Origin of the sequence: Paludibacterium flexuosum (assembly GCF_037076605.1) — a bacterium.
Taxonomy (GTDB): domain Bacteria; phylum Pseudomonadota; class Gammaproteobacteria; order Burkholderiales; family Chromobacteriaceae; genus Paludibacterium.
In genome coordinates this window covers 2,159,388-2,273,617 of record NZ_AP029060.1, presented here as the reverse complement: position 1 = coordinate 2,273,617, position 114,230 = coordinate 2,159,388, and the positions used below count along the sequence as shown (strand labels likewise).

The 114,230-nt window shown below is 62.1% G+C and carries 97 protein-coding genes and 3 pseudogenes (2 of these 100 cut by a window edge); 54 read left to right on the top strand and 46 right to left on the bottom strand.

Features of this window, described 5'->3' with window-relative positions; all coding sequences use genetic code 11:
* The 4 genes from AACH39_RS10820 to AACH39_RS10805 all read left to right on the top strand — a co-directional run.
* Nucleotides 1–431 carry the final stretch of a hypothetical protein gene (locus AACH39_RS10820; RefSeq protein WP_338619929.1) on the top strand. Its footprint begins 1,228 nt before the window's first position, so the window shows 431 of its 1,659 coding nt (coding positions 1,229–1,659); its start codon lies beyond the left edge, outside the window; it ends in the stop codon at nt 429–431.
* An 842-nt stretch (nt 432–1,273) separates the two neighbouring features.
* On the top strand, nt 1,274–2,173 hold the full coding sequence (locus tag AACH39_RS10815) for a hypothetical protein (protein ID WP_338619928.1): 900 nt from the start codon (nt 1,274–1,276) through the stop codon (nt 2,171–2,173).
* A gap of 380 nt (nt 2,174–2,553) precedes the next feature.
* Entirely contained in the window at nt 2,554–3,687 is a 1,134-nt protein-coding gene (locus AACH39_RS10810) for a DUF3883 domain-containing protein (protein WP_338619927.1), read from the top strand.
* Between the two features lie 120 nt (nt 3,688–3,807).
* Nucleotides 3,808–4,992 carry a hypothetical protein gene (locus AACH39_RS10805; protein WP_338619926.1) on the top strand — a complete coding sequence of 395 codons (1,185 nt, stop codon included), beginning with the start codon at nt 3,808–3,810 and terminating at the stop codon, nt 4,990–4,992.
* Nucleotides 4,993–5,495: 503 nt separating this feature from the next.
* On the opposite strand, the gene AACH39_RS10800 is transcribed toward AACH39_RS10805, so the two are convergent.
* On the bottom strand, nt 5,496–6,317 hold the full coding sequence (locus AACH39_RS10800) for an NAD(P)H-dependent oxidoreductase (RefSeq protein ID WP_338619925.1): 822 nt from the start codon (nt 6,315–6,317) through the stop codon (nt 5,496–5,498).
* A 94-nt stretch (nt 6,318–6,411) separates the two neighbouring features.
* Between AACH39_RS10800 and AACH39_RS10795 the strand changes: the two genes are divergently transcribed.
* Nucleotides 6,412–7,314, top strand: a complete 903-nt coding sequence (locus AACH39_RS10795; protein WP_338619924.1) for a LysR family transcriptional regulator — start codon at nt 6,412–6,414, stop codon at nt 7,312–7,314.
* 156 nt (nt 7,315–7,470) lie between these two features.
* A pseudogene (locus AACH39_RS10790) lies at nt 7,471–7,629 on the top strand (transposase domain-containing protein); the annotation flags it as partial.
* Nucleotides 7,630–7,743: 114 nt separating this feature from the next.
* Here AACH39_RS10790 and AACH39_RS10785 read toward each other — a convergent pair.
* The gene (locus AACH39_RS10785) at nt 7,744–8,484 is read right to left on the bottom strand and encodes a M48 family metalloprotease (RefSeq protein ID WP_338619923.1); all 741 of its coding nucleotides are present in this window, start codon (nt 8,482–8,484) and stop codon (nt 7,744–7,746) included.
* 428 nt (nt 8,485–8,912) lie between these two features.
* Here AACH39_RS10785 and AACH39_RS10780 point away from each other — a divergent pair, with 428 nt between their 5' ends.
* The 3 genes and pseudogenes from AACH39_RS10780 (at nt 8,913) to AACH39_RS10770 (ending at nt 12,104) form a co-directional block, all read left to right on the top strand.
* Nucleotides 8,913–9,176: a hypothetical protein gene (locus AACH39_RS10780; protein ID WP_338619921.1), complete on the top strand. Its 264-nt coding sequence runs from the start codon at nt 8,913–8,915 to the stop codon at nt 9,174–9,176.
* Between the two features lie 978 nt (nt 9,177–10,154).
* Nucleotides 10,155–11,096 carry an Rpn family recombination-promoting nuclease/putative transposase gene (locus AACH39_RS10775; protein WP_338619919.1) on the top strand — a complete coding sequence of 314 codons (942 nt, stop codon included), beginning with the start codon at nt 10,155–10,157 and terminating at the stop codon, nt 11,094–11,096.
* Nucleotides 11,097–11,487: 391 nt separating this feature from the next.
* Nucleotides 11,488–12,104 (top strand): annotated as a pseudogene (locus AACH39_RS10770) (LysR substrate-binding domain-containing protein).
* Between the two features lie 97 nt (nt 12,105–12,201).
* Here the strand turns inward: AACH39_RS10770 and AACH39_RS10765 are convergent.
* The gene (locus AACH39_RS10765) at nt 12,202–12,846 is read right to left on the bottom strand and encodes a hypothetical protein (RefSeq protein ID WP_338619917.1); all 645 of its coding nucleotides are present in this window, start codon (nt 12,844–12,846) and stop codon (nt 12,202–12,204) included.
* Nucleotides 12,847–13,101: 255 nt separating this feature from the next.
* Between AACH39_RS10765 and AACH39_RS10760 the strand changes: the two genes are divergently transcribed.
* Together AACH39_RS10760 and AACH39_RS10755 are read left to right on the top strand one after the other, a co-directional pair.
* Entirely contained in the window at nt 13,102–13,569 is a 468-nt protein-coding gene (locus AACH39_RS10760) for an acyl-CoA thioesterase (protein WP_215779920.1), read from the top strand.
* A gap of 354 nt (nt 13,570–13,923) precedes the next feature.
* Nucleotides 13,924–15,654, top strand: a complete 1,731-nt coding sequence (locus AACH39_RS10755) for an ABC-F family ATP-binding cassette domain-containing protein (RefSeq protein ID WP_338619916.1) — start codon at nt 13,924–13,926, stop codon at nt 15,652–15,654.
* 110 nt (nt 15,655–15,764) lie between these two features.
* Here the strand turns inward: AACH39_RS10755 and AACH39_RS10750 are convergent, their stop codons facing one another.
* From AACH39_RS10750 to AACH39_RS10740, 3 genes are read right to left on the bottom strand one after another with little or no spacing between them, the layout of a single operon-like run.
* Complete coding sequence (locus AACH39_RS10750) at nt 15,765–16,448, bottom strand: type 1 glutamine amidotransferase domain-containing protein (protein WP_215779924.1); 684 nt, start codon at nt 16,446–16,448, stop codon at nt 15,765–15,767.
* A gap of 47 nt (nt 16,449–16,495) precedes the next feature.
* Complete coding sequence (locus AACH39_RS10745; protein ID WP_215779927.1) at nt 16,496–17,914, bottom strand: coniferyl aldehyde dehydrogenase; 1,419 nt, start codon at nt 17,912–17,914, stop codon at nt 16,496–16,498.
* Between the two features lie 44 nt (nt 17,915–17,958).
* The gene (locus AACH39_RS10740) at nt 17,959–18,390 is read right to left on the bottom strand and encodes an organic hydroperoxide resistance protein (RefSeq protein WP_215779929.1); all 432 of its coding nucleotides are present in this window, start codon (nt 18,388–18,390) and stop codon (nt 17,959–17,961) included.
* A gap of 116 nt (nt 18,391–18,506) precedes the next feature.
* Here AACH39_RS10740 and AACH39_RS10735 point away from each other — a divergent pair, with 116 nt between their 5' ends.
* Nucleotides 18,507–19,400 carry a LysR family transcriptional regulator gene (locus tag AACH39_RS10735; RefSeq protein ID WP_215779942.1) on the top strand — a complete coding sequence of 298 codons (894 nt, stop codon included), beginning with the start codon at nt 18,507–18,509 and terminating at the stop codon, nt 19,398–19,400.
* A gap of 33 nt (nt 19,401–19,433) precedes the next feature.
* On the opposite strand, the gene AACH39_RS10730 is transcribed toward AACH39_RS10735, so the two are convergent.
* From AACH39_RS10730 to AACH39_RS10705, 6 genes are all read right to left on the bottom strand, one after another.
* Nucleotides 19,434–20,144: a hypothetical protein gene (locus AACH39_RS10730; RefSeq protein ID WP_338619914.1), complete on the bottom strand. Its 711-nt coding sequence runs from the start codon at nt 20,142–20,144 to the stop codon at nt 19,434–19,436.
* A gap of 211 nt (nt 20,145–20,355) precedes the next feature.
* Entirely contained in the window at nt 20,356–21,096 is a 741-nt protein-coding gene (locus AACH39_RS10725; protein ID WP_338619912.1) for a transporter substrate-binding domain-containing protein, read from the bottom strand.
* A 70-nt stretch (nt 21,097–21,166) separates the two neighbouring features.
* Complete coding sequence (locus AACH39_RS10720) at nt 21,167–22,276, bottom strand: HD domain-containing phosphohydrolase (RefSeq protein WP_338619910.1); 1,110 nt, start codon at nt 22,274–22,276, stop codon at nt 21,167–21,169.
* Nucleotides 22,273–25,434, bottom strand: coding sequence for a response regulator (locus AACH39_RS10715; protein WP_338619909.1), 3,162 nt, complete (start codon nt 25,432–25,434; stop codon nt 22,273–22,275). The genes AACH39_RS10720 and AACH39_RS10715 overlap by 4 nt, the downstream gene beginning before the upstream one ends.
* 45 nt (nt 25,435–25,479) lie before the next feature.
* On the bottom strand, nt 25,480–29,157 hold the full coding sequence (locus tag AACH39_RS10710; RefSeq protein ID WP_338619908.1) for a PAS domain S-box protein: 3,678 nt from the start codon (nt 29,155–29,157) through the stop codon (nt 25,480–25,482).
* 112 nt (nt 29,158–29,269) lie between these two features.
* Entirely contained in the window at nt 29,270–30,160 is an 891-nt protein-coding gene (locus AACH39_RS10705; protein WP_338619907.1) for a LysR family transcriptional regulator, read from the bottom strand.
* Between the two features lie 106 nt (nt 30,161–30,266).
* On the opposite strand from AACH39_RS10705, the gene AACH39_RS10700 reads away from it, so the two are divergent.
* Nucleotides 30,267–30,557 (top strand): putative quinol monooxygenase, encoded by a 291-nt coding sequence (locus AACH39_RS10700; RefSeq protein WP_215779954.1) that lies wholly within the window; start codon nt 30,267–30,269, stop codon nt 30,555–30,557.
* A 203-nt stretch (nt 30,558–30,760) separates the two neighbouring features.
* Here the strand turns inward: AACH39_RS10700 and AACH39_RS10695 are convergent, their stop codons facing one another.
* A complete protein-coding gene (locus AACH39_RS10695; RefSeq protein WP_215779957.1) occupies nt 30,761–31,921 on the bottom strand; it encodes a GGDEF domain-containing protein in 1,161 nt (386 codons plus the stop codon).
* A 181-nt stretch (nt 31,922–32,102) separates the two neighbouring features.
* Between AACH39_RS10695 and AACH39_RS10690 the strand changes: the two genes are divergently transcribed.
* Nucleotides 32,103–32,678: a hypothetical protein gene (locus AACH39_RS10690; RefSeq protein ID WP_338619905.1), complete on the top strand. Its 576-nt coding sequence runs from the start codon at nt 32,103–32,105 to the stop codon at nt 32,676–32,678.
* A gap of 101 nt (nt 32,679–32,779) precedes the next feature.
* Here the strand turns inward: AACH39_RS10690 and AACH39_RS10685 are convergent, their stop codons facing one another.
* The 3 genes from AACH39_RS10685 to AACH39_RS10675 all read right to left on the bottom strand — a co-directional run bounded on the left by AACH39_RS10685 (nt 32,780) and on the right by AACH39_RS10675 (nt 35,433).
* Nucleotides 32,780–33,751, bottom strand: coding sequence for a nucleoside hydrolase (locus AACH39_RS10685; protein WP_338619903.1), 972 nt, complete (start codon nt 33,749–33,751; stop codon nt 32,780–32,782).
* An 85-nt stretch (nt 33,752–33,836) separates the two neighbouring features.
* Nucleotides 33,837–34,241 carry a YkgJ family cysteine cluster protein gene (locus AACH39_RS10680; protein WP_338619901.1) on the bottom strand — a complete coding sequence of 135 codons (405 nt, stop codon included), beginning with the start codon at nt 34,239–34,241 and terminating at the stop codon, nt 33,837–33,839.
* Nucleotides 34,242–34,383: 142 nt separating this feature from the next.
* Nucleotides 34,384–35,433 (bottom strand): L,D-transpeptidase family protein, encoded by a 1,050-nt coding sequence (locus AACH39_RS10675; protein WP_215779966.1) that lies wholly within the window; start codon nt 35,431–35,433, stop codon nt 34,384–34,386.
* 28 nt (nt 35,434–35,461) lie between these two features.
* On the opposite strand from AACH39_RS10675, the gene AACH39_RS10670 reads away from it, so the two are divergent.
* Nucleotides 35,462–36,016, top strand: a complete 555-nt coding sequence (locus AACH39_RS10670; protein WP_338619900.1) for a L,D-transpeptidase — start codon at nt 35,462–35,464, stop codon at nt 36,014–36,016.
* Here AACH39_RS10670 and AACH39_RS10665 read toward each other — a convergent pair whose 3' ends face one another.
* Both AACH39_RS10665 and AACH39_RS10660 read right to left on the bottom strand, forming a co-directional pair.
* Entirely contained in the window at nt 36,017–36,307 is a 291-nt protein-coding gene (locus AACH39_RS10665; protein WP_215779970.1) for an Lpp/OprI family alanine-zipper lipoprotein, read from the bottom strand.
* Between the two features lie 261 nt (nt 36,308–36,568).
* The gene (locus AACH39_RS10660; RefSeq protein WP_338619899.1) at nt 36,569–37,435 is read right to left on the bottom strand and encodes a LysR family transcriptional regulator; all 867 of its coding nucleotides are present in this window, start codon (nt 37,433–37,435) and stop codon (nt 36,569–36,571) included.
* A 93-nt stretch (nt 37,436–37,528) separates the two neighbouring features.
* On the opposite strand from AACH39_RS10660, the gene AACH39_RS10655 reads away from it, so the two are divergent.
* The 3 genes from AACH39_RS10655 to AACH39_RS10645 all read left to right on the top strand — a co-directional run bounded on the left by AACH39_RS10655 (nt 37,529) and on the right by AACH39_RS10645 (nt 40,008).
* Nucleotides 37,529–38,038, top strand: a complete 510-nt coding sequence (locus tag AACH39_RS10655) for a lactoylglutathione lyase family protein (RefSeq protein WP_215779975.1) — start codon at nt 37,529–37,531, stop codon at nt 38,036–38,038.
* A gap of 58 nt (nt 38,039–38,096) precedes the next feature.
* A complete protein-coding gene (locus tag AACH39_RS10650; RefSeq protein WP_215779977.1) occupies nt 38,097–39,467 on the top strand; it encodes an MFS transporter in 1,371 nt (456 codons plus the stop codon).
* Nucleotides 39,468–39,570: 103 nt separating this feature from the next.
* A complete protein-coding gene (locus tag AACH39_RS10645) occupies nt 39,571–40,008 on the top strand; it encodes a hypothetical protein (protein WP_215779980.1) in 438 nt (145 codons plus the stop codon).
* Nucleotides 40,009–40,212: 204 nt separating this feature from the next.
* Here the strand turns inward: AACH39_RS10645 and AACH39_RS10640 are convergent, their stop codons facing one another.
* Nucleotides 40,213–41,091, bottom strand: coding sequence for an AraC family transcriptional regulator (locus AACH39_RS10640; RefSeq protein ID WP_338619896.1), 879 nt, complete (start codon nt 41,089–41,091; stop codon nt 40,213–40,215).
* A 165-nt stretch (nt 41,092–41,256) separates the two neighbouring features.
* On the opposite strand from AACH39_RS10640, the gene AACH39_RS10635 reads away from it, so the two are divergent.
* Both AACH39_RS10635 and AACH39_RS10630 read left to right on the top strand, forming a co-directional pair.
* Nucleotides 41,257–42,795 carry a YjjI family glycine radical enzyme gene (locus tag AACH39_RS10635; RefSeq protein ID WP_338619894.1) on the top strand — a complete coding sequence of 513 codons (1,539 nt, stop codon included), beginning with the start codon at nt 41,257–41,259 and terminating at the stop codon, nt 42,793–42,795.
* Nucleotides 42,782–43,681 (top strand): YjjW family glycine radical enzyme activase, encoded by a 900-nt coding sequence (locus AACH39_RS10630; RefSeq protein ID WP_338619893.1) that lies wholly within the window; start codon nt 42,782–42,784, stop codon nt 43,679–43,681. The genes AACH39_RS10635 and AACH39_RS10630 overlap by 14 nt, the downstream gene beginning before the upstream one ends.
* Before the next feature lie 8 nt (nt 43,682–43,689).
* On the opposite strand, the gene AACH39_RS10625 is transcribed toward AACH39_RS10630, so the two are convergent.
* On the bottom strand, nt 43,690–44,307 hold the full coding sequence (locus AACH39_RS10625) for a DJ-1/PfpI family protein (protein ID WP_338619892.1): 618 nt from the start codon (nt 44,305–44,307) through the stop codon (nt 43,690–43,692).
* Between the two features lie 149 nt (nt 44,308–44,456).
* Here AACH39_RS10625 and AACH39_RS10620 point away from each other — a divergent pair, with 149 nt between their 5' ends.
* Together AACH39_RS10620 and AACH39_RS10615 are read left to right on the top strand one after the other, a co-directional pair.
* On the top strand, nt 44,457–45,155 hold the full coding sequence (locus tag AACH39_RS10620; protein ID WP_338619890.1) for a BPL-N domain-containing protein: 699 nt from the start codon (nt 44,457–44,459) through the stop codon (nt 45,153–45,155).
* Nucleotides 45,156–45,261: 106 nt separating this feature from the next.
* Entirely contained in the window at nt 45,262–45,828 is a 567-nt protein-coding gene (locus AACH39_RS10615; RefSeq protein ID WP_338619888.1) for a hypothetical protein, read from the top strand.
* A 15-nt stretch (nt 45,829–45,843) separates the two neighbouring features.
* Here AACH39_RS10615 and AACH39_RS10610 read toward each other — a convergent pair whose 3' ends face one another.
* Together AACH39_RS10610 and AACH39_RS10605 are read right to left on the bottom strand one after the other, a co-directional pair.
* Nucleotides 45,844–46,191, bottom strand: coding sequence for an antibiotic biosynthesis monooxygenase (locus AACH39_RS10610; RefSeq protein WP_215779996.1), 348 nt, complete (start codon nt 46,189–46,191; stop codon nt 45,844–45,846).
* 11 nt (nt 46,192–46,202) lie between these two features.
* On the bottom strand, nt 46,203–47,234 hold the full coding sequence (locus tag AACH39_RS10605; RefSeq protein ID WP_338619887.1) for a hypothetical protein: 1,032 nt from the start codon (nt 47,232–47,234) through the stop codon (nt 46,203–46,205).
* 76 nt (nt 47,235–47,310) lie between these two features.
* Here AACH39_RS10605 and AACH39_RS10600 point away from each other — a divergent pair, with 76 nt between their 5' ends.
* The 6 genes from AACH39_RS10600 to AACH39_RS10575 all read left to right on the top strand — a co-directional run bounded on the left by AACH39_RS10600 (nt 47,311) and on the right by AACH39_RS10575 (nt 53,379).
* Nucleotides 47,311–47,991 carry a winged helix-turn-helix domain-containing protein gene (locus tag AACH39_RS10600; protein ID WP_338619886.1) on the top strand — a complete coding sequence of 227 codons (681 nt, stop codon included), beginning with the start codon at nt 47,311–47,313 and terminating at the stop codon, nt 47,989–47,991.
* Between the two features lie 76 nt (nt 47,992–48,067).
* Entirely contained in the window at nt 48,068–48,382 is a 315-nt protein-coding gene (locus AACH39_RS10595; protein ID WP_215780034.1) for a hypothetical protein, read from the top strand.
* 255 nt (nt 48,383–48,637) lie between these two features.
* Nucleotides 48,638–49,156 carry a PAS domain-containing protein gene (locus tag AACH39_RS10590; RefSeq protein ID WP_215780037.1) on the top strand — a complete coding sequence of 173 codons (519 nt, stop codon included), beginning with the start codon at nt 48,638–48,640 and terminating at the stop codon, nt 49,154–49,156.
* Nucleotides 49,131–50,603, top strand: coding sequence for a methyl-accepting chemotaxis protein (locus tag AACH39_RS10585; protein WP_338619885.1), 1,473 nt, complete (start codon nt 49,131–49,133; stop codon nt 50,601–50,603). Before AACH39_RS10590 ends, AACH39_RS10585 begins: the two co-directional genes overlap by 26 nt.
* A gap of 129 nt (nt 50,604–50,732) precedes the next feature.
* Nucleotides 50,733–51,953, top strand: coding sequence for a 6-phosphofructokinase (locus tag AACH39_RS10580; protein WP_215780040.1), 1,221 nt, complete (start codon nt 50,733–50,735; stop codon nt 51,951–51,953).
* A gap of 109 nt (nt 51,954–52,062) precedes the next feature.
* Nucleotides 52,063–53,379: an MFS transporter gene (locus AACH39_RS10575; protein ID WP_338619884.1), complete on the top strand. Its 1,317-nt coding sequence runs from the start codon at nt 52,063–52,065 to the stop codon at nt 53,377–53,379.
* An 8-nt stretch (nt 53,380–53,387) separates the two neighbouring features.
* Here the strand turns inward: AACH39_RS10575 and AACH39_RS10570 are convergent, their stop codons facing one another.
* Entirely contained in the window at nt 53,388–54,584 is a 1,197-nt protein-coding gene (locus AACH39_RS10570) for an MFS transporter (RefSeq protein ID WP_338619882.1), read from the bottom strand.
* Nucleotides 54,585–54,684: 100 nt separating this feature from the next.
* Here AACH39_RS10570 and AACH39_RS10565 point away from each other — a divergent pair, with 100 nt between their 5' ends.
* The 3 genes from AACH39_RS10565 to AACH39_RS10555 all read left to right on the top strand — a co-directional run bounded on the left by AACH39_RS10565 (nt 54,685) and on the right by AACH39_RS10555 (nt 57,892).
* Complete coding sequence (locus AACH39_RS10565) at nt 54,685–55,581, top strand: LysR family transcriptional regulator (protein ID WP_215780044.1); 897 nt, start codon at nt 54,685–54,687, stop codon at nt 55,579–55,581.
* 218 nt (nt 55,582–55,799) lie between these two features.
* A complete protein-coding gene (locus AACH39_RS10560) occupies nt 55,800–56,585 on the top strand; it encodes a transporter substrate-binding domain-containing protein (RefSeq protein ID WP_215780046.1) in 786 nt (261 codons plus the stop codon).
* A complete protein-coding gene (locus tag AACH39_RS10555; protein WP_215780049.1) occupies nt 56,582–57,892 on the top strand; it encodes a sensor domain-containing diguanylate cyclase in 1,311 nt (436 codons plus the stop codon). The genes AACH39_RS10560 and AACH39_RS10555 overlap by 4 nt, the downstream gene beginning before the upstream one ends.
* Nucleotides 57,893–58,023: 131 nt before the next feature.
* Here the strand turns inward: AACH39_RS10555 and glmS are convergent, their stop codons facing one another.
* The gene (glmS, locus tag AACH39_RS10550; RefSeq protein WP_338619878.1) at nt 58,024–59,853 is read right to left on the bottom strand and encodes a glutamine--fructose-6-phosphate transaminase (isomerizing); all 1,830 of its coding nucleotides are present in this window, start codon (nt 59,851–59,853) and stop codon (nt 58,024–58,026) included.
* Nucleotides 59,854–59,978: 125 nt separating this feature from the next.
* Between glmS and AACH39_RS10545 the strand changes: the two genes are divergently transcribed.
* Entirely contained in the window at nt 59,979–60,461 is a 483-nt protein-coding gene (locus AACH39_RS10545) for an Lrp/AsnC family transcriptional regulator (RefSeq protein ID WP_338619876.1), read from the top strand.
* A gap of 156 nt (nt 60,462–60,617) precedes the next feature.
* Complete coding sequence (locus AACH39_RS10540; RefSeq protein ID WP_338619875.1) at nt 60,618–61,841, top strand: Bcr/CflA family efflux MFS transporter; 1,224 nt, start codon at nt 60,618–60,620, stop codon at nt 61,839–61,841.
* Here the strand turns inward: AACH39_RS10540 and AACH39_RS10535 are convergent.
* Complete coding sequence (locus AACH39_RS10535) at nt 61,726–62,592, bottom strand: helix-turn-helix transcriptional regulator (protein WP_338619874.1); 867 nt, start codon at nt 62,590–62,592, stop codon at nt 61,726–61,728. The two genes, AACH39_RS10540 and AACH39_RS10535, sit on opposite strands and share 116 nt — an antisense overlap.
* Nucleotides 62,593–62,696: 104 nt before the next feature.
* On the opposite strand from AACH39_RS10535, the gene AACH39_RS10530 reads away from it, so the two are divergent.
* Complete coding sequence (locus AACH39_RS10530; protein WP_338619873.1) at nt 62,697–63,473, top strand: class I SAM-dependent methyltransferase; 777 nt, start codon at nt 62,697–62,699, stop codon at nt 63,471–63,473.
* Here AACH39_RS10530 and AACH39_RS10525 read toward each other — a convergent pair.
* From AACH39_RS10525 to hemC, 5 genes are all read right to left on the bottom strand, one after another.
* Nucleotides 63,470–63,919, bottom strand: a complete 450-nt coding sequence (locus AACH39_RS10525; RefSeq protein ID WP_338619872.1) for a hypothetical protein — start codon at nt 63,917–63,919, stop codon at nt 63,470–63,472. The two genes, AACH39_RS10530 and AACH39_RS10525, sit on opposite strands and share 4 nt — an antisense overlap.
* Nucleotides 63,920–63,984: 65 nt before the next feature.
* The gene (locus AACH39_RS10520) at nt 63,985–65,193 is read right to left on the bottom strand and encodes a heme biosynthesis protein HemY (protein ID WP_215780067.1); all 1,209 of its coding nucleotides are present in this window, start codon (nt 65,191–65,193) and stop codon (nt 63,985–63,987) included.
* The gene (locus AACH39_RS10515; protein ID WP_215780068.1) at nt 65,190–66,206 is read right to left on the bottom strand and encodes a uroporphyrinogen-III C-methyltransferase; all 1,017 of its coding nucleotides are present in this window, start codon (nt 66,204–66,206) and stop codon (nt 65,190–65,192) included. Before AACH39_RS10515 ends, AACH39_RS10520 begins: the two co-directional genes overlap by 4 nt.
* Entirely contained in the window at nt 66,203–66,955 is a 753-nt protein-coding gene (locus tag AACH39_RS10510) for a uroporphyrinogen-III synthase (RefSeq protein WP_338619871.1), read from the bottom strand. The genes AACH39_RS10515 and AACH39_RS10510 overlap by 4 nt, the downstream gene beginning before the upstream one ends.
* A complete protein-coding gene (gene hemC, locus AACH39_RS10505; protein WP_338619870.1) occupies nt 66,952–67,881 on the bottom strand; it encodes a hydroxymethylbilane synthase in 930 nt (309 codons plus the stop codon). Before hemC ends, AACH39_RS10510 begins: the two co-directional genes overlap by 4 nt.
* Nucleotides 67,882–68,028: 147 nt before the next feature.
* Between hemC and ppc the strand changes: the two genes are divergently transcribed.
* From ppc to bla, 3 genes and pseudogenes are all read left to right on the top strand, one after another.
* Entirely contained in the window at nt 68,029–70,731 is a 2,703-nt protein-coding gene (ppc, locus tag AACH39_RS10500) for a phosphoenolpyruvate carboxylase (protein ID WP_338619869.1), read from the top strand.
* Nucleotides 70,732–70,808: 77 nt separating this feature from the next.
* Entirely contained in the window at nt 70,809–72,188 is a 1,380-nt protein-coding gene (gene argH, locus AACH39_RS10495; RefSeq protein WP_215780076.1) for an argininosuccinate lyase, read from the top strand.
* Between the two features lie 236 nt (nt 72,189–72,424).
* A pseudogene (gene bla, locus AACH39_RS10490) lies at nt 72,425–73,216 on the top strand (class A beta-lactamase); the annotation flags it as partial.
* Here bla and AACH39_RS10485 read toward each other — a convergent pair.
* The 3 genes from AACH39_RS10485 to AACH39_RS10475 are packed head-to-tail and all read right to left on the bottom strand — an operon-like array spanning nt 73,217 to nt 77,393.
* A complete protein-coding gene (locus AACH39_RS10485; RefSeq protein ID WP_338619868.1) occupies nt 73,217–73,891 on the bottom strand; it encodes a hypothetical protein in 675 nt (224 codons plus the stop codon).
* A 9-nt stretch (nt 73,892–73,900) separates the two neighbouring features.
* Nucleotides 73,901–75,661 carry an ABC transporter transmembrane domain-containing protein gene (locus AACH39_RS10480; protein ID WP_338619867.1) on the bottom strand — a complete coding sequence of 587 codons (1,761 nt, stop codon included), beginning with the start codon at nt 75,659–75,661 and terminating at the stop codon, nt 73,901–73,903.
* Nucleotides 75,651–77,393 (bottom strand): ABC transporter transmembrane domain-containing protein, encoded by a 1,743-nt coding sequence (locus AACH39_RS10475; RefSeq protein WP_338619866.1) that lies wholly within the window; start codon nt 77,391–77,393, stop codon nt 75,651–75,653. The genes AACH39_RS10480 and AACH39_RS10475 overlap by 11 nt, the downstream gene beginning before the upstream one ends.
* 190 nt (nt 77,394–77,583) lie before the next feature.
* Here AACH39_RS10475 and AACH39_RS10470 point away from each other — a divergent pair, with 190 nt between their 5' ends.
* Together AACH39_RS10470 and AACH39_RS10465 are read left to right on the top strand one after the other, a co-directional pair.
* Nucleotides 77,584–78,351 (top strand): DeoR family transcriptional regulator, encoded by a 768-nt coding sequence (locus AACH39_RS10470; RefSeq protein WP_215780085.1) that lies wholly within the window; start codon nt 77,584–77,586, stop codon nt 78,349–78,351.
* 141 nt (nt 78,352–78,492) lie between these two features.
* Nucleotides 78,493–80,376 (top strand): RNB domain-containing ribonuclease, encoded by a 1,884-nt coding sequence (locus AACH39_RS10465; protein WP_215780088.1) that lies wholly within the window; start codon nt 78,493–78,495, stop codon nt 80,374–80,376.
* A gap of 69 nt (nt 80,377–80,445) precedes the next feature.
* On the opposite strand, the gene AACH39_RS10460 is transcribed toward AACH39_RS10465, so the two are convergent.
* The 3 genes from AACH39_RS10460 to edd form a co-directional block, all read right to left on the bottom strand.
* Complete coding sequence (locus AACH39_RS10460) at nt 80,446–81,228, bottom strand: HDOD domain-containing protein (protein WP_252346139.1); 783 nt, start codon at nt 81,226–81,228, stop codon at nt 80,446–80,448.
* Between the two features lie 233 nt (nt 81,229–81,461).
* The gene (eda, locus tag AACH39_RS10455) at nt 81,462–82,085 is read right to left on the bottom strand and encodes a bifunctional 4-hydroxy-2-oxoglutarate aldolase/2-dehydro-3-deoxy-phosphogluconate aldolase (protein ID WP_215780093.1); all 624 of its coding nucleotides are present in this window, start codon (nt 82,083–82,085) and stop codon (nt 81,462–81,464) included.
* Nucleotides 82,085–83,923 (bottom strand): phosphogluconate dehydratase, encoded by a 1,839-nt coding sequence (gene edd, locus AACH39_RS10450; protein WP_215780098.1) that lies wholly within the window; start codon nt 83,921–83,923, stop codon nt 82,085–82,087. The genes eda and edd overlap by 1 nt, the downstream gene beginning before the upstream one ends.
* 251 nt (nt 83,924–84,174) lie before the next feature.
* Between edd and zwf the strand changes: the two genes are divergently transcribed.
* The 7 genes from zwf to AACH39_RS10415 all read left to right on the top strand — a co-directional run bounded on the left by zwf (nt 84,175) and on the right by AACH39_RS10415 (nt 96,366).
* Entirely contained in the window at nt 84,175–85,647 is a 1,473-nt protein-coding gene (gene zwf, locus AACH39_RS10445) for a glucose-6-phosphate dehydrogenase (protein WP_215780102.1), read from the top strand.
* A 142-nt stretch (nt 85,648–85,789) separates the two neighbouring features.
* Nucleotides 85,790–86,467 carry a 6-phosphogluconolactonase gene (gene pgl / locus AACH39_RS10440; RefSeq protein WP_215780106.1) on the top strand — a complete coding sequence of 226 codons (678 nt, stop codon included), beginning with the start codon at nt 85,790–85,792 and terminating at the stop codon, nt 86,465–86,467.
* Nucleotides 86,448–87,437, top strand: coding sequence for a glucokinase (locus tag AACH39_RS10435; RefSeq protein WP_338619862.1), 990 nt, complete (start codon nt 86,448–86,450; stop codon nt 87,435–87,437). Before pgl ends, AACH39_RS10435 begins: the two co-directional genes overlap by 20 nt.
* Nucleotides 87,430–88,284 (top strand): transcriptional regulator HexR, encoded by an 855-nt coding sequence (hexR, locus tag AACH39_RS10430; protein ID WP_215780112.1) that lies wholly within the window; start codon nt 87,430–87,432, stop codon nt 88,282–88,284. Before AACH39_RS10435 ends, hexR begins: the two co-directional genes overlap by 8 nt.
* Before the next feature lie 2 nt (nt 88,285–88,286).
* Nucleotides 88,287–89,933 carry a glucose-6-phosphate isomerase gene (gene pgi / locus AACH39_RS10425; protein ID WP_338619860.1) on the top strand — a complete coding sequence of 549 codons (1,647 nt, stop codon included), beginning with the start codon at nt 88,287–88,289 and terminating at the stop codon, nt 89,931–89,933.
* Between the two features lie 362 nt (nt 89,934–90,295).
* The gene (locus AACH39_RS10420) at nt 90,296–91,945 is read left to right on the top strand and encodes a ShlB/FhaC/HecB family hemolysin secretion/activation protein (protein WP_338619858.1); all 1,650 of its coding nucleotides are present in this window, start codon (nt 90,296–90,298) and stop codon (nt 91,943–91,945) included.
* 95 nt (nt 91,946–92,040) lie between these two features.
* Nucleotides 92,041–96,366, top strand: a complete 4,326-nt coding sequence (locus AACH39_RS10415) for a hemagglutinin repeat-containing protein (protein ID WP_338619857.1) — start codon at nt 92,041–92,043, stop codon at nt 96,364–96,366.
* Between the two features lie 51 nt (nt 96,367–96,417).
* On the opposite strand, the gene AACH39_RS10410 is transcribed toward AACH39_RS10415, so the two are convergent.
* From AACH39_RS10410 to AACH39_RS10390, 5 genes are all read right to left on the bottom strand, one after another.
* Nucleotides 96,418–97,068 (bottom strand): MBL fold metallo-hydrolase, encoded by a 651-nt coding sequence (locus tag AACH39_RS10410; protein WP_338619856.1) that lies wholly within the window; start codon nt 97,066–97,068, stop codon nt 96,418–96,420.
* A gap of 58 nt (nt 97,069–97,126) precedes the next feature.
* Entirely contained in the window at nt 97,127–97,411 is a 285-nt protein-coding gene (locus AACH39_RS10405) for a GIY-YIG nuclease family protein (protein ID WP_215780131.1), read from the bottom strand.
* The gene (gene ccsB, locus AACH39_RS10400) at nt 97,401–98,543 is read right to left on the bottom strand and encodes a c-type cytochrome biogenesis protein CcsB (protein WP_338619855.1); all 1,143 of its coding nucleotides are present in this window, start codon (nt 98,541–98,543) and stop codon (nt 97,401–97,403) included. Before ccsB ends, AACH39_RS10405 begins: the two co-directional genes overlap by 11 nt.
* A complete protein-coding gene (locus tag AACH39_RS10395) occupies nt 98,521–100,560 on the bottom strand; it encodes a cytochrome c biogenesis protein ResB (RefSeq protein ID WP_215780138.1) in 2,040 nt (679 codons plus the stop codon). The genes ccsB and AACH39_RS10395 overlap by 23 nt, the downstream gene beginning before the upstream one ends.
* 143 nt (nt 100,561–100,703) lie before the next feature.
* The gene (locus tag AACH39_RS10390) at nt 100,704–101,309 is read right to left on the bottom strand and encodes a c-type cytochrome (protein ID WP_215780141.1); all 606 of its coding nucleotides are present in this window, start codon (nt 101,307–101,309) and stop codon (nt 100,704–100,706) included.
* Nucleotides 101,310–101,400: 91 nt separating this feature from the next.
* Between AACH39_RS10390 and yihA the strand changes: the two genes are divergently transcribed.
* A complete protein-coding gene (gene yihA / locus AACH39_RS10385; protein WP_215780143.1) occupies nt 101,401–102,027 on the top strand; it encodes a ribosome biogenesis GTP-binding protein YihA/YsxC in 627 nt (208 codons plus the stop codon).
* A gap of 186 nt (nt 102,028–102,213) precedes the next feature.
* Here yihA and AACH39_RS10380 read toward each other — a convergent pair whose 3' ends face one another.
* The 3 genes from AACH39_RS10380 to AACH39_RS10370 all read right to left on the bottom strand — a co-directional run bounded on the left by AACH39_RS10380 (nt 102,214) and on the right by AACH39_RS10370 (nt 104,345).
* Nucleotides 102,214–103,050: a septal ring lytic transglycosylase RlpA family protein gene (locus tag AACH39_RS10380; RefSeq protein ID WP_338619854.1), complete on the bottom strand. Its 837-nt coding sequence runs from the start codon at nt 103,048–103,050 to the stop codon at nt 102,214–102,216.
* 67 nt (nt 103,051–103,117) lie between these two features.
* Nucleotides 103,118–103,582, bottom strand: a complete 465-nt coding sequence (gene trmL, locus AACH39_RS10375) for a tRNA (uridine(34)/cytosine(34)/5-carboxymethylaminomethyluridine(34)-2'-O)-methyltransferase TrmL (protein ID WP_215782618.1) — start codon at nt 103,580–103,582, stop codon at nt 103,118–103,120.
* Between the two features lie 40 nt (nt 103,583–103,622).
* Nucleotides 103,623–104,345, bottom strand: a complete 723-nt coding sequence (locus tag AACH39_RS10370) for a double zinc ribbon domain-containing protein (RefSeq protein ID WP_338619853.1) — start codon at nt 104,343–104,345, stop codon at nt 103,623–103,625.
* A gap of 143 nt (nt 104,346–104,488) precedes the next feature.
* Here AACH39_RS10370 and bioB point away from each other — a divergent pair, with 143 nt between their 5' ends.
* From bioB to AACH39_RS10335, 7 genes are all read left to right on the top strand, one after another.
* Nucleotides 104,489–105,493 carry a biotin synthase BioB gene (gene bioB, locus AACH39_RS10365; RefSeq protein ID WP_215780149.1) on the top strand — a complete coding sequence of 335 codons (1,005 nt, stop codon included), beginning with the start codon at nt 104,489–104,491 and terminating at the stop codon, nt 105,491–105,493.
* Between the two features lie 36 nt (nt 105,494–105,529).
* On the top strand, nt 105,530–106,687 hold the full coding sequence (gene bioF, locus AACH39_RS10360; RefSeq protein WP_338619852.1) for an 8-amino-7-oxononanoate synthase: 1,158 nt from the start codon (nt 105,530–105,532) through the stop codon (nt 106,685–106,687).
* Between the two features lie 45 nt (nt 106,688–106,732).
* The gene (locus AACH39_RS10355) at nt 106,733–109,549 is read left to right on the top strand and encodes an EAL domain-containing protein (protein WP_338619851.1); all 2,817 of its coding nucleotides are present in this window, start codon (nt 106,733–106,735) and stop codon (nt 109,547–109,549) included.
* A 27-nt stretch (nt 109,550–109,576) separates the two neighbouring features.
* The gene (gene bioH / locus AACH39_RS10350) at nt 109,577–110,341 is read left to right on the top strand and encodes a pimeloyl-ACP methyl ester esterase BioH (RefSeq protein WP_215780155.1); all 765 of its coding nucleotides are present in this window, start codon (nt 109,577–109,579) and stop codon (nt 110,339–110,341) included.
* Nucleotides 110,338–111,231, top strand: a complete 894-nt coding sequence (bioC, locus tag AACH39_RS10345; protein WP_338619850.1) for a malonyl-ACP O-methyltransferase BioC — start codon at nt 110,338–110,340, stop codon at nt 111,229–111,231. The genes bioH and bioC overlap by 4 nt, the downstream gene beginning before the upstream one ends.
* Before the next feature lie 71 nt (nt 111,232–111,302).
* A complete protein-coding gene (locus AACH39_RS10340; RefSeq protein WP_215780159.1) occupies nt 111,303–112,202 on the top strand; it encodes a patatin-like phospholipase family protein in 900 nt (299 codons plus the stop codon).
* Nucleotides 112,203–112,242: 40 nt separating this feature from the next.
* Nucleotides 112,243–112,896, top strand: coding sequence for a glutathione S-transferase family protein (locus AACH39_RS10335; protein WP_215780161.1), 654 nt, complete (start codon nt 112,243–112,245; stop codon nt 112,894–112,896).
* A 33-nt stretch (nt 112,897–112,929) separates the two neighbouring features.
* On the opposite strand, the gene dinB is transcribed toward AACH39_RS10335, so the two are convergent.
* Both dinB and AACH39_RS10325 read right to left on the bottom strand, forming a co-directional pair.
* Entirely contained in the window at nt 112,930–114,051 is a 1,122-nt protein-coding gene (gene dinB / locus AACH39_RS10330) for a DNA polymerase IV (protein WP_338619849.1), read from the bottom strand.
* 161 nt (nt 114,052–114,212) lie between these two features.
* Nucleotides 114,213–114,230 carry the 3' end of a copper chaperone PCu(A)C gene (locus AACH39_RS10325; RefSeq protein ID WP_215780177.1) on the bottom strand. It continues 471 nt past the right edge of the window, so only the last 18 of its 489 coding nucleotides appear in the window; the start codon falls outside the window, past its right edge; the stop codon is at nt 114,213–114,215.

Genomic DNA, 114,230 nt, shown 5'->3' with positions numbered 1-114,230 from the left:
TCGACCCCATACAACTATATTTGAAGTTAGATGTTACGGACCATGCTGACTTGCACAGTGTAAGCATGGGATTGGACGTGCGAGGAGAGATAGGGTGGGGTGGGTTTAATCTTATAACAGGAACCTCTGTATTTACCCAAGGGGGACGGCGCATCCTTCAGTGCTGCATCAGTAAGACTTTGCTTATTTTAGTAGATGTTATTGGCAAGAAATATGTAAAAAAAGCTGTGCGAGACGGATTGGTGTTACATTTGCCTGAAAAATTTTTTTCTGAACTGAGGCAAGAGCCCAAACGTTGTTCAGGCCTTAGAGTTGCGTCTGAAAGCGTAACAGAATCTTTTTCCTTTGCTCGTCTTGAAGAATCAGGTATTACTGCATTTAATTTATTTCAGCATGTAGACAAAATAAATTATCGCCGCGGTAATTTATAAAAATACATGCACGATTGCATTATTCTGTAATGGAAAATAAAAAAGGAGCGATTTGCGATCGCCCCTTTTTTTGTGCATAACTACTACCAAACACACTGAGAAAACAAAATTATAATTAAGGCAAGAGATAGTATCCGCCATGTCTTCATAGTTTTCTCCATGAAGAGATGCTAATATTCGATTTTCTTTTCTGAAAATCCCCAAAATCGTCCCCGGAATTTGGGAAGCCTGCACTAGAATCGAGTAGAGGCTGAGCCATTGCTCAATTTAAGAAGGTTAATGTGATTTCAAGAACAGAAAACACTGCACTAAGCAATAAAATAATGCCTGCGCGACTTCCCTAGCAAGAAAAGAGGGCAGTGCAGTGAGTGTGTATCTGAAATGGCTCAGAGGCCTTGTTTGAGGTTGGTGTGACCGACAGTCCGACGTGAGGAGCTGGGCACTGGTTAAAGGCAGTTACATGAACTGCGGGCAGCCACGGAAGGCTGGCTGAGTGATTTTAGTCCCCTATCTACCCTTTTGACAAGGACGATATTCTAAGCAAAAGCGATCGAAGCCTGGCGCAGGGAATATAACAACGAACTCCCCAAGAAAGCCCTTGGTGGTTTGACGCCGGCAGCATACGCCAAGTCACTCACCGAAAAATCAGGTAAATTACCCTTGGGCTCTAAAGCTGAAAGCGGGTGGGAGTCGGTCGCACAGCGAAAAGTTGAAGAAGGTCGAATCAACCTTGAGCATGCAGTCATAATTGATTTGGCTGCTTGGGACGTGCGCCAAGCCCAGGTATTGTTACAAAGCTGCTCGCACGACTTTTTCTCTATTATTTCTAACATTGGCCATCTATGAGCTTCTTCGATATCGACCTAACATCCTTACTAGTCGGAGTTTCCCTAACTGCAGTCGGCGGGTGGATCGCATCATTCATCGCTTTTCGCAAAGATGAGCGCGCCGTTCAGCTGGAACAGATTACAAAAGAGCGAACGAAGTGGCGAGACAATCTGCGTCAGCTATGCGAAGAAATTGCCATCGTTCACATTCAAAATAGAGTGCATGCAATTCCTGAAAAAGTAGTTGCACTAAGGACTCGCCTTGCAACATCCATCAACCCCAAGGACAAAAAACACGACGGAGCAATTCTGGCCCTCTTTGACCATCTGTTTACCAACGAATCAGATGACTCTAAGGAACTCGTCCATCGTATTGCACTCCTCCTCAAGCATGACTGGGAGAGAGTCAAGTGGGAATGTACTCCGCTTTACATAAAACCGTTTAAGCGATTTTCCAAGAAGCAACGTGAATGGCGTCAAGAAAATTATCGTGAAATCGAATCTACGTCTGCCTTCTGCAACCAAAGAAGTCACATTTCTGAAGCAAGAGAGAAATCACAAGCCGAGCGCATCTTGCTGCAACTAATCGATATTAAGCCTGAAGATGTAACGTTGAAATTCATCTTCGATAACATCAGAAATTATGGCATTGCTGCGACAGTAGTGGTCGCCGGCTATTATTTGGCTCAGCATGGAGCCCAAGTAAGCCATTTTACTGGTGCGGGCATTGTGTTTGGGACGCTATTGATAGTGTCCGGGATCAGCTTGTATGCGATTAACCTATGCCAGGCCTTTTGGGCACTTGTCAAACTGAAGATACGCTATGTCCCTTATTCTGTTTTTAGCATGACAATCTTTCTGGGCACGTCAGAGCTGATATGGGTGCTTATCAAGCAAAATATGCATAAGGGATAACTCATCATTCCACAAAGGTTGCGCAAAAAAATCGGAAGGATTGGTGAATTCAACGGTAATGTCCACAATAGGGTTTTCTGAATTCTCTAGTGGAGAACAAATGCTGCTAAAGACTGCAAACGTCAGTGGCTCACTGATGACTTACGGGGATCACGAAATTGGCCTGAATAACGAGGCATAGAATACCGCTGTTATTATTGCTCATTGCTCTATGTCGCCGATCGGGATCAGGATTAGATCTAGTGACAAGACAGGGGTGTGCTTCCTTGTGGGCAAGATGAAGGCCCACTCACTCGGTTCTGATCTTCATATCTCATGGAACTGCAGGTTTGGATTCCAGTGTTATATAGTATTAACCTGGATCATTACACCCATTTATCATGCCAACCTTCGCCGCAATTAAGATTCACTATGACCACAGGGCTGCTCTAGCTCCTCACTTGAAATACTCCGTGGTACCTAGCCAACGCGAATACGATGACTATCTGGAGTTGTTTCGCGAGGAAGGTATCGGCGGAAATGGATTTCACGAGTGTTTGAACTTTGCAGTGACCGAGTCGGACCCTCTCCGGTTCTATCTCCCGCCGACGAGTATCCCGAGTGTCGCGCGACAAGACGACGAGTTTGTGTTTTTCTCCTTCACTTACAAGGGGGATCAGGAACTGCCATCCCATATAGTTGGCGTTCACGCCGGGGCGCGTCTTGTGAATAGAGAAGGGCAGGAGCGAGGCATTCCGTTTGAGATTGAGAGTGTCGAGCCTCTCATGTTCCATGCGGAAGCAGCGTCAGAGCTTGTGACATTGTTAACACCTCCGCTCGCCTACGAGGTGCAAGACGGCATTTACACCCCTGCCTATAACGGATGGGGGAATGGCCTGCGCTACATTAATGAGACCCATGCAACCAACATCGTACGTAATGCCTTACGGCAGGCGTCCATCGCACTGGAAGCGGCTGGTGAGTCTCAGAGGGTGGTGCTTGAACGACAGATTAATGTACTCCGATGTATTGGCACCCGATACAACCTAGACATCTTCGATCAAGGAGAGCCGGTTCAGTTTGGTAAGACCAAAGATGGGTTTCCCGACATAGAGATCGGTCAGCGTGGCGAGCGGTTCGTTTATGAGCGTGAACTGGAATACATCCGATCAATCGGATATGCGGAGAGTGAGGTGGAGTGGACGTCTAGGGCAGTGCCGACGTCACCGTTCGATATCCGCACCTTGCGTGTTACCCCGAATGGGGTCCGTGAACACTTCCTTGAAGTTAAATCGAGTTCTATGGAAGAAGGGGCGAACGTCTATATCTCTTCACGACAACTCGATTTTTTTGAACAGCATAAGCAATCCTCAACGTTTGCCTTGGTTAGCTTCAGTGAGGGGAAGAGTCCGTCGGTACGTGAACTAACGCTGGATGAGTTGTACGCCGAGTTTCTCCTTCAACCAGTCAAATATAAATTGGTACGACTGTCCGATCAAACCAGTCAGGTCTCAAACGACTTACATAGCTCTTGAGGTCAACCACTGGTTTGCGAGCACGAGCGCGCTTTTTGGCATCCCTGCTTGCACAGAAGCGCGATTTTCTTAGCACGAGAGGATACTATCCGGCATGTACACAACGCTGAGGTTCGATTCATGAAGGAATCTGACCTACAAATTTGGTTTGAAGAACGGCTTGCGGATGAAACTCTCCACAAGCACATTACCAACGAGAATTCCTTGCTTCAAAGGTGGCGCAACCTAAATGAGTCTAGGCTTGAAGCAGAGTTTAGGACTCGTGTTTGGGTGAACCGGGCTCTCAAGGCATTAAATGCGCTATGCAATAGCGACAAAATTCTGGCAAACCAAAGCATGCACGTGCCAGGCGAGCCTCAAAAGAGGCCTGATTTCTTACTTCAGAGCCACAGTGGTGAGTATACGCTCGTTGAATTGAAAGCCAACCGTGGAGCGGAGCGACAAGGCATTCAGGAGCTTCTAGCATACAGTGCCGAACTCCATCAGCAAGTCCCATTTCTTGTGGGAGTGTTCCTAGTTATGGTCGCCCGAGATTGGGATGAGTTGCTCACAAAAGCGTCGAAAGGGGCTCTTCTCACCGGCGCCTATCTTTTGCCGCTGAGAGTACTAGGCGATCTCGACAGAGGTATAAGGCTGGAGATCAACCTTGATATTTTGCGTGCTCCGGCGCCAACACCTATATATGCCCCGCATGCACTTACTCCGTATATTCTTGCGCGTTACACCAAAAACGCTGGGGACACGTCTCGTACAGTAAAAAGGCTAGACTCACTTTCTCAGCAGGTGCGTGCAAAATGCAAAGAGGTAGCCCAAACTGGCTTCGTATGTGTGTGGTGCGCTCAATCAAATCAAAACGACCCATTTATCATAGGGATAACACTATTCTCTGCCGACCCAAACTGGATGTTTGGTGATGACGCAAGTGCAACTCAAGAGTTCGCGGAACTCGCGTTCCATGCACAACCTAGCTTTATGCGTCGAGTCCTAAAGAAGTCTGGTGCCCGTTCGCAGTCAACAAACCCCTCGTTCTATCTGATGGAGGACATAAGCAAACGTGAGCAAGCAGACCTCGACCTAGAATGGGGTCATGATGGAGGGACTTTTGCAGGCTATATAGACTCGGTGACCCAAGGCTTCTCGTGCTGGCACACACTCAGCGTGCGTCCTTTTGGAACCATGCAAGACTTCTGGAGGGCTCAAGGATATGACGCTTACCAATCGTTCACCGCATATCAGCTCAAACAACTCGTTATGCAGTTTGATGAATACCACGCTGGGCTATACGGACCGAAAAACGGCAGGTAAGCGAGCGATTGTTCGCCCGCCATACTCACTTAATGTATTGTTTTTGCAGGATATACGATATTATTTTCACGAAGAGCGCAAAATCTGTAGGTTTTTCTCAGCAACTTCGCACATTTAAGTGCGCCAAAAAATGAGGAAACCCTTTGAAATCAAGGCCTACTCTTCTCACTAACTGCGCAAACCTACAGATGTTGTAGGATCCCACTGAAGTCTAGAATTTCACCACTTTTCAAGATTTGTGGGATTTACGAACTACAGTCAGCGTAGCAGAAAGGCCTCCAAATTGGAGGCCTTTCTCTTTTGATCAAAGACTACATCTGTATCGGTGACAGTCTGCATCTCGGCCATATCGGCCGTTCAGGGCCTTACGCATGAACGTCTGCAATAGCGCATAGTGCTGTCTGCGCCGTTCCGACGAAGTGTAGGCTAATTCAAGTAGCTGCAACACCTTAGTTGGCCAAACGGGACTGGCAGCTTTCAAGCGAGAAGCTGCCAAAAAGTATCTAGTAAATGCTAGTTGGTTCAGTCTGAGATTGAGAGGCATGGTCAATATGCACAAGCAATCCGCTCTGATGCGGAGCTACATGATCAGCCAGAACATGACGATCTGGGTAGTCGCCGCCGTTCTGAGAACGGAAAGCAATCGGCGCGTCATCAAACAGCCTCTCGACTCGCCTGCGCCAGGTTTGTGCCGCTTTTGCCATGTCTTGATCAGTCATTTGGACTGTTCCATACACCGCGAAGGTTGGCAGCACCTGCATGCCCGGAAAAAATAAGGTGCCGTGCGTGATTGGAAACAGTAGTTGCTCGATTGGTCCGTTAATGCCTCGCAGGGTATAATCCTGCGCTGGCCCACCGACCGAGACTGCCAACATCGCCCGTTTTCCTGCAAAACCACCTTCTCCGTAGCGGTAAGTGTTGCCGGCTCCTTGGTAGCCATAGGCCAAACCAAAGGCCCATACACGGTCCACCCACCCCTTCATGATGGCCGGCATGCTGTACCACCACAGTGGAAAAATCAGAATCACCGCATCGGCTGTTAAAATCTTCCGCTGTTCTTCCTCAACGTCAGGGGTCTGGCAACCATTGGCGAACGCATGCCCCGATTCATCGATAAACGACAAGCGTTCCTGATTGGCTCGATTGGGGAAATCATGTCCATCGAACACCGCCTTCCACCCCATGCCATATAGGTCTGACTGAATGACCTCATGCCCCTGGACTTGCAGCACATCGCACGCGATCTCAGCGAGCTGGTGTGTCACAGATGTTCGTTCAGGGTGTGCATGAACGATGAGCACTTTCTTTTTTCCGGTTGATTGCATGGTTTCATTGTGCGTTGAAGTTGAGATAGCTAGCAGTTTGGGTTGCCTTAAGGTATTTGTGAAATAAAACCAAATATCCTCTACTATCTATCAAATGGATACCAAGAAGCCTGACCTCAACCTTTTGGTTACGCTCGAAACCCTGTTAACGGAACAGAATGTAACCCGCTCTGCCGAGCGCCTGCATCTTAGCCAGCCGGCAGTCAGCGCGCAGTTGAGTCGCCTGCGTACGCTGTTTGATGATCCTCTACTCATACCAACACAGCGTGGTATGGTACCCACGGCCAAGGCACTGGAACTGCTGGCTCCGCTTCGCCAAGCATTGGATCAAGTTCGAGTCACTTTGGCGGAGCATCATCACTTTGCCCCAGAAAAAGCGAACCTCATCGTAGCCATATCCTGTACCGATTATCTTCAGGCCACAGTGGTTAAGCCTTTGATGGTTGTACTACGCAAGCGGGCCGCAGGCGTAAAAATTGCCCTGCGACATCTCGATCCGTCTCGTTTAGAGGCGCAAATGGCCACCGGCGAGGTAGATCTCGCTCTGATGACCCCCGAGGATGGTCCGGACAGTCTGCGCAGCCGGCATCTGTTCGATGAACGTTATGTACTCATTGGTCGGCAGCTGCACCCTACGCTGCAGCATGAATTATCCGTCGAGCAGTTTGCCTTGTTGGAGCACATCATCGTTTCGTTGGACGGCGGTGGCTTTACGACATTGGTAGATGAAAGGCTTGCGGCGCTGGGCTACCGCCGCAATGTAGCGCTGTCTGCCGCGTCGTTTCTTATCGTGCCTGAGATCGTGGCTCACTCGAACTTTGTTGCCTTGGTTCCTGAACGGTTGGTTCGCGATCGCCGAGATACATTCAAGATTGTCGAATGTCCTTTCCCTGTGGCAGGTTTTACTGTGAACATGATGTGGCATGAGCGCAATCATGCTCACAGCGGGCAGCGTTGGGTGCGTGAAGTTGTTTTGGAGCTGGCAGGCACGCTGTGAGCACAAACCTGTCTGTGCTGGTCGATCACTTAGCGGTGGGCCACGCGCAGAAGACTGTTTCTCGGCCAAAACAGACGTTCGATAGCTCAATGCAAAATGGCCACTTGCCTATTGGAAGCGGCTACAAAAATACCTAGTAAATGCGGGGCGATTCAGTTTGCCGGTTCGGACACTGGTGGCGAGCGTGCTGTGGCGATGTACCGCTTGATCGAAACCGCGAAATTGAATGGCCTCGACCCAGAAGCCTATCTGTGCCAAGTATTCCATGTGATCGCCGATCATTCCATCAACCGGGGCAGCGAACTGCTGCCCTGAAATCTCGCGCCGAAAACACCAGGCGCAGCCTGAGCGGATAAATCACAACACCCGGCAAGACGATCTTGGCCGGGTGCTGACTGCCTTTAATTTCCAGAGAGGAAGGAAGGGCGCTTATTCGCCGACCAGCTTCTTCAGGTTGGCGACGCGGTCGCTCGAGGCAGGGTGGTCGGCCAGCCAGCTGTGGTCGTCGCTGATGGTCTGGATCTTGCTCATCGACGTGACCGCGGCGTGCAGATCGTACTGATGCTTCTTCAGGAAGCCCACACCGTAAGCATCGGCATCGGTTTCCTCTTTCTGCGAGAACTGGGCGTTGACGACGGCTTCTGCCAGGTCGCCCAATGCGGACTGCGACAGCTGTGCCGCAGTGCCATCGGTGGCGGCGGCGGCATCGCGGGCGGCGGAGGTGGCGTAGGCAACTTGCAGGGCCTTGCGAACGTGACCCAGCTTGGCGTGGCCGATTTCATGGCCGAGGACGAAGCGCAATTCGTCGTCGTTCATCATGTCCATCAGACCAGAGTAGACGCGTACTGAACCGTCGGCGGTGCAGAAGGCGTTGACGTCCTTGGTCAGGTAGACCTTGTAGTTGAGCTTCAGGCCATCTTCGTTTTGCATATCGCGTGTCAGCTTGGCCAGGCGCTTGCTGTACTTGTTGTTGGCCGGGGCGATGCGACTCTTGGCGTCTTCCTGCTTGATGCTGGCCAGCGATAGCGACTTCGCGTCGTCATCGGACAGGGTGGTGGCGGAGGCCAGTTTCATGCCGGCGCTCAGCATGCCGTTCAGGTCGATGGCGTGGCTCGGGGTGGCGGCCAGGGCGACGAGGAGCATCGGCAGGGTGAAAATGTGCTTCTTCATTAGACCTATTTTCCTTGTTCACATTGAGGCATGGTGCATGTAACAATATGATATAAAATTTACGCTTTATTGTGAAGTGTTTGCTTGCAAAGGTGGTGCGTCGGCACGGGATGTGTGGCGAATGAGCTCTGCATTTCTAAACGCTTTGTCATCGGAAAGTTGTTTATATATCACATTTAGATACTGTCGTCGCACAGGGGCGCGCGTACGAAAAACCGCCCCCCCACCAAGATCTCTCCCCATCGGCGCACTTGAAGAGTGCGCCCTACGGTGCTCTCCAGGAAGGATGACCGCGCAAACTTGCGGATCTGTCATCGCTTTCGCTAGGGTATGTGGCGCGGCATGGTGCCGCTGAAACAGGCGCGGGCCCGAAGGTGTTGCAGCACCCACGGACCCGCTAACCAAACCAACTCATCGTAGGAGTCAGTATGGCTGCCAAGCATGGTAATTCACCCCTGTCCCACTTCACAAATCACCGTTCTCATCCGTCGTCGTTCATGCCGCTGTTTGAGCTGGTCTCGGAGCTGTGCCCACCGCGTGAGGCGCTGGCCGAGCCCGGCTTGTGCCGCCTGATCGTGGATGGCCGGCTCGACTGGTCCCTAGCCAGGGTCAATGGCCAGAGCTGGCTGTATCTGCCGCGTGCGGTGACGATGCGGCAATTGGCGGGTTGTACGGTGTTGTTGGCGGAGTAGGGCATTCAACTGGAGGCCGGGGGGTGTTAAGCCCCCCGGAGGGGTCGGTTTGGCGCATTGCTGCGGTGCATTGCTGCGGTGCATTGCATTGGCGCATTGCCTTCGGCGAATGCACCCTACGCGAATGCACCCTACGCGAGTGCGCCCTACGCGAGTGCGCCCTACGCGAATGTGCCCTACTCGTACCGCGCAGTCACCCCACCACCCACAGCCCTTCACGCCGCACCGCCCGCCGTTGCCACCCCTGCCAGTCCGCTAACAGCGCCGCACGAATCGCCTTCGCCAGCGCCAGCATCGCCTACTGCAGCTTGAACTGTTCTCCTGCCTCGCTCGATCGGCGTTCCGCGCGGCAGCCGCTGAACAGTAAGTCGCTCAGTGTGTCACCCAGTTGCTTGAATGTGCGCTGTCCGGGGTTTGGTGAGGGCAAACTGAATGTCTATGCCTGCCCCCAAAAATTTGGGAGTAAACCCGATCGGCGTCTCCCTGTTCCCGTTGCCAATTTGGAACGGGAACAGGGACGCCCGCCGCAAACCCTTGCCAGACAAGGTTGTTCCCGTTGTTCCCGTTGTTCCCGTGCCTTTTGAGGTAAAGAGGGGAATAGGTACCGTGATCACGTGAAATACTGTACGGGAGAGATGTTTAAGGATGACAAATACATATAAATATATATAGGCATACATACAAATACTAATTACCTACATAACAGATCAATTCCTCCCCTCTCCCCCTCTCTTTACTTTCTTGCTTAAAACGAACGGGAACAGCGGGAACAACGGGAACAACCTTGTCTGGCAAGGGTTTCAACCCGGTACACCGCGTTCCCGTTCCTGAATGCAACGGGAACATGGGTGCATTCGCCAACGTGCATGCCGCCAGTCTCCGTTTCGCGCGGCGTGGTCCCTGCCACGCTCCCTTCCCTAAGTCACTGCTGTGCCCTTAGCGTTGTCAGTTTCAGTCATCACACAGGGACGCGACGGCATGACCTCACCCACGCCGCACGACTTGTTGTTCAAACAGTTTCTGCACGACCCGGACACCGCCCGCGACTTTCTGCGCTTTCATCTGCCGCCCAACCTGCAGCGGCTGTGCGATCTCGACAGCCTGCGGCTCGCCCCCGGCAGCTTCGTCGAGCCAGGCCTGCGCAGCCATTGCTGTGACGTGCTCTATGCCCTGCAGACCGCCGGGCAGGCAGGCTATGTCTACGCGCTGATCGAACACCAGTCGACGCCTGACCGCTGGATGGCGTTTCGCCTGATGCGGTACAGCCTGGCCGCCATGCAGCAGCACCTGGATCAGCGACATCACCAGTTGCCACTGGTCATCCCCATGTTGTTCTACCACGGTCGCCGTAGCCCCTATCCCTTCAGTACCCGATGGCTTGACCTGTTTGCGGAACCTGAGACCGCCACCGCACTCTATCAACAACCGTTTCCGTTGATCGATGTCACCGTCATCGACGACGACACCATCCTCCGGCACCGCCGCATGGCGCTGCTGGAGCTGGTGCAGAAACACAGCCGCCAGCGCGACAAGCTGATGCTGGTCAGACAGCTCGGGCAGTTGCTCAGGCAGGGGTGGCATACCCACGATCAGCTGCAGGCGTTGTTGAAATACCTGCTGAGTCTGAGCAAGGGTGGGCTGGCGAAAGACATTGTGCAAACCCTGGTGCAGGAAGCACCTCAACAGGAGAGAGACATCATGACGGCTGCAGATGAATTGAGACTGGAAGGGATGGAGCTGGGGATGCAGCAAGGGATGGAGAAGGGGATACAGCAAGGAATGGAGAAGGGAATGGAGAAGGGTCGGAACGAAACCCGTCTGGAGATGGCACTGGCCATGCTGCAAAAGGGAATCGACCTGCAGACGATCCTGCAGGTCAGCGGCCTGAGCCCGCAGGATTTGCAACCGCACCTGCAATAAACCTGGTTGGAAATGACATCGGCGCGTTGCATTGGCGCATTGCCTTCGGCGAATGCACCCTACGGCGAATGCACCCTACGCGAATGCACCCTACGGTGAATGCGCCCTACGCGAATGCGCCCTACGCGGATGTGTCCTACGGTAGGGCGCAATCTTGAATTGCGCCGCTCTTTACGCTCAAAACCCCAGCTCACTCAGCCCCGGGTGGTCGTCCCAGCGGCCACAGCAGGCCTCGCTCGGCACGCGGCTGCTGATCCGCACCACGCGCAAGCTCACCCTGACCGACGCGGGTGTGGCCTATGTTGCCGCGGGGCGTCGCATTCTGGAGCAGGTGGAAGAGGCCGAGCGTGAGGCGGCAGGGGAGTTCACCACGCCCAAGGGGGAACTGGTGATGACCGCGCCGCTGATGTTTGGTCGCCTGCATGTGTTGCCGCTGGTGGCCGAGTTTCTGGCGGCCAACCCGCAAATCAGCATCCGGCTGCTGCTGTCCGATCGCAATGTGGATCTGGTCAGCGATCATGTGGATCTGGCGCTGCGCATCGGCAAGCTGCCGGATAGCACGATGGGGGCCACGCAAATCGGCGAGATGCGTGTGCCAGCCCCGCGCTGCTGGCGGCGCACAGGGGACCGCAAACCCCGGACGATCTGCGAGCCTTCCCCTGCGTCACGGTGGATGCGCCCATGCCCACCCAGTCCTGGCGTTTCTGTCACCCGGGCACCGGAGCGGCCATCGATGTCACGATCCAGCCGCGCCTGACCGTTACCACACCAGAAGCCGCGGCCCAGGCCGCCATCCACCAGGTCGGCATTGCGCGCTTGTTGCATTACCAGGCGGCGGAGGGCGTCAGACAGGGGGCGCTGCAAATCCTGTTGCAGGACTACGAACCAGTGCCGGCTCCGGTGCATCTGCTGCATGTGCTACGCGGGCAAATGCCGCTGAAACTGCGCAGCTTCCTCGACTTTGCCGCCCCCCGCCTGCGGCAAACCCTCAAAGATATCGCCAACTAAGACGCACTAAGACGCACTAAGACGGGGTCAGGTCTTGTATTTTGCATCGAGACGCAAAATACAAGACCTGACCCCGTCTTTATGTCTTTAGGACTGGTCAATGTACATCCGGGTCGAGCAAGGCCGAGAGGTAGGGTACGGGGGGCTGTTCAGCATCACTGGTGGGCAGATAGGCGGAAAACACGGTCGCTGATTGCGCCCCCATGATGGCGGAGCCGACCAGCCATTGTTGCTGCTCGGCCAGGCGCCAGAGTTGGTAGTAAGTTCGGCTGCGCCAGAGATAAAAGCCGGCCAGCAAGATCGGCAACAGGATAAGGCTGGTGTCTTGCAGGCCCGACCAGGTATGGAAAATCTGGTAGAGATCCAGCAAGGCCAGGATCACGCCAATCAGGTAGATCATGCCGCGTAGCCCGGCCTGGCGGGACATCCAGTCGCGCATCTGCTCTGCCGAGAAAAAATAGACATTGCGCAGGGCTGGCGCCTGGTAGGGAATGGCGACGCCCAGCAAGTAGGCCTTGTCGATGCCGGGGCAACTTTCGTACAGCAGCTTGTTTTGCTGGTGCTGGGTGCTGAGCGACATCGACAGCTGCAAGGGCAGCAGGCCGATGAGCAGCAGCCAGATGACCGAACTGATCAACATCCCGTGGCCTTGTACCGCCGCGACGGAAAAGACCACGATGAGCAGGATGGTTTTGAGGGGGTGCGCCAGGAAGTAGCTGATCAATGGAGGTTGGTAGTTCATCTTGTCGCTTGCCTGAATAAGGTCGATTCACCAGACCCGGAGGGGACAGCGCTCATGCTACGCTTGTCGTTATTTTTTGGCGAGAAAATCTGTCGGAAACGCCTTCTGCTTCTGGTGCTACAACAACGTCATGGCCTGTTCCCCTGCCGGGACATTCGGCCAAAGTCATCCACCATGCTACTTGAGAATAAATATTATTTGTCATAGCCTTGGTTGGCAGCATGACTGCCACAACACGAGAATAACGAGGGGCTTATGACGGTTTTTACCAAGACACATGAGGTGCGTTGGGCGGATATCGATGCCAATCAGCACTTGCGGCACAGTGCCTATGCGGATCTGTGCACCCATACCCGCTTCGAGTGGTTGAACGCCTGCGGTTTCCCGGCGGGGGAGTTTGTCCGCCATGGTTTCGGGCCGGTGTTGTTCAGCGAGCAGACCATTTATCGCAAGGAAGTGCACCTGGGTGACCGGGTGGAGATCAATGTCGAGCTGGCCGGGGCCAGCGAAGATTTTTCGCGCTGGAAGTTGCGGCAGGAGATCCGCAAGCAGGATGGCACGCTGGCAGCGATTTATGAGGTGTCCGGTGCCTGGCTGCGGCTGCAGGATCGCAAGCTGATTGCGCCGCCGGAAGCCTTGATGGCCATTCTGCAGGCCCTGCCACTCAGTGGTGACTATCAGCTGATCCCGACCAAAACGCGGACGGAAGAAAGCCAGGCCTGATCAAGCCGAACCGAACGGAACCGAACGGGGTCAGGTCTTGTATTTTGCGTCTCGATGCAAAATACAAGACCTGACCCCGTTCCTGCTGTTCCAGGCTTTGCGCTACAATCATTCATCATGAACAACCTCACGAAAAGAAAGGAGGTAAATATGGCTTTCAACTCGCGTCCGCTCATGCTGGTACGCATGTTCAGCACAGTTGCCCGCTCTAGCCTGCCCTTCATCGCGCTGCGATAAGCGGGTTCGAGCCTAGTTACCTTTCCTGCAAGGAGTCGGTCTCGACTCATCCCCGTTGTCGCCAGCGCGCCTGTTGACAGGGACTTTTGCGTCCCGAGCAAGCGAGAGCTGAATAAAATGACAACCCTGATTTCCGCGCAGTCCCTGCGCCTGAATGCCGATCACGGCACCCTGTTTCAAGATCTTAGTTTTACGGTCAGTCACGACGAACGTATCGGCCTGATCGGTCATAACGGCTGCGGCAAAAGTACGCTGCTCAAGCTGCTGGCCGGTCACCTGGAAGCCGATGCCGGCGAGATTCAGTATGCCGCCGCCTGCCGTCTGCAGCTGGTCGAGCAGCATCTGCCCGCTGCGCTGCACACGCTCAGTGCGCGTGATGTGCTGATGGAGGCGCTGGCGCATGACTCGGCGCAGGCCTGGCGTGCCGACAGTCTGCTGGTCGAGCTGGGGCTGGCCGAGCAGGCCGGGGTGGCGGTGTCTGCCCTGAGTGGCGGGCAGCATACTCGCCTGCTGCTGGGGCGGGCTGTGTTGCGCCAGCCTAATCTGCTGTTGCTGGACGAGCCGAGCAATCACCTGGATTTGCCCTCGCTGTTGTGGCTGGAGGATTTTTTGAATCGCTGGCGTGGCGGGCTGATTCTGGTGTCGCATGATGCCCGTCTGCTGGACCGTACCACCCGGCGCAGCTGGATTCTGCGTGATGCGCAGCTGCAGCGTTTTGAGCTGCCGTGCACCGAGGCACGGGCGGCGCTGGCCGAGGCGGATCTGGCGGCCGAGGCGCGCCGCAGTGGCGAGCAGAAGGAGATTGATCGTCTGGCGGCCAGCAGCAAGCGGCTGGCGATCTGGGGCCGCGAGCACGATAACGAGAAGCTGGTGCGCAAGGCCAAGTCGATGGAAAAGCGTATCGACAAGCTGAAGGAGGCACAGACTGCGCTCAGCCGAGGCAGCCCGTGGCGCCTGAGTGTGCAGGGGCAGGCGCTGTCGGCCGACAGCCTGATGGCCTTCGAGTCCTTGCCGGTGCGGGCCGCGCCCGGTCTGCCCCCCTTGTTCCAGGCTGAGGCGCTGTGGTTGCGTCCCGGTGACAAGGTGGCGCTGCTGGGGGCCAATGGCAGCGGCAAGTCGTCGCTGCTGCGCCAGTGCTGGGGCGATGTGCAGCAGGGTGAGCCGCAAGCGGGCTGGCGCTGGCATCCGGCCGCCAGCATTGCTTACTACGACCAGAATCTGCAGCAGCTGGCGGCGCAGGACACGCTGATCGATGCGCTTTACCCGCTGGCCCCGCTGCCCGAGGTGACGCGCCGGCAGGCGCTGATCGCCGCCGGGTTTGCCTATGCCCGGCACGGTCAGCGGGTGGCCACGCTGAGCGGTGGTGAACGCGCGCGGCTGCTGTTCCTCGGCCTGTCGCTGGCCAGTCATCATCTGCTGTGGCTGGATGAGCCGACCAACCATCTGGATCTGGACGGCAAATCGCAGCTGGCCGAAGCGCTGCAGGGCTTCCCCGGTGGTGTGCTGCTGGTGTCGCACGACCGCGAGCTGATCGAAGCGGCCTGCAACCGGTTCTGGGTGTTGCGCGAGGGACGGCTGCAAGCCTGGCCGGATGCGGCCAGTGCCTATGCCAGCCTGTTCGAGCCGGCACCGCAGGGCGATGAGGGTGGGGTGTCGCCGGCGGTCCGCGTCGGCGAGGCGACGCCTGTCGCGGCACCGGGCGAGGCCGAGGCGCAGTGGCAGCGTTGGTGCGAGCTGGATGCCTTGTTGCAGGCAGATTTACAGCGCAAGCCCAAGTACCAGAAACCGCAGTCGCAGCAAGCCTGGCGTCAGGAGATGCAGCAGCTGGAAAGGTTGCTGGGGCTGTAGGAGTAAGCAAAGGACGGGGTCAGGTCTTGTATTTTGCATCGAGACGCAAAATACAAGACCTGACCCCGTCCTTTCTGGTGGGGCGCACTCTTAAGTGCGCCATCCTTGACTCAGGCTGCTGCCAGTTGCTTGAGCAGTGCCCGGGCGACGCCTTCCGAGCTGGCCGGGTTCTGGCCGGTGATCAGCTTGCCGTCTTCGACGATGAACGGTGCCCAGTCCGGACCCTTCAGGTAGATGCCCTGTTGACGCTTGAATTCGTCTTCGATCAGGAACGGTACGACGTCGGTGAGTTCGACCGCGGCTTCTTCGCCATTGGTGAAACCGGTGACGCGACGGCCGGCGACCAGCGGGCGGCCGTCAGCGGCCTTGACGTGGCGCAGTACACCTGGTGCGTGGCAGACGAAGCCGATCGGTTTGCCGGCGCGTTCGAAGGCTTCGATCAGGTCGATGGAGGTCTGCGAGACGGTCAGATCCCACAGCGGGCCGTGGCCGCCCGGGTAGAACACGGTATCGAAGTCCTGCTGCTGCACGCTGTCCAGGCGTACGGTGTTGGCCAGGGCTTGCTGGGCGGCCGGGTCGGCCTTGAAGCGATGGGTCAGTTCGGTCTGGAATTCGGCCAGGTCGCTTTTCGGGTCGAGCGGCGGCTGGCCGCCGAGCGGCGAGGCCAGCACGATGTCGGCGCCGGCATCCTTGAAGACGTAGTAGGGCGCGGCGAATTCTTCCAGCCAGAAGCCGGTTTTCTTGCCGGTGTTGCCCAGTTGGTCGTGCGAGGTGAGTACCATCAAGACTTTCATGATTGTTCCTTTGTTGTGCGGCCGCCGGCAGGCGGCCTGTGTCGTGTTTATGCGTTGTTCAGCAAGTCGCGTACGGCGCTGAGGGCTTGCTGGTAAGGCGGGCGCAGGCGCAGGTTGCTGGCGCCATCCGGGCTTTGCACCACCACGGCCTTGGCGTGGGTGAAGCGGCGGAAGCCGTGGATGCCGTGGTAGGCCCCCATGCCCGAGGCACCGACACCGCCGAAGGGCAGGCTGTCGAGCGAGGCGTGGGTCATGACGTCGTTGATCACCAGGGCACCGGAGGTGGTTTGCTGCATGAAAGCGCGCTGGCGCCGGGCATCATGACCAAAATAATAGGCGGCCAGTGGGCGCGGGTGGGCATTGATATAGGCCACGGCTTCGTCAAAGCCGCCAATGGTCTTGACCGGCAGCAGCGGGCCGAAGATTTCTTCCTGCATGATGGCCATGTCGTCGGTCACGCCGAGGACCAGGTGCGGCACCATCTTGCGGCGGTGTGTTTCGGCATCGGCCTCGTCCTGTGCGGCCAGGCTGATGATGGTGGCGCCCCGGGCGCGGGCATCGTCCAGCAGGCTCTGCAGGCGCTCGAAATGGCGCGGGCTGATGATGGATGTGTAGTCCGGGTTGTCGATGAAGTGGCGATAGGTGTCGGTGACGAACTGGCGCGCCGCTTCGATCACGCCCGGCAGTTGTTGCTCGGTCACCAGCAGGTAGTCAGGCGACAGGCAGATCTGCCCGGCGTTGAAGGCCTTGATGGTGAGGGTGCGGGCCAGGGCGGTCTGCAGGTCGGCATCCTGGTCGATGACGACCGGCGACTTGCCACCCAGTTCCAGGGTGACCGGTACCAGGTTTTCGGCGGCGGCGCGCATCACATGTTTGCCGACGGCGGTGCTGCCGGTAAAGACCAGATGATCGAAGGGCAGGGCGCTGAAGGCCTGGCCGACGGCGGCATCGCCGAGCACGACGACCAGTTCATCCGGCGAGAAGTAGCGGCCGACCAGTTCGGCCAGCAGGTCCGAGGTGCGCGGGGTCAGTTCCGACGGCTTGAGCATGGCGGTGTTGCCGGCGGCGAAGATCCCGGCCAGCGGGCCGAAGGACAGGTTGATCGGGAAGTTCCACGGGCTGATCACGCCGACCACGCCCAGCGGCTGGGGTTCGATCCAGGCCTGCATGTCCGGCGCCGGGGTCTCGGCGGGCTCGGGCTGCATCCAGGTTTCGACATGCTCTGCGGCATGTTCCAGACCCCGTACCGTGGTCAGCATGTCTGCCACCATCATTTGATATTCGCTGCGATGGTGGAAGTCGGCACTCATGGCCTCGGCCAGCGCCTGGTGGTTGTCGCGAATCAGCCTGGCGCTGCGCTGCAGTCGGTCGCGTCGCAGTGCCGCACTGGCCGGGCCGGCGCTCAGGTGGGCTCGTTTCATGGCGCTGAGGATGACCTGCAGATCGTGGTGGGATTGCTTGTCCATGTTCTATTTCTCCTTGTTGTTTTTCAGCGGCACTGCGCGCCGGATCAGATCACTTGCAGGGCAACGTCGATATTGCCGCGCACGGCGTTGGAGTAAGGGCAGGTTTCGTGGGCGGTGGCGACCAGGGCTTCGGCAGCCGCACGTTCGATCCCCGGCAGTTCGACGCTCAGGCTAATGGCCAGACCGAAGCCGCCTTCGATGCGCGGGCCGATGCCGACCTGGGCGGTGACTTTGGCGCTGTCCGGCACCTTGGGGTGGGCACCCTTGCTGAGGGAGGAAACGGTTTTCATGGCGCTGAGGAAGCAGGCGGCATAACCGGCGGCGAACAGTTGTTCCGGGTTGTTGCCGACATCCTTGCCGCCCAGTTCGTGCGGCAGGCCGAGCCAGACATTCAGCGAACCGTCACGGGTACGGGCATAACCATCACGGCCGCCGGTGGCGGTGGCTTCGGTTTGATACAGGACTTTGCTCAACATGGTGTTTTTCCTTGCTTGTTTGGTCTCGAAGACGATGGACACATAGTAGGCGTGACTGGCGTTTGGCCGCCAATAGGGGTATTTTGCTGGGGGTATAAATAAATTTATGGTGCCGTATGTCGCTGGTTCGTCTTCGCACATTCATTGAGGTGTATCGACAGCATTCGATCACGGCGGCGGCTCGCAGCCTGAATCTGACTCAGCCGGCGGTGTCGCAGCACATTGCCGGGCTGGAGGTGGCACTGGGGCGACCGCTGTTCGAGCGGCAGAGTCAGGGGGTGGTGCCGACGGCCGCGGCCGATGAACTGGCGGCCGACATCGGCGACAAGCTGGATGCCGCCGAGGCGGCGCTGGCCACGGCACGCGCGCGTTCGGTGGATCTGGCCGGTTCGCTGCATATCATCGGCCACTCGGATTTCATGGCCGAGAAGCTGGCACCGGCGCTGCTGCCCTTGTTGCAGGGGGGGATCCGGGTGCGCATGCATACTGGTGACGGGCCGATGGTGACGCAGATGTTGCTGGAGGAGCACTACGATCTGGGGTTTTCGGCGCATCCGGTTACCGACCCGCGACTGAAGGGCGAGCTGGCGTTGAGCGATCAGGTGCTGGCGGTGGCGGCGCCTTCCGTGGCGCAACGGATCAGGGCTGGCGGGGACGTAGCGACTGCGTTGCTGGCTGAGCCGCTCCTGGCCTATAACCTGGAGCTGTCCCTGATTGATCAGTGGCTGATGAAGAACCGCATGCGCAGTACGGATCTGATTCCGGCACTGATCGGCCAGGACCTGCGCGGCTTGCGCAGCCTGCTGTGCCAGGGGTTCGGCTGGACCTTGCTGCCGCGCTATTTATGCGACAGTTTTCTCGCCAGCGGGCAACTGGAGGAGATCCCGCCGCCGGTGGGGTATACCGAAATCCGCTATTACCTGGTGTGGTTGCCGAGCAAGCTGCGCCAGCCGCGTATTGCCCATGCGCGCCAGACGCTGTTGTGGCAGCTGGGCGGGCAACGCCCCTGAGACGATCACCCGCCGCCCAGCCCCCAAACGGGGTCAGGTCGAGACGTGTGCGTCGCTGGCCTTGCCGATGTGCATCTGGCCCTGCTGGTTAAAGAACAGCGCCATGCTGGCGGTGTTGCCATTGGACGAGAGCAGGCTTGAGTAGCGTGCGATCACGGCGTTGATCTCACTCTGGCCGTTGGCCGCGCTGTAGTCCTGCTGGAACGCCTGGCTTTCGTCGAGCAGGTTCTTGAATTCGCTCAGGCCCTTGGCGGACATCAGCTCGCGGTCCATGCCGGGGGTGTCCTGCAGGGCTTGTTTCAGCTGTGCAGCGTAGGGGTAGTCGGCCGGAAACTGGATTTGTCCTGCGCCATCGTAGTTGATGCTGGCCGGTGCCGCCGGGATGCCGTTGGCGGCGAGAAAGGCCGGAAACGCCTGGTTAAGGTGTTGGGTGATGGCATCGATATTGCGCTGCGAGGGCATCAGCAGCGGCGGCAGTTCGCCGTTGATGACGGTGGATTTGGGGCCGAAGTAGTCATCGAGGTTCAGTGCCACATCGCCCTTGTCGGTATCGAGATGGACGGCGCCCTGGCGGCTGCCTGGCTGGTCGGCGGCCAGTCGGTCGCGGGCGGCGGCGGAGATCGTCACCACATCGGCAAAATTTGCCGTCTGCGCGGAGGGGGTGTTGCTGGTGTTGCGGGGGCCTGAGAGTGCCGAATAGGCGCTGGCCACCTGGCCTGCGCGGTAGCTTCCCTGAATCTGCATGATGCCATTCCTGATGCGGTAATGACATATGCAGAGCAATTTGCGTGCCAATATGACAATTTGGCAGGGGCGGTTTGCGCCGAGTAAGGGGGATAGCGTGGCGCACTTGGAGAGTGCGCCCTACGAGCCCCATTCACGTAGCCCCCATTCACGTAGGATGCATTCGCCGAAGGCAATGCATCAATGCAATGCGCCAATGCAACGCCCCCCTTCAACGCCCGTCGGTATAACGGGCGACAATCCGGTCGTAGCTGCCGTCCGCTTTCATGCGGGCCAGTTCGCGGCGCAGGGCGTTGGCTTTTTGGGCCGGGTAGTCCGGGTTGGCCGCCAGCCACAGCTTGACGGTCTGGAATGGCGGGCTGATCGATACTTTGCCGCGGTAGTGTTCGGCGCGCAGATAGTAGTTGGCCCGGATGGCGAAGGTGAACCAGGCGGAGATGTGATGTTGCATCAGCATGGTGACGCCGTTTTGCTCGTTCGGCAGGGCGACCACATTGGTGAACTGTTGCTGCTGCAGATAGTCGGCCATGGCCGAGCCCTGTTCCACGCCGATGAACATGCGCTGCCTGGCTTCGGCCAGGGTGCCGATCGGGGGACCATCCAGGGTGACGAAATGGTTTTGTGCGGTGTAGATGACGGCAATCCACTGGTACTGTTGCTCGCGCCGCGGGGTGCGCGACAGGCCGAAGATCAGGGTGTCGGGCGTCATGCTGGCGAGTTTCTGCGCCCGTACCCAGGGCAGAAACTGTGGATGAAAGGGCCAGTTGAGCCGGCGGTGGGCCGCTTGCACGATGTCATAGATCAGCCCGCGCGGGTGTTGCGCATCCTGGATGCTGAACGGCGGCAGGTCGGCGGTGACCTGACTGGGGATGGCGGCTGCCGGGCGCCAGGCCAGGGCGAGCAGGCTCAGTGCGCTCAGTAACAGGCAGCGTGGGAGTCCCGGGCGGTTCATGTCGCATCCTGAAGACGGGGTAGTGGCTTCATTTTAGCAGTGCCGGAGGGACCCGGAACGAACAACCGGGTCACGCCTCGTCGGCGTAGCGGGTCGCGACGTCGACGAAGCGGTCAAACAGCACCTCGAAGGCATCCACGATGTCCGGGTCGAAGTGCTTGCCGCGCTCGGCCAGGATCATGCTGCGGGCGGTCTCCAGTGGGAAGGGGTCCTTGTAGGCGCGGCGCGAGATCAGCGCGTCGAACACATCGGCCAGCGCCATCAGTCGCGCGGCCAGCGGAATCTGCCGGCCGGCCAGTCCGTCCGGATAGCCGGAACCGTCCCAGCGTTCGTGATGCCAGCGCGCCACTTGTTTGGCGAGGGCCAGAAACGCCACCGGCTGTTCGGCTTCATCCTCGGCCAGTTCGATGGCTGCCGCACCCAGGGCGGCATGGCGCTGCATGATGGCCCATTCTTCGCTGTCCAGTTTGCCCGGTTTGAGCAGGATGTGGTCGGGGATGCCAACCTTGCCGATATCGTGCAGCACGGCGGATTTGACCAGCAGCCGGACATAGGCCGGGGTGAGGTGTGGATCCTGATAGCCGTGCTTCAGCAGGTATTCGGCCAGCAGGGCAATGTATTCCTTGGTACGGCGCAGGTGGTTGCCGGTATCGTTGTCGCGGGTTTCTGCCAGATGGGCCAGCGCCAGGATGCTGACGTCCTGCACGATCTGGTTTTCGTGCATGCGGCGTTCGATTTCCTCTTCCAGCATGCCGTTGCGCGCACTCAGGCCGTCGCGCAGGTGTTTGAGCGTCAGATGGGTCTTGATGCGTGCCAGGACCACCGGCGGCCGGATGGGCTTGGTGATGTAGTCGATGGCGCCCATGGTGAAACCGTGTTCTTCGTCGGTGGCGCCATCCAGGGCGGTGAGAAAGATCACCGGAATGCCCTGCCATTGCGGGTGCTGGCGCAGGGTCTGCATGACGGCGTAGCCATCCATCTCCGGCATCATCACATCCAGCAGGATCAGGTCGGGCAAGGGGCCCTGTTGCAGCAGGGTCAGGGCGGTGCGACCACTGTTGGCCACTCGTACGCGGTACAGCGGGCTCAATAGTTTGCCCAGCAGTTGCAGGTTGTCGGGCTGGTCGTCGACGATCAGCAGCAGGGGAGGATGGCCGATGCCGGGGGTCAGGGCGTTCACAGGGGGCTCTCCTGGCGCTGCGCGGAGGCCAGCAGCCTGTTGGTCAGCCGCAGGGCGGCGGCAAAGTCAAAGTGTTGCATGGCCTGGCTCAGCGCCCGCAGCTCGGTCACATCGAAGTAGGGCGCCAGCATGGCGTGTTGTGCCTCATGGAGCTGGCAGGCGCGGTAGTCGGCCTGCTGCAGCCAGTGCGCCAGCTCGCCCAGGACCTGCAGGGCCTGGGCCCGGTCGCCGGGCACGGCGTCGTCCGTGTCGCCCGGCACGGGCAGTGCCTGCCAGGCATGGCTCAGCCGCTGCAGTTCCTGCTCGACGGCCTGGCGTGCTGCTTGCCAGGGTTCGCCGGATTTCAGTGCCAGTTCCAGCCGGGCTGCCAGCGACTGCAGGGTGGTCAGGCGCATATTGCCGGCTGCGCCCTTGAGGGAGTGGGCCCACAGGATGTCGGGGGTCTCCGGTACGGTGCTGAAACGCTGCTGTAGTCTGCCCAGCATGCGCCAGTAGAAGTCGATGTCGTCGCCCAGGGCGTGCAGGCCGGCTTCGGCATCCATGCCGCTGATGGTGCTCAGTCGCTGGCGCAGGCTGTGCTCGGCGTTGGCTGGTTCGACTTTGCCGGCCAGCGCGGGCCGGTCGGTTTCGCTGCCGGGCAGCCAGCGCAGCAGGGCATCGAACAGCAGGTCGGGTTCGACCGGCTTGGCGACGAAGTCGTCCATGCCGACGGCCAGGCAGCGCTGGCGATCTTCGCTGAAGACATTGGCGCTCATGGCCAGGATGGGGGTGTGGCGATAGGCGGGCAGTGCGCGGATGGCGCGGCAGGCTTCGATGCCGTCCATGACCGGCATCTGCACGTCCATGAGGATCAGGGCGTAGGGCTGGGCGGTGGTCATCTGGACGGCCTGGCGGCCGTCATTGGCGATGTCCACCAGCAGGCCGGTGCGTTGCAGCATGGCCAGTGCGACTTGCTGGTTGATCTCGTCGTCTTCGACCAGCAGGATGCGCTGGCCGGCATGGTCGCGGTTGAGCTGGTGTTCTGCCTGCAGCCACGGGGTGCTGTTGGGGGTGGCGACCGGGAGGGCGCCTTCGCGCAGGCGGGCGGTGAACCAGAACAGGCTGCCCTGGCCCTCGTGTGAGGCGACGCCGGCTTCGCCGTCCATCAGGGCGGCGAGGTGGCGGGTGATGGCCAGGCCGAGGCCGGTGCCGCCGAAGCGGCGGGTGGTGGAGGTGTCGCCCTGTTCAAAGGCTTGAAACAGGTTGCCGATGCGTTCGGCGGCAATGCCGGGGCCGGTGTCTTCGACTTCGAAGCGTACCCACAGGTCGGGGCCGATGCAGCGTTCGAGGCGGCAGCGCAGGGTGACGCTGCCGTGGGTGGTGAATTTGACGGCATTGGTGGCGTAGTTGAGCAGGGCCTGGCGCAGCCGGGTCAGGTCGCCCTGCAGGGCGTTGGGCACGGCATCGGTATCGAGGCGGATGCTCAGGTCTTTGGCCTGGGCGGCCGGGGCGATGAGTGCGCTGACGTGGTGCAGCAGTTCGGTGAGGGAGAAGTCGACGCTTTCGAGGGTCAGTTTGCCGGCCTCGATCTTGGAGAGGTCGAGGATGTCGTTGATGATGGTGAGCAGGTGTTTGCCGGCGGCGTTGATCTGGTCGACCTGGGCGAGTTGTTCGGGGCTGAGCGGGCTGCGCTGCAGCAGCAGGCCGAAGCCGATGATGGCGTTCATCGGGGTACGGATTTCATGGCTCATATTGGCGAGGAAAGCGCTCTTGGCGACGTTGGCGGCTTCGGCCTGTTCGCGGGCGATGACCAGTTGCTCGGTGCGCTGGTTGACGCGGATTTCCAGTTCTTCGGTCAGTTGTTTGTAGCGTGCCTCGCTGCGTCGCAACGCCTGTTCGGCGTTCATGCGCTCGGTGATGTCTTCGGTGCAGATGATGATGCCGCCGATCATGTCGTTGCTGGTTTCCCAGGGGCTGACGGCCCAGCGGGTCCATTGCACGCTGCCGTCGGCGTGCACCATCATGTCGGCTTCTTTTTCTATCGCCCGGCCGGCCAGCCCTTGCTGATGGGCGATGCGCCAGGCATCCGGAATGTCCGGATGGAGCACATAGTGGTTCTGTCCGATCACATCCTGCTGGTCCGGGCAGTGTTCTTCGATCCAGCGGTCGCTGACGGCCAGGTAGTTCATGTTGCGGTCCAGCATGGCCAGGGCGACCGGTGCCTGCATGATGAATTGCTTGAGCTGCATTTCGGTCTGCCGGCGCAACTTGAGGTTGCTGGAGAAGTGCCAGGCTGCGAGCAGGGCCAGTACGGCCGTGGTGATCAGGATGGCGGTTTGCGGCATGTCGGCCAGCACGGTGCGCATCACCCGGTCCTGCGGGGTGCTGATCAGCACGCCAAACCCGCTGGGCGGATTGCGTACGAAGCTGCTGATGACGGTTTGTCCGGTCGGGTCCGGGTGTGTGAAGACCCCGGATGCCCCGGCCTTGACTGGTGCCAGAACCTTGTCTGCCAGCAGTTCGCCGGCTTTCTGCCCCTGATCGTCGCTCCTGGCGATGATTCTGGCGTTGCCATCGAACACCATGGCCGTCCAGCCTGACGGGTAATCCTGTTTCATCAGGTAGCGCTGGAATTCGCTGTGATGCAGCACAAAGGTCAGGACGTAGATGACTTTGCCGCGGGCGATGACGGGCACGTCGAGCAGGATTTCGAGTTGACCGGACAGGGTGCCGATCACCAGATTGGATAATTGCGGTTTGCCAGAGGCAAAGATGGCCTTGAGACGCTGGCGGTTTTTGCTGACCGGCAGGGGCTGGCCATAGGGAATCAGGGTGTTGACCACTTGCTGGCCGGATTCGGCCGTCAGGGCGATGTGGTCGCACAGAGCCGAAGCGCGCAGGATGCGCAGGGCCTGTTCATGGGCCCGGGCGAAACGTTGGTTGACGATATCGTCATCCAGCGCGGCGGCCACCGAGCGGGCGGTGCGGATTTCATCGAAAAGCTGTTGTGTGACCCAGCGGTTGCTGGCATTGGCGGACAGCAGCAGATCGGATTCGAGCTGTGTCTTGACCCGCATGTATTGAGCCATGCCGGTCACGGCCACCAGGGTGAAGGTCAGCAGCAGTGCCAGCAGCAGTAACCAGGTGAGCCGTCTGTTGGGGTGGGGTGGGTTGTTCATCGCTTGCTCTGCGGGGACATGGCCGGGTCCGTTTTTTCACATTTCTTAAGAATAGCCATTTCTTTCAGTGGATTCTGCTGAAATGGCGGCGAGCAATGGGTTGATGTGTTGCAGGGCGGCGGCAAAGTCATAGTTCTGCATGGCCTGGTTCAGTGGCTGCAGTGCCGCCGCCGGATAGTTGGCGATCAGCAGTGCCTGTTGTGCTTCATACAGCTGGCAGGCGCGGAAATCGGCTTCGCGCAGCCAGTGCGCCAGCTCGTTCAATACCTGCCTTGCCTGCGCCAGATCGGGGGCGGTCGCACGGCGGTTGTCGTCCGGCGCGGGCAGTGTCTGCCAGGCATGGCTTAGCCGCTGCAGTTCCTGCTCGACGGCCTGGCGCGCTGCTTGCCAGGGTTCGCCGGATTTCAGTGCCAGTTCCAGCCGGGCTGCCAGCGACTGCAGGGTGGTCAGGCGCATATTGCCGGCTGCGCCCTTGAGGGCGTGAGCCCACAGCACGTCAGGGGTCTCGGGCACGCTGGCGTAGCGTTGTTGCAGTTTGTCCAGCATGCGCCAGTAGAAGTCGATGTCGCCGCCCAGGGCGTGCAGGCCGGCTTCGGCATCCATGCCGCTGATGGTGCTCAGTCGCTGGCGCAGGCTGTGCTCGGCGTTGGCTGGTTCGACTTTGTCGGCCAGCGCGGGCCGGTCGGTTTCGCTGCCGGGCAGCCAGCGCAGCAGGGCATCGAACAGCAGGTCGGGTTCGACCGGCTTGGCGACGAAGTCGTCCATGCCGACTGCCAGGCAGCGCTGGCGATCTTCGCTGAAGACATTGGCGCTCATGGCCAGGATGGGGGTGTGGCGATAGGCGGGCAGTGCGCGGATGGCGCGGCAGGCTTCGATGCCGTCCATGACCGGCATCTGCACGTCCATGAGGATCAGGGCGTAGGGCTGGGCGGTGGTCATCTGGACGGCCTGGCGGCCGTCATTGGCGATGTCCACCAGCAGGCCGGTGCGTTGCAGCATGGCCAGCGCGACTTGCTGGTTGATCTCGTCGTCTTCGACCAGCAGGATGCGCTGGCCGGCATGGTCGCGGTTGAGCTGGTGTTCTGCCTGCAGCCACGGGGTGCTGTTGGGGGTGGCGACCGGGAGGGCACCTTCGCGCAGGCGGGCGGTGAACCAGAACAGGCTGCCCTGGCCCTCGTGTGAGGCGACGCCGGCTTCGCCGTCCATCAGGGCGGCGAGGTGGCGGGTGATGGCCAGGCCGAGGCCGGTGCCGCCGAAGCGGCGGGTGGTGGAGGTGTCGCCCTGTTCAAAGGCTTGAAACAGGTTGCCGATGCGTTCGGCGGCAATGCCGGGGCCGGTGTCTTCGACTTCGAAGCGTACCCACAGGTCGGGGCCGATGCAGCGTTCGAGGCGGCAGCGCAGGGTGACGCTGCCGTGGGTGGTGAATTTGACGGCATTGGTGGCGTAGTTGAGCAGGGCCTGGCGCAGCCGGGTCAGGTCGCCCTGCAGGGCGTTGGGCACGGCATCGGTATCGAGGCGGATGCTCAGGTCTTTGGCCTGGGCGGCCGGGGCGATGAGTGCGCTGACGTGGTGCAGCAGTTCGGTGAGGGAGAAGTCGACGCTTTCGAGGGTCAGTTTGCCGGCCTCGATCTTGGAGAGGTCGAGGATGTCGTTGATGATGGTGAGCAGGTGTTTGCCGGCGGCGTTGATCTGGTCGACCTGGGCGAGTTGTTCGGGGCTGAGCGGGCTGCGCTGCAGCAGCAGGCCGAAGCCGATGATGGCGTTCATCGGGGTACGGATTTCATGGCTCATATTGGCGAGGAAGGCGCTCTTGGCGACGTTGGCGGCTTCGGCCTGTTCGCGGGCGATGACCAGTTCTTCGGTGCGCTGTGCCACCAGTTCTTCCAGGTGGTGGCGGTGGCGGTCGAGCTCTTGCCCGAGGCGTTTTTTCTCGGTGATATCTTCCTGTACCGAGACGAAATGGGTGATGGTGCCATCCGGCTGCCGGATCGGGGTGACGATGGCGAAGTCGATGTATTCGGTGCCGTCCTTGCGCCGGTTGTAAAACTCGCCGCGCCAGCTTTCGCCGCGCATCAGGGCCTGTGCCAGGTCGCGGAAGACTTCCGGCGGCGTCAGCCCGGACTGCAGCAGGCGTGGATGCTGGCCGAGGATTTCATCGCGCTGGTAGCCGCTATTGCGTACGAAGGCGTCATTGACGAATTCGATCTCGCCTTTCAGGTTGGTGATCAGCACGCTCTCCGGGCTTTGTTCGATGGCGCTGGAGAGCTTGCGCAGGGTTTCCTGCGCCTGTTCGCGCTGGGTGACATCCATGGCTTGTACCACCACCGCCTGCTTGCCGCCAAAGCGAATCTTGTGTGCCGTGATCTCCGCCAGCATTTCCCGTCCGTCGCGGGTCTGGTAGCGCATGATGCCCAGGTTGGATTCGCCGGCCTCGACCTGGGCCACCTTGATGGCCACGATGGCACGTTCTTCCGGGGGGCGAATGTCCAGCAGCGTCATGGCGAGAAAGGCGTCTCGCTCGTAGCCGAAGCGCTGCAGGGCGGCATCGTTGACGGCGAGGAAGGCCAGGGTTTGCGGATCGTGGATCCACATGGCCTGCGGGTTGGCATCGAACAGGTCGCGATAGCGTGCCTCCTGCTGCCTGCGTTCGCTTTCTGCCTGTTTGCGTTCGGTGATGTCGCGGCCGACGCCCAGCACGCCGATCAGCCGGTGTTCGCTGTCGAACATCGGCACCTTGATGGTTTCGATGATTTCGCGGTGGCCGTCACTGGCGAAGGCGACTTCTTCTTCCAGGATGTTTGCCTCGCCGCTGGCGATGACGCGGCGGTCGGTGGCCAGAAAGGCGTCGGCCTGGCTGGCGTCGACAAAGTCGTAGTCGGTCTTGCCGACAATGCCTGATTCGTCGCAGCCGAAGAATTGGGCAAAGCGCTGGTTGCACGACAGATAGACCCCGCGGGCATCTTTCAGCCAGATCATATCCGGCAGGGTGTCCACCAGGGTGCGCAGCATCTGGCGCTCGGCTTGCCTGGCCTGGTCTGCTTGTACCCGGTCAGCGATGTCGCGGCAGGCACCATAGGCGCTGCCGTCTGGCAGCAGGATGGCGTTGATCTCGACCAGGGCGAGGCCGCCCTGTTTCTTGCTCAGGCGCAGCTCGCAGCGCACATGCCCGTTTTGCTGCAGTTCGCTGAACAGGCGCTGGGCCAGGGGCAGGTCTTCGGGCGGGGTGATGTCGGGGAAAGCCATGCGCAGCAGCTCGTTGTCCTCATAGCCGAGCAGTTCACAGGCCTTCTGGTTGACATAGGTGTAATGGCCGCGCTGGTCGGCGACGAACACCGGATCGGCGGCCAGGTCCAGCATCAGGCGCAGGCGTTCATCACTGGCGGCATGGGCCTGGCGTGCCTGTTGCTGTTGTAAGCGATGGATGAGCACGCTGTAGACCACGCCGGAGAGGACGAAGATCAGGGTGCGCAGCGCCGTGTCCAGTACGCTCTGCCAGCTGCCGATGTCCAGGGTGTTGAGAAAACCGAAACCGAGCAGGACCGACACCAGGGTCGCCAGCAGGCCGCCTTCCAGACCGGTCAGGCTGGCGGCAAAAAACACGGCCGGGTAGAAGCACAGCCAGATCAGCGGCTTGATGTGGGGCCAGAGCCACCATTGCAGTGCGGCACCCAGCACGGGGAACGACACGGCCAATAGCAGGTTGTTTCGTCTTTGTACCCTCATGCCAGACGCGCTACCTTTCTCGTTGGGCCGAGGGATTCGCGGGACGGTACCGAAATGTCAGGCCTGTCGTTTCTTTATAGTCGAGCGGACCGGCAATACGGATGTCATTTTTTCAGGCGATTTGTGCCGCCAGTGTGCTGCCCTGCAGGTGTTGAATCAGCGCCACCAGTGCGGCGGAAGGATGGCTGCGCGAGGGGTAGATCATGTAGTAGTCGGAGGGCCGTACCGGGACATCGGGCAGCACCTCGGCCAGCTGCTGCTGTTGCAGCGCCTGGCGGCAGACAAAGGCGGGCAGCATGGCGATGCCGCGGCCATGGATGGCCAGCTGGCACAGGCTCAGCAGGCTGTTGCTGCTGCTGGCGCGGTCGGGCAGGACCAGCGGCTGGCTGCCCTGGTCCTGCTGCAGGTACCAGATGGGGGCGGAGAGGTGGCGCAGCAGGCGGTGGCGGCTCAGTTCGGCCGGCGAGGCGGGTTGCCCGTGTGCCTGCAGATAGGCCGGCGCGGCCACCAGCTGGCGTCGTACGCTGCCGATTTTGCGCGAGACATAGCTGGAGTCGTCGAGCTTGCCGGTGCGGATGGCCAGATCGATGCCTTCGGCAATGAGGTCCAGCGGTTCATCGCTGGCGATCAGTTGAACCCGCACCTCGGGATAGCGTTGTTCGAAGTCGGCCAGCAGCGGTGGCAGCAGCAGGATGGCCGAGGCCTCCGGGCTGGTGATGCGCAGGATGCCGGCGGGCTGGTCGCGCATCAGTGACAGGGCGGCGTTGCCGGCCTCGACCTGCTCCAGCATGGCCTGGCAGTAGTGCAGATAGGTTTTGCCGGCTTCGGTGAGGCTGAGCTTGCGGGTGGTTCGCTGCAGCAGGCGGATTTGCAGGATGGCCTCCAGCTCGGCCACGCGCTGGCTGACGGTGGACTTGGGCAGCTGCAGCTGTTCGGCGGCCAGGGTAAAGCTGCCGGCTTCGGCAACACGGGCAAAGATGGCCATGAGATTGAGCGGGAACATATTGTTCGTGTGTGCGGATAGTTAATTCGAATTATCAGTATTTATCCTCATAATCGGCTTGTCTACACTGGCAACCATTCCATCCCTTCCTGAACGGAGAATGAGCATGAAAAAACTGACTGTTGTCGCCACGATTACCGCCAAGCCGGGTTACGAACAAGCGGTCGAAGCTGCCCTGCTGGCACTGATCGAACCGAGCCGCCACGACGAAGGTTTCATTCAGTACGACCTGCATCGCGAACTGGATAAGCCGAATGTGTTTGTGTTTTACGAAAACTGGGCCAGCAAGGATCTGCTCGACAAGCATCTGCAGTCGCCGCATCTGGCCGACTATCAGCGCAAGGTGGACGGGATGATCGCATCCTGGGATCTGAAGCTGATGGAACAGATCGGCTGACATCGATGGACGGCGCAATGGAAGATTGCGCTCAAGGTAGGATGCATTCGCGTAGGATGCATTCGCGTAGGATGCATTCGCGTAGGATGCATTCGCGTAGGATGCATTCGCCGAAGGCAATGCATCAATGCAATGCATCATCAACCCGGGGTCAGGTCTTTCATTTTGCATCAGGACGCAAAATGAAAGACCTGACCCCGTTGTTATGCGTTTTCTTCGCCGCCGGTCATGACGCAGTTCTTGCCGGCGGCTTTGGCCTGGTACAGCGCGGCATCCGAGATGGCCAGCAGTTCGTTCCAGTGGGCATGTTGCGGACGGCGCTGGGCCACGCCGATGCTGACGGTGAGGGTCAGTCCACCCTGTGGCGAAGCCAGCTGGCTCTGCGCCACGGCCTGGCGAATGCGCTCGGCGCTGGCGCGTGCCTGCTGCAGGTCGGTGTCGGGTAGCAGGGCGACAAATTCTTCGCCGCCGTGGCGGCACCAGATGTCGGCCTGGCGCAGGGTGGTCTGGGCAACGCGCGAGACCAGTACCAGTGCCTGATCGCCGGTCTGGTGGCCATAGCGGTCGTTGAAGGCCTTGAAGTTGTCGATATCCAGCGAGAGCACGGACAGTGGCTGTTGTTGGCGCCGACCCCAGGCCCGGTCGATGAATTCGCTCAGGGCGCGGCGGTTGTAGGCGCCTGTCAGCATGTCCAGACGGGCCTGGTCGTTGAGTTCTTCCTGTAGTTTCTGTGAGGTCTGCAGGGATAGCAGCATGGTCAGCATCGGGAAGATCGTCACCGAGCCGATGAGCAGCATGATCTGCGGGGCATGGGGCGGGAGCGGTCCGAGCAGGCCGAAGACTTCTTCGCCCAGTTTCAGGAGAAAGATGGCGACCGAGATGAGCTGCAGGAAGGCAATGGCGCGAAATGTCTGGCGCCGGCTGCGGCTGTCGCTGCTCAGGCAGGCGTGGATGCTGGCCAGATCGAACAGGATCAGCAAGAGGTGGTGTACCAGGGTCTGGCCGGGATCGCTGGGCTGGACATAGCCGTACCAGATCATGCCGAACAGTGCCAGGCCACAGAGGGCGAGGCCGAGTTTCTGAGGCGGCTGGCGGCCGCAGGCCTTGATGATGCCGAAGTCGAAGATCATCCAGCCAGGAAACAGCAGGGCGTTGGAGAGGATTTCGGATATCCCGGAAGAGACCAGATGGCGCAAGGCCATCAGGAACAGTCCGGCCGCGGTCAGCCCGGCGCCGATGGCCCAGTCGCGTGCGGGCGGGTAGTTGCGCTGAACGCTCCACAGGTAGGCCAGTACCACCGCCAGGCCAACCCGGACGGCAACGTAAACCAGGGCGATGGTTCTGAGATCTAACAGGGGCGACATACCATTTCCTGCTGGCATCGGTACGCCGCCAGTATACATCCATATCGCATGCGAACGACCGCCAAAGCCTTGATCCAGGCCAAGTGCGGCAGCTGGCTGCCTTGCCTTGCCGCTACTCGCTCCATAGAGTGGCGAATGCTTACCTCATGATCCTATTAGGTGTCCCATGATGAAATACAGCATGTACCTTGTTCCGTTGCTGGCCTTGTGGATGGGCAGCCTGGCGCAGGCGCAGGATGAGCGGATCCATTACGGTATCGCCGCCGGGCCTGCCGAGCGCTATGGCGCCAGTTTCCTGCCGCCCGCCGGGCCGGGCTGGCAGATGGAGCGCAACCGGGCGGCGGGGGTGGACCTGATCAAACCGGGACCTTCCAGGGATGAAAACCAGCAGATTGATACGGCATTGATCCGCGTGGACCAGCCTGAACTGTCTGTGAGCGATTTTTTGCCGATCCTGCGCCGTCATCTGGAGTCGGGGTATGCCGAGGGCAAACTGAAGCTCGTCACGCTGGATCTCAAGGTGGATGCCAGGTTGAAGCGTTGTATCCGGGGGCACTTGCTGTTGGTGGATGACACGCAGAATGAGGCCCAGGGCAAGTGGTACAGCGAGCAATATTTGCTGTCATGCCGTTTTGCGCCCGGCGGCAAGCTGGGCACCGAGATTCGCTATTACCAGCGCTATTTCGACGGCCATCAGGATCTGGCCTTTGCGCAAAAAGCCAATCAGTTGCTGGACAGCGTCGAGCTGGCCAGCTAATCACCGAACAACAGCGAACAACAGGGGGTCAGGTCTTTCATTTTGCACCCGGATGCAAAATGAAAGACCTGACCCCCTGTTGTTGACCCCTTGTGGTGGGCTCAATGTGCCGTGAGGGTGTGCATCATCATTTGCAGCAAGGCGTCGGCATCGACGTCGGCGCAAACGGCCTGGGAGGGGATGTCCTGCCAGGCGTTGCTGCGGTATGACCGGCCGCTGGCGTTCAGGATGGTCTGGCCGACGGCAATGCCGTCGGTGACGACGCGGATCGGGCCGTGTCGCAGCTGGAACAGTGCCGGGTTGATGACGTAGGCGACGGCACTGGCATCGTGGACGAAGCAGCCGTCGATTTTCTCCTGGCGGGCATAGAACGACAGGTATTGCTGCGAGATCTGCCACAGCAGGCGACCGTGTTCGCCGCCCTGGTCGCGCAGTTGCTGGAATAGGGTGCGCGGCATCAGTACCTGGTGGGTGACGTCCAGGCCGACCATCACCACGGGCCAGGGCGCGGTGAGTACCTGGTCGGCGGCGTAGGGGTCGCACAGGATGTTGGCTTCGGCCACCGGGCTGACGTTGCCGCCCGGGGCGTGGATGGCAAACGCGCCGCCCATGATCACGACCTGGCGCACCAGGCCGGCAATTTCCGGGTCTTCTTTCAGGGCCAGCGCCAGGTTGGTCAGCGGGGCGACGGCCACCAGGGTGACTTCACCGGGGTGCTGACGCACGGTGTCGATGATCAGCCGGTGTGCCGGGCGCGGGTCGGGCTGGCGCCGGGGCGGGGCGATGGGGCCGATGTTACCCAGGGCATCCTCGCCATGCACCATCGCCGGCACATGGTCTTTCCTGCCGACCAGCGGCTGGCTGGCGCCGCGGGCGACCGGGGCGTCGATGCCGAAGCGTTCGCACAGATAGAGGGCGTTGCGGGTGGTGATGTCGGTGTGGGCATTGCCATGCACGGTGGTGATGCCGAGCAGTTCGATGTCGGGATGGCGGTGCAGCAGGTATAGCGCCATGGCATCGTCGATGCCGGGGTCGGTATCGAACAGGACTTTGTGTCGGGTCTGGGCGGTCATGAGGCGGCTTTGTTTCGATGGCAAGACGATATCTTACTGCCATGCCATCGCGCATGGCCATTCAGAATCCGGATTGCCCTTGGGGTCAGTCGCTCAGCAGCTGGGGCTCGGCCACGGTGCGCGGTGTCAGCGGCGGCAGACCGATGCCGGCACGCAGGCGCTGGCAATCCGGATTGGGTTGGCCGTCATCGAGCCAGCTGTTGAAGGCGCGGCACGGGCTGGGGCGCTGTGGATAGATGCTGCAGCGGATATCGGGGCTGCCGAGGGTGCCGCGCAGGGCGATGCAGCGACCGTTGCCGGTTTCGGTGCCTTTCATGCAGGCCATGACCGGGTTGAGCTGGCTGGCGAGTTCGGCCGGCACGATGCCGCCGGAGCCGCCGGTCAGTTCGCCGCAATAGAATGACACGCGGAAGTGGGCGCAGCAGGCGCCGCAGGTCGTGCAGGGGTTGTCGGAGGGGGCCGTGTTGAGGATGCGGTCTTCAGTCATCATCAAAAAGTCCGTCAGGCAGGGTTTGTCGATTGAGTGTTCCGGGTTGAATAACAGAGAAATTTAATCAAATTCGCCACGGTGTTGTCATCTGCGGCGAATGGTGGTGGCGGGCCCCCGTGCATGCTGCCGGGGGCGTGCTGACTCACGGTGTGGCGGGCGGGCTTCCGGCCGGGGCCTGGGCGGTATTGGCATTCGTGTCATAGGGCTGGAATGGATAGGCTTCGACCGTGATGTCCTCCAGGGTGGTCTCTGGTTCGGGTTGGTTGATGTCCAGTGGCACGGCAATCGGGCCGGGTTGGCGAAGGCGGGCGGCGACCCGCGTCATGGCGATCTGTGGCGGTGGCAGCGGAAGATTGCTCAAGGCGCTGGCGACCAAATCGTTGAGGGGGGGCTGGTCGGGATATTCGGCCACGGGGGGAAAAATGGCGATCATCCACTCATCGGCCAGGTGTCCGGTGACGACCGGCTGGTTGAGGATGGTGACCGGTGTGCCGCGACTGACCAGGGGAAATAATTGTGCGGCATCTTCCGGGTAAAGGTGCATGCAGCCATGGCTGGTTCTCAGACCGACGCCCCAGGGGTGATTGGTGCCATGAATGTAGATGCCTGGCAATCCGGTTTGCATGGCCAGCATGCCCATCGGATTGTCTGGTCCCGGGGGGAAGTAGTCCGGGAAGGGGGTGCCGTCTTCGCGCGCGTGCTGAGCCTGGATGCTTTTGGGCACGAACCAGGCGGGATCCTTGAACTTGGCGATGATCTTGCTGGTGCCAAGGGGGGTCGACCAGCCGGGCTGGGCAATGCTGATCGGGTAGGTGATGACTTGGGCCGGCTGGCCGTGCCGGGCCTTGGGAAAGAAGAACAGGCGTCGCTGCGGGATGTTGACCACGATGCCGCTCCAGGGTTTGGGCGGCAAGATGAACTGGGTGGGGACCACGACATCGCCATGGGGCGTCCAGACCGACATGCCGGGGTTGGCGCCTTCCATTTCGGCGTAGCCCAGGTCGAAGTGGCGGCCGATGTCGAGCAAGGTGTTTTGGTGGGTGGCCTCGACTTTGCGGATTTGTCCCACGACCGTGGAGCCATCGGCGGGCAGGGTGAAGGTTGCCGACCAGACAGGTTGCAGCGCCAGGGCGAGGACGAGCCGGGCCAGGATGGATGGTGCTTGCTTGCCTATAAAAGCACAGAATGACATAACCGGTATTCCGCGAAAGTTGAAGAACATGTCATCAGGTCGTCCCCCCCTGCGGCTGTGCATGGTGTTTGCCCTCGTGGCCCATGCGGCGGTCGCCCACTCGTCCTGGATCGACATCGATACCCGTCAACAGACCTTGACTGTGTTGGACGGGGAGCACCATCCGCTTGCGCAATTCGACGACATTGCCATCGGCAGTGGCGGGGTGGTCGATGTGCATCGTCAGGGGGATCACACCACGCCGCGCGGCCATTTCCATGTGGTGTCGATTCGTCCCTCCGCGACCTTCAAGACCTTTCTGCTGCTGGATTATCCGCAACAGCAACAGGCCGATCTGGCCTGGCAACGGGGAGAGATCAGTCAGCAGGTTCGGGATGACATTGTGGCCGCAGCGGCCAGCGGGCGACTGCCGCCGCAGGATAGCCCGTTAGGCGGGGCCATCGGCATTCATGGTCTGGGGCGTGGCAGCCCGGATATTCAGCAGCGCTACAACTGGACCAGTGGTTGTATTGCGCTGACCAACCGTCAGATTCGCCGGCTGGCCCGCCTGGTCTATCCGGGCATGTCCGTGGTGATTCACTAGTTACTTGCGCATCGACTTTTTGAACATCTGATCCAGACGCTGATTGGTGTCGCTTGCCGTCTGTTGCGCCTGGTTGGCCGTTTGCTCTGCCGTCATGGCGGTGGACTGGGCGGCATTGGCCTTTTGCAGGGCCAGATCTGCCGTTTGCTGGGTCTGGCCAACTTGCTGCTTGATCTGTTGAACCTGGCCTTGCAGTTGTTCCAGTGCGCTGGTGCTGGCGCAACCGGTCAGGGTCAGAACGGCCGTGCTCAAGGCGATCAGGGTGGTGGTGCGAATGGCGTTGATGTACATGATGGACTCTCCTGTCGGGCTAACGCGGTTAGCCCGTGCTCGTTCGTATCTAAGGGAACAGGCAACGGAATCGATAGCAAACTGTTTGTCATGATGCGGTATCGGTTTCGCTGCGGTACAAACCCAGTGTCGTCCTTTAATTTACTTGTTTCAAACGTAAATTATGTTTTTCTAATATTAAAATCAGGTTTTTTATTGATTGTTAATGACGGGGCACATTCTGTTACACAAGGTGCCCGGCGCGGGGGGAGGGCGGTGGTTTCAGGCCAGTCGTTGCTGCAATTGTTCGGCAGCCAGTGCTGCCGCGCGGCTGAGTGGCCATTCGCGTCGCCGGAGCAGCCACAGGTTGTCGCTGACCGGTTGCGGCAGCGGCCAGAGGCGAATGGCCTGTTGGTCGGGGAAAGCCTGCACGGCGTATTGCGGCAGGATGGCAAAGCCCAGTCCTCGGGCGACGGGCTGCAGGATCATGCCGATCTGGTTGATGAAGCCGCGTTGCGGGATGTCGGCCAGTTGTTTGCCGGGAAAGGCGCGTGCCAGCCAGCGGCTGGCCATGGCCACGCCATCCGGATGGCCGATCCAGCCCAGGTCCACCAGATCCTGCCAGCGGCTGGCCTGGCTGCTGGCCGGCAGGACCAGGCACAGGGCTTCCTGGCCCAGCAGGGTGCGGTGCAGACGGCTGTCGGAGGGGGGCAGGGTCACGATGCCGAGTTCGACTTCCTGCGCCAGCAGGGCGCTGAGGATGCCGGGCTCGGGGGCGAAGCGCATGTCGATGCGGATGGCGGGGTGGTGGCATTGCCAGGCCAGCAGGGCCGGGTAGAGTTTGAGGCCGACGCTGCCCGGTACGGCCAGCGATACCGGGCCGGACAGCGGGCCGCTGCTGCTCAGGCGCTGTTGCAGGCGGTGGGTGGCGATGTCGAGTTCCTGGCTGTAATCGAGCAGTGCCTGGCCGCGCGGGGTCAGTTCCAGTGTGCGGCCCTGGCGCACGAACAGGCTGCCGGTTGCGCTTTCCAGCCGGGCCATGTGCTGGCTGATGGCGGCCTGGGTCAGATCCAGTTGCTCGGCGGCGCGGGTGTAGTTGCCGTGTTGCACGACGGCGCGGAAGGAGCGCAGCCACAGGGGATTAATCATAATGAAATCTTATGGTTTGCATTAGTTGCTGTCGATTTTGTTTATGTTTTTGGCAGCTTAGACTGGCGCCACTGATTTGAACAGGAGCGCAATATGCAAACCATGACCTACCCCCGCAGTTTTTCTCATCTCGGCCTGTCGGTCACCGACCTGGATGCCGCCGTTCGTTTTTATACCGAAGTGCTCGGCTGGTATCTGATCATGCCGCCTACCACCATCACGGAGGACGATTCGGCCATCGGGGTGATGTGCAGCGATGTCTTCGGTCCGGGCTGGGGCTCGTTCCGCATTGCGCATTTGTCGACCGGGGACCGGGTCGGGGTGGAGATTTTCCAGTTCGCCAACGCGGAACGCCGCGAGGACAACTTCGAGTACTGGAAGAGCGGGGTGTTCCATTTCTGTGTGCAGGATCCGGATGTTGAGGGGCTGGCCGCGCGCATTGTGGCGGCGGGCGGCAAGCAGCGCATGCCGGTGCGTGAGTACTTCCCGGGCGAGAAGCCGTATCGCATGGTGTATATGGAGGATCCCTTCGGCAACATTCTGGAAATCTACAGCCACAGCTATGAGTTGACGTATTCGGCGGGCGCCTATCAGGGTGCTTGACTTAAAGTTAACTTGAAGTTTTACCGTGGGGTCTCCAATGCAGAGAGAAGGGGATTCCATGACGGAGCAAGATCATGCCGGGGGCGGTTTGTTTCGTGCCGACCGCATGGCCACCAGTATCGGCGCCGTGTCGCTGATTATGTTGCTGGCGTTTGAGGCGATTGCGGTGGCGGCGGTGATGCCGACGGTGGCTCGTGCCCTGCATGGGATGGATCACTATGCGGTGGCCTTTGGCGGCACGCTGGCGGCATCGGTGGTCGGTATGGTGCTGGGGGGCGAGGTTTGTGACCGGCGCACGCCCTGGCTGGCCTGCTGGCTGGGGGCTTTGTTGTTTACTGCCGGGCTGCTGCTGGCCGGTCTGGCCGGCAATATGTCGCTGTTGGTGTGGGGGCGGGTGTTGCAGGGGCTGGGGGCGGGGCTGTTGTCGGTGGCTTTGTATGTCGGTTGTTGTCGGGTGATGCCGGCCAGCCTGCATCCGCAGTTGTTTGCGCTGTTTGCCGCGGGATGGGTGGTGCCGGCGCTGGTCGGCCCGGTGGTGGCCGCCGGGCTGGTCGCCTGGCTGGGGTGGCGCGCGGTGTTTTTGTTGGTGGCTTTGCTGACGCCGCTGGCCCTGGGGTTGTTGTGGCCGGCGATGTCACGTCTGCCGCGCCTGACATCTGGCGCGCCGCTGCGCTGGGAACAGCCGGCCTGGAGCCTGTTGGCGGCCCTGGGCGCCATGTCCCTGCATCAGGCGGTGCAATGTCGATCCGGCCTGGCCACCGCCCTGATGGTGGCGGCCGGTCTGGCGGCGGTGCTGTTGGCCGCCCGGCGCCTGTTGCCGCACGGCAGTCTGCGTGCGGCGCCCGGTTTGCCCTCCGTGGTCGCGATGCGCGGCCTGATTGCGGCGGCATTCTTCAATGCCGAGGCCTATATTCCCTTGCAGTTGTCGCGTGATGGCTGGTCGGTGGCTCAGGCGGGGGCGGCGCTGACGGCCGGGGCCTTGATGTGGAGTGCCGGCAGTGCGTTGCAGGCGCGCTTGCCCTCGGCCTGGCGCCGCCGGGGGTTGACGGCCGGGTTTGTCCTGTTCGTCAGCGGCACGCTGCTGGCGTTGCTGGCGATGCGGCTGGGTACGCCCTGGGTGCTGGTGCTGGGTTGGGCGGTGGTTGGTCTGGGGATCGGTCTGTCGTTTCCGATGTTGTCGGTGCTGACCATGCAGTTGTCGCGTCCCGAGGAGCAGGGCAGCAATGCTTCGGCCTTGCAGTTGAGCGATGCGCTGTTCTCCAGCGTGGTGCTGGCGCTGGGTGCCTTGCTGTTGCAGCCTGCTGCCGGGCAAATGCCCAGTGCCATGCCGGCGCTGTGGACGTCGGCCTTGCTGGCGCTGCTGGCGGTGTGGATTAGTCCGCGCAGTCAGCAAGAAAGTGAAGCTGATTCACGTCATTATATGATTTAATAATTGCTGATTATTTGTAGCAAACTGCAACAAATCAAGCGTTTTTGCCGTTCTGACGCTAGCTTCATTCAGCACTTTATTCTTTCACTTCATGATGACGAAAATGAAAAAACTACTGTTGATCATTGCCTTGATGGCCTGTGTTGCGCCCGTTTATGCCTCGCCGGCTTCGGACAACTTCCGGTCGTGTTTGCGTGACGCGACCACGGGGAAAGACCGGACGGAGTTGTCGCGCTGGTTGTTTGCCATGATGGCCAGCTCACCAAAGTTGAGTGCCATGTCAGCGATTTCTGCTGAGCAGCGCGATCAACTGAATGCCAGAGCAGGTGTCATTATCAATCGTATTTTCCTGGTGGACTGTAAAGATCCGTATGTTTCGATGATCAAGACCGACGGGTCGACTAGTACGAAGGTGGCTTTTGGCATGATCGGAGAGGTTTCTGTCGGCGAGCTGATGGCCGCGCCGGAAGTCGAAACGAAGATGATTGATTTCGTGCGCTACCTGGATCAAGCCGGATTTGCCAAACTGATGGCGCAATAACCGATGGTGCCGCAATGTGTTCAAGGCCCGTTCTTGACGCATCTTCAGGCGGCGGATTCGCCTTCCCTCTGAGGCAGGAGGTCCCGGCTGCGCCGGGCCTCGTCTCGCCTCTGCTTATGTAAGATGACCTCCCGTGAGTCTGTTTGCATGTGTTGCCCATGGTGCGTGGCAGCTCATGCATATCTCGTCAACCCGGCGGCGGCCTCAGGCCCCGCCAGCCAGGCGAAAGGCGCTGGGTGAGCGCTGGGTCAGTCGCCTGAAGTCACGACTGAAGTGGTAGGGGTCGGGGTAGCCCACGGCCTCGGCCACCGCCGCGATGCTGCGCGTATCGCAGACCAGCAGGGTTTTGGCGGCGTGAATGCGCTCCAGGCGCAGCCAGCTCATGGGGGACATGCCGGTGCTGTGGCGGAAGACGCGGTGAAGTTGGGACACTGACAGGCCGGCCAGTCGGGCCAGCTCGGGCAGGTGCCATGGTCGTGCCAGGGCGGCGCGCATTTGCTGCATGACCTGCTGCACGGGTGAGAGGAGGTCGGGCGTGAGTGCGGCGGTCTGCTGATTGAGCAACCGGGCCAGAATCTGCGCGACATCGGCGTTATCGGCGGCACTCTGGTCGGGCGGGCGGGTTGCCATGCGCTCGATCAGTGTCTCGAACAGGTGCTGTACCGGGGCGGCCTGGTCGAGCACGATGACCGGCGGGCGGTCGCCGTGGCTGAGCGAGGCGAGCAGGCTGTCCAGGCCGAAGCCCTGCATGCCGAGCCACAGATAGTGCCAGTCGTCTGAATGGCGGCTGCAGCTGTGCGCATATTGCCGGCCGGTATCGAGCCAGCACAGGCTGCCCGGCCCGGCGAGGTATGGTTGTCCGTTGACTTCGACCTCCCCCTGCCCGGCCAGGGTCAGGATCAGCACATGCTGGTCATAGCGCCGCACGACGGCCGCTTGTGATGGCAGCGCGCGCGTGCGGCCGCACGCCGCCACATGGTAAGGAAACAGCAAGTCGATGGCTGAGGGGGTGTGAAAGTACAGGCTGCTCTCGCCCACTTCACCGATGCGATTTTTGTCTATCTGTATGCCTGTCTGGTCCATTTTCCCCTACCTTTGATGCGGGTATTCTGCCGCTATCCGACGCTACCGGCCTGGCGGCCGAATGGCGAGTTTTTCCACGCCGTTGCTTGATTTGGCGCAGAGTGCGCCGCAGGTGGGTGTGCGACCTCATCCTGGCAGCGGCCCCCTTGAGCGGGAGCATCCACGATGTCCGAAATCTTGCGTGTTTTGCAGCAAATTGCCACTGATCCGACGCTGAGTCCGGCGCAGAAGGCCCATGCCCTGTCGGTGACGGCCGAGCGCCTCTTGCCTTATCCCGCGCTGGATGAGGCGACGCAGGCGGCGCTGGATGCGCGCATCATTTGCGATATGTATGAAGGTCATGCCCCGTACAAGCCGCGCTATGTGCTGCCGGATTACGCCGTGTTGCTGCAGCAGGGCTCGGCCTGGCTGGAGTTGCCGCCACCGCAGACGCTGGAGGAGGCGATTCATACGCTGATGATTGCCTATCATCATGTCCCCTCGGTGACGGGGATGCCGGTGTTTATCGGGCATCTCGACCAATTGTTGCTGCCGTTTTGCGAGGGGGTCAGTGATGAGGTGTTGTACCGCCAGATCAAGTTGTTCTGGCGTTACCTTGACCGCACGCTGCCGGATGCCTTCATGCATGCCAATATTGGCCCGGACGACAACCGCGTGGCGCGGGCCGTCCTGCAGGTGGATGCCGAGTTGCAGCAGGTCGCGCCCAACCTGACCTTTCTGTATGACCCGGCCGTCAGTGGTGAAGCCATGCTGCGGCTTTGTACCGACAACATAATCCGCTGCGGCAAGCCGCATATCGCCAATCACCCGCTGCAACGGCAGGCCTTCGATGCGCGCGGTTATGCGGTGGTCAGCTGTTACAACTCGCTGCCACTGGGCGGCGGGGCGTCGACGCTGACGCGGATCAATCTGGCGCGGGTCGCGCGGCTGAGCCGTGATGAGGACGATTTCTTCCGGCATCAGTTGCCACGCTATGTCGATCTGAACGCCCGGCTGACCCGCAGCCGGGTGAATTATTTGTTTGAGCAGTCGGGCTTTTTTGCCTCGTCCTTTCTGGTGGCGGAGGGCTGGATTGATCCCGCGCGCTTCACGGCGATGTTCGGCGTGTTCGGCATGGCCGAGGCGGTGAATCAGTTGCAGGATCTGGCCGGGCGTGCCGGCCGCTACGGCCACGATGCCACGGCCAATGCCCTCGGTTACCGGATTTCCGCCGAGCTGGCACGCCTGGTGGCGGCCGAGCCGATGGATCATGTCTGGCGCGGGCATGCCATGCTGCATGCCCAGGCGGGGATCAGTTCGGACCAGGATGCGACGCCGGCCCTGCGCATTCCCTATGGCAGCGAGCCGGATCCGGTGACGCATGTGCTGGCCTTGCTGCCGCATCATGCTTATTACCTGTCCGGCATTTCGGAAATCCTGACGCTGGATGAAACCGTGCGGGCCAATCCCGAGGCCGTGTATCAACTGGCGCAGGGAGCACTGGCCAGCGGCTTGCGCGAGTTCACCGCCAATGTGCAGCACAATGATCTGGTGCGCGTGACCGGCTATATGATCCGCCTGTCGGATGTGCAGCGTTTCAACGAGGCCAGGGGGTCGCGCATCAATACCACCGTCCTGGGGGCGGAGGCCGCGGCGTCTACGGGGATTCTGGCGCGTCAGCCACGGGTGGTGGCGCAGGAGTGGCTGGCCGGTGCCGAACGCTGAACAGAATCAGCCTGCTGCCGGGCTGACGGCACAGGTGTCGCGCATGCTGCGCTGGTCGGTGGTGGACGGTCCGGGCAACCGGATGGTGTTGTTTCTGCAAGGCTGCCCGTTTGATTGCCCGAGCTGCCATAACCCGCATACGATCGGGCGTTGTGACCACTGCGGGGATTGTCTGGCGGTGTGTCCGGGCGGCGCCTTGCTCCGCGAGGCCGGACGCGTGGTGTACCGGCGCGATGCCTGCACCCACTGCGATGCCTGCCTGAAAGTCTGTCCGCGCGATGCCAATCCCAAGGTGCAAACCCTGGGTGTGGCGGCGGTGCTGGCCTTGTTGCGCGAGCAACGGGCCTTTCTCAATGGGATAACGCTGTCCGGCGGCGAGCCGACGGGGCAGCATGCCTTCATCGCCGCGCTGTTCGCCGCCATCAAGGCGGCGCCGGATCTGTGTCATCTGAGCTGCTTCATCGACAGTAACGGCCATTTTGGCGCCCGGGGCTGGGACAGGCTGCTGCCGTTGACCGACGGGGTGATGCTGGATATCAAAGCGCTGGATCCGGGTCGGCACCGGCATTTGACCGGACGCGACCCGCGTCTGTCTCTGGCCTCGGCACACCGGCTGGCCCGGGCCGGCAAGCTGCACGAACTGCGCTTCCTGCTGATTCCGGGGCAGACCGATCAGCCGGAGGAAATCACGGCCCTGATTGCGCTGATGCAGACGATCGGTTTGTCGATCCCTGTCCGGCTCAATGCCTTTCATCACCACGGCGTGCGTGCGGCGGCACAGGCCTGGCCCGCCATGACTCGCGAGCGTTTGTTGTGGGTGGCGGATTGTCTGCGGGCGGGGGGCGTGCAGCAGGTCATCACGCCGGCGGTGTGGTTGCCGGCGTAGCGTCCCCGTCAGACCGTCGCGATGGTGTCGGGCAGATAGGGGGTGATGTGGCCCATGGCCTGGGCCACATAGCTGTCTTTTTCGCCGACCGGCGCCACGTAGTGCAGGGCGTCTCGTGCGGCCTGCGGGCCGGCGAGCCGGGTCAGCATCCACGCGGCCAGATAGCTGGACGCCATGCAGCCTCCGGCGGTGGCCAGATTGTCGCGGGCAAAGAAGGGCTGGGGGAGCACGTCGACGCCGGCGGCCTGCACCCAGGGCTTGGTGATCAGGTCGGTACAGGCCGGGATCTCCCGCAGCAGGCCCAGCCGCGCCAGGATGAGTGTGCCCGAGCATTGCGCCGCCAGCAGTTGTCGCGTCGGATCCAGCTGCAGCTGAGCCATCAGCGCGTCATCTTCGACAATTTCCCGGGTTTTCATGCCACTGCCAATGATGACGCCATCTGCCTGGCTGGCCTCGTCGAGGGGAATCTGTCTGGTCAGCTGCAGGCCATTCATCGACGTCACCTGGGGCGTCGGGCTGGCGATCGAAACGTGCCAGTCGGGCTGCTTGATGCGGTTGAGCAGACCATAGGCAATGAGCGAGTCGAGCTCATTGAAGCCGTCGAAGGTCAGAATGGCGATATGCATGGGGTTGCTCCTGTGGCGGGAATCCACACCTTAAAACAATGGCTTATGACAATCAAATCTGGCACGGCGCTGTGCGGGGTTCTGCTATGTTGAACTGATTCAAAATATCATCGTCATAAACAATCTTGCCTGCGTTCTGTGAGAGACAGATGAAGAAATGGCTCGTCAGTGGCTTGTGGTGTCTGTCGGCGGCGGTGTCCGCGCAGACGGTCGGTATTTTCAATGGACCAGGCACCTGCGATGGGTGTGCCGAGACCATCGGTGCGCTGTTCACGCAGCGCGGCGACAAGGTGGTCTATCTGGACCAGCGCACGCTGAGTGCCGCCATGCTGGCGAATCTGCAGGTCTATGTGCAGCCGGGCGGCTCGGACGATATCGATGAGACGCTGGACGTGCTGTCCCCCCGGCAGGTCGCTGCCCTGCGCGACTTTGTCCGTGGCGGGAAACGTTATCTCGGGGTGTGCGCCGGGGCTTATCTGGCGGCACGCTATAGTGATGCGGCCAGTCGCAAGCCGGCCTTCGGTCTGATTGCCCTCGATGAACTGCACCCGGAGACCCGCTATGCCCATGCCTCGTTGCTGAAGGTCAGGTGGGGCGGCCAGTCGCGCTGGATGTACAACCAGAGTGGTGCGCATTTTGGCAAGCAGGCGCCCGCCGGTGCCAGGGTGCTCGGGCGTTATGAGCAAACCGGTCGCATTGCCGCGCTGGAAACACGCTTTGGTCAGGGCAAGGTGGTGTTGATCGGCCCGCACCTGGAAGCGGATCAAAGCTGGTATCGGCTGGAGGGGCTCAGTCTGCGCCATGGGCTGAATCAGGATCTGTTCCGTCAGGTGATCGACCAGCTGTAGCTTGTCATCAATCACAAATGGACAGGTTGTATGCTGTCGGCATTGCACTATCATCATGGATGACCGGTGTGCCGATGGCACCCGGCATGGAACCGGGAGCCTGCCCATGCTGCGTCGTTTTAACCCTGTCATTGTGGTGTTCGCCACCGCACTGTTGTCGGCCTGCAGTTCGACCATGGCGCCTGTCGCCGGCACCGACAATGTCTGTGTCGGCGAGGTGCAGCCCATGCCGCCCGGCGTGGTCGAGGTCGCTGATCCGGCGCTGCTGGCCCGGGCGCTCGGTGCGCCGCTGCAGGGCAAGCTGTGCCAGGGCAAGGTGGGACAGCTGCAAGCCGGGCAAACGCTGACGGTGTACCGGGTGTGGGACAGCAGCAAGCCCTATACCGCGCTCGGTGGCTGGTGGTCGCTGCAGCGGCCGCAGGGGCCGCGCGATGCCTATCGTCTGGCCAATGACATCTGCCCGTCCTGGAGTGCGCTGGATCATCTCAGTCGCTGCACGCTCAAGCCGGGTGCGCGGATGGTGCTGGGGCCGGGGCAGAGCGCTCAATGCGGCGAGACACAGATCTATCCTCCCTCTGCCGTCAATCAGGTGTATCTGCCGAATGATGCGCAGCATCAGCAGGTCGTTGTGGAGCACTGCGAGGATCTGGGCAGCTGGCCGACGCCGCCCTGAGGCGCCGGCCGTGCTTCAGGCGCCGTGGCGTATCCGGCTGTCTGCCGGTGCCTGTGTCCGTTCATCGAGGCCGTAATCCCGCATGACGCTGGCGACCCGCAGGCGGTAGGCGGCAAAGACGCCGTTTCTGCCGGCCTGCTGCGCACGGCGATGGGATGCCAGCGAGCGCCAGCGCGCAACGGCGTGTTCATCACGCCAGAAGGACAGGGACAGCAGTTTTTCCGGCTGGCTCAGGCTCTGGAAGCGTTCGATGGAGAGGAAGCCATCCATCTGCATCAATTCGTCCTTCAGTTGGGCAGCCAGGTCGAGATAGTGTGCTCGGGCGCCTTCTGCCGGTTCGACTTCGAAAATGACGGCAATCATCGTTTTGACCTTTATTCAAATTCCACAACACGGGCATTAAGGGAACGGCGCCAGTGCCAGCTCGGCAGGGGGCGTCGGCTGATACCGCCTTGCAGCAGGTGTTCGATCCCCCCCTGGGCCACGGCATCTGCCCAGTCGGCGCCAGGGCAGGCATGCACCCCGTCGCCGAATGCCAGATCGTTCGGTCCATCGGCCGTATGGCCGGCCAGGGTGATCAGCAAGGTGTCGCCGGCCTGAACCGGGCAACCGAGCAGGTTGACGGGTTCCGCCGCGAAGCGACGGGTATTCTGAATCGGGGCTTGCACATGCAGGGCCTGGCGGATCCAGTCGCGGCTTTGCCCTTGCCACTGCTGTTGTTCGGCCTGGAGCAGGCTCTGTCCGATCAGGCCGGCACAGCCTTCGCAGGCCTGAAACCACAAACCGACGGCGTTGGCCACCAGCAGGGTCGTGGTGTTGGCCAGACCGCTACGTTCAAGGGTTTGTGCCAGCGTTTGCAGCAAGGGGCCGGGGTGGTCGAGTTGCTGGCGAATGCGCTGCATGAGCTGGCTGGCGGCCCGGGCTCCGGCCGCGATTTCGGCCGGCAGCCCCCCGGGGGCGATGCAACGCAGCATGGCGAGCACTTCCTGGCCAATGGCAGGCCAGTGTGCCGGGGCCAGGCCGAAGGCATCGGCCAGCACGGCCGAGGGCAGGTGGTAACAATAGGCAGTCAGTTCGTCCCCGGTCTGCGGCGCGGGTAGTTGCCTGGCGACATGACGGGTCCGCTCGCGCAGCGCCGCGTGCTCGAAGTTGTCCAGTGCCTGGCGGATGGCGGCTTTCAAGTTGGCATGAGCTGCGCCATCTTGCATGCGTACCAGATGGGCGAACAGTTCGCCGGCCTCACTGCCCAGCAGGGCAGCGGGTACGGGCTCGGCGAGCGGTCGAACCCGCAGTGCCGGGCAGCGCAGTACGGCGCGGGCGGCTTCGGCTGAGCGGGTCTGCCAGCCGGGCAGGGCGGGGTCTGCGTGCAGCGCCGGGTCGGGTTGGGTGTGTGTGTGCAAGGTCAATGGCGGCTCCTGATGAATGTGTTGCAGGGACAAGATAGGGCTAGGCCGGACCGGATGCTTCGCTTACCATCGAAATATGGAAGAAGACTGGATGGAAAACCGGCTGGCGGCCCTGGCGGCTGCCGTTGCCGACAAAACCCGGGCGCGCATGTTGTGTGCCCTGCTGGATGGCCGTGCCTATACCGCCACCGAGCTGGCCGTCGTGGCCGGGGTGGCGGCATCGACGGCCAGCAGCCATCTGGCGCGGCTGCAGCAACAGCAGTGGATCGAATGTCTGCCGCAGGGGCGGCATCGTTATTTTCGTCTGGCTGGCGTGCCGGTGGCGGAGGCGCTGGAGCAGTTGCTGGGGCTGGTCGCCGCGGAGGTGCCGGTCATTCGCCGTCAGACGCCTGAGCCGCTGCGTTATATCCGCACCTGTTATGACCATCTGGCCGGTGAAGTGGCCGTGCAGGTGCATGATCGCTTGTTCCGTCTTGGCTGGCTGGACGGTGAGCACTATGCGTTGACCGAGACCGGGCAACAGGGGCTGGCCCGGCTTGGCGTGGACGGGTCCGGGCGTGCCGGCCGGCGGCGCTTTGCCTGTCGCTGTCTTGACTGGAGCGAGCGTCGGCCGCATTTGGGCGGGCAGCTGGGGGCAGCCTTGCTGGAGGCCTGCCGGCAGCAGCAATGGGTTTTGCCGGTGCTGGACAGCCGGGCCCTGCAACTGACCGCACTGGGTCGTCGGCAATTGCAGGCGCATCTTGGGCTGGTTTTCTGAATGATCCCCTACAGTTTTTGCCGAAACGTCGTTATATTGACGCCTTTTTTCTGAAGTACAGGATCACATCGTTGTTATGGCTACGTTTCGTCAAAAGGTGCTGTCGCGCCGCCCCCGTTTCTTTTCTGCTTCTTGCGCCGCTGTGGCGCCGGTGACTCCTGCCGCGGCAGCGGTCAAGTCTGCGCCGCTGGCCGCCAAGGCCCGTGGCCCGTGGCAAGCCTGCCTGGAGGAGACCGATGGTGCTGCCCAGCAGCGTCCCTATGTGGTGATGCGCCACGATCTGCCGACCGGCCCCGAGTGCCTCAAGGGCCAGGGTGGCCGCAAGCGCCGCTTCGGCAGTCTGTCTGCTGCGGAGGCCGCCGCTGCCGAGGCCAATCTCGACGCGGTTTGATCCTCTGATCCCGTTCGCGCGCATGGCCAGCCGGCCATGCGCCATGTTGGCCACCACCGCCTTGTCCCCTTGCTGATCTGCCCCCCTGTTTCTGTGTCCCTGCGGGCGCTGGCAATGCTTGTGTCCTCGCCTCTGTATTTTTGAATATCTATTTGGAATCGTGCGCTGGCTGACCCAATAATGGAAGGCGGGTCGTGACTGCTGCCTGATGGCTGCCGGGCAGCATGGGGCGTACTGCTGCACACAGGGGGGAGCATGAAGAACAAGATCCAGCCGACCAGGCAGGAAAAGGTCATGCGCGAGCACGACTTCATCGTCTCGAAAACAGACACCAAGGGCATCATCACCTACGGAAACCGGGTATTCATCGAGTATTCCGGTTATACCGAAGCCGAGTTGCTGGGTGCCCAGCACAACATCATTCGACATCCGGACATGCCGCGCGGGGTGTTCAAGCTGCTGTGGGACACCATCAGTAGTGGTCATGAGATCTTTGCCTATGTGAAGAACATGGCCAAGGACGGCAGTTTTTACTGGGTGTTTGCCAATGTCACGCCGGACTATGACGAGCAGGGGCGCATCATCGGCTATTACTCGGTACGGCGTTGCCCGAAGCGCAGTGCGGTAGAGATCTGTGCCGATCTGTACCAGCAGATGCTGGCCGAAGAGCAGCGCGCCGGCCCGCGCGATGCCTGTGCTGCCTCCGTTGCCCTGCTGCAGTCCGTCCTGAGCCAGAAAGGGGTCAGTTATGAACAACTTGTCCTTTCACTCTAGGGTCAGTCTGGCGGTCGTGATCCTGTGCAGTCTGCAGGGACTGGCCTTTGTCTGGACATGCTGGCACAGCGGCTTCGACTGGGTGCAGCTTGTGCTGTGGCTGGTGGCCATGGCAGCCGGCTATCTGTATGTCTTGCGCAGTCGGGTGGATTTTCGCCTGCTGCAGAAAATCGAAGATGTCACCCTGCAGGTGGCGCGCGGCAAATTGACGCTGCGCATCACGCATATCCCCGCCAGTGACGAGTTCGGCCGCATTGCCTGGGCGCTGAACGACATGCTGGACCAGCTGGAGGCCTGTTTCCGCGAGCAGCAGACGGCGATCAGTCGTGCCTGTGCCGGGCAGTTTTTCCGCCGGGTTCAGCCGGTGGGCCTGCATGGCAGCTTCCGCGCGGCACTGGATCACACCGATCAGTCTTTTGCCATCCTGGCGCAGAATGCCGAGGCCGAGCACCGCGATGCCCTGCTCTCCCGGCTGGCTGCGCTCAATGCCCGCAATCTGTTGGCCAATCTGGCCACCACGGACGGCGATATGCAGGGGATTGCCGCCACCACGCAGCAACTGGCCGAGCTGTCGCGCGACAACGCCGCGGCGGCATCCGACAGCCAGCAACTGGTGGGCGAGATTGTGCAGGCACTGACGCAGATTACCAGTCAGATCGACCTGACCAGTGGCTCGGTGCAGGATTTCAGCAGCCTGTCGGAAGAGGTGGGACGCGCTGTCGGGGTGATCGCCGATATTGCCGATCAGACCAATTTGCTGGCGCTCAATGCGGCGATCGAGGCAGCCCGCGCCGGGGAAATGGGGCGGGGGTTTGCCGTCGTGGCGGATGCGGTGCGCCAGTTGGCCGAGCGCAGCAAGCAGGCCTCGGGCGAGATTGCGCAGTCGATGGCGACGCTGGGCAGCCGTGCGCATGACATGGCCGAGATCAGTCAGTCGATGCGCAGTATGGCGCATGCTTCCGGCGAGCATCTGGCCGGGGTGGAGCAGCGCTTTCAGCTCAGTGCCCAGCGCGCCCAGCAGGCGCTGGTCGGCACCGCGCACCTGCATGATATTTGCGTGGCCTCGCAGGCCAAGGTCGAGATGCTGTCCTTCAAACAGAATGGCTACATCGGGGTGATGGGCGGCGACCAGGTCAGCAGCGCCCGGCAACTGGCTTCGGTGGCGGCGCAGGAGAGCGTCTTCGGCAGCTGGTATCAGAGTGTGGCCGATCAGGCTGGCTATGCCGGTCTGCCGGCCTTCCGCGCGCTGCGCGAGCCGCACGAAAAACTGCATCAGGCCATGCAGCGGGCCATGCAGCTGTCCGAGACCAACTGGCTGGAGGATGCGCCGCGCCAGCAGCAGATCGTGCAGCAGTTTGAAGCGCTGGAGCAGGCCAGTCAGCAGACTTTCCAGTTGCTCGACGAACTGGTGCGTCAGCGCCAGGGGACGGGGGGACTGGCGCACTGATCGCGACTGAGGGCAGGGTTGTTTGTCCGGGGTCAAACCTTGTTGCCGGGGGCGACTGTTCGGACGGACGGGCCTGTGCTGAAATGGATCTTCATCCGGCACAGCGCCCAAGAAGCGGAAAGCGACATCATGACGGCAACTCCCCTGCTTTATTTGCAATCCGGCGGCCCGACCGCCGTGCTCAATGCCTCGGCCCAAGGGGTGATCGAGGCGGCCCGCCGGCTGGACCGGCCCCTGCTGGCCGCGCGTGATGGTCTGGCGGGTCTGGTGAAGGGGGAGCTGGTCGATACCGCGCACGCCAGTGACAGTGAAGTGGCACGACTGCATACCCTGCCGGGCGCCAGTTTCGGTGTCAGCCGTCACATGGTGCCGTCCTGGGAGGAGGCGCCGCAGGAGTGGCTGGCGCTGCGTGACCGGCTGGAGCGCCATGATATCCATCATCTGCTGATCAACGGCGGGAACGGCAGCATCGGCTGTGCCGCCAGGCTGGCGCAGTTCGAGCAGCATACCGGCTACCCGCTGACGGTGATCGGCATTCCCAAGACCATCGACAACGATCTGGTCGGCACCGATTTCAGCCCGGGGTTTCCTTCCGCCGCCCGCTTCCTCGCCACGCAGATGCGTGAGGTGGCGGTGGATATGGCCAGCATGGCGCAACGGCGCATCTTCATCATGGAAACCATGGGCCGGCATACCGGCTGGCTGGCCGCCTCGACGGCCGCGGCCGCCCATCACGACGGCGATGCGCCGCAGGTGATTTTGCTGCCGGAGGCCAGCTTTGATGCGGCGCTGTTCCTGCAGAAGGTGAATCAAAGTCTGGAAACGCATGGCAACTGCGCGATTACCGTGGCGGAGGGCTTGACCGGAAAGGATGGGCGAGCGCTGGCCGAGATTCGTTCCGATACCATTTATGGCCATGAGCAGCTGGGCGGGGTCGGTACCTGGCTGGCGGCGCTGCTCAAGCGCGAGCTGGGCATGACCAGCCATGTGGCTCAGGTGGATTGCCTGCAGCGCGCGGCACGCCATCTGGCCTCTGCCGTCGATCTGCGGCTGGCGCATCTGGCCGGCAGTACGGCGGTGGAGTGGGCGGTCAACGGGCGGCATGGCGTGATGACCAGCCTGGCTCGCCGCGACAGCAGCACGCCGTCCTGGGAGGTGGTGCCGGTGCCGCTGGCCGACATTGGCGACCGCGAGCGCATGATGCCGGATGATTTCATCGACCGCGAGAATCTGTGGGTGACGCCGGCCTTCATGCGTTATCTGCGCCCCTTGCTGGCCGGGGCGGCTGCCGTGCCCTGGGGTGACGACGGGCTGCCGGATTGTCGCGCCATCGAGTGGCTGCCGCTCTGATGGCGCCCTGGCAGGGCGCTGGCTGCCATATTTGTTAAATATTCCGTTCCGGAGCGGGCCAGTGGCGAAGGTAGACTGAGCATTTCACCTTCGTCGCTGGCCCGACATCATGTCTGCACTCTTCGCTGATGCCTCTGCCTGGCTTCGCCACCGTCTGGGGCAGACCTTTGCCTCGCTGGGCGAATTCAATTACCGCCTTTGGGCCCTGGGGGCTCTGGTGTCGAATATCGGCACCTGGATGCAGCGCACTGCGCAGGATTGGCTGGTACTGACCGAGTTGACCCACCACAGTGCCACGGCGGTCGGCATCGTCATGTCCTTGCAGTTCGGTCCGCAAATGCTGCTGACACCGCTGGCCGGCATGGCCGCAGACCGACTGGACCGTCGCAAGCTGCTGATGGCCACGCAGTCGGCGGCGGCACTGCTGGCGCTGGCGCTCGGCCTGTTGTCGATGACGGGTTGGGTCCGGCTGTGGCAGGTGTATCTGTTTGCCGGTCTGCTGGGCTGTGTCACGGCCTTTGACGGGCCGGCGCGGCACAGTTTCGTCAGCGAGCTGGCCAGCGAGCAGCGCCTGTCCAATGCGGTGGCGCTCAACTCGCTGTCGTTCAACAGTGCGCGGCTGATCGGTCCGGCGCTGGCCGGGGTGATGATTGCCGCCATCGGCACCGGCTGGGTGTTTGTGGTCAATGCGGTGTCATTTGTCGCGGTGCTGGCTTCGCTGGGGGCCTTGCGCGTGCCACAGCTGTATCGCAAGCCGCGCGATCCGCGGCAATCCAGCGGTTTTGTCGACGGGCTGCATTATGTGGCCGGTCGGCCGGATCTGCTGGTGATGATGGCCATGATGTTCCTGTTCAGCACCTTCGGGCTGAATTTCCCGATTTTCATCGCCACCATGTCGGTCGGGGTGTTTCATGCCGGCGCACAGCAATACGGCTATCTGAGTTCGACCATGGCGATTGGCTCGGTGACCGGCGCCCTGCTGGCAGCCGGCCGCAGCCAGCCGCGCATTGCCTTGCTGGTGTGCAGCGCGGCCGCGTTTGCACTGGTATTTGCCGTCGCCATTCTCTGGCCGCATTACCTGGTGTTTGCCCTCTGTCTGACGCTGCTCGGGGTTTGTGCGCAAACCTTCAATACCGCCTGCAACAGTGCCATGCAGCTGGCTTCGGCTCCGGCGATGCGCGGCCGGGTGATGGCCATGCATCTGGCCATCATGCTGGGTGGCACGCCGCTGGGGGCACCGTTTGCCGGCTGGATGGCTGACCGCTTCGGTCCGCGCTGCGGTCTGCTGGTCGGCATGAGCGCCGGCGTTACCGCCGCGCTGGTCGGCTTGCGCTATCTGATTCGCTACCGCGGTTTGCGGCTGGAGCGCCGCGACGGGCGCTGGCGCCTGCATGTGCAGGCTGCGGCACCCGGCACGGCCGCCTGAGCGTTCGGTCAACGCGGCTGGGTGCCCATGGCCCATTCCCCGCCCGGTTCCCGGCGGTCGAGACGGCCGCTCAGGGTGGTCAGGGCCAGGGCCAGCAGCACGATCAGGGCCCCGATCCAGGGGGTGGGCATCAGGCCGGCGCGGCTGACGATCAGCCCGCCCAGCCAGGCGCCGCCGGCGATGCCAAGATTGAAGGCCGCGATATTCAGTCCGGAGGCGACATCGACGGATTGCGGGCTGACCCGCTGCGCCAGTTGCACCACATAGACCTGTAGTCCCGGCACATTGCCGAAAGCGAATGCCCCCCACAGCAAGACCGTGAGCAAGGCCAGCCAGGGCATGGGCGCGGTCACGGCAAACAGCAGCAACACTGCCGACAGGCCGGCAAACACAATCTGCAGGGCGTTCACCGGGCCGCGGCGGTCTGCCAGCCGGCCACCCCACACATTTCCGATGGCGACCGAGATGCCGTAGGCCAGCAGGACCAGGCTGACGGCATTGGCGCTGAAGCCGCTGACCTGCTGCAGGATGGGAGCCAGGAAGGTGAAGGCGACGAAAGAGCCGCCATAGCCGACCGCCGTCATGGCATAAACCAGCAGCAGCCGTGGTTGCTGCAGAACCCGCAGTTGCTGGCTCAGTCGGGTGATGGGCGGTTGCGGCAGGTCGCGCGGGATGAACAGACTGGCACTGAGCAGGGCCAGGAGCCCCAGCAGGGCCACGGCCAGGAAGGTGGCACGCCAGCCAAGGTGCTGGCCGATGAAAGTGCCCAGCGGTACCCCGGTGACCAGGGCCACAGTCAGACCGGAGAACATGGTGGCGATGGCGCTGGCAGCTTTGTCGCGCGCCACCAGACCGGTGGCGATAGTCGAGCCGATGGAGAAGAACACGCCGTGTGCCAGACCGGTGAGGACGCGGGCCAGAACCAGGGTGGCGTAGCCGGGGGCCTGCCAGGCCAGCAGGTTGCCCAGGGTGAACAGCATCATCAATCCGAGCAGCAGTGGCTTGCGCGCGACGCGGCCGGTCAGGGCGGTCAGCAGCGGTGCGCCGAGTGCGACGCCCAGGGCATACAGGCTGACCAGTAGCCCGGCAGAGGGCAGGCTGATGCCGAGATCGCCGGCAATGGTCGGGATCAGCCCGACGATCACGAATTCGGTGGTGCCGATGGCAAAGGCGCTGATGGTAAGCGCCAGCAAGGCAATGGGCATGGTACAGACTCCTGCAAAGTGATAAGGCCTGCAGTGTGGCGGATTGGTTGTTGCAGAAAAACTGGTTAATTCGGAAAACATTTTTGTCTAAAATGCAAAAATGAATCTGACCTTCGAAGAGCTTCAGGCCTTTGTGGCCGTGGTGGACTGCGGCTCGCTGACCGCCGCGGCCGAACAGCTGACGCAAACCGTGTCGGCGGTGAGCCGGTCGCTGGCACGTCTGGAGTGCAAGCTGGAGACCGCCTTGTTGCAGCGGACGACTCGCCGCATGGTGTTGACCGAAGAGGGGCACTTTTTCCTGCCGCGCGCGCGGCGCATCCTGGAAGAACTGACACAGACTGCCGAGCTGATGGCGCTTCGCAAGCAGCAGCCGGCCGGTCGCCTGCGCATCAATGCGGCATCACCTTTCATGCTGCATGTGCTGGTGCCACTGGTCGGTGCCTTCCATCGTGCCTATCCACAAATTGAACTGGCGCTGCACAGCAGTGATCAATTGATCGATTTGCTGGAGGAGCGCACGGATATTGCCATCCGCATCGGTGCATTGAGCGACTCGACGCTGCATGCCCGCGCCCTTGGCCGCTACCCGCTGCGGGTGCTGGCCAGTCCCGGCTATCTGGCGCGCCATGGCCTGCCAGGCAGTGTGGCGGCACTGGCACAGCATCGCCTGCTCGGCTTTACCCAGCCCGAGTCCCTCAATCTCTGGCCCTTGCGTCACGGGCAGGGTGAGCGTTATGCCATCACGCCAGCGCTGAGCGCTTCCAGCGGGGAGACCTTGCGACAGTTGGCGCTGGACGGAGAGGGGGTGGTGTGTCTGGCTGATTTCATGACCCAGGCCGATCTGCAGGCGGGGAGACTGTGTCAGATCTTGCCCGAGCAGACGGTGCCGGTATGGCAGCCGGTGCATGCGGTGTATTACCGCCAGAGCAGCCTGGCTCCCCGGATTGCCTGCTTTCTGGATTTTCTCAGTCAGCACCTGTCACTTTCAGCGCCTTAAACAGAAAGTTTCTGCCCCGCTTGGGGTAGGCCAAGTGCATGAACATTGATTTATTGCGACTTTTGACCCAATGCTTACTTAAATGCACCTGTCCTTGAAAAATGGACATGGTCAATGCATCAGGCATTGCACTCCGGTGGGCCCGGCGCTTTCTCCGGCTTGTCGCCGCGGGAAGAATCAGTGCCGCCCTGCCGGTCGCGCACTTTCGGGAGTGAGTCGTGAGACAGGATTGTGAGCAGGGACGTCGATTAAGCGCGTGGATGCTGGCGCTGAGCCTGCAGGCCTTGCCGGCCGCGGCCGGTCCCACGCTGGTGTTTTATTCCGAAGAAGGGCAAAAGCCGATGTCGTATCAAGAGAACGGCATGCCCAAAGGGGAATACATCGATCATTTTCTGCGTATTGCCCGCCAGGTTCCCGGTTATCAGATTGAAATCCACTTTGCGTCCTGGGCGCGCGGACTGGAGGAGACGCGCGAAGGGCTGAGTGCCGGGCTGATCGGCGCTTACTATCGGCCACAGGAGCGGCCGTATCTGAACCATTCCAAAGCGATTTATCAGGAAGATGTGGCGGTGCACTGCAACCGCGATGCGGTGGCGGACCGGCAATTCAGGCGCTATCCGGATGATTTTGCCGGCCTGACCTTTGGCAATCAGCGCGGCTATCTGGCGCCCGGGCCGCAGTTCTTTGCCATGGCGGCGCAGGGGCGGATCAAGGTGGTCGAAGGGCTGGCGTTTACCGGGCTGGTCAAGAAAATGCTGGTGGGGGAGATTGATTGTGTGGTCAATCCCAGCCTGGTGCTGGACCAGGCGATCACCACGCTGGAGGCGCAGGGCCTGCCGGAACGCATGCGCTATAAATCGCGGCGCATCATGCTGGTCAAGACCGAGAGCGTGCATGTCGGCTTCAGTAAAAAATATGAAGCCAGCCACCCCGAGCTGAAGACCTTTCGCGCATTGTTTGACCAGATTGCCAGCCGCTATCCGGTGGCCCGGATGACGCCATGAAGTCCATTCGCCTGCGGCTGATCCTGCTGTTTGTGGTGGTGACCACCACCACGCTGGGGGCCTTTGCCTATTACGAGCAACGTCTGCTGCGGCACGACCTGGAGAATCGCTTTGTCGCTTTGCAGCGCGATATTGCCAGCAGATTGCAGCAGGATCTGGCTCAGCCCCTGTGGGACATGGACCTGGGGGTGGTCAATGCCAAACTGGAGGCGGCATTGATCCCGCATGAGGTGCAGGCGGTGTATCTGTATGTACCAGATCAGAAGGAAGCGCTGGCCGGGCTGGCGCGCAATTTGTCCGGCAGTGATTTGCCCTCGCGGGCACCGGACCAGTTGGAAGATGAAATGCGCCAGGTGCTGATTTTCCCACCGCCGCAGGTGGATCCGGCACGGCGCAAGATCAGTATTGGCCGGGTTTCGGTGTATTTTTCGCGGGCCGGGCTCGAGCAGGCGCTCTCCGTCGCCATGCTGCGGCGGCTGGTGGAAGTCCTGGTGGCGAACATCCTGTTGCTGATGGTGCTGTTTTTCAGCCTGCGGCTGGTGTTCGTGCCGCTCAGCAGCCTGCGCAATGCCTTGCATGATCTGGCCAGCAATCAGGCCGAAGATTTGCAGGCCTTGCCCAGGACGCAGCTGCTGGAGTTCGACCAGGTGGTCGAGGGCTTCAATGCCACGCTGGGTAAAGTGAAAACCGTCATCGCCCGTCACCGCCAGGCGGAGGCGGCGGCCCTGGAGGCCAGTCAGCGAACCCAGGAGGCGCTGGGCCAGGTCAGGCTGGCGCAGCAGGAGCTGCTGGAAAGCAATCGCCAGCTGGAGCGGCTGACCGTGACTGACTCGCTGACCGGTCTGGGGAACCGTATGATGCTCGACCGGGTGCTGGAGGAGCAGCTCAACCGTTATCGTCGCTATGGGGGGGTGTTTTCGCTGGTGTTGCTGGATATCGATTTTTTCAAGCGCATCAACGACACCCATGGCCACCCGGTTGGCGACATGGTGCTGGTGGCGCTGGCGCAATTGCTCAAGCAGAGTACGCGCAGTGTGGATGTGATTGGCCGCTGGGGCGGTGAAGAGTTTTTGCTGATCTGTCCGGATACGGACCTGTTCAGTGCACTCGAACTGGCGGAAAAGTTGCGTCAGCGTGTCGAGAGCTGCCACTTCCCGATCATCGACGCCTTGTCGGCCAGTTTTGGCGTGGCCAGTGTGCAGGAAGACGATAACGCACAAAGCTTGCTGGCGCGGGTGGACCGCGCGCTGTACCGCGCCAAGGACGGGGGCCGCAATCGCGTGGTGGGCGAGTCTGCCTCGGCCTGATTGGTTCTGGAACGGGGTCAGGTCTTGTATTTTGCGTCGTGACGCAAAATACAAGACCTGACCCCGAACTTGTGTGCCGGGACGCAAAATACAAGACCTGACCCCGAACTTGTGTGCCCCGAGCTGGCGGATTATTCGACGGTGACGCTCTTGGCCAGATTGCGTGGTTTGTCGATGTCGGTGCCGCGGGCGACGGCGGTGTGGTAGGCCAGCAGTTGCATTGCCAGGGTATGCAGCAGCGGGGAGAGATGGCCGTAGTGTTCGGTCAGGCGGATGGCCCGGATGGATTCGCCTGGTTCGATGGCGCTGTCGCGGTCGCAGAACACATAGAGTTGACCGCCACGGGCGCCGACTTCGTGCAGATTGGATTTGAGTTTTTCCAGCAGCCGGTCATTCGGTGCCACGGCCACCACCGGCATCTCTTCGCTGACCAGTGCCAGTGGTCCGTGTTTCAGTTCGCCGGCCGGGTAGGCTTCGGCATGAATGTAGGAAATCTCCTTGAGTTTCAGTGCGCCTTCCAGCGCGACCGGGTAGTGCAGGCCGCGACCGAGGAACAGGGCGTGGGCCTTGCCGGCAAAGTGTTCGGCCCAGGCGATGATCTGCGGCTCCAGGGCCAGGACGGCGCGCATGGACTGCGGCAGGTGACGCAGGGCCTTGAGTTCGGCGGCTTCCTGTTCGTCGCTCAGGCGGCCACGGGCTTGTGCCAGGCACAGCGCCAGCAGGTAGAGTGCGACCAGCTGGGTGGTGAAGCCCTTGGTGGAGGCGACACCGATTTCGACGCCGGCACGGGTGAGGAACTGCAGCTGGCATTCGCGCACCAGGGCGCTGCTGGCGACATTGCAGATGGCCAGGGTGCGGGTCATGCCTTGTTCACCGGCGAAGCGCACGGCCGCCAGCGTGTCAGCGGTTTCGCCACTTTGCGAGATGGCGACCACCAGGGTGTCGGGGTGGGCAATGCTGTCGCGGTAGCGGTATTCGCTGGCGATCTCCACATCGACCGGGATGCGTGCCAGGCTCTCGATCCAGTATTTGGCCGTCAGGCCGGCGTAGTAGCTGGAGCCGCAGGCCAGGATCAGCACGCGTCCGGTTTCGCGCAGCGCCGGATAGGCGCCGTCGCCGAACAGCTCGGGCATGATGGCCAGCACATCGTGCAGGGTGTCGGCCACTGCGCGCGGTTGTTCGAAGATCTCTTTCTGCATGTAGTGGCGATAGGGGCCGAGTTCGACCTGGTTGTCCTGGGCGCTGACGAAGCGGACCGGACGCTCGACCGCTTGCCCCTGGGCATCGCTGATCCAGTAGCGCTGCAGCTGGATGTCGGCCACGTCGCCTTCTTCCAGATAGACAAAGCGTTGGCAGACCCCGGCCAGTGCCAGGGCGTCGGAGGCCAGGAAGTGTTCCTGCTCACCCAGGCCGAGTACCAGCGGGGAGCCCTGGCGTGCGCCGACGACGCGATGTGGTTCTTCGCGGCTCAGCACGGCGATGGCGTAGCTGCCGTTGAGGCGTTGTACGGCCTGCTGTACCGCCTCGAACAGATCGCCGCGGTAGAGGTAGTCGATCAGATGGGCGATGACTTCGCTGTCGGTCTGGCTGGCGAAGTGGTAACCCTGCTGCTGCAGCATCTGTCGCAGTTCATCATGGTTTTCGATGATGCCGTTGTGCGACAGGGCGATGCGCGGCTGTTGTTCATCGGGCGAGAAATGCGGGTGGGCATTGCAGGTTTCCGGTCGTCCGTGGGTGGCCCAGCGGGTGTGGGCAATGCCGGTATAGCCGCTCATGGCCTGGGCAGTGACATGGGCCTGCAGGTCGGCGACCCGGGCTGTGCTGCGGGCGCGTTGCAGTTGTCCGTTCTGGTACAGGGCGACGCCGCAGGAATCATAGCCACGGTATTCCAGTCGCTTCAGCCCCTCGACCAGGATGGGCAGGATATTGCGTTGCGCCACGGCGCCGACAATGCCACACATGCGGTTGCTCCTTGTTGAATGATGTGGTTATGCTAGGTCGATTGCGGTGTTGAATGGTTTCAAAAAACTCAGGTATATGAAACGATTCGTCAAGACATTTGAATATTGAAATCGAATTTCAAAATATGACTTATCAAGAAATTAATCATCAGGTGGATGAGCTGGATCAGCGTATTCTGCAGCAGCTGCAGCAGGATGCCGACCTGAGCAATCAGCAGCTGGCCGAGCGGGTGCATGCCTCGGCGCCCACCTGTCTGCGTCGGGTGCGTCGTTTGAAACAGCTCGGACTGATCCAGCGCACGGTGGCCCTGGTGGCGCCGCAGGCGCAGGGGATTGGCCTGACGGCGCTGGTGGAAATTTCGCTGGAGCGTCAGTCGGCTGAGGCACTGGCGGCTTTCGAGGCGCTGGTGGCCGACGAGCCGGCCGTGACGCAGTGCTATCGGGTGTCTCCCGGGCCGGATCTGGTGCTGGTGCTGGCGTTGGCCGACATGCCGGCCTACCATCAGCTGGCGCATCGCTTGCTGACCACGCAGGCCAATGTCCGTAATGTGCGGGCCTTTTTCGTCACTCACTGCAGCAAGTTTTCCCCGCATTCTCCCTTGTGCTGATGCCGGCGCCGTCAGCACATCGGAATGCTCTGATGTGCTGTCTCAATGTATCGCGGCATGATGTTCGCGACCTTCTCTTCGTCTGTCAGACGACCTGTTTGACTCCCTGATGGTTTCAATGGGCAGCGGGTGCTGCCCCCTGCAACAAGGATTGGCATGACTACTGTTTCCCTGGCGCTGTCGGCGTCACGGCGCACGGCGATCGTGCGCGTTTTGCTTTGTCTGTTGCCGGTAATCGGCATGGTGGTGGACCTGGTGTCGCCGTCGCTGCCAGCGATCACGCTGGCGCTACATACCAGCCAGACGCTGGGTCAGGATTTGATCAGCCTGTATCTGTTCGGTTATGCGCTGGGTAACTTTGTCACCGGTTTTCTCACCGATGCCTGGGGACGGCGCCGTTTGCTGCTGGCAGCGATGTCCGGTTTCATGCTGACCAGCCTGCTGCCAGTGTGCTGGCCGACGATCGGCATGTTGTTGCTGACCCGCTGGTTGCAGGGGCTGATGATCGGCTCGATCTCGGTGGTGGCGCGTTCGATCTATTCGGACGTGCTGGCGCCGTCGGAGCTGGTGCGGCTGGGGGTGCTGACCGGCAGTATGTTTGCCCTCGGTCCGATCATTGGTCCCTTGCTCGGTGGCTATCTGCAGGTGTGGTTTGGCTGGCAGGCCAGCTTCGTGTCTCTGGCCGCACTGATGGGGCTGCTGTTGCTGCTGATCCGCCGCATCGTGCCGGAGACGCATTTCAACCGTCATCCGCTGCAGCTGGCGATCATCCGGCGCAATCTGGCCGAGGTGCTGCGTCATCGCGAGTTCATGGGGCTGGTGCTGATGATGGGGGCGGTGTACTCGCTGAGTATTGCGTTCAATACCGTCGGCCCCTTCCTGATTCAGGGTCGGCTGCACTATTCACCCATCGTGTTTGGCCACATTGCCCTGTTGCTGGGCTGTGCCTTCATGCTGGCGACGTTTCTCTGCCGCTGGCTGATTGGCCGCTTTGCCGTCGAGCGGCTGCAGGCCGTCGCCACGCTGTTGCTGCTGGCCGTGGCGCTGTGCGGCTTGCTGGCGGGCTGGTGGCTTGGCAGCCATCTGGCGCTGTTGTGCATCGTCAGTGCGCTGATGTTCTGTGCCCAGGGGTTTATTTTCCCGATGTCGATGGGCAAGGGGCTGGCCATGTTCGGCCATATTGCCGGTACGGCCACGGCGCTGATGTTTCTGATCAATACCCTGATGACCAGCCTGACGGCGTTGGTGCTCAGTTTGCTGCCGATCAGTGATCCTCAGGATCTGCTGTGGGTGTATCTGGTGCTGTCCCTGGTCTGTCTGCTGGCACACCGGATGCTGATTCAGCCTCGCCCGGCCCGTCTGGCACGGGCAGCAGGGTGACCAGTTTCCATTGGGGGTGCTGCGGCAGGTGCAGGGTGAACTGCCGGTAGCAGTGCAGCTCACCGGTCGGATGACGAAAGCGGCGTATGCCTCCTTCGCGTTGCAGTACTTCCTGGGCGTCCCACCATTGTCGAAATGCTTGGCTGTGTTGCGTCAGTTCGTCGATCAGCAGCCAATGCAGCGGGTCGCGGGCCAGTGCGGCGCTGTCGGCGCGGTATTCGGCAACCAGCCGTCTGGCTCGCTGCGGCCAGTCGACGATCCACTGCCGGGCGCGCGGGTCGAGAAAGACGAAGCGCAACAGGTTGTGCTCCGGTGCGGCGGGCTGATCCAGCCAGCCGGCAAAGCGCTGTTGCGCCGCCAGGTTGCTGGCGACGATATGCCAGTGAGGGTCGAGCAGGTAGGCGGGGGTCTGCAGGGCCGCCAGCAGGGGGGACAGCGCGTGCGGGTCGTGATGGCGCTGTGCGGGTTGCGGGTCGCTGCGGGCGGCCAGCTGAAACAGATAGTGACGTTCGGCGAGGGACAGCTTTAGTCCGCGGGCGATGGCCTGCAGGGTCGGTCCGGACGGGCTGCTGACACGTCCCTGCTCCAGCCAGGTATACCAGGTGGGACTGATGCCGCACAGCAGGGCGACTTCTTCGCGGCGCAGGCCGGGGGTCCGACGGCGCTGTCCGGGGGGCAGGCCGACTTCCTGTGGTTGCAGGCGTGCCCGGATGGCGCGCAGAAACGTACCGAGCGGGGCGGGATCAGACATGAGCTTATCCAGTTGGCAGTTAGCTCTGATAATAGGATAAGTGCTTATCTTGTAACAGTATGGTGTGGCGCCTAAGCTGACTGCACCATGATCGGGAGAATGCCATGACACACCATGCTGAAACCATTCAACAGCAGTTTGATCCGCAGGCGCAGGCCTATCTGACCAGCAGCGTGCATGCCGATGGGCCGGATCTGCGCTGGTTGCGCGAACAGTGCCTGCCCGCCTTGCCGCCTGGTGGTCTGGCGCTTGATCTGGGCTGTGGTGCCGGTCATCTGACGTTTGCGCTGGCGGCGCAGTTTGAGCGGGTGTGGGCGCTGGATCCCTCGCCTGCCATGTTGCAGACGGTGCAGGAGGAAGCCAGCCGGCGCGGGCTGGGGCAAGTCGAGACGATTGAGGGCGTGGCGCATTGTCTGCCCTTTGCCGACGGGCAGTTTGACCTGGTGGCCAGTCGTTACAGTGCCCATCACTGGGGCGATGTTGCCGGTGCGCTGGCCGAAGTGCACCGGGTATTGCGCCCGGGGGGCACCTGGCTGCTGATCGATGTCGCGGGGCATGAGTCGGCGCTGGTGGATACCCATCTGCAGACTTTTGAGTTGCTGCGGGATCGCTCACATCTGCGCAATTACAGTGAGACGCAATGGCGCGGGATGCTGGCTGCAGGGGGGCTAAGCCTGCAGCAAGTGCAGCACTGGCCCTTGCGTCTGGTGTTTGCCGACTGGGTGGCGCGCATGCGCACGCCAGCACCGCTGGTGCAGGCGATCCGCTTGTTGCAGCAAGGGGCGCCTGCCGAGGTGGTGCAGGGCCTGCAACTGGAGGCGGATGGCAGCTTTACCGCTTCGACGCTGGCCATGGTGGCCGTCAAGGCGGGGGTGGTTTAGTGCTTGTGCCGGGCGTAGTGACGGTGCCAGCGGCCGAGCCGGGTCGGGTCGGTATAGGTTTGCAGATTCCCTGTGCGGTCGTCGCTGGCGACCAGCTTCAAGGTATGACTGGTCTGGTCAAGTAAAAGGAGTCTGGCATCCGGACTGGCGGCCGCACTGCCGTACATCCCCCGCTTGTCGATGCGTACGCTGCTGATACCGTGCGAGGCCAGACCTTCGGCCAGCAGTCGGTAGGTGTCGGTGTGCAGGCCACGAGGGCTGTTGCCATTCCGGTCGGTGGGGCCCGAGCCGGGAATGATCAGCGCCGCAGTTCGGTGTGCCGAACTTGCCGCGAGGAGCGTGCCTTGCAGCGGGCCTTGAGGACCAGGGGCCCGAATATCCGTTGCGGCGGCCAAACTGGCAGCGGTCATGAGACCGGACGCCAGACGGCGTTGTGTTGTGTTCATTGCGCAGATTCTGCCTGCAAAAAAGGACGCCGAGGCGTCCCTTTGTCCTGAAGGTTTCCCGACAATCAGTAACCCAGGTTGAGCGCCAGTTCCAGGCTGTCGCGGTAATGCTGGGCAGCTTGCTCTTCCTTGCCGGTCTGCTGGAACAGCTTGACCAGTTCGGCATGGGCAATCAGGGTCGGCTGGATCGATAGGCTGGCTTCGAGATAGCTCTGTGCCTTGCCCCACAGTTGCTGGCTCATGGCCAGACGGCCCAGGGCCAGCAGCAGCATGTGGTCGCGCGGGCGCTGTTTCAGCCATTGCTCGCCGGTCTTGATCAGCTCCAGGCGGCGGGTCTCGGTCAGCTGGTCGGCCAGATGCGCCAGTTCGCGCGTCAGCTCCGGCGTGGCGCTGTCTTCATCTGCAAGGGCTTCGCTCAGCAGGACGGCAGCCTGGTCGGCTTCTCCCGCCTCGACGAGTCGCGACACCACGCGCGCGACCAGTCCGGGCAGCTTGCGCTCGGCCTCGGGCACTTTACGCAGCCAGTCGAGGATCTCGCGACCGTTGATCAGGGTTTCCAGCTGCTGGCTGTAAGCCGCCTGACGATAGCGACGGGCCTGTTCCGGTTCGAGCGCGTCTGCCTTGAGCAGCTTTTCGGTCAGCGACAGCACGGCTTCGGGTTGCTTCTGCTGCAGGCGGATCTTGAGCTCCAGCCGCAGGGCATTGGTCAGGTTGGGCGAGATCGAGCGGGCACGGTCGATGGCGGCCAGGGCGCCGAGCGGGTCCTTGGCTTCCAGCCGCAGATCGGCTTCCTGCATGTGGCGAGCCAGTTGCAGTGATTCGGGCAGGGCATCGAGGCGGGCCAGGTAGTCATCACGCTTGTCGTAGTCATGCTGGGCACTGGCCGAACGGGCAGCAATCAGCAGGGCGAGGGCCTTGTTCTCCGGTGCATGCTCGCTGTCGACCGCGCGTGCGGCCGCGCGCTCGGCTTTCTGGAAGCGCCCTTCGAAGAAGGCGATGCCGGCATCGCGCAGCGCATGGCGTGCCTGCTTGAGCTGCTTCTGGCGCTGGAAGCGGCGTACTTCGGCCGGCAGTCCGGCTGCCAGGCTGAGCAGGCGCAGCAGGCCATAGGTGACGGCGATCAGGGCGATGGTGGCCACGATCAGCAGGTTGAAGGAAAACTCGATGCGCCACGGCGGCAGGTAGAGGATGGCGTAGCCGCTGTTGACGGTGGCTGCCAACCCGACCAGCACGGCCAGGGCGAACAGGCCGGTGATCCAGATCACGAATTTCACGGCTTGACCTCCGGCGCGGCCTGCGCGCTGTTGACGGCCTTCAGGCTGGCAGACAGATCGGGCAGGGCATTGTTGATCGGCGCGTTCTTCAGCTCGGCCAGCAGGGCCAGCCATTGCTGGGTGGCCGGGGCGCTGTGGTCAAAGTAGCGGTCGATGTAGCTCTGCAAGGCGACCATGTCGGCATTGAAGGGGGCAGCATTGCGTTGCAGCAGGGCTATGCGGGCATCCAGCAGATGCAGCTTGAGGTTCTCGCGCAGCTGGAAGGACTGCTCCGGCGTCAGCAGGATGGCCTCCGGCTTGTCGATGCGGCGGATGCGCACCAGTTCGCCGAAGCTTTGCGAGATGTCATGGATCAGCTGGCTCCAGAACGGGGCGTTGCGGTCGTAGGCCACCGCTGTGACCGGCTGGCGCTGGATGTCGACGCTCAGCGGCAGTTTGTCCACGCCCTGGCTCAGGCTGTCGATGCGGGCCGACAGACCGATGATGTCGAGGAAGGGCAGGGCGCGCAGCGCCTCCAGATCCTGGGCGACCGCTTTTTTGACGCCGATGAGTTCCGGCCGGTCGAAGGCGGCCAGTCTGGCATCGACGGCCTGCAGGGCCGTGATGGCACTGGGGACGTTGCCGGCCAGCTGCAGTTCCTGGCTGGCCAGCGCCAGGGCATGGCCGACTTCGGACAGCAACCAGTCGGAGCGCACCTTGCTCATGTCCTGATACATATTGCTCAGGGCGGCGAACTGACTGTTCGACTGGTTGATGCGCGCTTCCAGCATGGCCAGTTTGCCATCGGTGGCGCGCAGCTGTTCGGTCATGGTCTTGACCGCCGGCTCGACGCTGCGGCGTGCCAGATCCTGCCGCACTGCGCTCAGTTGCAGCTGGGTGTCGTAGAGCTGCCAGCCGGAAAAGGCCAGGGCGCCTAGCGCCAGCCACAGTGCCCAGTTGAAGGGCTTTTTCTCTTGTGGTGGCAGGGTGGGTTGTTCGGACTTTTCTGCGTCCAGCAGCTGGGATTCGCTCATGGATGACGGGAGAACCATTCTTTGAGGCCGGCGACCATTGCTGCGTCGTCCGCCCGGGTTGTCACGATCCGCGCCACGCCTAGTGCCGCCAGTCGCTCGGCGATACGAGGGTGTGGCACACAGTACTGCAGGCATTGTAGCGTCCGGGCACGGTCGCTGCCAGCAAGCCGAAACAATCGTTCGACAATTTCGCTCGTGGTGGCGATGCAGGCGTCCAGCTTGCCCGCTGCCGCCTGGCGGTCAAACAGGGCCCAGTCCGGTGTGGTGTCGACCCGCCGATAGATGTCGGCGAAGGCGACCCGGGCACCGCGTTGCTTCAGCGCCTGTGCCAGTTCTTCACGGCCGTTGGCGCCGCGCACGATCAGTATGAACTGGTCTCGGATGTCCTGCAGTTCGGTCAGGGCCAATAGCGATGCGCTATCACTGCCTGCCTGAGGGTAGATTACCTGACGTTGCGCCAGCTTGCCGAGTTTTTCTGCGCTGGCGGCCCCGACGCAGGCCAGCCGCGGCGTGGTATTCATCTCGCGCAAGGCCGGCCAGCCGAGGTCGATGGCGCTGGGGCTGGTAAAGATCAGCCAGTCGGCCGCGGCGGCGCGCGGCGCCAGCGTGGCCAGCACGGATGGCTCGGGTTCGATGGCGATCAGCGGAAAGCGCAGCGGTCGGGCGCCCTCCGCGCGCAGCAGCGCCTCCAGAGCGCCGGACTGGCTGGCCGGGCGGGTGATCAGGACGGTGCGTCCGGCGAGGCTCATGCCTGTTGCTGCAGGATGTCGGCGATCAGGCTGCGGGCATCCTGTTCATCCAGCTTCTTCGCCACGGCGCGCCCGAGGGCTTCGGCATAGTCGCGCGGGGCACTGGCCTCGGCGCGCAGGATGACCGAGCCGTCCGGGTGAGCCAGCAGGCCGGTCAGGGTCAGGATGTCCTCGCGCAGGGTGGCAAAGGCCCCGAGGGGCAACTGACAGCTGCCGCCCATTTCGCGAGCCAGGGCCCGTTCCGCGCTGACGCAGGCATGGCTGTCGGCATCATTCAGCGGTGCCAGCAAGGCGTGCAGATCGCTGCGGTCGGCGCGGATCTCGATGCCGAGTGCGCCCTGTCCGGCGGCGGGCAGACTGTCATCCGCTTCGATCAGGGCAGCGATGCGCTCGCCCAGTCCCAGACGCTTGAGGCCGGCGGCGGCCAGAATGATGGCGTCGTAATCGCCGTTGTCCAGCTTGGCCAGACGGGTCTGGACGTTGCCGCGCAGCGGGCGGATGGTCAGGTGCGGGAAGCGTGCGCGCAGCTGGGCTTCCCGGCGCAGGCTCGAGGTGCCGACCACGGCGCCGTGCGGCAGTTGGGCCAGGTTTTGGTAACGGTTGCTGACCAGGGCGTCGCGCGGGTCTTCGCGGGTACAGATGGCGGCGAGGGCAAAGCCCTGTGGCAAGACCATGGGAACGTCCTTGATCGAGTGCACGGCCAGGTCGGCCCGGCCCTCCTGCAAGGCGACTTCCAGTTCCTTGACGAACAGTCCCTTGCCGCCGATCTTGGCCAGGGTCTTGTCGAGGATCTGGTCTCCCTGGGTGGTCATGCCGAGAATCTCGACGGTCAGGCCCGGGTAGAGTGCTTGCAACCGGCTGCGGATATGTTCCGCCTGCCACATGGCCAGACGGCTTTCGCGACTGGCGATGACGATTTTGTCCATGAAGCGTTGATTTGATTTGGGTGGCGATGGCCGATTCTATCATGCAAGTTGTCTGGTTTTGCGCTGCAAAAAATGGCGTCCCAATCGCCGGGGAAATGAGGCAGAATGAACTCTGATCTCTAAAAACAATGAACCGGGTGACTAAGGGTGGATAACAAGAATCAATTCGAAAAGGATTTGCCGCTGCGCAATGATCTGGCGCGGCTTGAACGTTTGCTGGGCGAAGTGCTGAGCGAGCAGGCCGGCCCGCAGCTGTACCAGGAAATGCGGGCCATTCCGCAACAATTGCAGCAGCAGGGCAAGTTGCCCGCCAGCCTGCCGGCGGATGCCGACAGTGCGCTGGTGCGGGCCTGTGGCCTGTATGCGCAGCTGTTCAATATTGCCGAAGATCTGCACCATACCCGCCGCCGCCGGGCGCACCGGCTGGCCGGTTCGGCGCCGCAGCAGGGCAGTCTGGAGCGTGCCTTGCAGCAGCTGCAGCAGGAGCAGGTCGGTTTTGACCGCTTGTCCGGCATGCTGTCCGAGGCCTCGATCGTTGCCGTGCTGACGGCGCATCCGACCGAGGTGCAGCGCCAGAGCGTGCTGGACAGCCATCGTGCCGTGCGGCGCTTCATGCACCGGCTCAATCAGCCCGGTCTGCTGCCGGAAGAGAAAACCGAGCTCGAAGCCAAGCTCAAGCGTGCCATTCTGGCGCTGTGGCAGACCGCCGAGATCCGTCCGTTCAAGCTGTCGGTGCTGGACGAGATCAAAAACGGGGTGGCCTACCACCCGATGACCTTTTTCAGTGCGCTGCCCAAGGTGTACGAGCGGCTTAGCCAGCTGATCGCCGAAGGCTGGGGGCAGGCGCCGCAACTCAAGCCATTCCTGCGTGTCGCCAGCTGGATCGGCGGTGACCGTGACGGCAATCCCAATGTCGATGCCGATGTGATGCACAGCGCCATCACCCATCAGGCTGAAGCGGCTTTCCACCACTATCTGGATGAACTGGCCTCGCTGTACCGCGAGTTGTCGCTGTCGATTCGCCATGTCGAGGTCAGTCCGGCGGTCGCGGCCCTGTCGGCGGTGTCGCCGGATGACAAGGTCAGCCGCGAGGAGGAGCCCTATCGTCGCGCCCTGGCGACGGTGCAGGCGCGCCTGGCCAATACCGCCCGTCGGCTGGGGGTCAAACTGCATGGCCGCTGGCACGGGGATGATGACTACGCCGATGTGGCGGCCTGTCTGACGGATCTGCGTGCCATTGCCGAATCGCTGCGCAGCCATGGCAGCGCCAGCCTGGCCGAGGGGCGGCTGAGCCGGCTGATCCGCACGCTGGAGGTGTTCGGCTTCTTCCTGATGCCGCTGGACATGCGCCAGTTTGCCGGCCTGCACCAGCAGGTGGTGGGGGAGCTGTTTGCCCATGCCGGGCTGGAAGACTATGCCGCCGCCGATGATGCGCGCCGTGTCGAGCTGTTGCTGCGCGAGTTGTCTTCGCCGCGCGCCCTGGTGTCGCCCTTTGCCGCCTATAGCGAGCTGGCGCAGAAGGAGCTGGCGATTTTCCTCGAGGCGGCGCGTATCCAGCGTGACTTCGGTGCCGAGGCCATCGGGCAGAGCATCATCTCCAACTGCGCCTCGGTCAGCGACATGCTGGCACTGGCCTTGCTGCTCAAGGAGAACGGACTGATCCGTCTGGTCGATGGCCAGCCGGTGGCCAGCCTGAATCTGGTGCCGCTGTTCGAAACCATCGCCGACCTGCGTGCGGCGGATCAGGTGATGGATCAGTTGTTTGCCCTGCCCTGGTATCGCGCGCTGCTCAAGAGCCGTGGCGATCTGCAGGAAGTGATGCTGGGGTATTCCGACAGCAACAAGGATGGCGGTTATCTGACCAGTCAGTGGGAGCTGTATCAGGCTGAAACCCGTCTGGTGAACAGTTTTTCCCGTGCCGGGGTGCGTCTGCAGCTGTTCCACGGGCGCGGCGGTTCGGTGGGGCGCGGCGGCGGTCCGGCTTTCGAGGCCATCGTGGCGCAGCCGGCCGGATCGGTGGCCGGGCGTATCCGCATTACCGAGCAGGGCGAGGTGATCGCGTCCAAGTATTCCGACCCGGACATCGGCCTGCGCAATCTGGAGGCCCTGGTGGCCGCGACGCTGGAGGCGACCCTGAGTCAGGTGCACAGCGAACAGGTGGACCGTGCGGCGTTCGACGAGTTGTCTGCCGATGCCTATGCGGCCTATCGCCAGCTGGTGGAAACCCCGCGCTTCATGCAGTACTTCCTCGAAGGCACGCCGATCAATGCCATTGCCAAGCTGAATATCGGCAGCCGGCCGGCGTCGCGCAAGAGCCTGAATTCGATCACCGATCTGCGCGCCATTCCCTGGGTGTTCTCCTGGTCGCAGTCGCGTGTGATGTTGCCGGGCTGGTATGGCTTTGGTTCCGCGGTGACGGCCTTTGTCGAGCGCCACGGCCGCGGCGGCATGCAGCGCCTGCAGGACATGGCCCGCAACTCGGGCTTCTTCCGCGTGATCCTGTCGAATATGGAGCAAGTGCTGGCCAAGGCCGATCTGCGCATTGCGCGCCGCTATGCCGATCTGGTGGAAGACCGCGCGCTGGCGGATCAGCTGTTCAGTGCGCTGGAAAGTGAATGGCAGCGTACTCAGGAGGCGCTGTTTGCCATTACCGGCCAGAAGCAGCTGCTGGAAAACAACCCGACGCTGGCGCGCAGTCTGGCGACCCGCCTGCCGTATCTGGACGCGCTCAACCTGCTGCAGGTCGAGCTGCTGCGCAAGTTGCGCCGCAATCCGGATGATGCCGATGCGCTGTATACCATCCATCTGACCATCAACGGGATCTCGGCCGGCCTGCGCAACAGTGGCTGAGCGGTGACACGGGGCGGTGCGCCGCCCCGTTCGCCGGCGGCATCAAGAACGACAAAGAGAGAAAAGGAAACATCCAGATGCAAGATCAACATGCCTGGTCCGGCCGGTTCTCCGAACCGGTGTCGGAACTCGTGAAGAAATACACTGCTTCCATCGGTTTCGATTACCGTCTGGCGCCCTACGATATCGAGGGTTCGCTGGCGCATGCCGCCATGCTGGCGCGTGCCGGGGTGCTCTCGGCCGAGGACCTGGCGGCGATCCGCCGCGGCATGGCCGAAATTCAGGCGGAGATTGCCGCCGGTCAGTTCGAGTGGCGACTGGATCTGGAAGACGTGCACATGAATATCGAGCGCCGCCTGACCGACAAGATCGGCGACGCCGGCAAGCGCCTGCATACCGGCCGCAGCCGCAACGATCAGGTGGCGACCGATATCCGGCTGTGGCTGCGTGCCCAGCTGGATCTGATCGGACCGCTGGTCGGCGATCTGCAGCGCGCACTGCTGGATCTGGCCGAGCAGCATGCCGAGACGGTGATGCCGGGCTTTACCCATCTGCAGGTGGCACAGCCGGTGACTTTCGGCCATCACATGCTGGCCTATGTGGAAATGCTGGCGCGCGATGCCGAGCGGCTGGCCGACTGTCGCCGCCGCGTCAATCGCCTGCCGCTCGGGGCGGCGGCGCTGGCCGGCACCACCTTCCCGATCGACCGCCACTATACGGCCGAGCTGCTGGGCTTTGACGATGTCTGCCACAACTCGCTCGATGCCGTGTCGGATCGTGATTTCGCCATCGAATTCTGCGCCGCCGCCAGCCTGGTGATGACCCATCTGTCGCGCTTGTCGGAAGAGCTGGTGTCGTGGATGAGCCCAAGTGTCGGTTTCATCGATATCGCCGACCGCTTCTGTACCGGCAGCTCGATCATGCCGCAGAAGAAAAATCCCGACGTGCCGGAGCTGGTGCGCGGCAAGAGCGGGCGGGTCAGCGGCCATCTGGTGGGGTTGCTGATGCTGATGAAGTCGCAGCCGCTGGCCTACAACAAGGACAATCAGGAAGACAAGGAACCGCTGTTCGATACCGCGGATACCCTGATCGACACGCTGCGCATCTACGCCGACATGATGCGCGGCATTACGGTCAAGCCGCAGGCCATGCGCCGCGCCGTGTTGCTGGGCTTTGCCACGGCGACCGATCTGGCCGACTACCTGGTGAAAAAGGGACTGCCGTTCCGCGACAGTCACGAGGTGGTGGCACTGGCGGTGCGCCATGCCGAACAGCAGGGGCGCGATCTGGCCGAGCTGTCGCTGACCGAGCTGCAGGGCTTTAGCGCGCTGATTGGCGAGGACATCTACCAGGTGCTGACGCCGGAAGGCAGCCTGGCGCAGCGCAATCATGTCGGCGGTACGGCGCCGGCCCAGGTGCGGGCACAGATTGCGCGCTGGCGGCAGAGGCTGGCCTGATCTCCGTCTGGAGATTGTCTGAAATCCACAGCGCCGTCCGGCAAGCCGCCGGACGGCGCTGTTTTTTCTGGAACTTCACCCGTCGTCGGCAGCCCAAACGGTTCAGATCACTTTCCCAGACCATGACCATGAAACTGACGGATGAACTGCCCGTTTTCCGGCTCTCGGCGCTACTGCTGTCGCTGTGCACCCTGCCAACCCCTGCGCTGGCACTGACCCCGGCTCAGCAGCAAGCCATGCGGAAGCAGCTGGCGCAGCTGGAACAAAGCAGCGGGGGCCGACTGGGGGTGGCGCTGATCGATACCGCCGATAACACACGCATGAGCTACCGCGGCGACGAACGCTTTGCCCTATGCAGTACCAGCAAGGTGATGGCGGCGGCCGGCCTGCTGAAGAAAAGCGAGTCGGATGCCGGTCTGCTGGACCGGCAGGTGCCGATCAGGCCGAAAGACCGCGCAGGCTACGGGCCGATCACCGATCAGCACATGAATCAAGGCATGCGCTGGCGTGATATCGCCGCCGCCGCGGTGCAGTACAGCGACAATCCGGCGATGAACAAGATGATTGCCGAGCTGGGCGGCCCGGTGGGGGTGACGCGCTTCAGTCGCCAGATCGGTGACCGGACTTTCCGGCTTGACCGCACCGAACCCCAGCTCAACAGCGCCAAACCGGGAGATGTGCGTGATACCACCACGCCGACCGCCATGGCCGACAGTCTGCGCAAGCTGACGCTGGGCGATGCGCTGGCGCCGGCGCAGCGGGCACAGCTGGTCAGCTGGCTCAAGGGCAATACTACCGGGGGCGAAAGCATCCGCGCCGGTGTGCCGGCGGGCTGGGTGGTGGGGGACAAGACCGGCAGCGGGGATTACGGTACCACCAACGATATTGCCGTGATCTGGCGCCAGGGACAGGCACCGCTGGTGCTGGTGACCTACTTCACCCAGCACGATCCGAATGCCTCTGCCCGGCGCGATGTGCTGGCGCAGGCGGCGCGTATCGTCAGCAGCACGCTGCAGCCCGCACCCTGATTATTTCATTTCCCAGGTAACACCGAGCAGGGTTTGCCAGCCAGCGGTATGGTGGCTGTTCTGATCGGCCTGCCAATGGCTGCCAACGCCGGCATCCAGATACCAGTTGCCGCTGAGCGGGTGGGAGACCACCAGCAGCAGATTGCCCTGCTCCAGTTGCCAGCCGTCCTGTGCCTGGTTCTGGTGATCGAGGGACTGGCGACGGGTCTTGTCGGCCAGACTGGCCCAGCCCACCAGACTCAGTTTGTGGCGACCAAGCATGGTGAGCGGGGCATCCAGGCTGGCGACCAGCAGATGTCCCGGGTTGTGGTTGCCGAGCCGGCTGGCATAGCCGACGGACAGCGTGCCGTCATTGGGCAGGTCCAGGCCGTAGCGTGCGACCCCCAGACTTTGTGAGGCATGGCTGCCAAGGGACCAAACCGGTTCGAAGGCCGCGCCGAGCGAGACCCAGCCACCGGGCGCCGGCAGCAGCCAGCCGCCTTCGCCATCCTGCCAGTAGGCGGCACCGTAGCGGGTCGGGTACAGCGCCGAAACACCGACCTGGAGCTGGGAACTGCTGCCAAAGTCGGTCTGGTGGGTGACCACGGCGGTGGTGACCGACAGGTTGGGCTGGGGGGCTTCCGCCAGACAGGTGCCGCTGATCAGCAGCAGGCAAAGGGGCAGGGTTGTACGCATAGAGGCTCCTCAGACCGCCTCGGCGGTCTGCAGTTGTTGCAGCAGGTAGAGACGCTGGTAGATCCCGCCTTGCTGCATCAGCTCATCGTGGCGGCCGGATTCGGCGATGCGGCCATGGCTGAGCACGATGATGCGATCGGCGTCGCGGATGGTGGACAGGCGGTGGGCGATGGAGATCAGGGTGATCTTGCCGGTCAGGCGGGCCAGCGCCTGCTGTACCAGCTGTTCGGTGGCGCTGTCGATATGCGAGGTGGCCTCGTCCAGCAGCAGGATGCTGGGTCGTCCGGCCAGGGCCCGGGCAATGGCGATCAGTTGCTTTTGCCCGCTCGACAGGCGTCCGCCGCTTTCTCCCATGTCGGTGGCGTAGCCCTGCGGCAGCGACAGGATCAGCTCATGCACGCCGGCGGCACGGGCGGCTTCTTCGATCTGCTGTGAGGACAGTCCCCGGCCCATGTCGATGTTGTCGAACGCGCTGCTGGCCAGCAGAAAAGGCTCTTGCGGCACCAGGCCGACACCGGCGCGGAAGGCGACGCTGCCGAGGCTGTCCAGTGGCTGTCCGTCGATCAGGATTTGTCCTTGTTGCGGGCGATAGAAGCGCAACAGCAGGGACAGCAGGGTGGACTTGCCGCTGCCGGTATGGCCGACAATGCCGACAAAGCTGCCGGCCGGAATATCCAGCGTCAGATCGTGTAATACCGGATGCCCGCTTTGATAGCTGAAGCCGACCTGCTCGAAGCGTACGGACCCTGCCCCGATTTTCCCCTGCCCCTGATCTGCCTGCATGCCCGGCTCGGCCAATAATTGATCGACACGGGCCGCCGCGACGACCGCCTGCTGCAGCTGGCCGAATTGCATGGTGATCTGGATCAGCGGTTCGACCACCCGGCCGATATAGCTGACGAAGGCATACAGGACGCCGATTTCGCGTCCGCCCAGCTCGCGCAGGCCGAAGCGGTAGATCACCACCGTCAGCAGCAGCACATTGAGCAGGTCGAGCGCCGGTCGCAGCAGCCAGGCATTGGCGCGCAACTCGCCCAGGCGGGCCTGGTAGTAGTGCTGGTTGGTGTCATCGAAACGTCGGATGAAGCGTGCCTCGGCATTGCTGGCCTGCAGCACGCTGATGCCGGAGATGGATTCGGCCATCTGGGCGTTGATCTCGCTGCGCAGGGCGCGGGCACGGGCCACCGAGGGGGCGCTCAGCCGCTGGTACAGCCAGACGATGGCCAGGGTCGCGGGAAACAGCAGCAGCGAAACCAGCATCAGATGCCAGTCCAGCCAGGCCATGGCGGCCAGGGCCCCCAGCACGATGATGCTGTTGTTGAGAATCACGAACAGGGCCTGGACGTACAGCGCCTTGACCGACTCGGTATCGTTGGTGACGCGGCTGACCAGTTGTCCGGTGATGGCCTGGTCGAAGAAGGCCATCGGCAGACGGATGACATGGGCGAAGACCTGTTCGCGCAATCGCTGTACGGCGCGCATGGCGACACCGGCCAGTCGCACCAGTTGCAGGTAGCGGATCAGGGCCGCGCCGTAGCCCAGCAGCAGGGAGGCCGCCAGCAGGCCGATCATCGCCGGCCAGGCCAGATGGTGCGGCAGCAGGTAGCTGTCGATGAACACCTTGCCGAGGAAGGGCGCCGAGGCTTCCAGCAGGGCTGCCAGCAACAGCCAGACACCGCCCAGCCACAGGTGGCGGCGGTCGGGGGCGGCTGCCTGCGCCAGCAGGGTCAGGGCGGCACGCCGGTCGAGTCGGGGGGATTCAGACGGCATCGAGGCTGGCCTCCAGTTGTTGATAGCGCCACTGACTGGCATACCAGCCATCTTTGGCCAGCAGTGTCGCGTGGTTGCCCTGTTCGACGATTCGCCCGCCATGCATGACGACGATGTGATCGGCATCGGCCACTGCCGACAGGCGATGGCTGACGATCAGGACACTGCGACCGCGGCGGGCATCACGCAGGTGTTGCAGGATCTGGTGCTCGGTCTGGGTATCCACGGCGGACAGGGCGTCGTCCAGCAGCAGGAGCGGGGTGTCGGCCAGCAGGGCGCGCGCAATGGCCAGACGCTGGCGCTGGCCACCCGACAAGGCGACGCCCTTTTCGCCAACCGGCGTGCCATAGCCTTGTGGCAGGCGCAGGATGTCTTCATGTACGGCGGCCAGTCGGGCGACGCGTTCGATGTCCTGCTGGCTGGCCTGTGGCTGCACCAGGGCAATGTTGTCCGCCACGCTGGCGGAGAACAGGAAGGGCTCCTGCGGTACCCAGCTGATGGCGCCGCGCAGGGTGCCGAGCCGGTAGTCGGCCAGGTCGGTACCCTGCCAGTCGATCTGGCCTTGTTGCAGCGGGTATTGCCGCATCAGCAGTTTTAGCAGTGTGGATTTGCCGCTGCCGGTCGGGCCGACGATACCGATGGTCTGGCCATGCTCGATCTGCAGGTCAATGCCGCAGAGTGCCGGTGTCTGTTGCTCGGGGTAGTAAAAACCGACCTGCTGGAAGCGCAGCGGGCCAGGTTGCAGCTGCGTCTGCCGGCCCAGGTCGGGTACGGAAGGCGCGGCGGCAAAGATCGGCTGCAGGCGTTGCCAGGCGGCGTTGCCGCGCTGCAGGAGCGACAGCACCCAGCCCGCGGCGAACATCGGCCAGATCAATTGCACCAGGTACATGCTGAAACTGGTCAGCGCGCCGATGGTGAGCTGTCCCTGCCAGACCAGATAGCCGCCGAGCGACAGGGCGATGACGTTGGCGCTGACCAGGGCCAGCCCGACGACCGGATCGAAGGCCGCTTCCCAGCGCTGGGCGTCCAGGCTGCTGTCCGAGGCGGCGGCTGCAAGGGCGGTCATCTGGCGATCGTTGAGCGTTTCCAGCCCCAGGGCACGCAGGGTACGGACCCCGCTCAGGGCTTCCTGCACGTGGTCGTTCATGCGGCCGAAGTGGCGCAGGGCATCGCCCCAGGCGCGGTGGATCTGGTTGGCGATGCGGCTGAAGCCCCAGGCCATGAGCGGGAAGGGCAGCAAGGCGGCGGCCGCCAGTCGCCAGTCGATGGCGAAGGTCATCATGCCGAGTACCAGCAGCAGGGTCAGCAGGCCGTCGAAACCGGCCAGCATGGCCTCGCCGGCGGCCATCTCCACGGAGTCGATGTCGTTGGTGGCGCGCGCCATCAGGTCGCCGGTGCGCTGTTGCTGAAAAAAGGCCGGGCCCTGATGGGCCAGCGAGCGGTACAGGCGGGTGCGCAGTTCGACACCCAGCTGGTAGGAGGCGGTAAACAGTTGCAGCCGCCAGCTGACGCGCAGACCGTAGATGGCCAGACCCATCAGCAGCAGTTCGCCCAGTGACAGCAACAGCGGGGTACCGTGCAACTGGCGCGCAGCCAGGGCATCGACGATATGTCCGACCTGACGCGGAATCATCACGGTCAGCATGCCGACCATCGCCAGCATCACGGCCGCCAGACAGTAGGCACGTCGGTGACGCAGAACGAAGGAATACAGCAGTCTGGACAGGGTCATGGTGCCTTGGCGGGGGGCGGGGATGGCTAAGCGAACATTCTATGCATACCTGAATGGAATGGCCAGTACGACTATTCGAATCCTTTTGGGCATTCATTGCGGCAAATCATGAGCGGATTCGCACTTTGGGTTGCTTGCCAGGGGGTGTTTATGATAATTAACTCAGACTGATTTTCGAAATCGAATCCTTATGAGCCGCTCACCCCGTCACGACAAAATCCTGCAACTGGTTCGCGAGAACGGCTTCATGCCGATTGAAGAGCTGGCGCGCATCCTGGCCGTCACGCCCCAGACCATTCGCCGCGACATCAACCAGCTGTGCGAAGACAACCTGCTGCGGCGCTATCATGGCGGGGCCGCGCTGGGCTCCAGTGTCGAAAACGAAGATTACTTTGCCCGCAAGGGCAAGCTGCAGAATGAAAAGGCGCATATCGCCGATCTGATCGCCGCCAGCATTCCCGACCATGCCTCCCTGTTCATGAGCATCGGCACCACCATCGAGGTGGTGGCCCAGGCACTGTCGGCGACGCACAAGGGCCTGCGCGTGATTACCAACAATATTCACGTGGCCTCGACCATGTCGGCCAATCCGGATTTCAACGTGCTGATTACCTCCGGGGTGGTGCGTGCCTCCGACGGCGGCATTACCGGGGTTGCCACGCTGGATTTCATCAATCAGTTCAAGGTGGATTACGCCATTCTCGGTGTCTCCGGCATTGAGGCGGACGGGTCGCTACTGGATTTCGATTATCGTGAAGTGAGGGTGGCGCAGGCGATGATGGCCAATGCCCGCCATCGCTATCTGGCAGCCGACCACAGCAAGTTCGGCCGTAATGCGCTGGTGCGCATGGGGCATATCAGCGAGTTCCACGTGATGTTCACCGATGCTCGTCCGCCTGAAGCGCTGACCAAATTGCTGGAGCAGCACAACGTTCGCCTGGTCATGGCCGACAGCTGATCCGGTTCAATTCTGATTGATGGGCACCACCTTACCTGGTGCCCTTTCCGAATTTTCTCCCTGTATTCCAAGCGAAATCCTCGTCGCAGTAGCTCCCTGCTATAATCCCGGCTTTACTGATTGCAACAGTCTGGCGCGCGGATGAACGTATTTTACGAAGAGAGTGGCAGTTTCAAGGTCGGCAGCATTGTGTCCAAAAGCGATGCCAGCTTCCAGGTGGATACCCAGCATGGCAAGCGGGCCAAGATCAAGGCTGCCAATGTCATTCTCGAGTTTGCCAGCCCGCTCGATACTTTTCTGACTCAGGCCGAGGCACTGGCCGAGGACATCGATCTGGATTTTCTGTGGGAGTGCTGCGGCAGCGACGAGTTTGCTTATGAGGATCTGGCGCGCGATTACTGGGGGCATGCCCCCTCTGCCGTCGAGGCGGCGGCCATTGTGCAGCGTCTGTCTTCGGCGCCGATGTACTTCTACAAGAAGGGCAAGGGGCGTTTCAAGGCCGCACCGGAAGAGGCGCTGAAGGCGGCGCTGGCTGGTGCGGAGCGCAAGAAGCGCGAGCAGGAGCAGATCAATCTGTGGGCCGGTGAGCTGGTGGCGGGCAAACTGCCGCAGGCAGTGGCCGACAAGCTGATGGCCCTGCTGTTCAGTCCGGACAAGAACAGTCTGGAGTTCAAGGCTTTTGACCAGGCTTGCAAGCAGAGCGGCCTGCCGCCTTTGCGCCTGGCCGACAAGGTCGGTGGCATCCGTTCGGTGCCGGAGTATCTGCTGGCCGGTTTCCTGATGGAGCATTTTCCCAAGGGCACCGGTTTTCATTACGCCGAGCCAGTGCAGCCGGTCGATGCGACGACCTTGCCGCTGGCCGAGGTCAAGGCTTTCTCCATCGATGATGCCGCCACCACCGAGATTGACGACGCCCTGTCGCTGACGCCGCTGGCCAATGGCAATCTGCGCGTCGGCATCCATATCGCGGCGCCGACGCTGGGCATCGCGGTCGGTTCCGATCTGGAGCGCATCGTCTACAGCCGGTTGTCGACGGTGTATTACCCGGGCGACAAGATCACCATGCTGCCGGACGAGGTGGTGCAGTCGTTTACTTTGCTGGAAGGGCAGAATTGCCCGGCGCTCAGTCTGTATGTCGAGGTGACGCCGGACTTCGAGCCGGTGGGGTACGAAAACCGCATCGAGTTGGTGCCGATTGCCGCCAACCTGCGTCATGCCGAGCTGGAGAAGGTCTTCAATGAGGACACCCTGCTGAATGATCCGGGGGTGGATTATGCCTTCAAGCGCGAGTTGATCTGGCTGTGGCATTTCGCCAATGCGCTGGAAAAGCGTCGCGGCAAGTTTGACCCGACCCGGGTGCAGCCGCTGGATTACACCTTTGCCATCGTGGATGGCAAGGTACAGATCACGCCGCGCAAGCGCGGGGCACCGATGGACAAGCTGGTGTCGGAGTTGATGATTCTGGCCAACAGCGAATGGGGCCGCATGCTGGGCGAGGCGGACATTCCCGGTCTGTATCGGGCGCAGAGCATGGGCAAGGTGCGCATGACCACCCGGCCGGAGCCGCATATCGGTCTGGGGGTGGCGCAATATGCCTGGTCGACCTCGCCGCTGCGTCGGGCTTCCGACTTTGTCAATCAGCGTCAGCTGGTGGCGATGATCCGGGGCGAAAAGCCGCCGTTCGAGCAGAACGATGCCATGCTGTTTGCCATTCTGCGTGATTTCGATGCCGCTTATTCGGCTTATCTGGGTTTTCAGGATCGCATGGAGCACTTCTGGTGTCTGCGCTGGTTCGGCCAGGAGGGGATCAGCGAGCTGACGGCCGTGTATCTGAAGGAAGATCTGGTGCGGGTGGATGGTGTCCCGCTGCGTCTGCGTGTCGGCGGTCTGCCGGAAATGCCGACGGGCACCCATATCCGCCTGGCGATTACCCGCATTGATGAACTGATGCAGGACATCGAGTGTCGCTATCTGGGGCCGGTGGCCGGTGAGGCGGCAGAAGTGGTGGACGGCGAAGAGGGCTGAGTGCCCGCGTCGGCGATCTGCCATGGCAAAGAGGGCGCTGCGGCGCCCTCTTTCGTTTACCTGTATGGCTCAGAACAGATCGTCGACCGTGGTGCTGGCTTCCTTGAGCTCGTCGGCGCTGGCCTGCAGTTGTTCGCGGGTGATACCCAGTTGTGTCAGGGCGCTGTCCGGCAGCAGCTTGAAGACGGTTTCGCTGTCGATTTGCTGGTTGAAGTCGCGCACGATCTGCTTGGCCAGTCCGATGACGGTGGCCAGCGGGGCCTTGCCTTCCTTGCCGTCGAGCGGGTATTGCTGGCCGATGGCGGCCACGATCTGCTCCGGGAAGCTCCAGCGCCAGGCCAGTTCGGCACCGACCTGGGTCGAATCGACGCCGAGCAGTGCGCGCTCGATATCGATACGATTCGGGCTGTCACCTACCTTGCGCTCGATCTCGGGGGTGACGCCCGGGGCGGCCAGGTGCAGCACCAGCTCGCCGATGCGTGCCAGCAGGCCGCAGGTGAAGGCCAGTTGCTGGTTCTGGTGGCTGAGGCGCGCCAGTACCTTGGCGGTATTGGCAATCTCGAAGCAGCCTTTCCAGAAAGTCTTGAGATCGAAGTTGGGGATGTTGGCGGTGGTGCCGGTGATGCCGGAGGCGATCACCAGCACGCGCAGGGTATCGAAGCCCAGAATGATCAGGGCATCATCCAGCGAGCCGACGCGCCGGCTGCCGCCGAAGCGGGCGGTATTCGCCAGGCGCAGTACCCGGGCGGTGAGCACCTGGTCATGACCGACGGTTTTGGCGATCTCTTCGTTGTTGATGACATCGGCACTGTTAAAGCTGTTGACCAGCTCCTGGACAACCTTTGGAATCATCGGCAGTTTGCCGGATGCTTTTTCAAAAACCTCTGCCACCTGCATCATCGATCTCCACGAAAAATGGCTGTGTGTCTATTGAGATTAGGCAACCATGCGGCGAATGCAAATCCAGATAGCATATCGAGGCCGGGTCAGACAGCCGGAAAATGACTGGGATGCGGGTAAGTGGCTGTTGAATAAGAAAAAAGGGTGGCTGTCGCCACCCTTGGTTTATTACGCGGTTGTCTGACTTAGCCGCCGATCTGGCTGGCGGCACGCGCCAGTTCGGTGATGCGGTCCCAGTCGCGCGCGGCCAGGGCATCGCTCGGGGTCAGCCAGGAGCCGCCAACGGCCAGTACATTGGGCAGGGCCAGGTAGTCGCTGGCACGGGCCAGATCGATCCCGCCGGTCGGGCAGAAGCGCAGGTTCGGGAAGGGGCCGGCCAGCGACTTCAGCAGCTTGATGCCGCCGACGGCTTCTGCCGGGAACAGCTTCAGAACCGAGAAGCCTTCGTCTTCGGCGCGCATCGCTTCCGACGGGGTGGCGACACCGGGCAGGAAGGTCAGGTTGGCGGCACGGGCGGCCGAGGCCAGTTCCGGGGTCAGGCCCGGGCTGATGCCGAACTGGGCGCCGGCATCGACACAGGCTTCGACTTGTGGGCGGGTGCGCAGGGTGCCGGCACCGACGATGGCGTCCGGCACTTCGTCGCGCATGCGACGGATGGCTGCCAGTGCGGCCTTGGTGCGCAGCGTCACTTCCAGCACGCGGATACCGCCAGCAACCAGCGCGTGGGCCATGTCAACGGCAATCGCCGGATCGTCGACCACGATGACCGGGACCACCGGCCCCTGACGCAGCAGGGTAATTGCATCCATTACATTTTCTCCCATTGTGGAAGGGCAAAGCTGGTTGCGCCTTCTTCTGCCGTGGTGGCAGTGTTGCGGAAGACCGCGAACAGCTCGCGGCCCACGCCGTATTCATTATGGTGCAGGTCGGCATCGCTTTCCGTGCGCAGCGCCCATTCTTCGGCATCGACCAGCACCTGCAGGCGGCCCTGAACGGCATCGACGCGGATCAGGTCGCCATCGCGTACCTTGGCAATCGGACCGCCCTGAGCAGCTTCCGGACTGACATGGATCGCTGCCGGGACTTTGCCCGAGGCGCCGGACATCCGGCCGTCGGTGACCAGCGCCACCTTGAAGCCGCGTTCCTGCAGAATGCCCAGCGAGGGGGTCAGCTTGTGCAGTTCCGGCATGCCGTTGGCGCGCGGCCCCTGGAAGCGGATCACCGCCACGAAGTCTTTTTCCAGCTCGCCGCGCTTGAAGGCGGCCAGCATGTCGTCCTGGCTGTGGAAGACCACGGCCGGGGCTTCGATGACACGGTGCTCCGGTTTGACGGCCGAGACCTTGATCACGGCCCGGCCCAGTTCACCTGCCAGTACCTTGAGGCCGCCGTCGGCGGAGAACGGGTCGGCATGGGGGCGCACGACTTCGCGATCCAGCGGCTCGGCCGGGGCATCGCGCCAGTCGAGCTGGCCATTGTTGAGCCAGGGTTCGCGGGTGTAGGCGCGCAGCCCCTTGCCGATGACGGTCTGCACGTCTTCGTGCAGCAGGCCGGCATCCAGCAGTTCGCGGATGACGAAGCCCAGGCCGCCGGCCGCATGGAACTGGTTCACGTCGGCCTTGCCGTTCGGGTAGGCGCGGGCCAGTAGCGGTACCACGGCGGACAGGTCGTCGAAGTCGTCCCAGTTGATGTCGATGCCGGCTACCCGGGCGATCGCGACCAGATGCATGGTGTGGTTGGTCGAGCCACCGGTGGCCAGCAGGCCGACAATGGCGTTGACGATGGTTTTTTCATCAATGATTTCTGCCACCGGGGTAAAGGCTTCACCCTGAGCGGAAATCTTGACGGCCTGACGGGCAGCAGCGCGGGTCAATGCCTCGCGCAGCGGGGTGCCCGGGTTGACGAAGGCGGTGCCGGGCAGATGCAGACCCATGATCTCCATCAGCATCTGGTTGGAGTTGGCGGTGCCGTAGAAGGTGCAGGTGCCCGGGCCGTGATAGGACTGGGACTCGGACTCCAGCAGGGCGTCGCGGCCGACCTTGCCTTCTGCGTACAGCTGGCGGGTCTTGGCCTTTTCATCGTTGCTGATGCCGGAGGTCATCGGGCCGGCCGGGACGAAGATGGCCGGCAGGTGGCCGAAGGACAGTGCGCCGATCAGCAGGCCCGGGACGATCTTGTCGCACACGCCGAGGTACAGGGCGCCGTCAAACATCTGATGCGACAGGGCGACGGCGGTGCTCATGGCGATGACGTCGCGCGAGAACAGCGACAGCTCCATGCCCGGCTGACCCTGGGTCACGCCGTCGCACATGGCAGGCACGCCACCGGCAAACTGGGCGGTGGCGCCGGCCTTGAAGGCTTCTTCCTTGATCAGTGCGGGGTAGGTTTCGAGCGGTTGGTGTGCCGACAGCATGTCGTTGTAGGCAGAGACGATCGCCAGATTGGCACGGGCGACTTCCTTGATGCGCAGCTTGGTATCGCCAGGCATGGCGGCAAAAGCGTGTGCCAGGTTGGTACATGAGAGCTGGCTACGCTCGACTTTGCCCTGGTGGGTCGCGGCGCGAATCCGGTTCAGGTATGCCTGACGCTGAACGCGACTGCGCTGGATGATTCGCTCTGTGACCTCGACGAGGACGGGATGTTTCGTCATGTCTGGACTCCCGCATGGATGTGTAATGATGGTAATTTTACTACAATCAAAAATCAAGCTGATTCCCTTCCCGTCGGTGTGGCTTTTGCCTTCATTCCGGTGCTATCCGGCTGACAGGAAGGCTTTAATTAGATTGAATGGTGTTCAGCTTACTTGGAAAAAATGGCGCTTAACTTGATGCAAATCCAATCTGCGCAGAATTTTCTGGTGGTAATATAATTACATCTTAACCACTTGGGATGGATGTTGCTATGCGAAACGACGCTGCTCAAACCCCTGCATTTGATATGGTGCTGTTCGGTGGTACTGGCGACCTGGTGATGCGCAAGCTGTTGCCGTCGCTGTATCAGGCGCATGCTGCCGGTCTCCTTAATAAAGATGGCCGCATTCTGGGGCTGGGCCGCAAGGAGTGGACCCGCGAGGAATATCTGGCCTATGTGGAAGACCATTCGCGCAAGCATATCAAAGAGTGCTTCACTGAGGCAGATTGGCAACAGTTCTGCGACCGTATCGATTATCTGCGTGTCGATGCCGGTTTCCCGGAACACTTCCCGCCGCTGGCCGAAAAGCTGGGGCCGATGGTGCCGGGCCGCAGCGTGGTGTGCTACCTGTCCACCGCGCCCGAGTTCTTCACGCCGATCTGTGAAAACCTGGCCACGGTCGGCCTGAATCATCCCAATGTGCGCGTGGTGCTGGAGAAACCGCTCGGCCACGACCTGGAGTCGTCCAACGAGATCAATGATGCCGTTGCCAAGTATTTCGACGAGCACCAGCTGTATCGTATCGACCACTATCTGGGCAAGGAGTCGGTACAGAACCTGATGGCCATCCGTTTCGGCAACTCGCTGTTCGAACCGCTGTGGCGTCGCGAGTGGGTGCACAACGTGCAGATCACCATTTCCGAAGAACTGGGTGTCGAAGGTCGTGGCGGTTTCTACGACCATACCGGTGCACTGCGCGACATGGTGCAGAACCACTTGCTGCAACTGTTGTGCATCGTGGCCATGGAGCCGCCGGCCAGCATGGAAGGCAATGCCATTCGTGACGAAAAACTCAAGGTATTGAAGGCGCTGCGTCCGTTCGAAGTGCAGGACGTCGCCACCAAGACCGTCCGCGGTCAGTACAAGGCGGGTGCCATCGTCGGTGGCGCCGTGCCGGGTTACCTGGAAGAGCAGGGCATTCCGCCGACCTCGACCACCGAAACCTTCGTGGCGCTCAAGGCCGAAATCGACAACTGGCGCTGGGCCGGTGTGCCGTTCTTCCTGCGTACCGGCAAGCGCATGCCGGAACGGGTGGCGGAAATCGTCATCAACTTCCGTGACGTCCCGTGCCATCTGTTCCCGAGCCCGGTCGGCCAGACTGCCAACCGTCTGGTGATCCGCCTGCAGCCGGATGAAAGCATCCGCCTCTACTTCCTGGCCAAGGAACCGGGCGACACCATGAACCTGCAGCCGGCCTACCTGAATCTGGACTTCAACGCCATGTTCAAGGTGCGTCGTGCCGATGCTTACGAGCGTCTGCTGCTGGACGTGATCCGTGGCCGTCTCGGCCTGTTCATGCGCAGCGACGAGCTGGTGGCCGCCTGGCGCTGGGTCGAGCCGATCATGCATGCCTGGGAACACTCCACCACGCCGCCCAAGCAGTACACCGCCGGAACCTGGGGGCCTGCGGCCTCGTCGGCCCTGCTGTCGCGTGACGGCATCGCCTGGCACGAAGAAAGCTGATTGATCTGCGATCCGGCACGCTGCAGGCTGGCCGCCGGATCCTGGCTTGAATGAGTTGGGGAAACTCTGACGGCGTCCGCCTCCCTGACGGACGCCGCTTTTTAATGCACATGGAAATACAGCACGCACGGAGAACCACACTATGAAGTGGCTGGAATTCGAATCACCCGGGGCGCAGGCCGATGCCCTGGCGGCGGCGATTGCCGCCGATCTGAAGCAGACCATTGAAACCAATGGGCGAGCGGTGCTGGCAGTGTCCGGCGGCCGGTCGCCCATTGCGCTTTTCGAGCGTCTGGCGATGGCGGATCTGCCCTGGCAGCGTGTCACCATCACTCTGGTGGACGAGCGCATGGTGCCGGCCGACCACGCCGACAGCAATGCCCGGCTGGTCCGCGAGCATCTGCTGACCGGCAAGGCGGCTGCCGCCAGCTTCCTGCCGCTGGCGCCGTATCCCGAGGATGAGGCGCGCTCGATTGCCGAGGCCTGCCAGGCCTTCACCTGGCCGACGGTGGCGGTGCTGGGCATGGGCGATGACGGTCATACCGCCTCGCTGTTCCCGGAGGCGGCCGAGCTGGACGCGGGCCTTGATCTGGGCCAAGCACAGGCCATTATCGGTGTGACGCCGCCTGTTGCGCCTCATCGACGCCTGAGCATGACGCGCAAGGCGCTGTTAAAATCCGACAAGTTGTATTTGTCGATACAGGGGAACGGCAAGCGTGAGGTCTTCGAACGCGCGCGTCAGGCGGAAGATCGCCGCTGGCCGGTCAGCTATTTCTTGCAACAGGACGAGACACCACTTGATGTCTACTGGGCACCCTAGCCTGTTCCCGCGTCTTCTCGCCGACGTGGGCGGTACCCATGCGCGTTTTGCGCTGGAAACCGCTCCGGGCGTGATTGAAGAGGTGGATGTTCGCGCCAGTGCGTCGTTTCCGACGCTGCTGGATGCCGTGCGCGATTACCTCGGGCAGACCGGTGCCCGACGGGTCGCGCATGCCGCGATCGGTATTGCCACCGCCGTGACCGGTGATCTGGTGCGCATGACCAACCACGACTGGACTTTTTCCATCGCGGGGATGCGGCGCGACCTGTCGCTGGATTCGCTGGTGGTGCTCAACGACTTCACGGCACTGGCCTGGTCGTTGCCGTTTCTGCCGGCTGCCGAGCTGCAGCAGGTGGGGGACGGAAAGGCCGAGCCCGGGTGCGCCATGGCCTTGATTGGCCCGGGCACCGGGCTGGGCGTGTCAGGCCTGATTCCGGGGCCGCAGGGACCGATACCGCTTTCGGGGGAGGGCGGTCATGTCGGTTTCGCACCGGAGGATGAAGAGGAGGTCGAGCTGTGGCGTTTTGCCCGTGCCCGCTACGGGCATGTCTCGACCGAGCGCTTCCTCTCCGGCCCGGGGCTGGCGCTGATTCATGAAGCGCGCCTGGCGATGCAGGGTCTGGCCCATGACGGTTTGTCGGCTGCCGACATCACGCGTCATGCGCTGGGCGGCCAGTCGCCGCAGTGTCAGGCCAGTCTGGACCGCTTCTGCGCCATGCTGGGCAGTGCGGCCGGTGCACTGGCGCTGACGCTGGGGGCGCGCGGTGGTGTGTTTATCGGCGGTGGCATTGTGCCACGACTGGGGGCGGCCTTCGGGCAATCGCCTTTCCGGCGCCGTTTCGAGCAGGCGGGTCGTTTTTCCGGCTATCTGGCCGCAATGCCGACCTATGTCATTCACAGTCAGTATCCCGGCCTGATCGGCGCACAAGCCGCGCTGGCCGCCCACTTACGGGAATCCCATCATGCTTGAGCGAATTCGCGCTCAGCTGCCGGATTTGTCTGCAGCCGAAAGAAAAGTCGCCGAACTGGCGCTCGCACAGCCCTATACCGTGATGCAGGCCGCCGTGGCCGACATCGCCTCCAGTGCCGGTGTCAGCCAGCCGACGGTCATCCGCTTCTGTCGCTCAATGGGCTGCGCCGGCCTGCCGGATTTCAAGCTCAAGCTGGCCGGCAGCCTGGTGACCGGGGTGCCTTATGTGCACTCCAGTGTCCGTCCCGAGGACCCGACCTCCGAAGTCGCGGCCAAGGTGTTCGACAATACGGTGACGGCGCTGATCAAGTGTCGCAACGAGGTCAACCCGGCCTCCGTCGAACAGGCGGTGGATTTGCTGTCGCATGCACGCCGCATCGAGTTCTATGGGCTGGGTAACTCCGGCATTATCGCGGCCGATGCGCAGCACAAGTTCTTCCGCTTTGGCATTCCTACCGTGGCCTACGCCGATACCCACATCCAGACCATGGCTGCGTCGGTGCTGACCGAGGGCGATGTGATGGTGGCGATCTCCAACTCGGGACGTACGGTGGAACTGCTGGGTGCGGTGGAGGTGGCGCTGAATGCCGGTGCCAGCGTGGTGGCCATCACGGCCAGCGCGTCGCCGCTGGCGCGCATGGCGACGGTGACCCTGGCAGCAGATACCCGTGAAGATACTGAAACCTTCAGTCCGATGATCTCCCGGATCGTGCATCTGGTGCTGGTCGACATTCTCGCTGTCGGCGTGGCCCTGCGTCAGGGTCCGGCGTTGATCGCGCAGCTGGAGAAATCCAAACAGAGCCTGCGTGGCAAGCGATTGCGCATGCAGGAGCAAGAGGAAAAATAACGATGAGCGCCCTCACCCAATTGCCTGCCTGGCAGGCACTGGAGCAACATTTTTCGTTGTCGCGCCTGAATCACATGCGCGACCTGTTTGCCGCCGACCCGGATCGGGCGGAGCGTTTCTCGCTCGAAGTCGGCGATCTGTTCCTCGATTATTCGAAAAACCGCATTACCGATGAAACCCTGCAGCTGCTGATGGATCTGGCGCGTCAGGCCGGCCTGCCGCAACGCATCAAGTCGATGTTCAAGGGTGAAAAGATCAACAGCACCGAGAACCGCTCGGTGCTGCACGTGGCGTTGCGCAACCGCACCAACTCGCCGATCCTGGTCGATGGGGTCGACGTGATGCCGCAGATCAACAATGTGCTCGAACGCATGGGGCGTTTCTGTCACGCCGTGCGCTCCGGCGAATGGCTCGGCTATACCAACCAGCCGATCACCGACATCGTCAATATCGGTATCGGCGGCTCGGACCTCGGTTCGCTGATGGTGTGCAGTGCGCTCAAGCCCTACGGCCATCCGCGCATGAACATGCATTTCGTCTCCAACGTTGACGGGGCGCAGCTGAAAGAGACCCTGAAGAAGGTCCACTCGGAGACCACGCTGTTCATCATCGAGTCCAAGACCTTCACCACCCAGGAAACCCTGACCAATGCGCTGACGGCACGCGAATGGTTTGTCGCGCGTGCCCGTGACGAGGCCGCGGTGGCCAAGCATTTTGTTGCCGTGTCGACCAATATGAAGGCGGTCGCCGATTTCGGTATTGATCCGGCGAACATGTTCGAGTTCTGGGACTGGGTGGGCGGCCGTTACAGCCTGTGGTCGGCGATTGGCCTGCCCATCATGTTGTATCTGGGCGAGGAGAACTTCTCCGAGCTGCTCAACGGCGCGCACATCATGGACCAGCACTTCCGCAATGCGCCGCTGGAAGCCAATATGCCGGTGCTGCTGGCCATGATCGGCATCTGGTACATCAACTTCTATGGTGGCGGCAGCCATGTGATCGCGCCGTATGACCAGTACCTGCATCGTTTCCCGGCTTTCATCCAGCAGCTGGACATGGAGTCGAACGGCAAGCAGGTGATGCTCAACGGCGAGGCGGTCGATTTCGAAACCGCACCGATCATCTGGGGGGAAACGGGGATCAATGGCCAGCATGCCTTCTTCCAGCTGCTGCACCAGGGCACCCACATCTCGCCGATCGACCTGATTGCTTCGCTGGAGCGTCGCTCTTCCCTGCCGGGCCACCATGAAATCCTGTTGGCCAATGTGTTCGCCCAGGCCGAGGCCTTCATGCGCGGCAAGACGTCTGAAGAGGCGCGCGCCGAGCTGGTGGCGCAGGGGCTGCAGGGCGAGGCGCTGGAGTCCCTGGTGCCGCACAAGGTGTTCGGCGGCAATCGCCCGACCAACACGCTGCTGATGTCGCGGCTGGACCCGCGCAACCTCGGTTCGCTGATCGCGGCCTACGAGCACAAGATCTTTGTGCAGGGGGTGATCTGGAACATCAACAGTTTCGACCAGTGGGGGGTGGAGCTGGGCAAGCAGCTGGCCAAGACGATTCATGCCGAGCTGAGCGGCAAGAAGGTCAAGGCTGAGCATGACAGCTCGACGACCCGTCTGATCGAACGCTATCGCCAGTACAACCAGAACTGATCTGCGTTGCCATGATGGCCTGAGGGCCCCGCTTCCGTCTGGAGGCGGGGCCCTGTTGCATGAGACGGCCGTTTGTGGGCGGCTTCTTGCCCGGTGCTGGCTGGCCACTCGGCCAGTTCCTGCGGCGCTGCACGTTGGCTGTGCCGTTTTGACGGGCAGGCTGCCTGTAACAAAGCCCTGTTGTTGTCTAACTCATCGATTCACTCGCCGGGATCTGTCCTTTCAGTCATTTCCATGCTGAATGTCGATCATTTTCCTTTATTCGTGTCTTTCCATCTATATGTCCTTTAGACGTGTTGGCACGCTATGCCAATGACGTTATTTATGTCTGACAATTCGACATTAAACAATCCGGAGCGGCCATGCTGGCAAATAGGGTTCGTACTCGTCGCTGGGTAAGCGGCGTGTGTCTGGCGTGCTGGCATGCACTGTTGTTGGCCGAACCGTCAGAGGCGCCAGGGACGGATGGCCGTTTTTTCCTGCAGGACAACAGCGAACATTTGCGCGGTGAGTTCGATGCGCTTCGCCAGCGTCAGTTACTGCGCGACGAGGACATTCGTTGCGCTCCGGCCGAGCCGGAAGCTCATGGCAATGCGTGTTTGCCGGTGCGGGCACTGCGGGTGACCGGGGTCACCCTGCTCGGTGCAGAGGATCTGGCGCTGGTGCGCGAGCAAGGGGCCGGTTGCATGTATGGCATGCGCTTGCAGCGGATTTTGCAGCGGCTGATGGCCTTGTATGTCGAGCGCGGTTATGTGGCTGCCCGGGTGGTGCCGCAGCTGTCTGCCGATGGCGTCATGACGCTGCAGGTGCTGGAAGGGCATGTGGAGGAGATCGAGGGGGATGAGCAGGCCGCGGCCTGGCTGTTTCCCGCCATGAGCGGCAAGCCGTTGAATATCCGTGATCTGGAGCAGGGACTGGATCAGGCCAATCGCCTGCAATCGGCGGCGCTGCGCGCCGAGATTGTGCCCGGGCGACAGGTGGGCGGTTCGACGGTGCGGTTGCGTGGCCAGGTGGCGCCGGCATGGCATGGCCGGATTGCGCTGGATAACTGGGGTTATGACGCGACCGGGCGCCAGGTGGCGGGGCTGACCCTGGCGCGCGACAACCTCAGTGGCCGGTATGACTATCTGAGTCTGGCGCTGGAGCACAGTCTGGCCGCGGGACGTTTCAGCCGGCGGCACTCGCTGTTTTATTCGCTGCCGCACGGCTACTGGAGTTACAGCCTGTTTGCCGGCCAGTCGGCCTATCTGAATCCGCAACGCCTGCGCTACGGCACGGTGGCGCTGACCGGGGAATCGTCACAGCTTGGTCTGCGGCTGGACCGGGTGCTGTGGCGCGACCAGCAACGGATCTGGAGTACGCATGGCCAGGTGAGTCACAAACGGGTGGCCAATTATTTTCTCGGCAGTTTGCAGCAGGTGAGCAGCCCGACGCTGTCGGTGCTGTCGCTGGGGGTGGACAGGCTGAGTCTGCTGGCATTTGGTTCGCTGACGCTGGAGTTGTCGCTCGACAGTGGCCAGGGCTGGTTCGGGGCTGACGACGGCGTGCCCGGCGGGCCGAGTACCCGCTTTGACAAATGGAGACTGAGTACGACCCTGCGCCATCTCACGCCATTGCCGGGATGGCAGTGGGAGAGCCGTTTGCAGGGGCAGTACAGCGGGCGGCGTCTGCCGGCGGTGGAGCAGCTGGAGCTGGCGGATAACAGCATGGTGCGCGGGTTTCGTCACAACTCGCTGGCCAGCGAACGCGGCTGGGTCTGGCGCAACACCCTGCACGGACAGTTCCGGCGCGGCGATTGGCAGTGGCTGCCCCGGCTGGGGCTCGATCTGGGCGGTGTCTGGCAGACCCGGGACGATGGTGGCGATCAGCGGATGGCGGGCTGGGGGCTTGGCATGACGCTGCGCTACGGCGACTGGTCACTGGATGGCGAGTACAGCCGGCCGCTCTGGCAGCCGGATTATTTTGTCGGCGAGTCGCAGCAGGTGCTTTTGCGGCTGAGCCGGCAATTCTAGGGTACCGGGGCGTATGGCACCCGCAGGCCCGATAACGACACGCGCGACACAGCGCGGCAAGACTGCAACTTCAATCGACAAAGAGGTTAACCATCATGAAAGCATTCAAGCTATCGAGCCACGGGCAGATCGCCTCTGCCCTGGCGCTGTCTTTATTATGCTCCCCGCGCTTATGGGCCGAAGGGATCCAGCCGGTGGCCGGCTCAGCCACCCAGGTGCAGCAGGTCGGTGCGGTGCCGGTGGTGAATATCGCCCCGGCCAATGCCCAGGGCCTGTCTCACAATCAGTATCAGGACTACAACGTTGGTCGTGGCGGGGTGGTGCTGAACAATGCCATCGAAGCGGGACGGTCGCAGTTGGCCGGGGCGCTGCAGGGCAATGCGGCGCTGGCGGGACGGCCTGCGGCGGTGATTCTGAATGAGGTGGTCAGTCGCAATCCCTCCTTGCTGCTCGGGCAGCAGGAGGTGTTCGGCAAGGCGGCAGACCTGATCCTGGCTAATCCCAACGGGATCACCTGCCAGGGCTGCGGCTTCATCAATACGCGCCGTGCCAGCCTGCTGGTCGGGAGTCCCGGGCTGCAGGATGGTCGCTTGCAGCAACTGGTGACGGCCAGTCCGGGCAGTACGCTGAGCATCGGCAAGGAAGGCATCCAGGCCGCGCAGGCCCTGGATCTGATCGCGCCCCGTATTGATGCCCAGGGTAGTGTGGTGGCGACCAGCGGCATTCACGCGGTGACCGGGCAGGCCGCGATGGACTATGAGCGTCGCGAGGTGAGCGCCCGTGGCACGGCGCCGGAAGGGCCGGTGCTGGACAGTGCTTTTCTGGGCGGTATGCAGGCCGGGCGCATCAGTATTGTCAGTACCGATGCCGGTGCCGGGGTCAATCTGGAAGGGGTGCTGAAAGCGCAGGAGCGGGTGCGCATCGACAGCCAGGGCGCCGTGCAGTTGACCGGCGCCGAGTTGAGTGCGCCCAAGGTGGTGATTCAGGCAGACCGTGTCAGTGCGCGGCCTGGTGTGCATCAGGATAAGCGGGAAAAGCGCGGCCACGACGAGAGCTGGTTCATCTGGCAGACCGGCGCCAGCGATACGGTCGAGACCGTGACCGAAACCACACTGAGCCGTCCGGCGCTGAATGGTGAGTTGGTGAAAGTGCAGGCGCGGGGAGCGGTGCAGCTGGCCGCCACGGATGTGCGCGCCGAGGATATCCGCATCACGGCCGGGGAGGTGGTGCTGGATGGCGTGGCGGACCGTGATGTGACCGAACGGGATTACTTTGCCTGGAAAAATTCCTGGCAGCGCAAGGAGCGCACGGAGCACGAGCAACTGAGTTATGAAGGCAGCCTGCTGGATGCCCAGCATGTTCTGCAGCTGAATGCCGCGGGGAGGATGTCGCTGCAGGGGGCCGAGCTGAAGGCCGGCGGGCAGGTGCGTTTGCAGGCCGGCCAGACGCTGGCACTGGCCGGTCTGATTGAGCGGACGGCCAAGACCGAGCAGGGCAGCCGCTATCTCGAAGGGCCGGAGCTGGCCTCCGGGAGTTGGGATCGGCGTGATCAGCATCAGCAGTTGAAGCCGACCCAGGTCATGGCCGGTCAGTCGGTGCAGTTGCAGGCAGGCGGGGATATCTCGCTCGAGGGCAGCCGCCTGCTGGCGCAGGGCGATATCAGTTTGCGGTCCGGCGGTGATGTGGCCCTGGTGGCGCAAGTCATCAACCAGCAGGAGCAGGTACGGGACTATGGCAACCACTGGGGGGGGATTGCCGGCAGCCAACGTCACAATGATCAGAAGGAGCAGGCACGGCATCAGCCGACGCAGGTGCTGGCGCAGGGCAAGCTGATGGTGAGCGCCGAGAAGGATATCCGCATTGTCGGCAGTGAGGCCCAGGGGCAGCAGGGGGCGCAGGCGGATACACGTCAAGGCAATCTGCAAATCCAGCATGCCACGGATTTGACCAAGTCGATGGTCGATCAGCGCACTGGCGGGGTGTTTGATATCCAGACGCACCGCAGTCTTGGCAGTCACGGGCAGGATACGGTCGCCGCGGCAGCGGTGATGTCAGAGAGCAATCTGCGTCTGGCCAGCGGCAAGGATGTGGCCGTCAGCGGCAGCCGGGTGGCGGCCACGGGCGCCCTGAATGTGACGGCGGCCGGTGATGTGGTCCTGCAGGCGGCGGATCAGCGTACGCGGGACAAGCAGTTCGACAGCCAGCTGATGGTGAATACCGCACTGGGGCAGGATCCGGCACAGGCCGGGCGTTATCGTGCCGGTCTGGAGATTGCCCGCCATGATCAGCGGGTGGATGCCGCCAGCCTGTCGCCGCAGGCGGCCGAGTTCAGCGGCGCCAGTGTGCAAGTGGCGGCACAGGGGGATGTGCGCCTGACCGGCAGTCGCATTGTGGCCACGGATGGTGATGTGTCGGTGCGAGGCAGCAATCTGGCGTTCGACTCTGCCCAGGGGCAGTCACGCAGCTTGCAGGTGAACAGTGAGGACAGCATGGGTGTGTCGCTGATGGCCAGCAACGAGCAGGTGCAAGTGGCCGGTCAGATGCGCAATCGGCGTGAAACCAGTGACAGCGAGCAGCAGACGCCATTGGGTAGCCAGGTCAGTGCGACGGGGGATCTGTCGCTGCAGGCGGGCAGCGGGGTATTGCGTACCCGGGGCGGGCAGTTCCAGGCCGGCGGGGCGCTCAGTGCCGAGGCCGGTCAGATCGTCAATCAGGCGGCACCGCAGTCCTCCTCCTCGCGTCAGGAGACCGTCCAGATGCAGGCAGGGCTGACACTGGACGGGCAGGCGGGCAATCTGACCAAACCGGTGCATCAGGTACTGGATCAGGTGAAGCGGGGTGATTGGGCGGGGGCGGTGGCTACGGCTCGCCAGATCGGTAATGGCCTGGAGCAGGGGCTGGACAAGCTGGCGCAGGGTGACTGGGTCGGTCTGGCCAGTTTGCTGGCCCAGGTGACCTTGCCGGGGGCCAGTCTGGAGGGCAAGGCCGGGACCAGCGAGCTGACCGTGCGCCAATCGGTGCAGGATGCCCTGGCGTCGCGCTATCAGGGGGGAAGCGTGCAGATCACCAGTCATGGCAGCCTGACGGATCAGGGGACGCAGTATCTGGCCACGCAGGGCAGCGCGGTGCTGGTGGCGGAGAGTCTGAGTGCTACGGCGCTGGCCACGCAGCGCGACGAGTCGCGGCAGCAGCGTGACAATCAGGGCAGTTTTCATGCCTCGACCATGACAGGTCATGATCTCAACCTGAAGCTGGGGCTTGGTGCGGGCAGTCAGTTGCAACGTTCGGAACAGGGAGGGGTGCAGGCCGGCCGGATCGAAGGGGCCAAGGGGGTGTCGTTGCAACTGGCCGGGGATGCCGCCTTGCAGGCGACCCGGCTGGATGGTGGCTCCGGTGTCCTGCAGGTCAGTGCCGGCGGGGATCTGGCTCTGACGGCTGCCAGTGCGCAATCCCGTCAGGCTCAGCGCAATGATCATGGCGGCATCCAGGCCAGTCTGACCCTGAGCGGGGATATGGATAGTCCGCAGTTTGGCGGCGGTGGTCAGATCAATGGTGAGTGGCAGCGGCAGCAGGGGCAGCAGGGGGGCGTGCAGGGCAGTACGCTGGCGGCCGGCGGTGGGGTGGTGCTGAGCGCCGGGCAGGATCTGCGCTTGCAGGCGGCACAGCTGGGCTCGGCCGAGACGCCGCTGTCCTCGGTCAGTCTGCGGGCCGGCGGTGATCTGACGCTGGGCAGCATGAGTCGGCATCAGCAAGAAGATCAGCAGGCCGGCAAGGTCGAGCTGGGGGTCAATGCGCGCGTGAGTACCGATGCCGGGGCCGAGTTTGCGCTCAAGGTTGGCCGTGATGGCAGCCGGCAGTCTGACCAGCAGGGGACGGTGATCCATGCCGACACAGTCCGCCTGGCGGCGGGCGGGCAGCTCGCGGGGCAGTCTGCCCGGGTCGAGGCGGCGCAACTGAGTGGCGAGGTGGGCGGCAATCTGGCGCTGACCAGTCAGACCCGGCAGGCGGAAGAGCAGCACTTTGCGCTGGATCTTGGGCTGTCGACGCCCGATCTCGGTGAACTGGCCTCGGGGGGCGGTGACTTGCTGCGCCTGAAGCTGTCGCAGCGTGCGCAACAAAGTTCGGCGGTGCGAGACCCGGCGGTCCTGGCGGCAAGCGCCGGGGCGGACTGGCAGGTGGGGGGGACCGCTCAGTTGCAGGGTGCCGTCATGTCGGCTGCCGGCGTGCCGGTGTCGCTGGATGGCCGGGTGCAACGGACATCGCTGGCGGGGCAGGAGAATAGTCGTCAGCTTGGCTTGTCGCTGGCGGGGACGCCGATCGGCGTGGCGGGCACTGCGCTGACGGATGTGTTGTCGGGCAAGCTGCCCTTTGGCTGGCAACAGGAGCGCAGTCAGCGCGATCTGACGCAACCTGCACGCTGAAGCGAAAAAACCCGGGATCTCCCGGGTTTTTTTGTCGGATGCTGCGTGGCCTCAGCGGTAGCCGGCGTTCATCACGAAGGGGTTGCTGCGCTTTTCATCCCCCAGGGTGGTGAAGGGGCCGTGGCCGGTGATGACGGTGGTGTCGTCCGGCAGGATGAACAGTTTGTTGTGGATGGCGTCGAGCAGGTCGCGGTGGTTGCCGCGCGGAAAGTCGGTACGGCCGATCGAGCCCTGGAACAGGACATCGCCGGCGACCAGCAGGCCGGCTTCGGCGTTGTAGAACACCACGTGCCCCGGGGTGTGGCCCGGGCAGTGGATGACCTGCAGGGTCTGCTTGCCGACGGTGACGCTGTCGCCCTGGTTGAGCCAGCGTTGCGGGGTCAGGGCGGCGCTGTGCGGAAAGCCGAAGGACTGTCCCTGTTGTGGCAGTTGATCAAGCCAGAAAGCGTCATCGGCCTGCGGGCCTTCGATGTCGACGCCCAGTTGGCGTGCCAGTTCGGCCGCTGCGCCGGCATGGTCGATGTGGCCGTGGGTCAGCAGCAGTTTCTCGATGGTCAGGCCCTTGGCGCGGGTAAAGTCCAGAATACGCTCCAGATCCCCGCCGGCATCGACGACAGCTGCGCGCTGCGTTTCGTCGCACCACAGGATCGAGCAGTTCTGGGCGAACGGCGTGACCGGAATGACGTGATAGTGGAGAGCCATGATGCAAAAACCGGGGTAGTCGTGGATGGATTATTGTTGCATAGCAAAAAGCTGTGGCCTAGTCACTGGCAGTTTCATGTCGCAAACAGAAAGATCGCTTTTCGGCAGCGCTGAGTTGCTTGAAGGCATATTCGGCTTTGAGCGCTTCGGAACGGTCGGGGAATTCGATGCTCAGCAGCAGTTTTTCCGGCGGGTGACTGCGGGTGTAGCGTGCGCCGCGACCGCTGGCATGTTGCTGGTAGCGGCGCGCGACATCGGTACTGATGCCGGTATACAGGCTGCCGCCCCGGCAGGCGATGACATACAGATACCAGGGGCGGGCAGCGACAGGCTTACAGTCCACCGTAGGAGTGCAGGCCGGACAGGAACATGTTGACGCCGAGGAAGGCAAAGCTGGTGACGAAGATGCCGATCACCGCCCACCAGGCCAGCGGCTTGCCGCGCCAGCCCTTGACCAGGCGCACATGCAGCCAGGCGGCATAGTTGAGCCAGACGATCAGTGCCCAGGTTTCTTTCGGGTCCCACGACCAGTAGCCGCCCCAGGCATCGGCGGCCCACATGGCGCCGAGGATGGTGGCGATGGTGAAGAACAGGAAGCCGACCGCGATGGCGCGGTACATGATTTCGTCCAGTACTTCGGCCTTGGGCAGCTTGTCTTGCAGCCAGCCCTTCATCACCACCAGCTCGGCTACCCCCAGCATGGCGGCCATGGAGAAGGCGCCGTAGCCGATGAAGTTGGCCGGGACGTGGATCTTCATCCACCAGGATTGCAGGGCCGGAATCAGCGGCTGGATTTCATGGGCCTGGCGGTCGAAGGTGTACCACAGGATGAAACCGACGGCGGCACTGATCACCAGCAGCACGAAGGCACCGAGCTGGCGCACCTTGAAGCCGGCTTCGTAGTACAGATACATCAGCGCGGTGATCAGGCAGAACAGGATGAAGACTTCGTACAGGTTGGAAACCGGAATGTGGCCGATGTCGCTGCCGATCAGATAGCTTTCATACCAGCGGGTGAACATGCCGGCAAAACCCATGGCGGTGGCGGCCCAGGTCAGGCCGCTGCCGAGCGCCATGCCGGTCACAGAACGGCGCAGCAGGCCGACCCAGTAGCAGCCGGTGGCCAGGAAGAACAGCACGCACATCCACATGATGGACGACTGGCTGGACAGCAGGTATTTGAGCCAGAAGGCACTCTGGCCGCGAGCCAGGTCGCCGTGGTACAGGTTGACGGCCAGCAGGGACAGGGCCGCCACCAGCGGGAAGAAGCGGCGCCAGGCGGTCCAGAACCAGCCGAAGGCCACCAGACCGATGCTGGCACCCGCCAGGATCAGGTGCTCGTAGTAGTCCATGTACTGACCGAAGCGGTTGTACGCCACGAAGGCGGCCGCCAGGATGAACAGGGCATAGAGCCAGTCGCCGATGCCCAGGCGCTGGTGCAGTTTGCGGGTTTCACGCTGTTGGGCGATGTCCATCTTCACCTCGTGCTAGCTGTTGGATGGCGTCCTGATGACGCGCGAAGTCCCGGTCGAGATCCGGGTTGGGGCGGTTGGCGCTCATGGCGAGCAGCAGGCTGTCCGGCTTGATCAGCAGCCACAGGCGCCTTTCCTGAATGTAGAACATCAGCAGGATGCCGATGACCAGCAGCAGGGAGCCCAGGTAGACCAGGGTCTTGCCCGGCGAGCGGGTCATCTGCAGGCCGGAGGCCTGAACTTGCTGGAAGCTGTCCAGTTGCAGGAATACCGGTGCGCCATAGTCCTTGAAGGCACTGATGGCCACCAGGCTGTCGAGCAGGAAGCGGTAGTGGCCGGCATCACGCGCCATGGGTGCGACGCCGGCATGGCGGTTGGCGACGTCCATGACGTCGATGATGGCACCCTGCAGAATTTTGATATAGGTCTGCGCCACGTCGGCGCGCTTGTCAGCCGGTACGTGTTGCTCGAGGAAGGTCTGCAGTCCGTCAAAGCCGCCTTCGGCAAAGCGGGAGAGGATCCACTTGACGCTGGCTTCGAATTCCTTGCGCATGGCCGGGCTGATGGCATTGCCCTGCATGGCCTTGGCGCCGCTTTGCGCGGCAATCTCGTCATACAGGGCCGGATTCATGACGGCGGCGCGCAGGCGCATGAAGGTATCGACCGACATCTGATCATCCAGTGGAATGCGCAGGTAGTCGAAGGGTTGCGAGACCTCACTGCGGGATGCGGCGATCAGGTAGCTGGCGCCGTCCTGCTGGATCGGTGCCATATAGGTCAGGTACTCATGGGCCTGACCCTGGCTGTCGCGGATCTTGAAGCCGATCGACGGCCCGACGTTCTTCAGCTGGCGCTCGCGCGTGACTTCGCGCGCATCTTTCATGCGCTGGCCGAGACTGTGGTCTGTCTGGCTGCGGTTGCTCATGTCCTCGATATTGAACACGCGCAGATCGTTGAATTCCAGCCGGTAATCGCGGCCATTGGCCCGCAGCGGCTGACTGGCTTTGGACAGACCGTCGATGGTAACCGGTGCCGATTGCGGGCTGTCGAGATTCCAGGCCTTGAGTTTCAGCGGCGAGCCGCCGTCACCGAAGCTGGCCTGGTAGATGGCCACGCCGTCGACGATCAGCGGATGGTTGACCTCGACCCGGGCACGGGTGATCTTGCCGCTGGCTTTGTCGGTCACTTCGATGTCGCTGGCAAACAACTTGGGCATGCCGTTGCTGTAGTAATCGACGTTGAACTTGCGCAGGGTGACGATGAAGGGGAGCTCTTGCACCAGATAACCGGGGCCGGAGTTGATGAACACCACGTCGGCGCTCTTGTTCTCGGCAATGGTGACGTCGCCGCGGAATGACAGGTTGCCGGTGGACAGGCGGCTTTGCGCCGGAATCTGCGATTGCGGCAGGTCGCGGGTTTCTGCCACCACGCTGCCGAACAGTTCGCGCATCTTCAGCGGCAGGTTGCCATCGATCAGGCCCCCCAGGCAGATGATGATCATGGCGCCATGCGCAAAGAAGTAGCCCAGACGGCTGGCGCTGCCCTTCTTGGCCGCGATCAGTGTGCTGCCGTCTTCGCGCTCGACGGTGCGCAGCCGGAAGCCCTGGCGCTGCAGGTAACTGCTCAGGGCGGCCGTGTCGGCCTGTCCCGCCCACTGGGCGCTGAGTTTCATCGCGGCCAGCGAGCGTTCGCGGGCGCTGGTGCGATAGGAACGGATGTCTCGCAGGAAGCCCGGTGCATTGCGGATGATGCACAGGGTGGTCGAGAGCATCAAGAAAGCCAGAATGGTAATGAACCAGGCCGAGTGATAGACGTCGTACAGCCCCAGCGTGGCAAAGACCTGGAACCAGTATTGACCGAATTCGAAGGCGTAGTTGGGGTAGGGCTCGTTCTGCTTGAGGACGGTACCGATGATCGAGGCGATGGCCAGGATGGTCAGCAGGCCGATGGCAAAACGCATCGAGCTCAGGAGCTCGTACAGGGCACGCAGTGAGGTCTGGGTACGGCGGTCTGTCTTCATAGGGGGCTGTCTGAGGGCGCACAGCGAGGTGCGCGCCGGGCACAACCGGCATCACCTGCCAGGCAGGCGATGCCAGATCGGGTTATCGGGTCCGGACAAAACTGCGTATGATGTCGGACACGGTCTGCGCGCAGAGCCTTGAATCAACGCAATCCGGAAATGTATTCCGCAACGGCTTTCATCTCGGCGTCCGACAGGCGGTTGGCAATGTCGTACATCACGGCGTTCTTGCGGTCGGTACCTGCCTTGAAGTCATTCAGCTGCTTCAGTACATAGGCCGACTGCTGGCTGCCCAGGCGCGGGAACTGGTCCGGCATGCCGGCACCGGACGGACCATGGCAGGCCATACAGGCCGGGACGCGGGTGGCCGGATTGCCGGCGCGGTACAACGTCTTGCCTGCGGCCAGCAGGCTCTTGTCGGCCGCATCGTGTTCCTTCGGCTTTTGCTGGCTGAAGTAGGCGGCGACATTGAGCATATCCTGATCGGACAGCGCGCTGGCCATGCCGAGCATGATCGGGTTCTTGCGCTGGCCGGACTTGAAGGCCTTGAGCTGGCTGACAATATACGCCGGGTGCTGACCGGCCAGGGTCGGATTGCTGGATGCTACGCTGTTGCCATCGATCCCGTGACAGGCTGCGCAGACCTGCTGTACCAACAGCTGACCTTTGGCGGGGTCGCCCTGGGTTTGGGCCGATACGCTGCCAGCCAGTGTGGCGGCGGCCAGTGCCAACAGCACCTTTTGTCTCATGGTCGCTCCTTGTCGTGCAATGGTTTAATAAACCTGTAATCGCGGCAATTTGAATCTGCTATTCTATACCAATTGCATTGACCCTACTACTATGACGATTTTTCAGAATGCGCGCTTCTTCACCACTGTAAACCATATGAAGGACTTGCCGGCTACGCGCGCCGAAGTGGCCTTCGTCGGACGCTCCAACGCAGGCAAGTCGAGCGCGATCAATACGCTGGCCAACCGCACCCGTCTGGCTTTCGTTTCCAAGACCCCCGGGCGTACGCAGCATATCAATTTCTTCGATCTGGGCGATGAACGTTATCTGGTCGATTTGCCGGGCTACGGCTATGCAGAGGTGCCCGAGGCGGTGCGCCGCCACTGGGTGGAACTGCTCGGTCGTTATCTGCAGACCCGCTCCAGCCTGATCGGCCTGTTGCTGATCATGGATGCCCGTCATCCGCTCAAGGAGCTGGATCAGCACATGCTGGAGTATTTCCGCGTGACGCAGCGACCGGTGCATATCCTGCTGTCCAAGGCGGACAAGCTCAGCCGTCAGGAGCAGAGCAAGACGCTGGCGGCGGTCAAGAGTGCACTGGCCGATTATCCCGGGGTGACGGTGCAGCTGTTCTCCAGCCTGAAGAAGACGGGTATCGACGAGGTGGAAACCGTCGTGGCAGGCTGGTTTGCAAGTTACCTCGGTGGCGAGGAACTTTGCCAGGAGGATTCTGACTAAACGATATGGCGCCTGTCAGGCGCCTCCCGCTTCACCTCCCTGAGCGGGGCCTTTGCTGATACCTGAAGGCATTTTTTCCCCGGCAGCTCGCGCTGTCGGGGTTTTTGTTTTTGGGCTCTGCCAAAGAGAAGGGCGAAGCACCGAAGTGCTTCGCCCTTGTGGCTGTGTCAGTCTGTTGGTTCGCGATCAGTTCATCACGATGTTTTCCACGTTCAGCGATTCGGCAGCGCTGCGCACGGCGGCGGCAGAGTCAAACGGCCCCAGACGAACCATATAGGTTCCCTTCTGGTTGACGATGCCGAGCTTCGGATCGTAGCTGGCGTCGAGCCGGTCAACCAGCTTCTTCAGCAGTGCTTCGGCATTGGACAGCTGATCGAAGGCACCCAGCTGCAGGTACTTCGGCGCGTCTTCCTGCTTGAGCGCTGCGACTTCGGCAGGCTTGGCCTGCTGGGTCGAAGCGGTCTCGGTGGCCGGCCATACCCGTTCGATCTGAACCTTGGTACTGCCCTGGCCGACGAAGCCGAGCTTGTGGGCGGCGGCATACGACAGGTCCAGGATGCGACCACGGTGGAACGGACCACGATCATTGATGCGTACGACGACCGTCTTGCCGTTTTTCAGGTTGGTCACCCGAACATAGCTCGGGATCGGCAAGGTCGGGTGTGCGGCCGTCATGGCGAACATGTCGTAACGCTCGCCCGACGTGGTGCGTCGACCGTGGAACTGCTTGCCGTACCAGGACGCCGTCCCCCGTACCTTGTAGGGGGTGTTGCTGGTGTCAGGGCGGAAACTCATGCCCATGGCAGAGTACGGCAGATTGGCTGCGCGAATCAGCGGTTCGTCTTGCGGAACCGCATTGGGAACCAGATCGAGGTTGACCGGAATGTGGTCTGCCGGACCATCATTCTGGAAATACGCCCCGTTTCTGGCCAGCGACTTCTTCGTCGGGGAAGCCGACGATTGACTGGTGGCACTTGCTGTCTTGACGGTGGAGCAGGCCACGAGCACTAGACTGACTAACACAAGCCACAGCCATCGGAATGCAGGCTTCATATACCTCCCTTATGCTGTTAGGCCAACGGCTGAACTGCTAGCTGCCTCCGAGAAAATCAATTTGCCGCCACGCCTCATAAACGGTAACGGCCACAGCATTCGACAAATTCATGCTGCGTGACTCGGGTTGCATCGGCAGACGGATCCTCCTCTCGTGCGGGAACCCGGCGAGGACATCGTCAGGCAAACCGCGAGATTCAGGTCCGAACAGGAATACATCCCCGGCTCGGTAAACAATCTGGTCATGGCGCGTCGCGCCTTTGGTGGTGGCGGCGAAAATTCGTCGCCCCTGAAGGCTCGCCAGGCAGCTTTCCCAGTTCTCGTGCACGACCAGTTTGGCGTACTCGTGATAATCCAGGCCCGCCCGACGCAATTTGGCGTCATCTAGCGGGAAGCCCAGCGGTTTGACCAGATGCAGTTCACAGCCGGTATTGGCACATAAACGGATCACATTGCCTGTATTAGGCGGGATTTCCGGCTGGAATAGAACTACTGTGAACATCGTTGGCAGGGTGGATTGTTCCAAAGAATCAAAAAGTTGGTCAAGTCTTTACGCGGATTGCCCTGCAAAGGGCCCAGACTTCGACCCGTTTTGCCCCCATTTTTTTGAGTTCCGAGGACAGTGAATCGAGGGTCGAACCGGTGGTGACCACGTCGTCGACAACGGCAACAGAGAGCCCGTCCAGTCTGGTTTCTACGCAAAATGCATGGCGGACATTCCGCCGTCTTTGCCGGTGTCTCAGACCGGTCTGCGGGAGGGTGTTGCATTTTCGCCAACACAAACCCGGTAGAAATCGGTCAGGGATTATACCAACAAGTGACCTGGCGAGTTCAAGGCTTTGGTTGAAGCCGCGTTCGGCAAGTCGTTCTTTTGACAGTGGAACCGCCATGACAAGGTCGTATTTTTTGTCCACGGGAGGCGTGCCGGCGGCCAGCAAGTTGCCCAGAATGCCCGCCAGTTCTAGCCTGCGGCCATACTTGTAGGCATGTATCAAAGCACTGATGGGGTAGCGAAAGACATAAGGAACGTGTAGGGCGTCAAAAACCGGCGGATGACGCAGGCAGCGCCCGCAAAGCCCGTTTTCAGGCAGGGGGAGCGCACAGCGCGGACAAAATGGCCTGGGAAGGACGGGTAAATCCTGCCGACAGGGAAGGCAAAGTCCCTGGTTGGCATCGGCGCTGCCGCATAACAGGCACGATTGATTAAATATTGATCTACTGTCAATTAATGTGGTCAATATGTTTGACAATGCAGTTCGCCACACGCCAAGATGCTCCCGATTTCCTGTCAGCCCAGAGCCCGATGCCTGCCCGCCTCGCGGGCGGGCCAGCGCTCAGGCGCGACGCCCAGCTTAAAGTGCTCGTGCACTCTTATAGAAGAGTGCACGACATCGTTCGAGGACTCCCCATGCAACAAAGTACGATTCGCTTTGCCTCCCCGTCGCAACCGCATCCGCAACGCAGCAACTGGACCGTGGCCGAGGTTGAGGCGCTGTATGACTTGCCGCTGATGGAACTGGTGTTCCGTGCCGCCGAGGTCCACCGCCAGTTCTTTGATCCTTGCCGCGTGCAGCTGTCCACGCTGTTGTCGATCAAGACCGGTGGCTGTGAAGAAGACTGCGGCTATTGTCCGCAGTCGTCGCATCACGATACCCCGGTGGAAGATCAGCCGATGATGACGGTGGACGAAGTGGTGGCGGCTGCGCGTGCCGCGCGCGACAACGGTGCCAGCCGCTTCTGCATGGGGGCCGCCTGGCGTGGCCCCAAGGATGCCGACCTGGCCAAGACGCTGGAGATGGTGCGTCAGGTCAAAGCGCTGGGTCTGGAGACCTGTGCCACCTTCGGTCTGCTCAAGGATGGCCAGGCGGAACAGCTCAAGGGGGCCGGCCTCGACTACTACAACCACAATCTGGACACCGCACCGGACAAATACGCCGATATCATCCAGACTCGCGAATATAATGATCGCCTGGATACGCTGGGCAAGGTTCGCCAGGCCGGTCTGTCGGTGTGCTGTGGCGGCATTGTCGGGCTGAACGAGACCCGGCAGGATCGCGCCGGGCTGATCGCTCAGCTGGCCAATCTGGATCCGCAGCCTGAATCGGTGCCGGTCAATCAGCTGGTCAAGGTGCATGGCACGCCGATGGAAGATGCGGCTGATCTGGACTGGACCGAGTTTGTGCGCACCATTGCCGTGGCACGTCTGACCATGCCGGGCAGCTTTGTACGCCTGTCGGCAGGGCGGCGCAGCATGCCTGAAGCGATGCAGGCCTTGTGTTTCCTGGCCGGGGCGAACTCCATTTTCTATGGCGATAAGCTGCTGACCACGGGGAACCCGGATGTGGAAGCGGATCGTCAATTGATGCAAAAACTGGATCTGCTGCCGCTTGAGCTGTCTGCTGCCGCGGAGTGACTGGCAGGCAGACATATATATAAAGAGTAAATACCCATGAAGGCATCTGATCTTGATGCGGCCCTGACCGCGCTGGCGCATCGGGATCAGCTGCGCCAGCGTGCCGTGCTCGGCAGCCCGCAGGGGAGCCGGGTGGTCATTGACGGTCAGCCTTATCTGTCATTTGCCAGCAATGACTACCTGGGTCTGGCCAGGCACCCGCTGTTGATCGAAGCGGTACGCCAGGCCGCGGAGGAATGGGGCGTCGGCAGCGGCGCCTCACCGCTGGTGACCGGGCATGCGCATGTTCACCAGCAGGCCGAAGCCGATCTGGCCGAGTTTGTCGGTCAACCCGCCGCGCTACTGTTTAGTGCCGGCTATGCGGCCAACCTGGCCGTGATCACCAGTCTGATCGGACGCGGGGATAGTGTCTTTGCCGATCGCCTCAATCACGCCTCTCTGAATGATGCCTGCCTGCTATCCAGGGCGGACTTTCAACGCTTTCGTCATAATGACCTGAATCATCTTGAAGCATTGTTGCAAAAAAGCCGCGCCCGCACCCGGTTGATTGCCGTTGATGCGGTGTACAGCATGGACGGTGATCAGGCCCCGCTGGCGGATTTACTGCGAATGGCCGAGCGCTATGATGCCTGGCTGTATCTGGACGACGCCCATGGTTTTGGCGTGTTGGGAGAGGGCCGCGGCAGTCTGGCTGGCTTGCCCGCCAGCGAGCGCATCATCTATATGGCGACGCTGGGCAAGGCTGCCGGCGTGAGTGGCGCGTTTGTCGCGGGGAGTCAGGCGCTGATCGACTGGCTGATGAACACGGCACACAGCTATGTGTTTTCGACGGCGCATTCGCCGGTTCTGGCAGCGGCCATTCGGGCCAGCGTGAGATTGATGCGCGAGGAAAGCTGGCGGCGCGAGCGGCTGCACCGGCACATCGGGCAGTTGCAGGCACTGAGAAATGACAATGTTATTGAATTTAAAGCTTCCCGAACGCCAATCCAGCCACTTATTATAGGCGACAATAAACAAACACTAAGCATGTCGGCCAGGTTGCGCCAGATGGGACTCTGGGTGCCGGCCATCCGCCCGCCTACTGTGCCGAAAGGCAGCGCCCGTTTGCGCATCTCCCTGTCGGCCGCCCATGAGGAGCATGAGGTGGCCAGTCTGATCGAGGGGCTGCGCAGCGCGTATGTAACGACCGGCTGATGTGCTTTCTGCCAATGAAAGACAACGATTCATCTTATGAGTGGCATGGGTGACGCACTGGTAACGCCGGCGCAGACTGCCGATCAGGTGCTGAGCCTGGCCCGGTGGCTGTCCCCGGACGTCTGCCTGGCGATCTGGCATCAGGACGATCATGGCTGGCAGTGTCTGGCGACGTCGGATGACAGCGGGTCACTGCCGGTGCCGCAAGGAACGGATGCCGCCCTGATGCCGCATGCCGACCAGGGCATGTTGCCGGTCATGCATGGCCGGCAACAGCTGGGCTGTCTGGTCTGGCGCGGCATGCCGCAAGCCCAGGCCGCAAGCCTGGTCAGCCTGCTTGCCCCGGCCTGGCTGGCCTGGCATCAGGCTGAGTCCGAGGCGCGCTCCCGGGTGGTGAAGGAAGCGCTGCTGGAGATCAGCCGCCTGTCCAGCGAGTGCACCGGCGTCGAGCAGTTTTTCTCCCAGGTTTACCGCTTGCTCGACCCGTTGTTTGCGGTCGGCAATCTGCACGTGGCACTGCTGGACGAGAGTGGCACGGCCCTGCGTTTCCCTTTCTATCGCAACCGCCACAGTGCCTTTGCCCCGGCCCCGGAACGATTGTTCCAGCTGGATGAGGTCCGCCAGGTCGAACTGGCCATGCGGGTCGTGCGCACGCAAACCACCCTGTACCTTGACCAGGCTGCCGTGTATGAGGCCTTGCCGGATGAGACCGAGCCGCCGGTACTGTGGGTCGGCGAACCCCTGTTCGGTGCGGATGGCGTCGCCCGCGGTGCCGTGGTGCTGCAGCGCTATCAGGGCGAGCCGGTCTTTTCGGTGGCCGAGCAGCGTCTGTTCCAGTATACGGTTCGTGCCATGGGCAGTGCCCTGGCCCGGATGCAATACCGGGCGCAGCTGGAGCAGGAGGTCTGGCTGCGCACGCGTGAGCTGGAAGGTGCCAATGCCCGGTTGATGGCTGAAGTGGAAGAGCGTCGCCAGGCGCAGCAGGTGCAGCAGGTTCTGTTCGAGATTGCCGGGCTGGCCAATACCAGCCTGTCGCTGGCGGCATTCCTCGCCGGCGTGCATCGTCAGCTGGTTGAGCTGATGCCGGCCCACAATTTTCAGGTGGCGCTGTATGACCCCCTGAGCGACACCATTCGTTTTCCCTACAGCGTCGATGAGCATGAGGCCGATCCGGCCCCGCACAAGCCGGGACGCGGCCTGATCGAGCAGGTGCTGCACAGCGGCCTGCCGGTGCTGGCGCGGCCGCGCCAGCAGTCGGGTGCCTTGCAGGGGCAGGTCGCTGAGGCCGAGAGCTGGCTGGGTGTGCCGCTGTATAGCGGGCACGATCTGCTCGGGGTGTTGTCGGTACGCAGCTATCAGCAGGGGGTGTTGTTCAGCTTCCGCGATCAGCAAGTACTGGCTTGCGTCGCCAACAGCATCGGCAGCGCCCTGACGCGGGTACGGGTGCTGGAAGAGTTGCAGCGGGCCTACGCCGAGCTGGAGGAGCGGGTGCGTGAGCGCACCAGTGCGCTGGATGCGGTCAATGCTCAACTGCAATTCGACAGCATGCATGACTCCCTGACCAAGCTGCCCAATCGCAGCTTCTTTGCCAAAACGCTGCGCCGTACCTGGGAAGCCTATGTCAACGGCGTCGGCGAGCGCTTTGCCGTGTTCTTCATCGACCTGGATCGTTTCAAGCTGGTCAATGACACCCTGGGTCATCTGGCCGGCGATCATCTGCTGGCCGAAGCGGGCAGCCGCATCCGCAATTGCATGCGTCAGAACGATTTCATGGCGCGCCTGGGCGGCGATGAATTTGCTGTGCTGCTGGTCGGCATGAGCCAGATCGAAGGTTGCGAAATGATTGCGCGCCGTATGGTGGCCGAGTTCGAGCGCCCGATCATCATTGCCGGCCGAGAGGTGTTTACCACCGCCAGCCTGGGCGTGGTGCTGGCAGATCGCGAACACCACCACAGTGCCGATGACCTGTTGCGCGATGCCGACCATGCCATGTACCGCACCAAGCAGCAGGGACGGCACGGCTTTACCGTGTTCAATCATGAATTGCGTGCCGATCAGGCTGATCAATTGGCCATGGAGGCCGAGCTGCGCCGGGCCCTCGACGATGAAGACCAGCTGGTGCCCTACTATCAGCCCTTTATCGAGGCCGACACCGGGCGTCTGGCCGGCTTCGAGGCCCTGGTACGCTGGCGCCACCCGATGCGTGGCCTGATTTCGCCCTCCAGTTTCCTGCCGATCGCCGAAGAAAGTGGCCTGATCATGCGGCTCGACCGCTACATGATCCAGGCGGCGTGCGCCCAGTGGCGCCAGTGGCTGGATGCCGGGCGCGTGGGGCCGGGCATGGCCTTGCACGTCAATTTGTCTTCCGCCAATCTGCAGGATGCCCAACTGGTCGGCTGGATTGCAGACCTGATTCGCCAGCATGATCTGCAGCCAGGCATGCTGCACCTCGAAATCACCGAAACTGCGCTGATCGATGTTCCGGACACCGCCGCCACGGTGATGCGGCAGCTGCATCAGATGGGGCTGCGGCTGGCGCTGGATGACTTCGGTACCGGCTATTCGGCGCTGTCCTACCTGCATCGCTATCGCTTCGATGTCCTGAAGATCGACCAGTCTTTCGTGTTTGATGTCGATCGTACCGAAGAGTCTGCCGCCATTGTGCGCGCCATCCTGGCACTGGCCGAGGCGCTCGCCCTGGAGGTGGTGGCCGAGGGGGTGGAAACCGCTTCGCAACTACAGCGTCTGCGTGCCATGGGATGCAACAAGGTGCAGGGTTATCTGTTTTCTCACCCCGCCCCGGCCGGCGATGTTGACTGGCTGAGGCTGGCGGCCATCGAGCAGGAGTACGCCATTGTCTGATTTTCCCGTCGGCACACAGGGGGCGGTATGACCCTGTATGTCGAAACCATCGGCCGTGGTGCCGATGTCGTCCTGTTGCATGGCTGGGGGTTGCACGGCGGGGTGTTTGCCCGCGTTGCCGAGTCTCTGGCCGAACAATATTGTGTCCATTGCGTCGACTTGCCCGGCCATGGGGCCTCCGCGCCGCTTGAGCCTTATCAGGGCGAGCAGGTCGTGGGGTTGCTGAATGCGCAGTTCCCCTGGCCGGTGCATGTGGTCGGCTGGTCGCTGGGCGGGCTGATCGGTCAATACTGGGCGCTGCAGGCTCCGCAGCAAGTGCGCAGCCTGGCGCTGGTGGCCTCCAGTCCCTGCTTCGTCAAGAAGGCAGACTGGCCCCACGCTCAGTCTGCCGCCGCCATCGAGGCGGTGGGTGCCAGTCTGGACGCGGCGTTTGAAGTCACTCTGGAGCGTTTTCTGGCACTACAGATGCTGGGATCGAGCAGTGCGCGCGATACGCTGAAAGCGCTGCGGGCGCAGTTATTCGCCCACGGCCGTCCGCAAGGCTTGCTGGCGGCGCTGCAACTGCTGCTGCAGGCTGACTTGCGTGGCCGCACCCGCGAGATTCAGTGCCCGGTCGGCCTGTTTTATGGCCAGCGTGATGTCCTCACGCCGCCCGCTGCCGGTGAATGGCTGGCCAGCCAGCTGCCTTCCGCTACAATGATCACCTTTGCGCAAGCCTCTCACGCGCCGTTTCTGTCCCATGAGGCGGCGTTCCTCGCAAGCTTGACCGAATTTCTGGATTGCCATGCATGAGTGAAGTTTTTTATACCGACAAGGCGCGGGTTCGCGCGGCTTTCGAGCGCGCCGCCGCCAGTTATGACAGTGCTGCGGTGTTGCAGCGCGAGGTCGCGCAGCGCATGGCCGAACGACTCGATTACATCAAGCTGCAGCCCGGCGTCATCCTCGATGCCGGCAGCGGCACGGGAACAGGGGCCGCCGAGCTGCGCCGCCGTTATCCCGATGCCAGGGTGATCGAGCTGGATCTCGCCCATGCCATGCTGGCCGCGTCGCGCAGCCGGCAGCAGCAACAGGCCGGGCTGATGGACCGGCTGTTTCAGCGCAACAAGCCCTGGCAGGTGTGCGCCGATATCGAGCGCTTGCCCCTGGCCGATGCCAGTGTGGACATGATCTGGTCTAATCTGGCCATTCAGTGGGTCAATGTGCCGGACGGGGCCTTTGCCGAGTTCCGCCGCGTGCTCAAGCCGGGAGGCATGATCCTGTTTTCCACCCTGGGACCGGATACGCTGCAGGAACTTCGACAGTCCTTTGCCGGTCTGGATGGGTTTACCCACGTCAATCAGTTCATCGACATGCACGATCTGGGCGATGCCATGCTGGCGGGCGGTTTGTCCGAACCGGTGATGGACATGGAAAAAATCGTCATGACCTATGAGGGCGTACGCGACGTCATGCACGATCTGAAAGCCATCGGTGCCCACAATGCGACTGCCGGACGCGGGCGCGGCCTGATGGGCAAGCAGGCATGGCGGCAGGTGGAGGCCCGTTACGAGACGCTGCGCCGCGACGGACGCCTGCCGGCAACCTACGAGGTGGTCTATGGCCACGCCTGGCGCGGACAGGACAAACCTTCGCGTACTTTGCCGGATGGGCGTCAGGTGATTGAATTCCAGCCCAGGCGCTGAGCGCGCGGGGGCTGGCCATGCAGTCGGGGCAACCTGGCCGCATGGCCTTTGTTTTTTATAGAGATGAGTTCATGAAGATTTACAAACAAACTGCGCTGTTGCTGCTGGCCGGCCTGCTGGCCGCCTGTGGCTCCCTGTCTCACAAACCCGAGCCGGTGGTCGCGCCCAAACCGGTTACGCCGCCGCATATCAGAATTGGTCTGGCGCTCGGGGGGGGGGCCGCCAAGGGGTTTGCCCATGTCGGGGTGATCAAGGTGCTCGAGGCCAACGGCATCGTGCCGGATATCGTCACCGGCACCAGCGCCGGCAGCGTGGTGGGCAGTCTGTATGCTGCCGGCTATTCGCCTGCGCAGCTGCAACAGATCGCCGTGCGGCTCGATGAAACCAATCTGGCCGACTTCACCCTGTCGACGCGTGGCTTCATCAAGGGCGAGCGCCTGCAGTCCTTCATCAATACCCAGGTGCAGAATCGTCCGATCGAAAAGCTGGCCAAACCCTTCGGCGCGGTGGCCACCGAGCTGGACACCGGCAAGCGGGTGGTCTTCCGTCTGGGCAATACCGGCCAGGCCGTTCGCGCCTCGGCCAGCATTCCCAATGTCTTCCTGCCGGTGGACATTGCCGGGCACCGCTATGTGGATGGTGGCCTGGTCAGTCCGGTGCCGGTCAGCGCCGCACATGAGATGGGGGCCGACCTGGTGATCGCTGTCGACATTTCCGCCCGTCCCAAGGCCGGTGCGGCAACCGGCTTCCTGTCCACGCTGGACCAGAGTCTGAATATCATGAGCGTGGCGGCGCTGGCCAGTGAATTGAAGCAGGCCGATGTTGTGATCCGGCCGCAGGTACAGAATATCGGCTCTGCCGCCTTTGATGCCCGTAATCAGGCGATTCGTGCCGGTGAACTCGCTGCCCAGCAGGCGGTTGCCCAGATCAGGGCCAGGCTGCAACAGAAGCAACTGGCCATGACAAAGTAATGGCATACTCAGCAAAGCACCGTTTTCCAAGGAGGAGTGCATGATCAAACTGTATGGAGCGCCGCTTTCGCCGTACTACAACAAGGTGCGGATCGCCTTGCTGGAAAAGGGCGTGAAATTCGAGGAAATACTGCAACGCCCGTCGCAGGATGCCGAGGTCCTGGCGTGCAGCCCGCTGGGCAAGATTCCCTACGTCGAGATCGGGCAGTTCCACCTGTCGGAATCGACCGCCATCATCGAGTGGCTGGAAGATGCCTATCCCACCGCCAGCCTGCTGCCTCCGACCCCCAATAGCCGGGCGCTGTCGCGGCAGCTGATGCAGTTGATCGACCTGGATCTGATCCAGGGTTGTGCACCGTTCCAGCGTCACAAGGTCTTTGGTGCGCCGCTGGATGAGCAGGCCCGCAGCGATGCGCGCGCCAAGATCATCCGGACCCTGGCGGGGATGGCGCGCATTGCGGTCTTCGCACCCTTCCTGGCGGGCGATACCTTCAGCTATGCCGACCTGTCGGCCGCGGCGGTGTTGCCCGGTGTGAAGCTGGCCAGCGACATGCTGGGTGAAGATCTGCTGCAGCATTTGCCCGGGGCGGAGACCTATCTGGCACAACTGGCCAAGCGCCAGACCGTGACCACCACCTGGGCGGCGCGCGACAAGGCGCTGGCCTACCTGCTGGAACAGGCGGCAAACAAATGACAGGAAAGCCGGGCCGCATGGCCCGGTTTGGCTTTAGTCGAACAAGGGCAATTGTCTGGCCGCCGGTTCGCTGGTCCCGGTATCGAGCCTGACCCCGACGCCGACCAGCCGCACCGGTTGCTGGCCGCGGGCATAGCCCATCTGCAGCAGTTGAGTGAAATGCGCGGCATCCAGCCGGCTGTCTGCCTGTTCCACGGTGGTCTGGCTGAAGTCGGTAAACTTCAGTTTGCAACTGATGCCGCGCCAGCTCGGATTGCCGGCACGTGCAATGCGCTCCTGCAGTTTTTGCAGCAAGACCGGCAGGGTCGCCAGGCAGGCGTCCAGATCCGGCAAGTCGGTGGCATAGGTCTCTTCGACGCTGATACTCTTGCGCACCCGGTCCACGGCCACTTCCCGCTCATCTTCGCCCCTGGCCAGCTGGAACAACCGTTCGCCGAAGCGGCCAAATGCCAGCAATAAATCTGCCCGCGGGCGAGTTCGCAGATCGGCGCAGGTTTCAATGCCCATGCGCTTCATCCGCTCCGCCGTGACCTTGCCGATGCCCGGGACTTTGCTGACCGGCAGGGCCGCCACAAAAGCATCGACCTCATCCGGCAGAATCACCTTCTGACCATCCGGCTTGTGCCAGTCGCTGGCGACCTTGGCGAGGAATTTGTTGGGGGCGATGCCGGCGGAGGCGGTGATACCGATTTCATCGCGAATGCGCTGACGGATCGCTTCCGCCATCAGGGTGGCGCTGCCGCGGCAATGGGGCTGGCCGCTGACATCCAGGTAGGCCTCATCCAGCGACAGGGGTTCGATCAGGGTCGTGTAGTCGCGATAAATCGACATGATGCGTTGGCTGGCTTCTTTGTAGCGGGCCATGTCCGGCGGGACGATCAGCAATGACGGACACAGCATCAGGGCGCGTCGCGACGACATGGCAGAATGGACACCAAAACGGCGCGCTTCGTAATTGCAGGTGGCGATCACCCCGCGACTGTCCGGCCGGCCACCCACCGCCAGCGGAATCCCTCGCCAGGACGGGTTGTCCCGCATTTCGATCGAGGCGTAGAAACAGTCACAGTCGATATGGATGATCTTGCGGCCGGGTGTCATGACATGCACAGAGGGTGGCAGGTACGGGCGAACGGAGCCGCCGATTCCCCGGGTCATCCTCCATCTTGTCCTTATTGGTGTCGACCTGGCGTGTTTGCGGGAATCGGCGCTGGGTATGCGTGCTCCGGACGCCAGTGTGCACGTCCGGGCCGAAAGGGTAAAGGACAGGGCTGGATGTTGCGCTGCATCATGTGGACTGGATGCAACGTAACAGTTGGTCAATCCATCTTCATACC

Bases quoted from the DNA above. Each gene is read 5' to 3' on its own strand.
- AACH39_RS10590 (WP_215780037.1), top strand. From the start codon at position 48,638: ATGAAGAACAAGATCCAGCCGACCAGGCAGGAAAAGGTCATGCGCGAG.
- AACH39_RS10725 (WP_338619912.1), bottom strand. From the start codon at position 21,096: ATGAACCGCCCGGGACTCCCACGCTGCCTGTTACTGAGCGCACTGAGC.
- eda (WP_215780093.1), bottom strand. From the start codon at position 82,085: ATGGATGCAATTACCCTGCTGCGTCAGGGGCCGGTGGTCCCGGTCATC.
- hexR (WP_215780112.1), top strand. From the start codon at position 87,430: ATGCTTGAGCGAATTCGCGCTCAGCTGCCGGATTTGTCTGCAGCCGAA.
- AACH39_RS10795 (WP_338619924.1), top strand. From the start codon at position 6,412: ATGGATACCAAGAAGCCTGACCTCAACCTTTTGGTTACGCTCGAAACC.
- AACH39_RS10530 (WP_338619873.1), top strand. From the start codon at position 62,697: ATGACACACCATGCTGAAACCATTCAACAGCAGTTTGATCCGCAGGCG.
- AACH39_RS10740 (WP_215779929.1), bottom strand. From the start codon at position 18,390: ATGTTGAGCAAAGTCCTGTATCAAACCGAAGCCACCGCCACCGGCGGC.
- AACH39_RS10540 (WP_338619875.1), top strand. From the start codon at position 60,618: ATGACTACTGTTTCCCTGGCGCTGTCGGCGTCACGGCGCACGGCGATC.
- AACH39_RS10660 (WP_338619899.1), bottom strand. From the start codon at position 37,435: ATGATTAATCCCCTGTGGCTGCGCTCCTTCCGCGCCGTCGTGCAACAC.
- hemC (WP_338619870.1), bottom strand. From the start codon at position 67,881: ATGGACAAAATCGTCATCGCCAGTCGCGAAAGCCGTCTGGCCATGTGG.
- AACH39_RS10620 (WP_338619890.1), top strand. From the start codon at position 44,457: ATGAAGAAATGGCTCGTCAGTGGCTTGTGGTGTCTGTCGGCGGCGGTG.
- AACH39_RS10640 (WP_338619896.1), bottom strand. From the start codon at position 41,091: ATGGACCAGACAGGCATACAGATAGACAAAAATCGCATCGGTGAAGTG.
- AACH39_RS10535 (WP_338619874.1), bottom strand. From the start codon at position 62,592: ATGTCTGATCCCGCCCCGCTCGGTACGTTTCTGCGCGCCATCCGGGCA.
- AACH39_RS10695 (WP_215779957.1), bottom strand. From the start codon at position 31,921: ATGTCGCCCCTGTTAGATCTCAGAACCATCGCCCTGGTTTACGTTGCC.
- AACH39_RS10580 (WP_215780040.1), top strand. From the start codon at position 50,733: ATGACGGCAACTCCCCTGCTTTATTTGCAATCCGGCGGCCCGACCGCC.
- AACH39_RS10780 (WP_338619921.1), top strand. From the start codon at position 8,913: ATGGCTGCCAAGCATGGTAATTCACCCCTGTCCCACTTCACAAATCAC.
- AACH39_RS10810 (WP_338619927.1), top strand. From the start codon at position 2,554: ATGCCAACCTTCGCCGCAATTAAGATTCACTATGACCACAGGGCTGCT.
- AACH39_RS10680 (WP_338619901.1), bottom strand. From the start codon at position 34,241: ATGATGACTGAAGACCGCATCCTCAACACGGCCCCCTCCGACAACCCC.
- AACH39_RS10480 (WP_338619867.1), bottom strand. From the start codon at position 75,661: ATGCCGTCTGAATCCCCCCGACTCGACCGGCGTGCCGCCCTGACCCTG.
- AACH39_RS10750 (WP_215779924.1), bottom strand. From the start codon at position 16,448: ATGAAAGTCTTGATGGTACTCACCTCGCACGACCAACTGGGCAACACC.
- AACH39_RS10420 (WP_338619858.1), top strand. From the start codon at position 90,296: ATGCTGGCAAATAGGGTTCGTACTCGTCGCTGGGTAAGCGGCGTGTGT.
- AACH39_RS10555 (WP_215780049.1), top strand. From the start codon at position 56,582: ATGAAGTCCATTCGCCTGCGGCTGATCCTGCTGTTTGTGGTGGTGACC.
- AACH39_RS10410 (WP_338619856.1), bottom strand. From the start codon at position 97,068: ATGGCTCTCCACTATCACGTCATTCCGGTCACGCCGTTCGCCCAGAAC.
- AACH39_RS10650 (WP_215779977.1), top strand. From the start codon at position 38,097: ATGACGGAGCAAGATCATGCCGGGGGCGGTTTGTTTCGTGCCGACCGC.
- AACH39_RS10665 (WP_215779970.1), bottom strand. From the start codon at position 36,307: ATGTACATCAACGCCATTCGCACCACCACCCTGATCGCCTTGAGCACG.
- AACH39_RS10735 (WP_215779942.1), top strand. From the start codon at position 18,507: ATGTCGCTGGTTCGTCTTCGCACATTCATTGAGGTGTATCGACAGCAT.
- AACH39_RS10800 (WP_338619925.1), bottom strand. From the start codon at position 6,317: ATGCAATCAACCGGAAAAAAGAAAGTGCTCATCGTTCATGCACACCCT.
- AACH39_RS10765 (WP_338619917.1), bottom strand. From the start codon at position 12,846: ATGAACTACCAACCTCCATTGATCAGCTACTTCCTGGCGCACCCCCTC.
- AACH39_RS10755 (WP_338619916.1), top strand. From the start codon at position 13,924: ATGACAACCCTGATTTCCGCGCAGTCCCTGCGCCTGAATGCCGATCAC.
- yihA (WP_215780143.1), top strand. From the start codon at position 101,401: ATGACGATTTTTCAGAATGCGCGCTTCTTCACCACTGTAAACCATATG.
- ccsB (WP_338619855.1), bottom strand. From the start codon at position 98,543: ATGGACATCGCCCAACAGCGTGAAACCCGCAAACTGCACCAGCGCCTG.
- argH (WP_215780076.1), top strand. From the start codon at position 70,809: ATGCAAGATCAACATGCCTGGTCCGGCCGGTTCTCCGAACCGGTGTCG.
- AACH39_RS10615 (WP_338619888.1), top strand. From the start codon at position 45,262: ATGCTGCGTCGTTTTAACCCTGTCATTGTGGTGTTCGCCACCGCACTG.
- trmL (WP_215782618.1), bottom strand. From the start codon at position 103,582: ATGTTCACAGTAGTTCTATTCCAGCCGGAAATCCCGCCTAATACAGGC.
- AACH39_RS10545 (WP_338619876.1), top strand. From the start codon at position 59,979: ATGACTTATCAAGAAATTAATCATCAGGTGGATGAGCTGGATCAGCGT.
- AACH39_RS10570 (WP_338619882.1), bottom strand. From the start codon at position 54,584: ATGCCCATTGCCTTGCTGGCGCTTACCATCAGCGCCTTTGCCATCGGC.
- AACH39_RS10565 (WP_215780044.1), top strand. From the start codon at position 54,685: ATGAATCTGACCTTCGAAGAGCTTCAGGCCTTTGTGGCCGTGGTGGAC.
- AACH39_RS10600 (WP_338619886.1), top strand. From the start codon at position 47,311: ATGGAAGAAGACTGGATGGAAAACCGGCTGGCGGCCCTGGCGGCTGCC.
- AACH39_RS10705 (WP_338619907.1), bottom strand. From the start codon at position 30,160: ATGTTCCCGCTCAATCTCATGGCCATCTTTGCCCGTGTTGCCGAAGCC.
- glmS (WP_338619878.1), bottom strand. From the start codon at position 59,853: ATGTGTGGCATTGTCGGCGCCGTGGCGCAACGCAATATCCTGCCCATC.
- AACH39_RS10575 (WP_338619884.1), top strand. From the start codon at position 52,063: ATGTCTGCACTCTTCGCTGATGCCTCTGCCTGGCTTCGCCACCGTCTG.
- AACH39_RS10645 (WP_215779980.1), top strand. From the start codon at position 39,571: ATGAAAAAACTACTGTTGATCATTGCCTTGATGGCCTGTGTTGCGCCC.
- AACH39_RS10670 (WP_338619900.1), top strand. From the start codon at position 35,462: ATGTCATCAGGTCGTCCCCCCCTGCGGCTGTGCATGGTGTTTGCCCTC.
- AACH39_RS10340 (WP_215780159.1), top strand. From the start codon at position 111,303: ATGAAGATTTACAAACAAACTGCGCTGTTGCTGCTGGCCGGCCTGCTG.
- AACH39_RS10625 (WP_338619892.1), bottom strand. From the start codon at position 44,307: ATGCATATCGCCATTCTGACCTTCGACGGCTTCAATGAGCTCGACTCG.
- bioC (WP_338619850.1), top strand. From the start codon at position 110,338: ATGAGTGAAGTTTTTTATACCGACAAGGCGCGGGTTCGCGCGGCTTTC.
- AACH39_RS10715 (WP_338619909.1), bottom strand. From the start codon at position 25,434: ATGAACAACCCACCCCACCCCAACAGACGGCTCACCTGGTTACTGCTG.
- AACH39_RS10815 (WP_338619928.1), top strand. From the start codon at position 1,274: ATGAGCTTCTTCGATATCGACCTAACATCCTTACTAGTCGGAGTTTCC.
- AACH39_RS10395 (WP_215780138.1), bottom strand. From the start codon at position 100,560: ATGAAGACAGACCGCCGTACCCAGACCTCACTGCGTGCCCTGTACGAG.
- AACH39_RS10585 (WP_338619885.1), top strand. From the start codon at position 49,131: ATGAACAACTTGTCCTTTCACTCTAGGGTCAGTCTGGCGGTCGTGATC.
- AACH39_RS10355 (WP_338619851.1), top strand. From the start codon at position 106,733: ATGGGTGACGCACTGGTAACGCCGGCGCAGACTGCCGATCAGGTGCTG.
- pgi (WP_338619860.1), top strand. From the start codon at position 88,287: ATGAGCGCCCTCACCCAATTGCCTGCCTGGCAGGCACTGGAGCAACAT.
- AACH39_RS10760 (WP_215779920.1), top strand. From the start codon at position 13,102: ATGACGGTTTTTACCAAGACACATGAGGTGCGTTGGGCGGATATCGAT.
- AACH39_RS10465 (WP_215780088.1), top strand. From the start codon at position 78,493: ATGAACGTATTTTACGAAGAGAGTGGCAGTTTCAAGGTCGGCAGCATT.
- AACH39_RS10805 (WP_338619926.1), top strand. From the start codon at position 3,808: ATGAAGGAATCTGACCTACAAATTTGGTTTGAAGAACGGCTTGCGGAT.
- pgl (WP_215780106.1), top strand. From the start codon at position 85,790: ATGAAGTGGCTGGAATTCGAATCACCCGGGGCGCAGGCCGATGCCCTG.
- AACH39_RS10510 (WP_338619871.1), bottom strand. From the start codon at position 66,955: ATGAGCCTCGCCGGACGCACCGTCCTGATCACCCGCCCGGCCAGCCAG.
- AACH39_RS10335 (WP_215780161.1), top strand. From the start codon at position 112,243: ATGATCAAACTGTATGGAGCGCCGCTTTCGCCGTACTACAACAAGGTG.
- bioF (WP_338619852.1), top strand. From the start codon at position 105,530: ATGAAGGCATCTGATCTTGATGCGGCCCTGACCGCGCTGGCGCATCGG.
- AACH39_RS10655 (WP_215779975.1), top strand. From the start codon at position 37,529: ATGCAAACCATGACCTACCCCCGCAGTTTTTCTCATCTCGGCCTGTCG.
- AACH39_RS10390 (WP_215780141.1), bottom strand. From the start codon at position 101,309: ATGAGACAAAAGGTGCTGTTGGCACTGGCCGCCGCCACACTGGCTGGC.
- AACH39_RS10595 (WP_215780034.1), top strand. From the start codon at position 48,068: ATGGCTACGTTTCGTCAAAAGGTGCTGTCGCGCCGCCCCCGTTTCTTT.
- AACH39_RS10485 (WP_338619868.1), bottom strand. From the start codon at position 73,891: ATGCGTACAACCCTGCCCCTTTGCCTGCTGCTGATCAGCGGCACCTGT.
- AACH39_RS10435 (WP_338619862.1), top strand. From the start codon at position 86,448: ATGTCTACTGGGCACCCTAGCCTGTTCCCGCGTCTTCTCGCCGACGTG.
- AACH39_RS10685 (WP_338619903.1), bottom strand. From the start codon at position 33,751: ATGACCGCCCAGACCCGACACAAAGTCCTGTTCGATACCGACCCCGGC.
- AACH39_RS10475 (WP_338619866.1), bottom strand. From the start codon at position 77,393: ATGACCCTGTCCAGACTGCTGTATTCCTTCGTTCTGCGTCACCGACGT.
- AACH39_RS10710 (WP_338619908.1), bottom strand. From the start codon at position 29,157: ATGAGGGTACAAAGACGAAACAACCTGCTATTGGCCGTGTCGTTCCCC.
- edd (WP_215780098.1), bottom strand. From the start codon at position 83,923: ATGACGAAACATCCCGTCCTCGTCGAGGTCACAGAGCGAATCATCCAG.
- AACH39_RS10460 (WP_252346139.1), bottom strand. From the start codon at position 81,228: ATGATTCCAAAGGTTGTCCAGGAGCTGGTCAACAGCTTTAACAGTGCC.
- AACH39_RS10730 (WP_338619914.1), bottom strand. From the start codon at position 20,144: ATGCAGATTCAGGGAAGCTACCGCGCAGGCCAGGTGGCCAGCGCCTAT.
- AACH39_RS10515 (WP_215780068.1), bottom strand. From the start codon at position 66,206: ATGAGCGAATCCCAGCTGCTGGACGCAGAAAAGTCCGAACAACCCACC.
- AACH39_RS10785 (WP_338619923.1), bottom strand. From the start codon at position 8,484: ATGAAGAAGCACATTTTCACCCTGCCGATGCTCCTCGTCGCCCTGGCC.
- AACH39_RS10700 (WP_215779954.1), top strand. From the start codon at position 30,267: ATGAAAAAACTGACTGTTGTCGCCACGATTACCGCCAAGCCGGGTTAC.
- AACH39_RS10745 (WP_215779927.1), bottom strand. From the start codon at position 17,914: ATGGACAAGCAATCCCACCACGATCTGCAGGTCATCCTCAGCGCCATG.
- AACH39_RS10415 (WP_338619857.1), top strand. From the start codon at position 92,041: ATGAAAGCATTCAAGCTATCGAGCCACGGGCAGATCGCCTCTGCCCTG.
- dinB (WP_338619849.1), bottom strand. From the start codon at position 114,051: ATGACCCGGGGAATCGGCGGCTCCGTTCGCCCGTACCTGCCACCCTCT.
- AACH39_RS10470 (WP_215780085.1), top strand. From the start codon at position 77,584: ATGAGCCGCTCACCCCGTCACGACAAAATCCTGCAACTGGTTCGCGAG.
- AACH39_RS10610 (WP_215779996.1), bottom strand. From the start codon at position 46,191: ATGATTGCCGTCATTTTCGAAGTCGAACCGGCAGAAGGCGCCCGAGCA.
- AACH39_RS10635 (WP_338619894.1), top strand. From the start codon at position 41,257: ATGTCCGAAATCTTGCGTGTTTTGCAGCAAATTGCCACTGATCCGACG.
- AACH39_RS10675 (WP_215779966.1), bottom strand. From the start codon at position 35,433: ATGTCATTCTGTGCTTTTATAGGCAAGCAAGCACCATCCATCCTGGCC.
- zwf (WP_215780102.1), top strand. From the start codon at position 84,175: ATGCGAAACGACGCTGCTCAAACCCCTGCATTTGATATGGTGCTGTTC.
- AACH39_RS10690 (WP_338619905.1), top strand. From the start codon at position 32,103: ATGTACCTTGTTCCGTTGCTGGCCTTGTGGATGGGCAGCCTGGCGCAG.
- AACH39_RS10775 (WP_338619919.1), top strand. From the start codon at position 10,155: ATGACCTCACCCACGCCGCACGACTTGTTGTTCAAACAGTTTCTGCAC.
- bioH (WP_215780155.1), top strand. From the start codon at position 109,577: ATGACCCTGTATGTCGAAACCATCGGCCGTGGTGCCGATGTCGTCCTG.
- bioB (WP_215780149.1), top strand. From the start codon at position 104,489: ATGCAACAAAGTACGATTCGCTTTGCCTCCCCGTCGCAACCGCATCCG.
- AACH39_RS10525 (WP_338619872.1), bottom strand. From the start codon at position 63,919: ATGAACACAACACAACGCCGTCTGGCGTCCGGTCTCATGACCGCTGCC.